Source organism: Arthrobacter sp. TJ-240 (assembly GCF_058269195.1).
Genome location: NZ_JBZCNG010000001.1, coordinates 1 through 113,772, shown reverse-complemented (window position 1 = coordinate 113,772; position 113,772 = coordinate 1). Strand labels below are relative to the sequence as shown.

At 69.5% G+C, this 113,772-nt stretch carries 105 protein-coding genes, 5 tRNA genes and 2 pseudogenes (1 of these 112 only partly in view); 70 read left to right on the top strand and 42 right to left on the bottom strand.

All coding sequences use genetic code 11. The features are described from left to right. Positions 1-444 carry the 5' portion of a GrpB family protein gene (locus tag AC4D2C_RS00560; protein ID WP_490911718.1) on the bottom strand. It extends 177 nt beyond the left edge of the window, so only the first 444 of its 621 coding nucleotides appear in the window; its start codon is at positions 442-444; its stop codon lies off the left edge, out of view. Between the two features lie 62 nt (positions 445-506). Here AC4D2C_RS00560 and AC4D2C_RS00555 point away from each other — a divergent pair. Further along, positions 507-599: pseudogene (locus tag AC4D2C_RS00555) on the top strand (putative immunity protein); the annotation flags it as partial. Positions 600-707: 108 nt separating this feature from the next. On the opposite strand, the gene AC4D2C_RS00550 reads toward AC4D2C_RS00555, so the two are convergent. The 6 genes from AC4D2C_RS00550 to AC4D2C_RS00525 form a co-directional block, all read right to left on the bottom strand. Beyond that, entirely contained in the window at positions 708-1,037 is a 330-nt protein-coding gene (locus AC4D2C_RS00550) for a hypothetical protein (RefSeq protein WP_490913045.1), read from the bottom strand. Between the two features lie 206 nt (positions 1,038-1,243). After that, positions 1,244-2,563 (bottom strand): DUF1254 domain-containing protein, encoded by a 1,320-nt coding sequence (locus AC4D2C_RS00545; protein ID WP_490911717.1) that lies wholly within the window; start codon positions 2,561-2,563, stop codon positions 1,244-1,246. 370 nt (positions 2,564-2,933) lie between these two features. Further along, positions 2,934-3,572: a DUF6226 family protein gene (locus AC4D2C_RS00540; RefSeq protein ID WP_490911716.1), complete on the bottom strand. Its 639-nt coding sequence runs from the start codon at positions 3,570-3,572 to the stop codon at positions 2,934-2,936. An 81-nt stretch (positions 3,573-3,653) separates the two neighbouring features. Beyond that, a complete protein-coding gene (locus AC4D2C_RS00535) occupies positions 3,654-3,929 on the bottom strand; it encodes a hypothetical protein (protein ID WP_490911715.1) in 276 nt (91 codons plus the stop codon). Between the two features lie 225 nt (positions 3,930-4,154). Further along, positions 4,155-5,021: an AraC family transcriptional regulator gene (locus AC4D2C_RS00530; RefSeq protein WP_490911714.1), complete on the bottom strand. Its 867-nt coding sequence runs from the start codon at positions 5,019-5,021 to the stop codon at positions 4,155-4,157. Between the two features lie 488 nt (positions 5,022-5,509). Further along, the gene (locus AC4D2C_RS00525) at positions 5,510-6,439 is read right to left on the bottom strand and encodes a DMT family transporter (protein WP_490911713.1); all 930 of its coding nucleotides are present in this window, start codon (positions 6,437-6,439) and stop codon (positions 5,510-5,512) included. A gap of 159 nt (positions 6,440-6,598) precedes the next feature. Here AC4D2C_RS00525 and AC4D2C_RS00520 point away from each other — a divergent pair. Together AC4D2C_RS00520 and AC4D2C_RS00515 are read left to right on the top strand one after the other, a co-directional pair. Further along, positions 6,599-6,772, top strand: a pseudogene (locus AC4D2C_RS00520) (helix-turn-helix domain-containing protein); the annotation flags it as partial. Positions 6,773-6,820: 48 nt separating this feature from the next. Next, positions 6,821-7,495, top strand: coding sequence for a LysR substrate-binding domain-containing protein (locus AC4D2C_RS00515; RefSeq protein ID WP_490912987.1), 675 nt, complete (start codon positions 6,821-6,823; stop codon positions 7,493-7,495). A gap of 62 nt (positions 7,496-7,557) precedes the next feature. Here the strand turns inward: AC4D2C_RS00515 and AC4D2C_RS00510 are convergent, their stop codons facing one another. After that, positions 7,558-8,475: an SDR family NAD(P)-dependent oxidoreductase gene (locus AC4D2C_RS00510; RefSeq protein ID WP_490911712.1), complete on the bottom strand. Its 918-nt coding sequence runs from the start codon at positions 8,473-8,475 to the stop codon at positions 7,558-7,560. A gap of 98 nt (positions 8,476-8,573) precedes the next feature. On the opposite strand from AC4D2C_RS00510, the gene AC4D2C_RS00505 reads away from it, so the two are divergent. Then, entirely contained in the window at positions 8,574-9,239 is a 666-nt protein-coding gene (locus tag AC4D2C_RS00505) for a TetR/AcrR family transcriptional regulator (protein WP_490911711.1), read from the top strand. Positions 9,240-9,665: 426 nt separating this feature from the next. Further along, positions 9,666-10,874, top strand: a complete 1,209-nt coding sequence (locus tag AC4D2C_RS00500; protein WP_490911710.1) for a flavin-containing monooxygenase — start codon at positions 9,666-9,668, stop codon at positions 10,872-10,874. A gap of 486 nt (positions 10,875-11,360) precedes the next feature. On the opposite strand, the gene AC4D2C_RS00495 is transcribed toward AC4D2C_RS00500, so the two are convergent. Continuing rightward, positions 11,361-12,014: an FMN-dependent NADH-azoreductase gene (locus AC4D2C_RS00495; protein ID WP_490911709.1), complete on the bottom strand. Its 654-nt coding sequence runs from the start codon at positions 12,012-12,014 to the stop codon at positions 11,361-11,363. A gap of 123 nt (positions 12,015-12,137) precedes the next feature. Between AC4D2C_RS00495 and AC4D2C_RS00490 the strand changes: the two genes are divergently transcribed. Beyond that, positions 12,138-12,584: a winged helix-turn-helix transcriptional regulator gene (locus tag AC4D2C_RS00490; RefSeq protein WP_490911708.1), complete on the top strand. Its 447-nt coding sequence runs from the start codon at positions 12,138-12,140 to the stop codon at positions 12,582-12,584. Between the two features lie 102 nt (positions 12,585-12,686). On the opposite strand, the gene AC4D2C_RS00485 is transcribed toward AC4D2C_RS00490, so the two are convergent. Beyond that, a complete protein-coding gene (locus AC4D2C_RS00485) occupies positions 12,687-13,430 on the bottom strand; it encodes a hypothetical protein (RefSeq protein ID WP_490911707.1) in 744 nt (247 codons plus the stop codon). 72 nt (positions 13,431-13,502) lie between these two features. On the opposite strand from AC4D2C_RS00485, the gene AC4D2C_RS00480 reads away from it, so the two are divergent. Then, entirely contained in the window at positions 13,503-13,949 is a 447-nt protein-coding gene (locus tag AC4D2C_RS00480; RefSeq protein ID WP_490911706.1) for a recombinase family protein, read from the top strand. Positions 13,950-14,108: 159 nt separating this feature from the next. Here the strand turns inward: AC4D2C_RS00480 and AC4D2C_RS00475 are convergent, their stop codons facing one another. The 5 genes from AC4D2C_RS00475 to tadA all read right to left on the bottom strand — a co-directional run bounded on the left by AC4D2C_RS00475 (position 14,109) and on the right by tadA (position 16,222). Next, positions 14,109-14,525, bottom strand: a complete 417-nt coding sequence (locus tag AC4D2C_RS00475) for a hypothetical protein (RefSeq protein ID WP_490911705.1) — start codon at positions 14,523-14,525, stop codon at positions 14,109-14,111. 128 nt (positions 14,526-14,653) lie between these two features. Beyond that, positions 14,654-14,884, bottom strand: coding sequence for a hypothetical protein (locus tag AC4D2C_RS00470; RefSeq protein WP_490911704.1), 231 nt, complete (start codon positions 14,882-14,884; stop codon positions 14,654-14,656). A 165-nt stretch (positions 14,885-15,049) separates the two neighbouring features. Then, a tRNA-Ser gene (locus AC4D2C_RS00465) sits at positions 15,050-15,139 on the bottom strand. Between the two features lie 57 nt (positions 15,140-15,196). Then, on the bottom strand, positions 15,197-15,685 hold the full coding sequence (locus AC4D2C_RS00460; protein ID WP_490911703.1) for a pyridoxamine 5'-phosphate oxidase family protein: 489 nt from the start codon (positions 15,683-15,685) through the stop codon (positions 15,197-15,199). Between the two features lie 39 nt (positions 15,686-15,724). Continuing rightward, positions 15,725-16,222, bottom strand: a complete 498-nt coding sequence (gene tadA / locus AC4D2C_RS00455) for a tRNA adenosine(34) deaminase TadA (protein WP_490911702.1) — start codon at positions 16,220-16,222, stop codon at positions 15,725-15,727. Positions 16,223-16,245: 23 nt separating this feature from the next. Between tadA and upp the strand changes: the two genes are divergently transcribed. The 4 genes from upp (at position 16,246) to AC4D2C_RS00435 (ending at position 20,025) form a co-directional block, all read left to right on the top strand. Then, entirely contained in the window at positions 16,246-16,881 is a 636-nt protein-coding gene (gene upp, locus AC4D2C_RS00450) for a uracil phosphoribosyltransferase (RefSeq protein ID WP_490904487.1), read from the top strand. A gap of 88 nt (positions 16,882-16,969) precedes the next feature. Further along, a complete protein-coding gene (locus AC4D2C_RS00445) occupies positions 16,970-18,307 on the top strand; it encodes an APC family permease (RefSeq protein WP_490911701.1) in 1,338 nt (445 codons plus the stop codon). Between the two features lie 330 nt (positions 18,308-18,637). Next, positions 18,638-19,453, top strand: a complete 816-nt coding sequence (locus AC4D2C_RS00440; RefSeq protein WP_490911700.1) for a winged helix-turn-helix domain-containing protein — start codon at positions 18,638-18,640, stop codon at positions 19,451-19,453. A 38-nt stretch (positions 19,454-19,491) separates the two neighbouring features. Then, positions 19,492-20,025, top strand: coding sequence for a SixA phosphatase family protein (locus AC4D2C_RS00435; RefSeq protein ID WP_490904481.1), 534 nt, complete (start codon positions 19,492-19,494; stop codon positions 20,023-20,025). A 52-nt stretch (positions 20,026-20,077) separates the two neighbouring features. Here AC4D2C_RS00435 and AC4D2C_RS00430 read toward each other — a convergent pair whose 3' ends face one another. Further along, positions 20,078-21,496 carry a dihydrolipoyl dehydrogenase family protein gene (locus tag AC4D2C_RS00430; RefSeq protein WP_490911699.1) on the bottom strand — a complete coding sequence of 473 codons (1,419 nt, stop codon included), beginning with the start codon at positions 21,494-21,496 and terminating at the stop codon, positions 20,078-20,080. A gap of 91 nt (positions 21,497-21,587) precedes the next feature. After that, positions 21,588-21,663 (bottom strand) — tRNA-Arg (locus tag AC4D2C_RS00425). Between the two features lie 291 nt (positions 21,664-21,954). On the opposite strand from AC4D2C_RS00425, the gene AC4D2C_RS00420 reads away from it, so the two are divergent. Then, complete coding sequence (locus tag AC4D2C_RS00420) at positions 21,955-23,838, top strand: phosphoenolpyruvate carboxykinase (GTP) (RefSeq protein ID WP_490911698.1); 1,884 nt, start codon at positions 21,955-21,957, stop codon at positions 23,836-23,838. An 85-nt stretch (positions 23,839-23,923) separates the two neighbouring features. On the opposite strand, the gene AC4D2C_RS00415 is transcribed toward AC4D2C_RS00420, so the two are convergent. Next, on the bottom strand, positions 23,924-25,372 hold the full coding sequence (locus AC4D2C_RS00415; protein ID WP_490911697.1) for a phosphomannomutase/phosphoglucomutase: 1,449 nt from the start codon (positions 25,370-25,372) through the stop codon (positions 23,924-23,926). A 49-nt stretch (positions 25,373-25,421) separates the two neighbouring features. On the opposite strand from AC4D2C_RS00415, the gene AC4D2C_RS00410 reads away from it, so the two are divergent. Further along, positions 25,422-27,536 carry a RecQ family ATP-dependent DNA helicase gene (locus AC4D2C_RS00410; RefSeq protein ID WP_490911696.1) on the top strand — a complete coding sequence of 705 codons (2,115 nt, stop codon included), beginning with the start codon at positions 25,422-25,424 and terminating at the stop codon, positions 27,534-27,536. Between the two features lie 55 nt (positions 27,537-27,591). Here AC4D2C_RS00410 and AC4D2C_RS00405 read toward each other — a convergent pair. Both AC4D2C_RS00405 and AC4D2C_RS00400 read right to left on the bottom strand, forming a co-directional pair. Beyond that, positions 27,592-27,679 (bottom strand) — tRNA-Ser (locus AC4D2C_RS00405). A gap of 104 nt (positions 27,680-27,783) precedes the next feature. Further along, a complete protein-coding gene (locus tag AC4D2C_RS00400) occupies positions 27,784-29,871 on the bottom strand; it encodes a prolyl oligopeptidase family serine peptidase (RefSeq protein WP_490911695.1) in 2,088 nt (695 codons plus the stop codon). 92 nt (positions 29,872-29,963) lie between these two features. Here AC4D2C_RS00400 and AC4D2C_RS00395 point away from each other — a divergent pair, with 92 nt between their 5' ends. Continuing rightward, complete coding sequence (locus tag AC4D2C_RS00395; protein ID WP_490911694.1) at positions 29,964-31,937, top strand: FAD/NAD(P)-binding protein; 1,974 nt, start codon at positions 29,964-29,966, stop codon at positions 31,935-31,937. A 136-nt stretch (positions 31,938-32,073) separates the two neighbouring features. On the opposite strand, the gene AC4D2C_RS00390 is transcribed toward AC4D2C_RS00395, so the two are convergent. The 3 genes from AC4D2C_RS00390 to AC4D2C_RS00380 form a co-directional block, all read right to left on the bottom strand. Beyond that, positions 32,074-36,639 carry an ExeM/NucH family extracellular endonuclease gene (locus AC4D2C_RS00390; protein ID WP_490911693.1) on the bottom strand — a complete coding sequence of 1,522 codons (4,566 nt, stop codon included), beginning with the start codon at positions 36,637-36,639 and terminating at the stop codon, positions 32,074-32,076. Between the two features lie 219 nt (positions 36,640-36,858). Then, on the bottom strand, positions 36,859-37,371 hold the full coding sequence (locus AC4D2C_RS00385; RefSeq protein WP_490911692.1) for a septum formation family protein: 513 nt from the start codon (positions 37,369-37,371) through the stop codon (positions 36,859-36,861). 138 nt (positions 37,372-37,509) lie between these two features. Further along, a tRNA-Ser gene (locus AC4D2C_RS00380) sits at positions 37,510-37,597 on the bottom strand. A gap of 58 nt (positions 37,598-37,655) precedes the next feature. On the opposite strand from AC4D2C_RS00380, the gene AC4D2C_RS00375 reads away from it, so the two are divergent. Continuing rightward, on the top strand, positions 37,656-38,630 hold the full coding sequence (locus AC4D2C_RS00375) for an NAD(P)H-quinone oxidoreductase (RefSeq protein WP_490911691.1): 975 nt from the start codon (positions 37,656-37,658) through the stop codon (positions 38,628-38,630). Here AC4D2C_RS00375 and AC4D2C_RS00370 read toward each other — a convergent pair. After that, positions 38,620-39,654, bottom strand: coding sequence for an FUSC family protein (locus AC4D2C_RS00370; protein ID WP_490911690.1), 1,035 nt, complete (start codon positions 39,652-39,654; stop codon positions 38,620-38,622). The genes AC4D2C_RS00375 and AC4D2C_RS00370 overlap by 11 nt on opposite strands. A 181-nt stretch (positions 39,655-39,835) precedes the next feature. On the opposite strand from AC4D2C_RS00370, the gene AC4D2C_RS00365 reads away from it, so the two are divergent. The 3 genes from AC4D2C_RS00365 to AC4D2C_RS00355 all read left to right on the top strand — a co-directional run bounded on the left by AC4D2C_RS00365 (position 39,836) and on the right by AC4D2C_RS00355 (position 42,780). Beyond that, complete coding sequence (locus tag AC4D2C_RS00365; protein ID WP_490904464.1) at positions 39,836-40,081, top strand: hypothetical protein; 246 nt, start codon at positions 39,836-39,838, stop codon at positions 40,079-40,081. A 213-nt stretch (positions 40,082-40,294) separates the two neighbouring features. After that, positions 40,295-42,571, top strand: a complete 2,277-nt coding sequence (locus tag AC4D2C_RS00360; RefSeq protein WP_490904463.1) for a carbon starvation CstA family protein — start codon at positions 40,295-40,297, stop codon at positions 42,569-42,571. Beyond that, a complete protein-coding gene (locus AC4D2C_RS00355; RefSeq protein ID WP_490911689.1) occupies positions 42,571-42,780 on the top strand; it encodes a YbdD/YjiX family protein in 210 nt (69 codons plus the stop codon). The genes AC4D2C_RS00360 and AC4D2C_RS00355 overlap by 1 nt, the downstream gene beginning before the upstream one ends. 64 nt (positions 42,781-42,844) lie before the next feature. On the opposite strand, the gene AC4D2C_RS00350 is transcribed toward AC4D2C_RS00355, so the two are convergent. Both AC4D2C_RS00350 and AC4D2C_RS00345 read right to left on the bottom strand, forming a co-directional pair. Next, entirely contained in the window at positions 42,845-43,606 is a 762-nt protein-coding gene (locus tag AC4D2C_RS00350) for a hypothetical protein (RefSeq protein WP_490911688.1), read from the bottom strand. Between the two features lie 38 nt (positions 43,607-43,644). Further along, the gene (locus tag AC4D2C_RS00345) at positions 43,645-44,658 is read right to left on the bottom strand and encodes an ABC transporter ATP-binding protein (RefSeq protein WP_490911687.1); all 1,014 of its coding nucleotides are present in this window, start codon (positions 44,656-44,658) and stop codon (positions 43,645-43,647) included. A gap of 113 nt (positions 44,659-44,771) precedes the next feature. On the opposite strand from AC4D2C_RS00345, the gene AC4D2C_RS00340 reads away from it, so the two are divergent. The 4 genes from AC4D2C_RS00340 to AC4D2C_RS00325 are packed head-to-tail and all read left to right on the top strand — an operon-like array spanning position 44,772 to position 47,865. Further along, positions 44,772-46,130: a sensor histidine kinase gene (locus AC4D2C_RS00340; RefSeq protein ID WP_490911686.1), complete on the top strand. Its 1,359-nt coding sequence runs from the start codon at positions 44,772-44,774 to the stop codon at positions 46,128-46,130. Then, a complete protein-coding gene (locus AC4D2C_RS00335; RefSeq protein WP_334208665.1) occupies positions 46,127-46,729 on the top strand; it encodes a response regulator transcription factor in 603 nt (200 codons plus the stop codon). The genes AC4D2C_RS00340 and AC4D2C_RS00335 overlap by 4 nt, the downstream gene beginning before the upstream one ends. A gap of 37 nt (positions 46,730-46,766) precedes the next feature. Continuing rightward, positions 46,767-47,369, top strand: coding sequence for a bacterial proteasome activator family protein (locus AC4D2C_RS00330; RefSeq protein WP_490911685.1), 603 nt, complete (start codon positions 46,767-46,769; stop codon positions 47,367-47,369). Between the two features lie 7 nt (positions 47,370-47,376). After that, a complete protein-coding gene (locus AC4D2C_RS00325) occupies positions 47,377-47,865 on the top strand; it encodes a hypothetical protein (protein ID WP_490911684.1) in 489 nt (162 codons plus the stop codon). A 17-nt stretch (positions 47,866-47,882) separates the two neighbouring features. Here AC4D2C_RS00325 and AC4D2C_RS00320 read toward each other — a convergent pair whose 3' ends face one another. After that, on the bottom strand, positions 47,883-49,439 hold the full coding sequence (locus tag AC4D2C_RS00320; RefSeq protein WP_490911683.1) for a hypothetical protein: 1,557 nt from the start codon (positions 49,437-49,439) through the stop codon (positions 47,883-47,885). A 121-nt stretch (positions 49,440-49,560) separates the two neighbouring features. Here AC4D2C_RS00320 and AC4D2C_RS00315 point away from each other — a divergent pair, with 121 nt between their 5' ends. Beyond that, complete coding sequence (locus AC4D2C_RS00315; RefSeq protein WP_490911682.1) at positions 49,561-50,400, top strand: aldo/keto reductase; 840 nt, start codon at positions 49,561-49,563, stop codon at positions 50,398-50,400. Positions 50,401-50,538: 138 nt separating this feature from the next. Here AC4D2C_RS00315 and AC4D2C_RS00310 read toward each other — a convergent pair whose 3' ends face one another. The 6 genes from AC4D2C_RS00310 to AC4D2C_RS00285 form a co-directional block, all read right to left on the bottom strand. Continuing rightward, positions 50,539-50,910, bottom strand: coding sequence for a flagellar assembly protein FliW (locus AC4D2C_RS00310; protein WP_490911681.1), 372 nt, complete (start codon positions 50,908-50,910; stop codon positions 50,539-50,541). Further along, positions 50,907-51,782 carry a flagellin N-terminal helical domain-containing protein gene (locus tag AC4D2C_RS00305; protein WP_490911680.1) on the bottom strand — a complete coding sequence of 292 codons (876 nt, stop codon included), beginning with the start codon at positions 51,780-51,782 and terminating at the stop codon, positions 50,907-50,909. The genes AC4D2C_RS00310 and AC4D2C_RS00305 overlap by 4 nt, the downstream gene beginning before the upstream one ends. A gap of 9 nt (positions 51,783-51,791) precedes the next feature. Beyond that, positions 51,792-53,177 (bottom strand): flagellar hook-associated protein FlgK, encoded by a 1,386-nt coding sequence (flgK, locus tag AC4D2C_RS00300; RefSeq protein WP_490911679.1) that lies wholly within the window; start codon positions 53,175-53,177, stop codon positions 51,792-51,794. 7 nt (positions 53,178-53,184) lie between these two features. Beyond that, a complete protein-coding gene (locus tag AC4D2C_RS00295) occupies positions 53,185-53,670 on the bottom strand; it encodes a flagellar protein FlgN (RefSeq protein ID WP_490904448.1) in 486 nt (161 codons plus the stop codon). A 105-nt stretch (positions 53,671-53,775) separates the two neighbouring features. Beyond that, positions 53,776-55,344, bottom strand: coding sequence for a sulfatase-like hydrolase/transferase (locus AC4D2C_RS00290; RefSeq protein ID WP_490911678.1), 1,569 nt, complete (start codon positions 55,342-55,344; stop codon positions 53,776-53,778). A 158-nt stretch (positions 55,345-55,502) separates the two neighbouring features. After that, a complete protein-coding gene (locus tag AC4D2C_RS00285; protein WP_490911677.1) occupies positions 55,503-57,773 on the bottom strand; it encodes a putative bifunctional diguanylate cyclase/phosphodiesterase in 2,271 nt (756 codons plus the stop codon). Positions 57,774-58,040: 267 nt separating this feature from the next. On the opposite strand from AC4D2C_RS00285, the gene AC4D2C_RS00280 reads away from it, so the two are divergent. The 16 genes from AC4D2C_RS00280 to AC4D2C_RS00205 all read left to right on the top strand — a co-directional run bounded on the left by AC4D2C_RS00280 (position 58,041) and on the right by AC4D2C_RS00205 (position 71,481). Further along, the gene (locus AC4D2C_RS00280) at positions 58,041-58,865 is read left to right on the top strand and encodes a flagellin N-terminal helical domain-containing protein (protein ID WP_490911676.1); all 825 of its coding nucleotides are present in this window, start codon (positions 58,041-58,043) and stop codon (positions 58,863-58,865) included. Positions 58,866-58,999: 134 nt separating this feature from the next. Beyond that, positions 59,000-60,370: a flagellar filament capping protein FliD gene (gene fliD, locus AC4D2C_RS00275; protein WP_490911675.1), complete on the top strand. Its 1,371-nt coding sequence runs from the start codon at positions 59,000-59,002 to the stop codon at positions 60,368-60,370. Positions 60,371-60,375: 5 nt separating this feature from the next. Then, positions 60,376-60,825 carry a flagellar export chaperone FliS gene (gene fliS / locus AC4D2C_RS00270; RefSeq protein ID WP_490911674.1) on the top strand — a complete coding sequence of 150 codons (450 nt, stop codon included), beginning with the start codon at positions 60,376-60,378 and terminating at the stop codon, positions 60,823-60,825. Continuing rightward, the gene (locus tag AC4D2C_RS00265) at positions 60,815-61,249 is read left to right on the top strand and encodes a hypothetical protein (protein WP_490911673.1); all 435 of its coding nucleotides are present in this window, start codon (positions 60,815-60,817) and stop codon (positions 61,247-61,249) included. The genes fliS and AC4D2C_RS00265 overlap by 11 nt, the downstream gene beginning before the upstream one ends. A gap of 124 nt (positions 61,250-61,373) precedes the next feature. Next, positions 61,374-61,715 (top strand): flagellar basal body rod protein FlgB, encoded by a 342-nt coding sequence (locus AC4D2C_RS00260; RefSeq protein WP_490904438.1) that lies wholly within the window; start codon positions 61,374-61,376, stop codon positions 61,713-61,715. Continuing rightward, positions 61,715-62,107, top strand: a complete 393-nt coding sequence (locus AC4D2C_RS00255; protein WP_490911672.1) for a flagellar basal body rod protein FlgC — start codon at positions 61,715-61,717, stop codon at positions 62,105-62,107. Before AC4D2C_RS00260 ends, AC4D2C_RS00255 begins: the two co-directional genes overlap by 1 nt. Then, the gene (gene fliE / locus AC4D2C_RS00250) at positions 62,107-62,415 is read left to right on the top strand and encodes a flagellar hook-basal body complex protein FliE (protein ID WP_490911671.1); all 309 of its coding nucleotides are present in this window, start codon (positions 62,107-62,109) and stop codon (positions 62,413-62,415) included. The genes AC4D2C_RS00255 and fliE overlap by 1 nt, the downstream gene beginning before the upstream one ends. Next, entirely contained in the window at positions 62,415-64,055 is a 1,641-nt protein-coding gene (gene fliF / locus AC4D2C_RS00245; protein ID WP_490911670.1) for a flagellar basal-body MS-ring/collar protein FliF, read from the top strand. Before fliE ends, fliF begins: the two co-directional genes overlap by 1 nt. After that, complete coding sequence (gene fliG, locus AC4D2C_RS00240) at positions 64,052-65,068, top strand: flagellar motor switch protein FliG (RefSeq protein WP_490904434.1); 1,017 nt, start codon at positions 64,052-64,054, stop codon at positions 65,066-65,068. The genes fliF and fliG overlap by 4 nt, the downstream gene beginning before the upstream one ends. After that, positions 65,058-65,660 carry a FliH/SctL family protein gene (locus AC4D2C_RS00235; protein ID WP_490911669.1) on the top strand — a complete coding sequence of 201 codons (603 nt, stop codon included), beginning with the start codon at positions 65,058-65,060 and terminating at the stop codon, positions 65,658-65,660. Before fliG ends, AC4D2C_RS00235 begins: the two co-directional genes overlap by 11 nt. Next, positions 65,657-66,973 (top strand): FliI/YscN family ATPase, encoded by a 1,317-nt coding sequence (locus AC4D2C_RS00230; protein WP_490911668.1) that lies wholly within the window; start codon positions 65,657-65,659, stop codon positions 66,971-66,973. Before AC4D2C_RS00235 ends, AC4D2C_RS00230 begins: the two co-directional genes overlap by 4 nt. Then, a complete protein-coding gene (locus tag AC4D2C_RS00225) occupies positions 66,973-67,407 on the top strand; it encodes a flagellar export protein FliJ (protein ID WP_490911667.1) in 435 nt (144 codons plus the stop codon). Before AC4D2C_RS00230 ends, AC4D2C_RS00225 begins: the two co-directional genes overlap by 1 nt. Then, positions 67,404-68,198 carry a C40 family peptidase gene (locus AC4D2C_RS00220; RefSeq protein ID WP_490911666.1) on the top strand — a complete coding sequence of 265 codons (795 nt, stop codon included), beginning with the start codon at positions 67,404-67,406 and terminating at the stop codon, positions 68,196-68,198. The genes AC4D2C_RS00225 and AC4D2C_RS00220 overlap by 4 nt, the downstream gene beginning before the upstream one ends. After that, positions 68,195-69,820, top strand: coding sequence for a flagellar hook-length control protein FliK (locus tag AC4D2C_RS00215; RefSeq protein ID WP_490911665.1), 1,626 nt, complete (start codon positions 68,195-68,197; stop codon positions 69,818-69,820). Before AC4D2C_RS00220 ends, AC4D2C_RS00215 begins: the two co-directional genes overlap by 4 nt. Before the next feature lie 16 nt (positions 69,821-69,836). After that, positions 69,837-70,268, top strand: coding sequence for a flagellar hook assembly protein FlgD (locus AC4D2C_RS00210; RefSeq protein ID WP_490911664.1), 432 nt, complete (start codon positions 69,837-69,839; stop codon positions 70,266-70,268). A 40-nt stretch (positions 70,269-70,308) separates the two neighbouring features. Then, the gene (locus AC4D2C_RS00205; protein WP_490911663.1) at positions 70,309-71,481 is read left to right on the top strand and encodes a flagellar hook protein FlgE; all 1,173 of its coding nucleotides are present in this window, start codon (positions 70,309-70,311) and stop codon (positions 71,479-71,481) included. A 78-nt stretch (positions 71,482-71,559) separates the two neighbouring features. Here AC4D2C_RS00205 and map read toward each other — a convergent pair whose 3' ends face one another. Then, positions 71,560-72,333 (bottom strand): type I methionyl aminopeptidase, encoded by a 774-nt coding sequence (gene map, locus AC4D2C_RS00200; protein ID WP_490911662.1) that lies wholly within the window; start codon positions 72,331-72,333, stop codon positions 71,560-71,562. A gap of 68 nt (positions 72,334-72,401) precedes the next feature. Between map and AC4D2C_RS00195 the strand changes: the two genes are divergently transcribed. From AC4D2C_RS00195 to AC4D2C_RS00120, 16 genes are all read left to right on the top strand, one after another. Continuing rightward, a complete protein-coding gene (locus tag AC4D2C_RS00195) occupies positions 72,402-72,698 on the top strand; it encodes a helix-turn-helix transcriptional regulator (protein ID WP_490911661.1) in 297 nt (98 codons plus the stop codon). 99 nt (positions 72,699-72,797) lie between these two features. Then, positions 72,798-73,541 (top strand): class I SAM-dependent methyltransferase, encoded by a 744-nt coding sequence (locus tag AC4D2C_RS00190; protein WP_490911660.1) that lies wholly within the window; start codon positions 72,798-72,800, stop codon positions 73,539-73,541. A gap of 105 nt (positions 73,542-73,646) precedes the next feature. Then, positions 73,647-73,973 (top strand): flagellar FlbD family protein, encoded by a 327-nt coding sequence (locus AC4D2C_RS00185; RefSeq protein WP_490911659.1) that lies wholly within the window; start codon positions 73,647-73,649, stop codon positions 73,971-73,973. After that, a complete protein-coding gene (locus AC4D2C_RS00180; protein WP_490911658.1) occupies positions 73,973-74,818 on the top strand; it encodes a motility protein A in 846 nt (281 codons plus the stop codon). Before AC4D2C_RS00185 ends, AC4D2C_RS00180 begins: the two co-directional genes overlap by 1 nt. Next, positions 74,815-75,732: an OmpA/MotB family protein gene (locus AC4D2C_RS00175; protein ID WP_490911657.1), complete on the top strand. Its 918-nt coding sequence runs from the start codon at positions 74,815-74,817 to the stop codon at positions 75,730-75,732. The genes AC4D2C_RS00180 and AC4D2C_RS00175 overlap by 4 nt, the downstream gene beginning before the upstream one ends. A gap of 52 nt (positions 75,733-75,784) precedes the next feature. After that, positions 75,785-76,696 carry a flagellar motor switch protein FliM gene (locus AC4D2C_RS00170; protein WP_490904418.1) on the top strand — a complete coding sequence of 304 codons (912 nt, stop codon included), beginning with the start codon at positions 75,785-75,787 and terminating at the stop codon, positions 76,694-76,696. Further along, positions 76,693-77,397, top strand: coding sequence for a flagellar motor switch protein FliN (fliN, locus tag AC4D2C_RS00165; RefSeq protein ID WP_490904417.1), 705 nt, complete (start codon positions 76,693-76,695; stop codon positions 77,395-77,397). Before AC4D2C_RS00170 ends, fliN begins: the two co-directional genes overlap by 4 nt. Then, a complete protein-coding gene (locus AC4D2C_RS00160; RefSeq protein WP_490911656.1) occupies positions 77,397-77,951 on the top strand; it encodes a FliO/MopB family protein in 555 nt (184 codons plus the stop codon). The genes fliN and AC4D2C_RS00160 overlap by 1 nt, the downstream gene beginning before the upstream one ends. After that, positions 77,948-78,820, top strand: a complete 873-nt coding sequence (gene fliP, locus AC4D2C_RS00155) for a flagellar type III secretion system pore protein FliP (protein ID WP_490911655.1) — start codon at positions 77,948-77,950, stop codon at positions 78,818-78,820. The genes AC4D2C_RS00160 and fliP overlap by 4 nt, the downstream gene beginning before the upstream one ends. Before the next feature lies 1 nt (position 78,821). After that, a complete protein-coding gene (gene fliQ / locus AC4D2C_RS00150; protein WP_334208701.1) occupies positions 78,822-79,097 on the top strand; it encodes a flagellar biosynthesis protein FliQ in 276 nt (91 codons plus the stop codon). Position 79,098: 1 nt separating this feature from the next. Then, positions 79,099-79,857 (top strand): flagellar biosynthetic protein FliR, encoded by a 759-nt coding sequence (locus AC4D2C_RS00145; RefSeq protein ID WP_490911654.1) that lies wholly within the window; start codon positions 79,099-79,101, stop codon positions 79,855-79,857. A gap of 2 nt (positions 79,858-79,859) precedes the next feature. Beyond that, a complete protein-coding gene (locus AC4D2C_RS00140) occupies positions 79,860-80,963 on the top strand; it encodes an EscU/YscU/HrcU family type III secretion system export apparatus switch protein (RefSeq protein ID WP_490911653.1) in 1,104 nt (367 codons plus the stop codon). Beyond that, complete coding sequence (locus AC4D2C_RS00135) at positions 80,963-83,011, top strand: flagellar biosynthesis protein FlhA (RefSeq protein WP_490911652.1); 2,049 nt, start codon at positions 80,963-80,965, stop codon at positions 83,009-83,011. Before AC4D2C_RS00140 ends, AC4D2C_RS00135 begins: the two co-directional genes overlap by 1 nt. Continuing rightward, positions 82,986-84,206: a hypothetical protein gene (locus AC4D2C_RS00130; RefSeq protein ID WP_490911651.1), complete on the top strand. Its 1,221-nt coding sequence runs from the start codon at positions 82,986-82,988 to the stop codon at positions 84,204-84,206. Before AC4D2C_RS00135 ends, AC4D2C_RS00130 begins: the two co-directional genes overlap by 26 nt. 4 nt (positions 84,207-84,210) lie before the next feature. Beyond that, positions 84,211-84,486, top strand: a complete 276-nt coding sequence (csrA, locus tag AC4D2C_RS00125) for a carbon storage regulator CsrA (protein WP_490911650.1) — start codon at positions 84,211-84,213, stop codon at positions 84,484-84,486. Positions 84,487-84,597: 111 nt separating this feature from the next. Continuing rightward, entirely contained in the window at positions 84,598-84,840 is a 243-nt protein-coding gene (locus tag AC4D2C_RS00120) for an acyl carrier protein (protein WP_334208707.1), read from the top strand. 130 nt (positions 84,841-84,970) lie between these two features. Here AC4D2C_RS00120 and AC4D2C_RS00115 read toward each other — a convergent pair. Continuing rightward, positions 84,971-85,046, bottom strand: a tRNA-Thr gene (locus AC4D2C_RS00115). A 183-nt stretch (positions 85,047-85,229) separates the two neighbouring features. Between AC4D2C_RS00115 and AC4D2C_RS00110 the strand changes: the two genes are divergently transcribed. Then, entirely contained in the window at positions 85,230-86,006 is a 777-nt protein-coding gene (locus AC4D2C_RS00110) for an HAD family hydrolase (RefSeq protein ID WP_490912985.1), read from the top strand. Here AC4D2C_RS00110 and AC4D2C_RS00105 read toward each other — a convergent pair. Genes AC4D2C_RS00105 through tmk form a run of 3 tightly spaced genes read right to left on the bottom strand, consistent with a single transcriptional unit; the run spans position 85,961 to position 89,372 of the window. Beyond that, positions 85,961-87,538 carry an alpha/beta hydrolase gene (locus tag AC4D2C_RS00105; RefSeq protein WP_490911649.1) on the bottom strand — a complete coding sequence of 526 codons (1,578 nt, stop codon included), beginning with the start codon at positions 87,536-87,538 and terminating at the stop codon, positions 85,961-85,963. The genes AC4D2C_RS00110 and AC4D2C_RS00105 overlap by 46 nt on opposite strands. Beyond that, entirely contained in the window at positions 87,535-88,728 is a 1,194-nt protein-coding gene (locus tag AC4D2C_RS00100; RefSeq protein WP_490911648.1) for a DNA polymerase III subunit delta', read from the bottom strand. The genes AC4D2C_RS00105 and AC4D2C_RS00100 overlap by 4 nt, the downstream gene beginning before the upstream one ends. After that, a complete protein-coding gene (gene tmk / locus AC4D2C_RS00095; protein WP_490911647.1) occupies positions 88,725-89,372 on the bottom strand; it encodes a dTMP kinase in 648 nt (215 codons plus the stop codon). The genes AC4D2C_RS00100 and tmk overlap by 4 nt, the downstream gene beginning before the upstream one ends. An 82-nt stretch (positions 89,373-89,454) precedes the next feature. Here tmk and AC4D2C_RS00090 point away from each other — a divergent pair, with 82 nt between their 5' ends. Both AC4D2C_RS00090 and AC4D2C_RS00085 read left to right on the top strand, forming a co-directional pair. Beyond that, the gene (locus AC4D2C_RS00090; protein WP_490911646.1) at positions 89,455-90,717 is read left to right on the top strand and encodes a trans-sulfuration enzyme family protein; all 1,263 of its coding nucleotides are present in this window, start codon (positions 89,455-89,457) and stop codon (positions 90,715-90,717) included. A gap of 4 nt (positions 90,718-90,721) precedes the next feature. Further along, on the top strand, positions 90,722-91,051 hold the full coding sequence (locus AC4D2C_RS00085) for a DUF2516 family protein (RefSeq protein ID WP_490904403.1): 330 nt from the start codon (positions 90,722-90,724) through the stop codon (positions 91,049-91,051). Here AC4D2C_RS00085 and AC4D2C_RS00080 read toward each other — a convergent pair. Further along, positions 91,036-91,785: a class I SAM-dependent methyltransferase gene (locus AC4D2C_RS00080; RefSeq protein WP_490912984.1), complete on the bottom strand. Its 750-nt coding sequence runs from the start codon at positions 91,783-91,785 to the stop codon at positions 91,036-91,038. The two genes, AC4D2C_RS00085 and AC4D2C_RS00080, sit on opposite strands and share 16 nt — an antisense overlap. A 192-nt stretch (positions 91,786-91,977) precedes the next feature. Here AC4D2C_RS00080 and AC4D2C_RS00075 point away from each other — a divergent pair, with 192 nt between their 5' ends. Continuing rightward, a complete protein-coding gene (locus AC4D2C_RS00075) occupies positions 91,978-92,724 on the top strand; it encodes a phosphoglyceromutase (RefSeq protein ID WP_490911645.1) in 747 nt (248 codons plus the stop codon). 72 nt (positions 92,725-92,796) lie between these two features. On the opposite strand, the gene phoU is transcribed toward AC4D2C_RS00075, so the two are convergent. Continuing rightward, positions 92,797-93,456, bottom strand: a complete 660-nt coding sequence (phoU, locus tag AC4D2C_RS00070) for a phosphate signaling complex protein PhoU (protein ID WP_490904401.1) — start codon at positions 93,454-93,456, stop codon at positions 92,797-92,799. Between the two features lie 164 nt (positions 93,457-93,620). Between phoU and AC4D2C_RS00065 the strand changes: the two genes are divergently transcribed. Continuing rightward, the gene (locus tag AC4D2C_RS00065) at positions 93,621-94,856 is read left to right on the top strand and encodes a sensor histidine kinase (RefSeq protein ID WP_490911644.1); all 1,236 of its coding nucleotides are present in this window, start codon (positions 93,621-93,623) and stop codon (positions 94,854-94,856) included. Beyond that, on the top strand, positions 94,853-95,533 hold the full coding sequence (locus AC4D2C_RS00060) for a response regulator transcription factor (RefSeq protein WP_104048999.1): 681 nt from the start codon (positions 94,853-94,855) through the stop codon (positions 95,531-95,533). Before AC4D2C_RS00065 ends, AC4D2C_RS00060 begins: the two co-directional genes overlap by 4 nt. Before the next feature lie 75 nt (positions 95,534-95,608). Here AC4D2C_RS00060 and AC4D2C_RS00055 read toward each other — a convergent pair whose 3' ends face one another. Continuing rightward, entirely contained in the window at positions 95,609-96,139 is a 531-nt protein-coding gene (locus AC4D2C_RS00055; protein WP_490904399.1) for a hypothetical protein, read from the bottom strand. 255 nt (positions 96,140-96,394) lie between these two features. Here AC4D2C_RS00055 and AC4D2C_RS00050 point away from each other — a divergent pair, with 255 nt between their 5' ends. The 6 genes from AC4D2C_RS00050 to glgX all read left to right on the top strand — a co-directional run bounded on the left by AC4D2C_RS00050 (position 96,395) and on the right by glgX (position 102,966). Beyond that, positions 96,395-96,877 (top strand): CarD family transcriptional regulator, encoded by a 483-nt coding sequence (locus AC4D2C_RS00050; protein WP_104049001.1) that lies wholly within the window; start codon positions 96,395-96,397, stop codon positions 96,875-96,877. Positions 96,878-96,947: 70 nt separating this feature from the next. Then, complete coding sequence (ispD, locus tag AC4D2C_RS00045) at positions 96,948-97,694, top strand: 2-C-methyl-D-erythritol 4-phosphate cytidylyltransferase (RefSeq protein WP_490911643.1); 747 nt, start codon at positions 96,948-96,950, stop codon at positions 97,692-97,694. 28 nt (positions 97,695-97,722) lie between these two features. Further along, the gene (ispF, locus tag AC4D2C_RS00040) at positions 97,723-98,226 is read left to right on the top strand and encodes a 2-C-methyl-D-erythritol 2,4-cyclodiphosphate synthase (RefSeq protein WP_490911642.1); all 504 of its coding nucleotides are present in this window, start codon (positions 97,723-97,725) and stop codon (positions 98,224-98,226) included. A 56-nt stretch (positions 98,227-98,282) separates the two neighbouring features. Then, the gene (gene cysS / locus AC4D2C_RS00035) at positions 98,283-99,749 is read left to right on the top strand and encodes a cysteine--tRNA ligase (protein ID WP_490911641.1); all 1,467 of its coding nucleotides are present in this window, start codon (positions 98,283-98,285) and stop codon (positions 99,747-99,749) included. A 122-nt stretch (positions 99,750-99,871) separates the two neighbouring features. Beyond that, entirely contained in the window at positions 99,872-100,855 is a 984-nt protein-coding gene (rlmB, locus tag AC4D2C_RS00030) for a 23S rRNA (guanosine(2251)-2'-O)-methyltransferase RlmB (RefSeq protein WP_490904395.1), read from the top strand. Between the two features lie 8 nt (positions 100,856-100,863). Next, complete coding sequence (gene glgX, locus AC4D2C_RS00025) at positions 100,864-102,966, top strand: glycogen debranching protein GlgX (RefSeq protein ID WP_490911640.1); 2,103 nt, start codon at positions 100,864-100,866, stop codon at positions 102,964-102,966. 106 nt (positions 102,967-103,072) lie between these two features. Here the strand turns inward: glgX and glgP are convergent, their stop codons facing one another. Further along, on the bottom strand, positions 103,073-105,685 hold the full coding sequence (glgP, locus tag AC4D2C_RS00020; protein ID WP_490911639.1) for an alpha-glucan family phosphorylase: 2,613 nt from the start codon (positions 105,683-105,685) through the stop codon (positions 103,073-103,075). A gap of 132 nt (positions 105,686-105,817) precedes the next feature. Between glgP and AC4D2C_RS00015 the strand changes: the two genes are divergently transcribed. From AC4D2C_RS00015 to glgB, 3 genes are read left to right on the top strand one after another with little or no spacing between them, the layout of a single operon-like run. Next, entirely contained in the window at positions 105,818-107,857 is a 2,040-nt protein-coding gene (locus AC4D2C_RS00015; RefSeq protein WP_490911638.1) for an alpha-1,4-glucan--maltose-1-phosphate maltosyltransferase, read from the top strand. Beyond that, positions 107,857-109,623, top strand: coding sequence for a maltose alpha-D-glucosyltransferase (treS, locus tag AC4D2C_RS00010; protein ID WP_490904391.1), 1,767 nt, complete (start codon positions 107,857-107,859; stop codon positions 109,621-109,623). Before AC4D2C_RS00015 ends, treS begins: the two co-directional genes overlap by 1 nt. Continuing rightward, positions 109,623-113,429 (top strand): 1,4-alpha-glucan branching protein GlgB, encoded by a 3,807-nt coding sequence (glgB, locus tag AC4D2C_RS00005; RefSeq protein WP_490911637.1) that lies wholly within the window; start codon positions 109,623-109,625, stop codon positions 113,427-113,429. The genes treS and glgB overlap by 1 nt, the downstream gene beginning before the upstream one ends. The last annotated feature ends 343 nt before the right edge of the window (positions 113,430-113,772 follow it).

Below are 113,772 nucleotides of genomic sequence, written 5' to 3'. Positions count from 1 at the left end.
AAGGTTGCTCTCGCACAACTCCCCATGGTGAGGCACGACGCTCACGTTGAACGCGTCGGTGCCTCGCCTGCGCCAGAAGTACCGTCCCGGTCGGCGACCATCCTCGCCCAGGTACTCATAGCCGAGCCCGCCCAGACCGACGATCGCCGTACGCGCATCGCTGCCCTCGCGGGCACCGACCAGGATGTCCACAATCGGTTCAGCCAATAGCTCTGGCACTGCTGTGCTCCCGAAGTGCTCTATCCCGAGCGCGTATCCACCCAGCGCCGAATGGATTCCTGCAGCCTCGCTTCGGTACAGCGAAACCCAGCGGTCGTTATAGGGACCGATCTCAATCCATTCCTCGTCGGCGATGGTAGGCAACACTATCGCCGAAAGATCCCGTCGAGCCGAATTGAGCATTGACCGGACCAAAACCCTCAATGCTGACTCCAGATCGCTCATTCACGCAGGCCTAACCTCTTCAGTGAGCCCAGGCTGCGTATTGACGGTGATGTGCTGGCCTCTTGGTCGATGCCGATCATCAGCTCGTGGCATTGTGGGCGGCCACCTGCGCCGAGCACGTCCTAGTGCTGTTCGAGAATTCTTGCCCTGCGGATCACCGGCCTCGAGGACCAACGCGGCAGGAACAGCATCTGCCGGTTCGTCTTCCACGACTAAGTCCCCAAGCACGTCGGAGAAATCGCCGTCGCTGGAACTTCTCGCGGTCAGGGAACCAACACGTTGAGGTGGGCGCAGTCGTTGAGAGTGACGACAGCGCGGTCGTGCGCGAAGTCGTCCTCCTCCAGACGGGTTATCCCACCCGGTGTGGTGGAGAACTTCGCATAACCAGCATGCTCGAGAGGCAGCCCGATCCACGCGCTGATGAGGTCCGGATCGATGACTGGGGCGACACCGAAGGCGTGAGCGATGTCCCGGGGCAGGACTGCTTTCAGGAGCCCGGTCTGAAAGTGATCGATCTGGAGGCACGACCGAAGTGGTTCCTTACTGAGGTCGTGCTGAGCACTCTGGCTGACTGAGACAACGTTGCTGCTCATTTCCCCCCTACATGCCGGCTTTTGTCCGCGGTAGCCCGCAGTTTTTCAGCGGCTCGACGCCGGACTCAATTGAGGTACCCGCAACTTCCAATCGGTACTGCCACGATCTCAACCATCCGCATGAGATCCAGCGCTTATTCAGGTTGTCCGTAGGCCGATGGTGAAGCGCCCGCGCCGGAGCTTTATCTACCTGATTCGAGGCGCATTTATTCCGCCAGCCGCTGCGGGCTCAAGCCGCCGGTGTCAGCAGTGTGATCAGGCTGGGCCGCTGTGGAGTTGGTGACTTCGAAGGTGGGCGTCGCATAGTCGCCGTCCTGGATGGCCTGGCTGGGGCCGTAGAGGCGGAGGATTAGGTAGCTGTCCTTTTCGGGGATGGGGAGGTATCCGGGGTTGTCGCGGTTCGCATCGATATCGGCGCCGAGTTCGATCGTGTAGTAACCGTCGTCGTCGACGGTCAGCGTGCGGTCGCCGCGGCTGTGCCGGTTGAGACTGTTGTGGGCCATTAGTCGGTCGTCGTTGCCGTAGACGGTGATCGACCAAAACTCGCTGACGTCGGGCGACGGAAATCGTGTCCGGTAGGTCTTGCCCTGGGAACCGTTGATCGGCTGCCCGTCCGAGCCGGTCTCGATCTTCAGGTAGACGGATTCAACGGGTGGGAGGCCCCATTGGCCGATGAAGGTGCCCTCCGCGAACACATCGCGCTGTTCGTGCTGGAGGTCGTCCCGGGTGCCAAGGACACGCTTCGAATTCGTTATAGCCGGTGCGAGCTTTCGGATGTGCTCCATTCCCAGGCGCTGCCCCCTCTCGGCCGCGGCGACTTGCTCTGGGGTGAAGTCGGTCTTTCCAGGCGCCACCCCGGTTTCGTCGATAGGGCCGAGCCACTCGGCGTCCGCGGCGGACATCGACCCGTCGGCGAGGACGAAATTGACCCTCTCCATCCAGGTCGTGGATCCGGGGTCGGGGAACGCCCGGCGGACTGATTCTGGTGATGGCTCGCCGGTGACCGCGGACAGAGGCTGCAGAGTCCATCGGTCCTGCAGATCGCGGGCGATGGCAAGATCGTCGCCGCCGGTCGTCATGATGCGACCCATTACCTTGATGAGGTTGGAGTCGGACCTGACTACCTCGTCGATGCCGGTGGGGATGTCGCCGTCCCAATCGCGCGCGGCGAACAAGAACTGGCCGCCTTTGGTCCCGCGAGTGCGCGATCCAATCATTGCGGTCGTGTAGTGCCCCAGGTCCATGGTGTGCAGGATCCAGTACCGGTCCTCGTCGAAGTCGGGGACGGTGACCACCAAGGGTTCAGCGGCAACATCGAACCAGCCTTGCAGATGCAGCGTGTCGTTGTTGATGGAGGGATGCGCCGTATAAGTGTCGTCGGCGAGGTCCCGAAGCTTCTGGAACTCGTTCAGCGGCAGGCCGGGTCTGAGCGTGGTCTCATAGAGGAACTTGTAGGCCTCGTCGATCGAGTACCCATAAAGATAGGCAGCAGTCGCCAGTTCGTCTGGAATGCGCGCACTTGTCATAGAAGAAGCCTACGAACCAGCGCGTAGTCGTGGAAGTGTCAGGGACGTCGTTCCCCCTCCAAGGGTGAGGGAGCAGTGATCGTTCCCGGCTCCGTTCCTGGCCTTGGTGGCATGTCCTCGCCCCGCTGCTGCGCTGAGTGGAACCCAGGATTCAAGCAGGTGAGAGTTCAACTCAACAATCCGCAAGACCTCTCGGCTGAGGGCCTGCGACGCGGAGCGAAAGAAGTACTGCTCCCGCCAGCGCACCACCGACGCACGCGCCGCGACGACCGTCGACCTGAGGTGTCCGAACCTCCGTTGCAACCGGACTTTGACGCTGCACCGACAACATCGAAAGTCGAAGAGTGAGCTGTGTGCGTAAGCCGGTCCTTCAACGGGCCAGTGGTTTCCATGCTGCCCACGAGCCATCCGGGGGAAGCGTGAGGCGTGCCTGAGCGACGCGATCCTCGGGTAGTTCCCGGGTGCGGATTCGCCCAGAGCGTGAGCCTCCGGAATCCTCGAGACAAAACTCGATCGAGCGCGCCGGCCATGGGTCAAAACGTTCTGAGTACCCGCCAGAGACCACCGTGGCTGCGGTCCATTCCAGTTCCGTAGCAACCGCCTCCACATCCTCATCGCAGGCATCGCATCCGCAGTCAGGGAAGTGGAAATCATGGAGTGATCCGGCATGGAGGAACACCCCAGGGAACGGGGTGAGGACAAAAGTGAGAGCAGCCCCGTCCGAGCCGTTCGGCACGATGCGGATCGCCTCGAGGATGTCCTTCTCCGCGTGAAGAAGGTCAATCGCGACCTTCGAGCCTCGCTCAACAGTTACATCGAACGACTCCTGCAACCACTCGACCAGCGTCAGGGCAATCGTGTGAAGTGGAGCGAACCGCTGAGGATTGCTGACTCGTGAATATGCCTCATCCGGAGGAGAGCCTTTCCATCGGTTGCCGTAGTCGATCGCATCACCCTGCTCGTCAAGGTAGGCCGCGACCGGGAACTGAGGGCGCTGATACTCACTCATGGCCATACGCTAACGTTGCTGAGACTCAATCGAAGCTTTCCCTTCAAGGCCCTTGAGGATTTTGGTGCCGGCAGGGTGGCGCTAGTCCGTGAGCCACGAACCAAGCAGCCTGGCCTGCTCCTCGGTCAGCCAGAAGTCGACGGACTGTTGACCCTCTTCGGTTTCGAGGCCCAAGGAGACGGAGAAGCCATTTTCACTGCCGATCGTGGGGCTCACGCCCATGTCACGAACTCGTGGTTCGGACGGAAGATCGTTTCCCATAAAGATCGTGACGTCGGCTGAACCTTCCGCTGCACGAAGCGCTCCCGTCGGCGTCCCCGGATTGGCGAGCCAGCGTGCACCGGCATCGAGGCTCACTTTGTGTGCCCCGCAAACCGGCACTGCGCGTTCGGAGTAGGGCGCCAGGACAAAAGAGGACGACGCAGGTTCGAGGCAGCGAAGGACGGAGCACGCGGTCATGCCCGCGATCGTACACGGAGGAGACATTGGCACTCCGGGTCCATTCAGGGCCGGACAATCCCGCTTCGGGATCCCATCGCGGGACTTGGCCCGCCGGCTGTGCACCGCCGGCGGGCTGTCCGATCACGCGTGTTCTACAGGGAGCCACAGTTCACACGTGGCTGTGCTGAAGTCGTCGGCTCGTTCGAGGACCGTGACGATGGATGGGCCCGGACGGAGACGCCACGGGTTGGAGGGGAACCAGTCCGTAGCGGTCGACGCCCAGGCGGCCTGCAGGGTCGCCGGGTACTCGCCCTCGGTGCGGAAAACTGCCCACGTCCCGGCCGGCACCTCGATGGCATCGAGATCCTCGGGAGCGCGTGTCGGCTCGGTGACGGCAACTCCGTGCAGGTAGGTGAGTTCGCTGCCTTCTGAGTAGTCGGGGTCGACGTCGGCGCTCACTTGCAGCAGACCGGCCGGCTCGGTGTTGCCCAGGCCTTTCAGTCGTGTGTGTTCCTCAGCGGGCAGGGACGCGATGTGCGCCTGAATGTGGGAGTTGATGCCCTGATGGATGAGCGGCACCCGGGCCGCGTGACCGATGAGGCGGAAGGCCGGGCGTTCTGTGATGCGGGTGTCCATGGTGGTATTCCCTTCGACGGTCAGGCGGAACCTGAGCTGTGGTTGAGTGCGAAGGGGTCCGCCGTGTTGGCGTACGTCGCCGGGCTTCGCGCCGTGCACGGAGCGGAAAGCCCGGCCGAAGGCTTCGGTCGACCCGTAGCCGTAGCGCACTGCGATGCTCAGCAGATCACTGCCACCCAGGACGTCCGCAGCAGCATGCGTCATCCGGCGGCGCCGCACATACTCCGACAACGGCATGCCAGCCAGCGACGAGAACATCCGGCGGAGGTGATACTCCGTCGTCCCAAGCTCCCCCGCAATGACAGACACGTCCAGGTCGTCGGTCAGACTGTCCTCGACCAATTCAACAAGTTTGTTCAGCTCAGCGATCACGGCTCTCCCTTCACCATCCAGCATTCCGGGTCTCCGTCATCGGCACCCTACTATCGCGGTCGGATCGGATCACCCTCATCGGTCACGTACGGCCAGCAAGCCGGTCCCTCGACGCTCATGATCTAGCTCGAGTCGTAGTGTGAGCCAGCACTACAGCAGCAGTGGGCGTTTGACCCGGACGTGAAGACGCACGAAAGGGTGCCAGATACGTACACCGAGGGGCGCCTCCTGCTGTTGGCTGGCTGTCTGATCAAAGAATCTTCTGCTGCGGGTCACCTATGCGGACCACGGTTCGGTCATCGTGCACGCATGGTTTCCGATATTGCGCCTTATCCTCACGTTCGCCCAACCTCTGGCAGAAGTGCTGCACAAACGACGCATCTCTCGCCAGATCCTCCAAGTCACAGCAGACAGACAGCAAATTCATCAGCGCAGCAATCCAACAGAGGACGCGCAACAGCCGACAACCTCCAGTTACCAGGCCTACCTCAGAGATTCCGGTTGTCGGCGGGGGTGGCTGATATGAGGGAGATGTCCAGTAGTGGCAGGGGAGTGGGGGGTGTTCTGTGGCGTGTTTCGGCTCGTACCCCGACGTAGGTGCCGATGATGATAAGTGCGGCTCCGAGGAGGCCAAGGAAGCCGAGGGTTTCCCTGCCGATGGTGAGGCCGATGAGGACTGCCCAGATGGGCTCAGTGCCCATGAGGAGGCTGGCCCGCGCCGCCGAGGTCTGCTGGATGGCCCAGGTCTGCACGAGGAACGCGAACACGCTGCACGCCAAACCGAGGTAGAGCACGCCGATCCATTCGCCGGCGTCGAAGTACTGCACCGCCTGGAGTACGCCCTGGTAGTCAGCCAGGGTGTAGACGACGGCGCAGAACGCACTTTGGATCAGGGTCAGGGTCAGGGCGCTGTAGCCACATCCCCGCGTCAGCGCGGACATGGCAGTGACGTGGACGGCACGTACGAGCGCTGCTGCGAGCACGAGGAGATCTCCGAGAGTTGGCGTCGCGAATCCTTCACCGGAAACCAGCAGGCACACGCCGACGACCGCGATCACGCCGGCAACGAACACCAGGCGCGGCAGCCGCACCCGGAACGCGATGCTTTCCGTGATCGGGGTGAACACGATGACGAGGCTGATGATCAGCCCGGCATTGGTGGCGCTGGTCCCAGCAATACCATGCGTTTCGAGAATCAACACGGCCGCTTGCGTGAAGCCGAGAACGACACCGACGACTTTCTCACGGCCTGTAGACCGTCGACGGTTCCATATCAGCCAGATCCCCAGCATCGTCACCGTGGTGATCAGGAAGCGCAGCGAGAGAATCACCGTGACACCGACCGTATCCGTAAGAGTCTTCGCTGCCAGGTAGCTGCTACCCCAGACGAGGGCGACCAGGAGTAGGAGTAGATCCACCCTCCGCTCGACAAGGAAGGAGGCAAGGGGTGTGTGCGGCCGACGCGATGAGGGACCCGCTGGACGGGGCAAGAGTGGGGGCGTCACTCTTCGAGTGTCACAGCCACCAATCAGTAAGACGAGAGGGCACTTCCTGAACTGATGGTTTAGCTTTACCTTATGGATCTTCATCAGTTGCGGCTCTTGAGGGAGTTGGGAGAGCGGGGAAGTCTTGCCGCTGTCGCGCGAGCCCTCCATGTCTCTGCGTCCGCAGTGTCTCAGCAGCTCACAGCACTGCAGCGTCACGTGGATGTCCCTCTGACCGAACGTCGGGGACGGAACCTCGTCCTGACCGGCGCCGGTCAGGCTCTGTCCAGGGCTGCAGTGGACATCAGTGTTGCGATGAGCGCCGCCGAACAAAGCGTCAGTCAGTACGTGCAGGATCTCACCGCAACGGTGAGCATCTGCGCCTTCAACAGTGCAGGCCTGACCTACTTCGGACCTCTCCTTCGAGCCCTGTCCGGGGAAGGGAGCCCGCGGCTGATCTGCCACGACAGGGACGTGGGACAGGACGACTTCCCTGCGCTAGCCGCCGACTACGACCTGGTCATCGCACACAGGCTTGAGCACAGTCCGCCCTGGCCCGCGTCGATCACCGTGTTGCCGCTGGTGCGAGAGCCCCTGGATGTCGCCATGTCCCGCAATCACCGGCTCGCCACCGCTTCCAGCGTCAGCCTCACCGACCTCATCGGCGAGCAATGGCTGTCGGTCCACGATGGGTTCCCACTCGTGTCGGCTCTGCAGGCGATCGCCGTTCACGGCGGAAGCCCGCTGAACATCACCCACAGGATCAACGAGTTCTTCATCGCGGCCGCAATCGTCGCAGCCGGCCCTGCCATCGCGCTGATGCCCCGCTACACCGCATTCCCATCGCCGGACAGCGGTATCGTGCTCAAACCCATCCAGGATCTACCACTGGCCAGGCGCGTCGACATCCTCTGCCGTCCCGAAAGCCTCCATCGGGCCGCAGTCCAACACGTCGCAACCACGATCCGCGAATCAGCAGTCCACCCCTAACGCCTAGGATCGTGATGCTGCAGCAACTAGGTCTCGGCGCGGCAGCAGGAACGCCTCGTGCGTCAGCTGGCTGAGGTCGCCACCACGGGAAATGTCACTCCGGTTAGTTCTTCGGAGACGGCCCACAGGCGCTGTTGAGTGATTCGGTCGTGTGAGTCGGCGCTGGAGGTGACCAGCTTCGGATACCCTCGGACCTCGCCCCGGTTTCCGGGGCCGTAGTACTGGCCGCCGACGACGGTCGGATCGGTGGCGGCGCGCACCGTGGGCAACGCGCCCATTTCGGCCTTTTGAGTGAGCAGTGGCGCGAGCCAAGTGACGGGTATCCGAAGGGCAGCCGGGGTGTTCCGGGTGAGTTCGGTGTTGGACACCCCGGGATGGGCGGCCACGGCGACCGTGGTGCCGTATGGTGCGAGCCGCCGTTGCAGTTCGTACGTGAACATCAGGTTTGCAAGCTTGGCCTGGCCATAGGCAGCGACACGGCTGTACGAGTGCTCCCATTGCAGGTCGTCGAAGTGGATGGCGGCGCGGATGCGGTGGCCGGTGCTACTGACCGTGACGACACGGGAGCCGGACGCGGGCAGAAGGCGGTCCAGCAGCAGGCCCGTGAGTGCGAAGTGGCCGAGGTGGTTGGTGCCGAACTGCAGTTCGAAGCCGTCGGCCGTGGTCTGCTTCGGCGTGTACATCACGCCCGCATTATTGATCAGGAGGTCGATGCGCGGATGGGCGGAACGCAGGTCGGACGCCGCGGACCGGACCGAATCCAAAGAAGTCAGGTCGAGCGCCTGGACGGTGACATTGCCGGCGATGCGTGCGGCCGCCTGCTTGCCCTTCTTGACATCCCGGACAGCAAGGATCACCGTTGCGCCGTGTTCGGCCAGCATCCGGGCGGTTTCGAAGCCCAGCCCAGTGTTGGCGCCGGTAACGATAGCCACCCGGTCTCGCTGATCAGGAATATGTTGCTCGGTCCAATTGTCGCTCATGACTTCTCCTAAGAACTGCCGGTCTCTTATCAGTGCCAACGTAAAGGACCGCCGGTCTGATGTCAAGGTACTGCCGGTCTCTAAGTTAGAGTGGGGCTGTGAGTTTCCAGCGGGCGCGAAGTGAGGAGCAGCGGGAGATTCGCCGCAAGGCGATCCTGGGTGCCGCAGCGGAGATGCTCGATGAGATGCCCGTAGCCGAGGTGAGCCTCAACGAGCTCAGCCGGCGGGTGGGACTGGCTAAATCGAACGTCCTGCGATATTTCGAGTCGCGCGAGGCTGTGCTGCTTGAACTGCTGGATGACTTCTTGGCACGTTGGCTCGTCGAGCTGACGGAAAAGCTGGACGCGGGCATCGAGCGGGATGCGGCATTGGAAGTACGTGCGGGTCAGCTAGCCGAGATCCTGAGCCATTCGCTGGCGGAACGGGTCGTGCTGTGCGATCTCTTCGGCGCACAGGGTGGTGTCCTCGAGCACAATGTGTCGGTCGAGGTGGTCAAGCGGCACAAGCGTTCCTCCCTCGCGAGGCTCGCGACCATGACCGAGCTCGTACATCACCACCTGCCCGAGCTCGGCGACGGCGCACAACTGTTCTGCCTGATGAGCCTCGTCTCGGCCGGTGCTTTGTCGGCCTACGTCCCGCCGCCGCCCAGCCTTCTCGCTGCCTACGCGGACGAGCCCGAGCTTGGCGTACTGCACCTCAATCTTCATGATGCTCTCCGGCTGTCCTTCACATCGGCGCTCATGGGTGTACTGCCGCGTACCTGAACCGAGCCGGCGCGGCAGGGCGTCACCCAAAGGGGAGTGACGGAACCGTGCGAGTTGCGTGCATCCAAGCAAAGGATCCTTTGACAGGACGGCTGAGGTGGTCGGGCGGCGAGGCGGCACACTCCAGCATCTGCGGGGGAGTCCGTAGCCATGTCGTGTCTCAGCAATGTGTCTCGCCGCGGTTGTTCTCAGGAAGTTGTGAGAAGACCTTCGATGAGTGCAAGGAGTGGAGGGGTGGGCTTTGAGAATCCCACCGTTGGTGGTGCGGCTAGCCAGGCACCTACTCCCTTGCCAAGTATGAGCTGCGAGAGTCCTGCCCAGCGCGGCCTGAACTTCACACCCGAGCGCAGGTGTCCGAGGCCTGCCATTTAGCTGTCTTCGAGTTCACACTGGAACGACCATCAGTTCGGCTGAAGCAGGCGAGTCATGGTGATGGAGTGTGTAGTGGTCGGTGCTGGCCCCGCGGGCCTCGCTGCAAGCGCCTCGCTGTCGAAAATGGGCATCGAGCATGTTCTACTGGAGCGGGCGAGACCGGGTGAGACCTGGCGAACCGAGCGCTGGGATTCGCTGTATCTGAACAATCCCGGGTTCATGAACGCGATGCTCGGCGCCCAGGACCCAGACTCATACCTGACTCGACTCGAGGTCGTTCAGCGCCTGGAGATGCTGGCGTTGAACGCGCCTGTTCTCACGGACGTCGCCGTTGTGGGGTTGTCGAGGCTCGGCGGTCGGTGGCTTCTGGAGACCAGTGATGGCCCCTACGAAGCCCGCACCGTTGTGGTGGCAAGCGGAGGTGAGAACGTGCCACGAGTGCCCGACCTCGCAAAGAACCTGCCGGGCGGGCTCGTCCAACGGCACGCCGCAACCTATAGGAATCCGCAGGAGCTGCCCGACGGCGGTGTCCTAGTGGTAGGTAGCGCCCAGTCCGGAACGCAGATTGCCGACGAGCTTCTTGCGGCAGGGAAGCAGGTGTGGCTGGCAACCTGCCCGGTCGGTCGTGCATCGGCGAAGTACCGCGGACGCGACACCGTTAGGTGGTTGGACGAGGCAGGCTTTTTCGAGCACCGGCCGGAGGACCTTCCGGATCCGCGAGTGATCCGCGCCGTACCGGCCCTGCTCGCACCTGGCGGGCGGAGCATGAGCCTTCAATTGCTGTCCGAAGCTGGAGCAACACTCACCGGCCATCTCGTCGCGGCGGACGATGAAACACTCACGTTTGATGACAGCACGGCGGCCAACGTCTCCTATGCAGATCGCGCCGCAGAGAGCATTCGCGGCGTGATCGACGCCCATATCGAAAGGCATGGGCTGCAGGCATCTGCAGCAGGGCCGGATGAAGCGACGCATTCGATCCAGCTCGACCCGCCACGCCAGATCCGGCTTTCCAGTAGCGGGATCGGCACTGTCATCTGGTGCACCGGATACACCGGTGCCTTCCGCTGGCTCGGGGAGGGCCTTACCGACTCTGCCGGCGCACCGTTGCGCCGAGGGCCAGCGTCTCCGGCTCCGGGGATCTGGTTCATCGGACTGCGGTGGCTCATCCGCCGCACCTCGGGGAACTTTCTGGGGTTCCCCAAGGATGCCGACGCCATTGCGGGGGCGCTGCGGACTTACCTCGGCGCGACAGGCTCCTGAACGGGCAAGGGTGAATGGGCGAAGGCACCAGGGCAAAGCAGCAGACCCCGCCCTAGCCCCGTAGGTCGAAGTTCGGGTCCAGACACTCCGGGCTCCAGAGTTCCCGCCAGGCCGATGTCACACGAGCGCTTGGTAGCGCTGTCACGATGGGCATCCGGTCGACGGCGACGAGTTGCGCCAGGTCCAGTCCGGTCAACGTGGCGATGTCACGGATGAGGACGCTCCTGATTGAGGTCCAGCACGTCGGATCCGCTCCTCGTGCTCATCCCGGTCCTGTGTCTGTCCGCCGGCCATCACTTGGTACAGCGCGACAGTGCACATCGGATCCTGACGCGTCGTCCACGTTGGCACCGGATCGGATGCTGAAGCGTCTGCGCACCATTGCGGTGAACGTTCCAAGCAGGACAACCGCTCCGGTCACTATCGAGAGGATCCGCCCGTACCAGGGATCTGAGGTCGGTCCGAAAGCGACCGGGTGCTCTGAGCTCAAGTTGCCTGCGGCGCACGAACGAGTCCGCGCCCGTGGCGGGTGGCCTGGTCTTCAGCGAGCTTTCTCAGTTCGTCGGCCAGGTCGGTGAATTGGTCGAGGGCGGGGTTCACGCCGACGAGCGTGAACTCTCGTGTCACCACTTCGAGGTCCAGCTGCCAGACGTCTTCGAGGATTCGCCGCATCCAGGCAGTGGCGTGGTCCCAGCCCTCCTTGGGGGTGCCAGCGGAGTAGTTACCCCCTTGCACCGTCACCAGGACGGCTGACTTGCCGTCGGTCGCCGGGATTGCGCCCGGAGCCATACGCGGATCGGTCAGCACCAGGTCGACGTAGGACTTGAAGTGCTGTGAGACGCCGAAGTTATATAGCGGCACCGAGAACAGTAGCGCGTCGGCCGCCGCTAGCTCGTCGGTCAGGTCGCGCGCCAGATCGACTGCCGCCGCCTGCCCAGGCGTGCGCTGGAATGCAGGCGTCATCGACGCGGCCACGGCGTCTGCCCATGCCGTGGCGGGCAGCGGCTCGGTTCCGATGTGACGCCTGAGGACCGCAGCGTCGGGGTGGGCGGCACGCCATTCGCCCTCGACGATGTCTCCCAGCGCCCGGCTCGCGGAACCCTCGGTGCGGATACTTGCATCCAAACGGAACAAGGACATGACACTCCTTCGATCGTGTGCGGATCAGCGACCCGCTTATAGTTACAATTGGTAACCCAACATGGCAGGTCCCCGTTACCGCAAACGATCCCCCGTTACCTTGGGGTAACCGAAAGAGGGTTGATGACCCAGCAGGTGACCGATGATGCGCTTCACGCGCGGTTCATTCAGGCCATGCCGACGATGGCCCAGCTCTGCACGAGCGAGGACCCGGAACTGTTCCGGTCGCTGCTCTCTCGGATCGGCGACAAGTGGACCCTGCTGGTAATCGGGGTGCTCGGCGAGGAGCGGCGGAGGTTCACTGAACTCTCGGCGATCATTCCGGGTATCTCACGCCGGATGCTCACCGTCACTTTGCGTGCGCTCGAGCGTGACGGCCTCGTCTCGCGCACCGTCTACGCGGAGGTGCCACCGCGAGTCGAGTACGAGCTCACCGCTCTCGGCCGTTCCCTCCAAATGGTGGCGCTCACCCTCGGCGACTGGGTACACGAGCACCAGCACACCATCACAGCTAACCGACAGGCCTTCGATGGCGACGCGCAGAGCGAAGAGGACGGCGCATCTGCTTAGGAGTGTGTTGCTATCCCACCCTGAAATGTTCCCCGTCAACCGCAGGTGGGTTCAACGAAGGAGCCGGGGCCCGGGGACGGGATCACCTATCGCATCAGCTGGTCACTTGTCGGACTTGAACACGATCGAGTCGAAGACTGCGCGTGCCTCTCTTGTCAGCTCCGGATTGATCGATTCGTGGAATTGGGTCACCCAGGTCAGGGCGCGCTGGCCGTTCAGGTCGACCACCCGGTAGGTTTCGCGTTCCTCCTGAGTCGAGTACCAGCGGGTGCATTCGTTTGAGAATTCTGAGTGGATGCAGAACTTGTCGCGGTCGCAGGCCGTGATGTCCACGTCGCCCTCGATGGAGTGGTCGAACTCGAAGCCGGAGTAATCGCCCACCACGACCTCGACGGGAGTGGTGCTGGCCGTCGACGTCTGCGCCGTCATGGCGTCGACGAAGGCCTCAGCCGACGGACCGACCTCCACGAGCGCGCCCAGCCACGTGCATGAGTCCGTCGGCACATAGTCCGCGGCCCACCAACCCACGACGACGGCCCCTTCATCCGGGTGATCTGGGTCGTCCTTGAACAGGACCTCGCCGTCGGAGCTCCAGCCGTCTGGGACGGTGATCTCGAAAGGCTGCGGGTAGCTGGTGACGAGGTATGTGCCGGCATCGGTGTCGCCGCTGTCCGGCAGCCGTGGGACCGCGCCAGCCTCCGTGGTCGGAGAACTGGCGGACGGGAGCGGGACGTCGTCGGCCGCAGACTCGCACCCGGAGAGACATCCAATCAGTGCAATAGCCACCAAGGGCAAGAGATCGCGCGACCGCTGAGCGGCCTTTTCGGGGGGTGTCATGAAGCTCATCGATCCACCAAGCCGCTACAGGGTACTGTGAGGCCCCGCAGCCGGTTGGCCTCGCGGGCGGCAGGGGATGGGATGCCGTCGCCTCAAGTCTCCTCCGATACGAAACCCGTGACAATAAGAACGGAAATCAGTTCTGACCTGGATGGAAGCCTGCGGGTTCTTCACTCACATAAACCGAACGTATTAGCTACACGATGCCTCGAGGCTGCTGATGCCCTCGTAGAAGCTCCAGGATGCCGCGCTCCAGGTCGACACGCTGGATGCTGCCGGATGCTCCGGGTGTTCGTCTACACCGTGTCAGGTCGCTCGATCAGCGACCGGATTCAAGTCCCTGCAGGAGACGATCGTCAGGACTTCCCCGGCGGCCGCCTCGTCTTTCACGTTTTCGCCGCTCTCGCCAGATCTGAACGCGATCTCATCAGGGAGCGCACGAACGCCGGCCTCGCGGCAGCCCGGGCTCGAGGCCGCGGCGAGAGGCCGCCGTGCGAGTCACGCGACGGGCACCTCCGATCGGTCTGAGGGTGCGCGCTGGAAGGGGCCCACCAGCAGAGTGTTGCCAATTCTTTGCCAACAAGCCATGGCCGGACAAAGCAAAGGCCCCTGGTTCCCTTGCATGCACCGAAATGCACCACCGTGCACCAGATCAGGGCAACTCGGCCCGCTGCTTGTTGAGGACCGCTAGAAGTCCCCACCCGGGTATATGCCCTCGGGCAAGGTGAAGCACGCGGATCCCGAGGTGATACGGATCTCGTTCGGGGACAATCCTTCGGAGACGAGATGACTCTCCCCTGGGGCAGGCGGGTCGATCTGGATCCGATAGTTTTCATTTATATCCCTATCGACGGATACTTCGGTTCCGTTTGCCCGGTAGTGGGCTTCGATGGTCTTCACGATGGGCTCTATCTCGGTTCCTTCGGCGACCGTGACCGTCGTTGCAGCAGCCCAGTGGTGCTGGGTCCTGTTGCAGGACAGAAGCGTGCCCGTCTGCTGTTGATCGATCGAGAGGACAGCATCCTTCGGGATCAGTGCGGCGATCTCCCGTTCCATGGCCTGGGTGTGGGCTTTGGCTTCCTGCCAGGTGAGTTCAGCGTTCATCGGTTCCTCCGGTGTTAGAGCAGCCGTTGGCGCAGGTGGCTCGGTCGAACTTGCGTTAGGGTTTCCAGCACAACCGGCAAGCCCGATCAGACCCACCAGCAACAACGTCATGGCACCGCTTCGCGCCCTCATCGAATAACAGTTCTCAGCATTTTTTCGAGCGCTTTCTTGTTGTCTTCGCTGCCGGTGGCGATGAGGCTGTGGTTGTCCATGAGGATGTTCCCTTCTTCGATGCTGTTGATCGCACCGTCGAGTTCGTCGTCGTCGGGTCCGCGGTAGAAGTGCTGGTAGAACTCATCGCGATGAATCGGGTTGTTTCCATCCCACACGACCCCTCTATTCGTGAAGGGGTTGGTCATGTCTTCTACCAGCCTCCGTTAGACAATAGCTTCGGGGGTTGTTGAAGCGGCACCCGGTACGTCGGTGGACTATTCCGTTACCGCTGCGTTACCGCAGTACCCATCCCAGACAAAGCAAAAGGCCCTGCTTCCCTTTGTCTACAAGGGAAGCAGGGCCTTCTCAACTGGCGGTGACGGTGGGATTTGAACCCACGTTGGCTTTTACACCAAACAACATTTCGAGTGTTGCACCTTCGGCCGCTCGGACACGTCACCAACGCCACTACGTTACCGGTTCCAGCGCCCCAGACCCAAAACGGGCCCGGTACGGACCTACGGCAGTTCGATGACCTCGTTCTTGCCCGAGTCCGGCTTGGTGCCCGTCACAAGGCCCTTGACCATCTTCACGGCCGAGACCACGCGCGGTGCGTCCATGGACCAGTACTCGGCCGTGTCGGCGTCGACGTGGATGAGGGCGACGGCGGGATCGTCGCGCCCGCCCTCGAACCACGCGGACACCGAGGGGCCCCACAGCTCGTCGATCTTCGCCTGGTCCTTCGTGAGCGTCGCGGTCCCGGCGATCGAGACGTAGCCCTTGCCCGTGCTCGCCGAGACGTTGACCTGCGGGTTCGCGCGGATCTCGTCGGCCTTGGGGGAGGGGTCCTCGGTGAAGAACCAGAGATCGCCGTCGAAGTCCTTCGCCTGCAGGGCCAGCGGCCGGCTCACGAGCTGCCCGTCGAGGCTCACCGTGGTGAGGATCGCGATGTCGGCCTTGCCGAGGATGTCCTGTACTTCCTTCAAACCGTCCTGCTGGTCTGCCACGTCTGCTCCTTCGTGAGGCCTGCTGCGTATTTACTAAGCCTACGCACTATTCGTTCGGGGGGCTCGCTGAGTGACGAAGAACTCCCTGAGCAGCCGCGCGCACTCGTCCTCACGGACGCCGGGATACACCTCGGTCCAATGGTTGAGTCGGGGTTCGCGCAGGACGTCGAACACCGACCCCGAAGCCCCGGCCTTCTCGTCCCACGCCCCGAACACCACGCGGGGGATGCGCGCCAGCACCGACGCCCCCGCGCACATGGCGCACGGCTCCAGCGTCACCACCAGCGTGCAGCCCTCGAGCCGCCACGCGCCCAGCCGGCCCGCGGCGGCACGGATGGCCTGCACCTCGGCGTGCGCCGTCGGGTCCCCGAGTTCCTCGCGCTGGTTCCAGCCCAGGCCCAGCACGTCGCCGTCCGGGTCGACGACGACGGCGCCGATCGGGACGTCCGCACTCGTCCGCGTCAGCTCGGCGGCATTCAGGGCCAGGCCCATCCACGCGTGGTGCTCGGGGTCCACGGCGGGCAGGGCGGGGGTCATGGGCACAATGGTACTTTTGAGGCATGCGCGTACTGGTAGTCGACCACCCCCTGGTAGCCCACAAACTCACGGTTCTCCGGGACAAGGACACGTCGTCGCCGGTGTTCCGGCTCCTCACCGAGGAGCTCGTCACCCTGCTGGCCTACGAGGCCACGCGCGACGTCCGCGTGGAGACCGTGTCCATCGAAACGCCTGTCACGAAGACGGAGGGCACCGGGCTCGTGAAGCCCACGCCCCTCGTGGTGCCCATCCTCCGCGCCGGCCTCGGGATGCTCGAGGGCATGACGCGCCTCGTGCCGACGGCGGAGGTCGGTTTCCTCGGCATGGCACGCAACGAGGAGACCCTTGAGGCCATCACCTACGCCGAGCGGTTGCCGGACGACCTCACGGGCCGCCAGGTGTTCGTTCTCGATCCCATGCTCGCCACCGGTGGCACCCTCCGCGAGGCCATCAAGTTCCTCTTCGCCCGCGGTGCGGCCGACATCACGTGCATCTGCCTGCTCGCAGCGCCCGAAGGGCTCGCCACGCTGCAGGAGGAGCTCGAGGACCGCAACGTCACCATCGTGCTGGCCTCCATCGACGAGAAGCTCAACGAGAAGTCCTACATCGTGCCGGGCCTCGGAGACGCGGGGGACCGCCTCTACGGCGTCGTCGGCTAGGTAGGACAGGCGTCGTCCGCGCCGGGACAACAGCGCCGGAATGGCGCGAGGGGTTGCGCCATCGCGTGCGAGGGACTGCAATGGTGCGATGGCCACGGACAGCGGCACCACCGAAGCGAGCACCGAGGGTGGACTGAAGCGGGCCATCGGCGCGCCGCTGCTGTTCGCCTTCATCGTCGGCGACACCCTCGGGGCGGGTATCTACACCCTCGTGGGCACCATGGCGGACGATGTCGGGGGCGTGATCTGGCTGCCGCTGCTCATCGCGCTGGTCGTGGCGCTCCTCACCGCCGGGACATACGCGGAACTCATCACCAAGTACCCGCACGCCGGAGGTGCCGCGCGGTACGCAGACCGGGCCTTCGGCATCCCGTACCTGTCGTTCCTCGTCGGGTTCCTCATGATGGCATCCGGCATCACCACGGCCGCGGCCCTGGCCAACGCCTTCGCCGGCGACTACCTCGCCGCGCTGATCGATGTCCCGCCCGCTCCGACAGCCGTGGTCTTCATCATCCTGTTGACGCTGATCAACCTCCGCGGTGTGCGGGAATCACTCACCGCCAACCTCGTCGCCTCGATCATCGAGGTCACGGGCCTCGTGCTCGTGATCGTGCTCGCCGCCATCGTGCTCACCAGCGGCAACGGAGAACCGGGCCGGCTGCTCGAGTTCGCCCCCGATGTACCACCGCTGCAGGGCGCGTTCGCGGCGTCCGTGATCGCCTTCTTCTCGTTCCTCGGCTTCGAGGCCGCCGCCAACATGGCCGAGGAGGTGCGGGACCCCTCCAAGGCCTACCCCCGGGCGCTCTTCGGCGCGATCGGTACTGCGGCCGTCGTCTATCTCCTCATCGCCATCGGCGCAATCATCGTCCTCCCGCCGACCGAGCTCGCCCAGTCCACCGGGCCGTTGCTCGACGTCGTGAATGCCAGCGGCGTGGCCGTCCCGTCGTGGCTGTTCAGCCTGATCGCCCTGATCGCCATCGCCAACGGCGCCCTGCTGTTCATGGTCATGGCCAGCCGCGTGGCCTACGGCCTCGCGGAGGCCGACCTCCTGCCACGGGCCTTCGCGCGGGTGCTGCCCAACCGGCGCACGCCGTGGGTCTCGATCGTCGTCGTCGCCGGGCTGACCATCGTACTGACCCTCTTCGGGGACCTCGCCACGCTCGCCGAGACCACCGTGCTCCTGCTCCTGCTGGTGTTCATCTCGGCCAATGTCAGCGTCCTCGTCCTGAAGAAGGACAAGGTGGAGCACTCCCACTTCTCGGCCCCCCGGATCGTGCCGATCCTGGCCATCGTCGCCAGCATCGCGCTGCTGTCCCAGCAGTCCGGCGTCGTCTGGCTCGGCGCCATCGCCTACATGGTGGTCGGGTCATTGCTGTTCCTGGCAGCCCGCGCCGGGCGCAAGCGCGAGCAGCGCGTCGCGCAGTAGCGGAGGTCGGCACGAGGGGCGTCGCTCCATCCGATCGCCGTAGCGCCGTCTCGCATGCCGGACAAAGTTCCTTTGTTACTTGTGCGTAGCCGATTGTTACATGCAATAATTCCTTGCGTGATCACCCACTCACTCGCATATGCAGCCGTCGCCTGCTGCCCGGACATTTCGTCCGGGAACGGGCCGCGCTGTCATCGAATGCACGCGTAACGGTTACACCCAACCTCTTCCTACGCATTTCGAGCCCAACGGCGGGCAATCCTCTTCATACCGGCCGGGCTCATCCCGCATTCGAGCCGCGATGACGGCACACTTCACGAGGTGGTTTTCATGTCAGTAAATCCGGGCTACGTCCATATCTCACTCCGCTCCCCGCACGGCGCCCAGGGGCGTCAGGCCATCACCCCGGCCTTTCCGGCGCCGGGGCAGCAGGGGCCGCGCCCGCACTCGCGCCTCCAGGCGGTCCCCGGTGACGCGCAGCACCTGAGCGCTCCGGTACCCGTCGTCGCCCCCAACGGCGTCCCCGGCCCGCAGGCGGTCTCGGGCGACACGACGGCGCGCGGCTTCGTGCTGTACGTCGCGCTCGACGACGCGACCGCCGCGGCGGCCGGGACCACGTTCTCGAAGCTCGCGCAGGACGTCCGCGCCTATGTCCGCTCGCTCGTCCCGACGGCGGAGAGCCACGCGGCCGTGGCACTCGCCCCGGCAGACGCCCCCGGATCCGACATCGACGTCGTCCGTGCCGCCCTCGGCGACCCGACGGTCGCCCGCCGCCCCCGCCCCGACGCCGGGACCACGGCACCGCAGGCCCAGCCGGCGCGTCCCACGGGCGTGCTGATCGACCTGTCGCGGCGCGAGGTGCACCTCGACGGCGAGACGCTCAACCTGACCTTCAAGGAGTTCGAGCTGCTGAACTACCTCGTGGAGAACGCGACCCGCACCGTGGGCCGCGAGGAACTGCTCAGCGGGCTCTGGCGGAACGCCGACGAGGTGCCGAACGAGCGCACCATCGACGTCCACATCCGGCGCCTGCGCTCCAAGCTCGGTCGCCTGGCCAATACCGTGCGCACCGTGCGCGGACAGGGCTACCGCTTCTACGACCACCCCGAAGTGATCGTCTGGGCCGCTCCGGAGTACTCGATCTAGCGCCGCCGGCCGTCGCCCGGAAGCCATAGACTGCGGAAATGGACCACCACCGGAAGAAGCTCCTGCTGCTGCGCCATGCGAAGGCCGAGTTCCAGGAGGGCGTACCGGACCACGAGCGGTCCCTCAGCTCCCGGGGGCACGCGGACGCGCCACTGGTGGGCCGCTGGATGGTGGAGCACGACGCCGTCCCCGACTTCATCCTCGTCTCCTCGGCCCTCCGGACCCGGCAGACCTGCACCTGGGTCTGCAAGGAACTCGGGGACAAGGCGCCCACGCCCAAGCTCGAGGACGACCTCTACGCAGCGCGTCCCTCGGAGATGCTCGCACTCATCAACCACGTGCCGCCGACCGTCACGAGTCTCCTCGTGATCGCGCACAACCCCGGCGTGCAGGAGCTCGCGATGCGTCTCGCATCCGTGCGCTCGAGCGAAGACGCCGTCATGGACCTGGCGACGGATTACCCGACGGCCGGGCTCACGGTCCTCTCGTACGACGGCGAGTGGGCCGAACTCGACGGGCGTGACGCCGAGGTCACCGACTTCGTGGTGCGCCGCGCGTCGACCGTGCGCTGACTGCGCGCTGACCGGCGCCGGTCCTGCGAACCGGGACAGCCTGCGGTGTTCCCTACAGCCCGTACTGCTCGAGCAGCCGCAGCCAGACCTCGCTGACCGTGGGGTAGGCAGGGACGGCATGCCACAGCCGGTCCAGGGGTACCTCACCGACGACGGCGATGGTCGCGGCGTGCAGCAGCTCGGACACCTCCGGGCCGGCGAACGTCACCCCGACGAGCACCTTGCGGTCCTCGTCCACCACCATCTGCGCCCAGCCCGTGTAGCCGTCGGAGTGGAGCGACGAGCCGGCCACCGCGATGGGCAGCGAGGTCTCGGACGCGTTGACGCCGTCCTTCCGCGCCTGGTCCAGGGTGCGCCCCACCATCGCGATCTCCGGGTCGGTGAACACCACCTGCGGTACCGCTCCGCGGTCCGCGGTGGCGGCGTACGGGCTCCAGTCCGCCGCCGTGTCCCCGAGCGTGCCGGACGCCCGGGCGGCGATGGCGTCCCCGGTCATGCGCGCCTCGTACTTGCCCTGATGGGTGAGCTGCACCCTGCCGCCGGCGTCGCCGACGGCGTAGAGCCAGCCCCCGGCGTCGGGCACGCGCCCGGTGTCGTCGGCCCGGATCCTCGTCACGTCGAGGCCGAGCTCCTCGAGACCGAGCCCGTCCGTGTGCGGGTGGCGGCCGGTGGAGACGAGCAGCCGCTCCGCGGTGACGGTCCCGCCGTCGCCGACCTCGAGCACGAACAGGCCGTCCTCCTTGCGGACCGACGTCGTCGCGGTGTCCGTCAGGACGGTGATGCCCTCGCCCCGGAGCGCATCGAGCACGAGGCCGGACGCCTCCTTCGGGTAATTGCCGAGGATGCCGCTGCGCGCGACGACCGTGACCTCCGCCCCGAGCCGCGAGTACGCCTGTGCCAGCTCCACGCCGGCCACCCCGCCGCCGAGGACGGCGAGGCTCACCGGGACCTCCTTGGCCGAGGTGGCCTCGCGGGTGGTCCAGTAGTCGAGGTCGGCGAGTCCGTCGACGGGCGGGACGGTCGGCGTCGAGCCGGTGGCCAGGACGACGGCGTGGCCGGCCAGGTAGCGCGCTTCCGACCCGTCGTCGTGGCTGATGGTCACTTCCCGCTCGCCGGTGATCCTGGCCCAGCCGCGTTCCAGGGTGATGCCGGCGGAGGCGACCCACTCCTCCTGCGAGGAGTCGTCCCAGTCGGAGGTGAAGGAGGTGCGGCGTGCCAGGACCTGCTGCGCGTCGAGGGAACCGGTGATCGCCTCGCGAGCGCCGGCGACACCCCGGGCGGCGTTCAGGACGGTGCCGGGGCGGAGCAGCGCCTTGGACGGCATGCACGCCCAGTAGGAGCATTCGCCGCCCACGAGGTCGGCCTCGACGAGGACCGCGGAGAGGCCCTTCTGCACCACCCGCCCTGCCACGTTCTCGCCGACCGCGCCGGCTCCGATCACGATGACGTCGATGTTCCGGGGTTCGCTCATATGCAGAGCCTCCCACCCGCCCTGCGGGGGAGCAACCCGACGAGAAAGGCCCCGGCCGAAGCCGGGGCCTTTCTCGTCGTACATCGAACCGTGGTGCGCGCGAAGGGATTCGAACCCCCAACCTTCTGATCCGTAGTCAGATGCTCTATCCGTTGAGCTACGCACGCATCCGTAGGCGTTCAGATCGACGAGCGATTGAGTCCTACAAGCTGGCCGTTTGGCCGTAGACAACTTTAGCGTGGAATCGGCAGGACGCCTAATCAACGGGCGGGCCCCGGCATCTCTATACCGGTCTAGGTGACCTTCGTCACACCGCGGCCCTACGTAAGCGCAGGACATAGCAGTCATGACGCGGATCACGCACGGGTTGCCTCGGATGTTTCGTCCTCGGGACCCATCCCCGAAATACGCCGCCCCTAGCATCGATACTCCGAGCACCCACACCGAAGGGAAGACTAATGGGCCATACTGCGCGTCAGCTTGATGAGGTCGGCACACCACCCACACATCCTGACGGCAGCCCGCTGCCGGATGCCTCCGGCGCTGCGCCGACCACTCATCCGGCCCTTCTCGCCTGGGTGCGGGAGGTGCAGGAGCTCACGCAGCCCGCCGAGGTCGTGTGGGTGGACGGGTCGGAGGAGGAGAACACGCGGCTCACCGAGCAGCTCGTGGACAGCGGGACCTTCGTCCGGCTGAATCCCGAGACGTTCCCCAACTCCTTCGCGGCGTTCTCGGACCCCAAGGACGTGGCCCGTGTGGAGGAGCAGACCTTCATCTGCTCGAAGGACGAACGCGAGGCCGGCTTCACGAACAACTGGATGGACCCGGACGAGATGAAGGCGAAGCTCACCGGCCTCTTCACCGGCTCCATGCGCGGGCGCACGATGTACGTCATCCCCTTCGTCATGGGCCACCTCGACGCGGAGGACCCCAAGTTCGGCGTCGAGATCACGGACAGTGCGTACGTGGTGACGTCCATGCGGATCATGGCGACCACCGGCACCGCGGTCCTGGACCGGATGACCGAGCTCGGCGCCGGGTTCGTCCCCGCGCTCCACTCCCTCGGAGCCCCTCTCGCCGAGGGAGAGGCCGACGTGCCGTGGCCGTGCAACGACGACAAGTGGATCGTGCACTTCCCGGAGGAGCGCTCCATCTGGTCCTACGGCTCCGGTTACGGCGGCAACGCCCTGCTCGGCAAGAAGTGCTACGCGCTGCGGATCGCCTCCGTGATGGCGCGCGACGAGGGCTGGCTGGCCGAGCACATGCTGATCCTCAAGCTCACCTCGCCGGTAGGCAAGACCTACTACCTCTCCGCGGCGTTCCCCTCGGCCTGCGGCAAGACCAACCTCGCGCTGCTCGACCCCACGATCGAGGGCTGGAAGGTCGAGACCCTGGGCGACGACATCACCTGGATGCGCTTCGGCAAGGAGGGCGAGCTGCGGGCCGTGAACCCCGAGGCGGGCCTCTTCGGGGTCGCCCCGGGCACCGGCTGGGGGACCAACCCGAACGCCATGCGGGCGATCGCGAAGGGCAACTCGGTCTTAACCAACGTGGCCCTCACCGACGACGGCGGCGTGTGGTGGGAGGGCATGACCGAGGAGGTGCCCGCGCACCTGACCGACTGGCAGGGCCGGGACTGGACGCCCGACATGGACCATACGGCCGCACACCCGAACGCCCGGTTCTGCACGCCGATCGACCAGATCGACATGCTCGCCGAGGAGTTCCACCGGCCCGACGGCGTCGAACTCTCCGCGATCCTCTTCGGCGGCCGCCGCAAGACGACCGTCCCGCTCGTCACGCAGTCCCGCAACTGGGCCAACGGCATCTTCATGGGCTCCACGCTGTCCTCGGAGACCACGGCGGCTGCCGCGGGGGAAGTGGGCCGGGTGCGTCGGGACCCCATGGCGATGCTGCCGTTCATCGGCTACGACGCCGGTGACTACCTGCGCCACTGGCTCACCCTCAGCGCCGGGGCGGACCAGGCCCGGCTGCCGAAGATCTTCCTCGTCAACTGGTTCCGGCGCACCGAGACCGGCGGTTTCGCCTGGCCGGGCTTCGGCGACAACTCGCGCGTGCTCAAGTGGGTCATCGAGCGGCTCGAGGGCACGGCCGACGCCGTCGAGACGCCCATCGGGTTCGTCCCCACCGGGGACGCCCTGGACCTGACCGGGCTCGACATGACCCCGGCCGAGGTCGAGGCCGCGGTGCACGTCGACGCGGTCGAGTGGGCCGAGGAGCTCGAGGGCATCGAGCAGTGGTACGCCCGCTTCGGTGACTCGCTGCCCGAGGAGCTGAAGGGACAGCTCGAGGAACTGAAGCAGCGCTTCAGCGTCGCCTGACGCGCCGGGTCCCGATCCCTCCGCACGGCAGAGGCCCCTTCCCGCCGGGAAGGGGCCTCTGCCGTACCTGCGGACCGAGCGCGGCCTAGTCGCGGATGACGGCCAGCACGCGCTGCACGAGGTCCTCGAGTGTCTGCGGATCCACGGCCTCGGCGTTGAGCCGCAGGTACGGCTCGGTGTTCGACGGGCGGAGGTTGAACCACCAGTCGCCGTGCTCCGGGGTGAAGGTCAGGCCGTCGAGGTCGTCGACCACCACGCCGTCCTGCTCGAACTCCTGGCGTGCACGGGCGATGGATGCGGGCAGGTCCTGCACCTTCGAGTTGACCTCGCCCGAGGAGAAGTAGGGCTCGTACTCACGGCCCAGTTCGGACAGCGGGCCGTCCTGCTCGCCGAGCGCTGCCAGGACGTGCATGGCCGCGAGCATGCCGGTGTCCGCGTTCCAGAAGTCGCGGAAGTAGTAGTGCGCCGAGTGCTCGCCGCCGAACACGGCCCCCTCCTCGGCCATGACGGCCTTGATGAAGGAGTGGCCCACGCGCGTGCGGACCGGGCGGCCGCCGTCGTGCCGGATCAGTTCCGGCACCGCACGGGACGTGATGAGGTTGTGGATGATCACGGGCTCCGGCTCGCCGGCGGCCTGCGCGCGGGCGATCTCGCGGCGCGCGACCATGGCCGTGATGGCGCTCGGCGAGACGGGCTCGCCGCGCTCGTCGATGATGAAGCAGCGGTCGGCATCGCCGTCGAATGCGATCCCGATGTCCGCCCCGTGCTGCACGACGGCGGCCTGCAGGTCGAGCAGGTTCTCCGGCTCCAGCGGGTTGGCCGGGTGGTTGGGGAACGAGCCGTCGAGCTCGAAGTACAGCGGCACGATGTCGAACGGCAGGGCGGGGAGGATCCGGTCGCCGAGGACGGCGGGCGTGGTGAGGCCCGCCATGCCGTTGCCGGCGTCCACCACGATCTTCAGCGGGCGCGACGCCGAGAGATCCACCTGGGAGCGCAGGAACCGCGAGTACTCGTCGAGGATGTCGCGGACGCCGGTGGTGCCCTGGGTCTCCGCGGCGGGGATCGCGTCGTCCGCGAGGTAACGCTCGGCGCGTTCCTGGATGTCCTTCAGACCGGTCTCCGAGGAGACGGGGACGGCGCCTGGGCGCGTCATCTTCATGCCGTTGTACTGGGCCGGGTTGTGGCTGGCCGTGAAGGTCACGCCGGCGGCGTGCAGGGTGCCGCTGGCGTAGTACAGCTCGTCGGTGGAGATGAGGTCGAGGAAGACCACGTTCGCGCCGCGCCGGGTGGCACCCTCGGCGAACGCCTTCGAGAACTCGGGGGACGAGGGGCGCATGTCGCCGCCGACGAGGATGGTTTCGCCCGCGAGCTCCAGGGAGTCCACGAAGGCTGCGCCGACCGCGCGGACGGAGTCCACCGTGATGGTCTCGCCGACGATGCCGCGGACGTCGTAGGCCTTGAAGGATGCTGAGAGATCGAAGGTTGTAGTCACGGTGGAGAGTCTATCGGTGGGGCTGCGGGCGCTTGCACACATGGTGGAACCGGCCGCATGGACTGGGGGAGGCGGCTGGGATACTGGGGAAATGTCGCCGACCACCACGCTCAACGAGCAAGCCACCGCCATCCTGCACACCCTCGTCGGATCCCCCGACGCGCACTTCCATGAGGGGCAGTTCGAGGCCATCGAGGCGCTCGTCGAGGGTGGGCGGCGGGCCCTCGTCGTGCAGCGCACGGGTTGGGGGAAGTCAGCCGTCTACTTCGTGGCCAGCCTGCTCCTGCGCGCCCGCGGCGCCGGCCCCACGCTGATCGTCTCGCCGCTGCTCGCGCTCATGCGGGATCAGGTGGCTGCTGCAGCCCGGGCCGGGGTGCGTGCCGAGGCCATCAACTCGGCGAACCAGACCGAGTGGCAGGACATCGAGGCGAAGCTCCAGCGGGACGAGGTGGACGTCCTCCTCGTCTCGCCCGAGCGCCTCAACAACCCGTCCTTCCGCGAGCTGTACCTGCCGGAGCTCATGCGGCGCACGGGGTTGCTCGTGATCGACGAGGCGCACTGCATCTCGGACTGGGGGCACGACTTCCGCCCCGACTACCGGCGCCTGCGGGAGCTGATCATGGGACTGCCTCAGGGCGTTCCCGTGCTGGCCACCACGGCCACGGCGAACTCCCGCGTGGTGAAGGACGTGGAGGAGCAGCTCGGCGCGGGCGGCACGGACGTCTTCACGCTGCGCGGCGAGCTGGCGCGCAAATCGCTGCGGCTCGGCGTGCTGCGCCTGCCGAGCCCCCGCTCCCGTCTCGCCTGGCTCCTCACCCACCTGTCCGACCTGCCGGGCAGCGGCATCATCTACGCCCTGACCGTGTCGGCGGCCGAGGACACCGCCCGGCTGCTGCGCGAGAACGGGCACGCCGTCCGTGCCTATACGGGACGCACCGATCCCGCGGACCGCGAGGCCGCGGAGGCGGCCCTGAAGAACAACGAGGTCAAGGCGCTCGTGGCCACCAGCGCGCTCGGCATGGGCTTCGACAAGCCCGACCTCGGCTTCGTGGTGCACCTCGGGGCGCCGTCCTCGCCCGTCGCCTACTACCAGCAGGTGGGGCGCGCGGGCCGCGGGACGCCGAATGCCGACGTCCTGCTGTTGCCCGGCGCCGAGGACCGCGACATCTGGGAGTACTTCGCCACCGCGTCGATGCCGTCCCAGGACGCCGCGCTGCGCGTGCTCGAGGCCCTGGAGCCCGGCGTCGTCCTGTCCACGCCGGCGCTGGAGACACGGGTCAATCTGAAGCGCTCGCCCCTCGAGCTGCTCCTCAAGGTGCTCGACGTCGATGGCGCCGTCCGCAAGGTGACCGGCGGCTGGGAGAGCACCGGGACGCCCTGGACGTACGACGCCGACCGGTACCGCCGCATCAGCGAGGCCCGCGTCGTGGAGCAGAAGTCCATGCTCGACTACGAGAACACCGTGGGCTGCCGCATGGAGTTCCTCTCCCGGTCCCTCGACGACCCGGCGGCCACCCCGTGCGGCCGCTGCGACAACTGCGCAGGCCCCTGGTACTCGGACGAGGTGGCGCATGAGGCTTCCGATTCCGCGAGCCAGGCCCTCAGCCGGGTCGGCGTGGAGCTGGAACCGCGGGGCCAGTGGCCCTCCGGGATGGACAAGCTGGGCGTGCCCCTGAAGGGGAAGCTGAAGCCCGGCGAGGTCAGCCTGCCCGGACGGGCCCTGGCGCGCCTGACCGATCTCGGCTGGGGCAACAGGCTGCGCGAGCTCCTGGCGGATGCCACGCCGGATGCACCGCTGGATCCTGCGGTGATCGAGGCCGTGGTGCGCGTGCTGGTGCAGTGGGGCTGGGACGAGCGGCCGGTCGCCGTCGTCAGCGTCCCCTCCCGACGGCGGCCGGAGCTCATCGGGTCGCTCGCGCGGGCGCTCGCCCAGGTGGGCCGCATCCCCTACCTCGGACAGCTGGCCACCCCGCTCGGCTTCCCGCAGGGCCAGCCCGGGGGCAACAGCGCCTTCCGTCTGGCGTCGGTATGGGATCACTTCGCCGTCCCTGAGGGCGGCGCCGCCTGGTTCGCCGCGAATCCCGGGCCGGTGCTGCTCGTGGACGACTTCGCGGACAGCCGCTGGACGATCACCGAGGCGGGGCGGGCGCTGCGCACCGCCGGTGCCTCGGGTGTGCTGCCGTTCGCCCTGGCGCTCAAGGCATAACGGCCGGTCCGGGCCGGGAACGCGAAGGGCCCCCGGAACACCGGGGGCCCTGACGCGGAGACGGGGGGATTTGAACCCCCGGTAGGCTTTAGGCCCACACTTCATTAGCAGTGAAGCCCATTCGGCCGCTCTGGCACGTCTCCATCGGCTATCGCTAGCCTCCCAAGGTTACCCAGAAGGGGACGGCAAGAGCAAAACCACCCCGCCCCCACCGCGTTGCCGTGCGGTTTCTCGCGCGGCGCGAGCGTCAGAGCGAGCCGGTGAGCGCCCTCCAGAGGAACTCGAAGCTCATGGCGTGCATCCTCGCGGCCTGCCGGTTGTCGGCCGCGCCGGCGTGGCCGCCCTCGAGCGCCTCGTGGAACCAGACGTCCGGGATGCCGAGGTCCTTCATCTTCGCGGCCATCTTACGGGCCTGCACCGGGCCCACCCGGTCGTCGCTGGTCGCCGTCCAGATGAGCGTCTTCGGGTACGCGACGTCGTCGCGGAGCAGGTGGTACGGCGAGAAGGTCTGCACGTACTCCCACTCCTCGGGCTTGTCGGGGTCGCCGTACTCGGCGATCCAGGAGTAGCCGGCCGACAGCTTCGTGTAGCGGCGCATGTCGAGCAGGGGCACGCCGCAGGAGATGGCGCCGAACAGGTGCGGGTAGGTGGTGAGCATGTTGCCCACGAGCAGGCCGCCGTTGCTCCGGCCCGTGCAGCCGAGCAGTGCCGGTTGCGTCACGCCGCGCCGCACCAGGTCCTCGGCGATGGCCGCGAAGTCCTCGTACGCACGGTGCCGGTCCGCCTGCAGCGCGGCCCGGTGCCACTGCGGCCCGTACTCGCCTCCTCCGCGGATGTTCGCCAGCACGTACACGCCGTGCCGGCCGTCCTCCGTGGTGCGCTCGAGCCAGCCGCGCCCGATCACACCGCTGTAGGCGGGCGTCATCGAGTGCTCGAAGCCCCCGTAACCGGACAGCAGTGTGGGGTTGCCGCCGTCGAGCACCAGGTCCTTCTGCGCCACCTGGAAATAGGGAACACGCGTGCCGTCGTCCGAGACGGCGAAGTGCTGCTCTACGGCGAAGCGGGCCTCGTCGAAGTAGGACGGCGAGGATTTGACGGCCGAGTGCTCCCCGCCGATGGTCCCCCGGTAGAGCGTGGACGGTGTGAGGAACCCGGTGGCGATGAGCCAGTAGTCGTTGCCGGTCTCGTCGTCCTCGTCGTCGACGGCGTAGGCGTCCACGGAGTGCAGCGGCGGGCACGCATCGAGGAGGTCCGCGGCCCAGTCGTTCGCCGGGTCGAGGATGCGGATCTCGGAGGACACGTCGCGCAGCAGGTTCAGGAGGAGGTGGTCGCGGGTCCAGCTCCAGGACTGGAGGGACGTGGACGGGTCGGGGGCGAAGACGGTCGCGAACGTGCGCCCGCCGGCGAGGAAGTCGTCCAGTGCGATGACGAGGAGGGACCCGGCGGCGTGCGTGCCGGCGCCCGCGGCCCAGTCCGTGCGCGGGCGGATGATCAGCCATTCGCGGTGCAGGGAGATGCTCGCGTCCTCGGGCACCTCGATGAGGCGCCAGCCGCCGTCCTGCCGCAGGTAGGTGCGGCGCGTGTAGAAGTCGATGGTGTCGACGGCGATGTCGCGCTCGAACCCGGGTGTGGGGTCGTGCATCACGAGGGCCATCATGTGGTCCTCGTCCACCTCGAAGTACGGGTCCGCCGAGGCCAGGTCGCCGCCGCGCCGCAACGTCCGGACGGTCCGGGGGTAGGAGCTCGACGTCATCGAGCCCGGCCCGAAGTCGGTGCCGACGTGCAGGGCGTCCGGTCCGGCCCAGCCGATACGGCTCTTCGCGGTCGGGATGTCGAAGCCGCCGTCCACGAAGTCGAGGGTGGCGAGGCTGAACTCCCGGTACCGCGCGGCGTCGCCGCCGTCGGGGGAGAGGACCACGAGCACCCGCTCGTACGGGGAGCCGTCGGCGGGGCGGAGGAAGAGCGCCCCGCCCCAGACCCACTCGGTCCCCTCGGCGGCGCTCAGGGCATCGACGTCCAGCAGGGTCTCCCAGTCCGGGGTGTCCGAGGTGTAGCTGTCCCAGGTGGTCCGCCGCCAGATGCCCTGCCGGTGCTCGGCGTCGCGCCAGAAGTTGTAGTAGTGGCTCCCGTGCTTGCCCACCATGGGGATGCGGTCGGTGGAATCGAGCACCTCGAGGATGCCCCGTTCCCGGGCGTCGAAGGCCGGAGTCAGGAGCGCGTCCTCGGTCAGGGCGTTCTCCGCGCGGACCCACGCGAGGCCGTCCTCGTCGTAGATGTCCTCGAGCCAGAGGAAGGGGTCGTCCGTGGGCGCGGTGGTCTCGGTCGAGTGCGTCATCCGTTCATCCTATGCAGGGCTCCTGCAGCGGGAGCCGTCCTGTGACGGGACCGGCAGCCGGGCGCGGCGGCGGGGTTGGATACGCTTGGGGAGTGGAGAACCAGGAGGCAAGGCGCGTGGCCGTCATCGGAGGCGGACCCCGCGGGACCTCCGTGGTGGAGCGGCTGATCGCCCGGCATCGTGCCCTGGGGGCAGGTGCCCCCGACCTCGCCCTGCACGTGATCGAGCCCTACGAGCCCGGCCCGGGACACGTCTGGCAGACGGACCAGTCGAGACTGTTCCTCATGAATACACCCTGTCTGTACCCGACGGTCGTCCCGGCCGGCCCGGCCGCAGCAGACGTCGCAGCCTCGCCCGGCGGCGTCTCCTTCGACGCCTGGCGGATGCGCGTGCAGGCCGGCCGGATCACCGGACTGGGCGACGACGATCTCGCCGAATGCGCGCGCCTGACCTCGCGGGACTTTCCGAGCCGTGCGCTCTACGGCCGGTACCTCGCGTGGACGTTCGCGGAGGTCGTGCGTGGGGCCGCGCCGGGTATCACCGTCGCGCACCACCGCAAGGAAGCCGTCGGGCTCCAGCGTTTCGACGACGCCGCGGACGACCAGGTGCCGGGCGACGGACCCACTCGCGCGGACGGGTGGCGGCTCCTCCTCGACGACGGCTCCCGGCTGCACGTCGACGACGTGGTTCTTGCGCTGGGGCATCTCGCGGCGACCCTCACCCCGGAGCAGGCGAGGCTGCAGGACGTCGCAGCCCGCTACGGGCTGCAGTACTGGCCGCCCGCGGTCCCCGCCGACGTGGCCTGGAGCCGCCTCCCCGCAAGGAAGGCCGTCCTGGTCCGCGGGCTCGGCCTCAACTTCTTCGACGCAATGATCCAGCTGACGGAGGGCCGCGGTGGGAGGTTCTCGGCCACCGACGGTGGCCGGCTCGAGTACGAGCCGTCCGGACGGGAGCCCCGGATCGTCGCGGCCTCCCGGCGGGGGGTGCCCTACCGGGCGAAGGCTTCCCTCGACTCCTACATCCCGCGCAGCGTCACACTGCGCTTCTGCACACCGGCCCGGGTCCTCGCCTTCCGGCGGTCCGGTGTCCAGCCCGGCTTCGACCACGACCTGTGGCCGCTGCTCCACCGCGACGTCCTCTGGGCGTACTACACGACGCTCTGCCGCACCACGGACCGGGTACTCGCGGTGTCGCCCGAGGTGTTCCTCGCGGAGCTCGACACCGCGATCGGGATCGACGGCCCTGCCTGGGAGGCCGCTGCGGGGGATGCCGTCGCCCGCGCCGTGCCCACAGGTCTCCGGCTCGACGTCGAAGCCCTCGCGCAGCCCTTCGCGCGGCGCCACTTCGCCGACGGCGAGGAGTATGCGGCCGCCGTCCTCGCCTACCTCGACGCCGACGCGGCCGGATCGGCCGAGGGCGAGGACGACCCTCTGAAGATGGCGATCGGTGCCATGAACGCCGGGAGGTCGGTGATCAAGCAGGCGGTGGCGGACGGCGGGATCTCGGACTCGTCGTGGAACGCCGAGCTGCGTGGCTGGTTCGAGCCGCTCGTCGAGGGCCTCGCCAGCGGACCGCCGCCGGTGCGGATCGCGCAGCTCGCCGCGCTCGTGCGCGCAGGCGTCGTCCGCTTCGTGGGGCCGAACCCGAGCTTCGGCTTCGACCCGGACGAGGGACTGTTCCGGGCGACCTCCCCCTGGGTCCAGGGCGATTCCTTCACGGCGCGCTACCTCGTGGAGGCGATGATGCCCGCGAACCGGGTGACCACGAGCCTGTCCCCGCTCATGCGTACCCTTCTGGAGGACGGCACCGTCAGGCCGCGGACCCTCATGGGGGAGGACGGCGTGCCGGTCACTTCTGCCGGGCTGGACGTCACCCTGCCGCCCTACCGTGCGGTCGACAGCACCGGCCGGGCCCAGGACGACCTCTTCGTGATCGGTCTCCAGCTCGCCTCCGTCCAGTGGGGGACGGCCATCGCGGCCGAGGCCGGGGCGTCGCTGGAGGCGGGCGGCAGGACACTGCTCGACGCCGATGCGATCGCCGCCGCGCTCCTGGAGCGGACCGTCTGAGTCGCCGTGTTCGGGAGCCGGACGCAACCGGACGCAGCCGGATGCTCCCGGGCCCGGTTCCGATGCCGAAAAAGGGGACCCTCACCATGCTGGTGAAGGTCCCCTTGATCATGCGGGCCGGAATCCGGCGGTCTACCTAGCCCTCGAGGCAGCGTTGGTAGTTCGCCAGGTGGGCGCGGTAGCTCGCCCAGCTACCGTTGTTCGCGCCCTCCGCCGGCAGAGCAGGCTCGGAGCAGGCGGGCTTGCCCGGCTTCACGGGCTTCACGGGCTTCACCGGCTTCACGGGCTTCTCCGGCTTGCCCGGCTTGGGCGGCTCGACCGGGGTGACCGCTTCGACGCTGACCGGCAGGGTCACCGTCGTCGCGCTCGGTGCGGCCGTCAGGACGATCCGTCCCTGTCCGCTCGCGGTCGTCGGGATGGTGAGGTTCACCGTGGCGCTACCGCCGGCGACCGGGACGGACCCGAGCTGCGTGAGGGTGCCGTTCGCGGCCACGAAGCTCGCGGCCAGCGTGGTGTTCACCGGGCTGCCGAGCGAGGTGAGGTCCAGTTTCGATACCGCGAAGGTGACGGCGTCGCCGGCCTTCACCGTGGTCGGAGCACCCTGTACCTGCACGCTGCGGCGGTCGAACGACGGCGACAGCGGGCTGTTCGCCCTGATGTAGTCGATCCACGCGTCACGATCCACCAGACCGGACTCGCGGGTGTCGGTGCCGTCACGGAAGGCCGTGAAGTTGTCACCGCCCTGGGCGAGGAAGCTGAAGGTACCGACGCGGTACCCCTTCGCCGGGTCCAGCGGTGCACCGTCGATCGTGACGGAGGTGATCCTCGAGCCCCGCGCGAGCGTGGGGTCGTAGGTGACGCTCACGTTGTCCGAGAGACCGAGGGCCAGGAACGCCCGCGAGCTGCCGTCGGGCTGCCACTGCTGCTCGAGCATCGCCTTGAACTGCGCACCGGTCAGGGTGGTGGTCCAGAGGTCGTTCACGAACGGCAGCACAGCGTTCGCCTCGGCGAACGTCACGACGCCGTCGGGTGCGTAGTAGAGCTCGTTGCGGAGTCCGCCCGGGTTGACGACCCCGATCTGTGCTCCGCCGCGTTCCGCGGAGGAGAGGCTGGCCTTCAGCGAATCGGCGACGAGGTTGCCGAGCGTCGACTCCGAACCGCGGTCGTCACGCGCAGCGCCGATGAAGGCCGACGTGATGTCCTTGGTGACGGATCCGACGGGCTGGCTGCCGATGACCGCCGCCTCCGCGAGGGCCGCGTCGACGATGCGCTTGACCTCGGCGACCCGGGGGAAACCGGCGACGAGGGCTGCGTCGGTGTCCGTGGTCCGTGCGACGTTGCGCGCCGTGTAGGACTGGACGTCCCCGGTGGCCTTGTCGACGGTCAGGCTGATCTGGCCGACGAACTCGCCGTAGGAACCGGTCTGCAGGATGGGCCTGGTCTTCCCCGCGACGCCCGGGACGGGAGCGTCCCACGCGTACTGCTTGTGGGTGTGACCGGTGAAGATCGCATCCACGAGGGGGGTGGTTTCGGTGACGATCTTCGCGAACGCACCGCCTGCTGCAAGCTCCTGCTCGAGGGTGGCCTGCTCGACGACGCCGTCCCCGGCGCCCTCGTGGTACTCGGCGACGATGACGTCGGCGAGGTCCTGGTCCTCGATCTCCTTCGCCACGCGGTTGACGGCTTCGACGGGATCGCCGAAGTCGACGGTCGCGATGCCGCCGGGGCTGACGAGTGACGCGGTCTCCTCGGTGACGACGCCGATCACGGCGACGTCGACGCCGTCGACCGTGATGATGGTGTACTCGTCGAGGGCGGGCTCGGTGGTGCCCTTCCGATAGACGTTGGCGCCGAGGTAGGGGAAGTCCGCCGCCTCGGTCACGCGACCGGTCAGATCCTCCAGGCCCTTGTCGAACTCGTGGTTACCCACGGCCGAGGCGTCGAGCTCCAGGGTGTTGAGGACGTCGAGCGTGGGCTGGTCGTCCTGCAGGGATGAGGCGAACAGCGAGGCCCCGATGTTGTCACCGGCGGACAGGAACGCCGTCCTGTCCTCACCGAACTCGGCGCGCAGCTTTTCTACGGTCCCGGCGAAGCGCACCGTATTGGCGTCGATCCGGCCATGGAAGTCGTTGATGTTCAGCAGGTTGAGCTCCGCGGTGGTGTCCGCGGGCGCGAGGTCGAGGCCCACGATCACGGGGTCGTGGTCGCTGGCGCGGTACTGGTCCGCCACGTAGTAGTCGGTGACGTTGTTGTTGAACCGGCTGTACTCGAGGGCGACCGACTCGGCGGAGTTGATGTTCCACGTGTCCACGCCCGTCACGGCGGCATCCGCGGCAGGCGAGGCCAGGATGTGGTCGAGCGAGCCGCTCAGGCCCGAGAAGACGTACGAGAAGTCGCCCTCCTTCTCGCCCTGGTTGACGTACCCGGCCTCGTACAGGACCTGCATGGGGTCCTCCTGCGTGTACGAGTTGAAGTCGCCGGTCAGGAAGACCTTGTCCGTCTTCGCCGTCGCCTTCATGCTGTCCGCGAAGGCCACGAGGGCCTTGGCCTGCGTGACGCGTGCGGCGTTCCAGGCGCCCTGGCCGTCGCGCTTGTCGGCGTCGCCGCCGGAGCTGGGGCCGGAGCCCTTGGACTTGAAGTGGTTGACGATCGCGAGGAAGGTCTCCGCCTCGGTGCCGCCCACCGGCTTGAACGCCTGCGCGAGGGGCTTGCGGGCGTTGGAGAACGCCACCTTGTCGTTGAGGATGACGGACTCGCCCACGGGCTCCGCCACGGCCTTCTTGTAGATCAGGGCGGTGCGGATGAAGTCCTCGTCGGCGGGAGCCGGAACGGCCGCGGGTGAGCGGACGTAGTCCCAGGTGCCGGGAGCCTTCTCGTTGAGCGCCTCCACGAGGGTGGCGAGCGCGGCGTCGCGATCCTTGCCGAAGCGCACGGAGTTCTCGACTTCCATGAGTGTCACGACGTCGGCGTCGAGGCCGTTGATGGCGGCGACGATCTTCGCCTCCTGGCGCTCGAAGCTGACCTTGTTCGCGGCGCCACGGGAGTTGCAGCCGCCGTCGACGGTGATCGGGTTGCCCGCGCGGTCGGTGAAGTACCGGCAGCCGGTCTGGTCCTCACCGGTGGTGGGGAAGTAGTTCAGTACGTTGAACGATGCGATCTTCAGGTTCCCGCCCACCTCCGCCGGAGCGGCGGGGCGCTCGCCGGCGAACTGCACGGGCTGCACGCCGGCCGGGTTCGCGCCGTTGAGCTCGGCCAGCGGCTGGAACTTCCAGGCGCTGTTGCGGTAGTCGAGGACCACAGGGGAGGTGAAGGTGGCGCCGTAGCCGACGCGCACGGGCTGGGACTGCGTCAGGTACGGGAGTACCTTGTCGCGGTTGGCCCCGGTGAAGAAGTTGGTCGAGGCGCCGTCGTCGAGCCGGACGCTCCGGGCCGCGTTGTCCGCGGTGACCGCTGCGTTCTCCGGCGTGCCCGGGCGGGCGACGTCGGTCGGCTGGCGGAGGGGCTCGGTGCCGGCGGCCAGGGTGACCTCGCCGTACTGGTTGAGCGTGTAGTTGTCCGCAACGGTGTACGCGCCGGAGGGCTGGAACAGCATGCCCTCGACTGCCTCACGCGCCGCCTCCGTGGCAGGCAGTGCGATGGTCGAGGCCTTGGGCTCCTCGGCCGCCTCGGTGAGCTTCGTGGTGCCACCGGCGGGGACGGTGAGCTGCGTCAGGTTGAAGAACTCCCCGGCGGTCCCGGTGACCTCCACGTAGTCGCCCACGGCGACGGACACGACTGTGTCGGGGGAGTAGACGAAGAGGGCGTCCGAGGCGGTCTGGCCGGCTGCTGCCGAGCTGCCCGCGGTCTGCAGGTAGAAGCCGGCGAAGCCGCCCGTGGGGTAGGCGGCCGTGACCTTGCCACGAGTGGTCACGGTCTGCCCGGTCAGGGGTGTCGTGGTTCCGGTGCCCTGGATGTCACGGATGGGGGTGACGGGGCCGGGGGTCGGAGGCTCGGTCGGTGTGGGGGTGGGAGTAGGGGTCGGCGTGGGAGCCGGTCCGCCCGGGGTCGTGCCGCTGTTCGTGGGCGTCGGGTCCTGCAGGGTGAAGTCCGCGCCGTTGTTGTCCGTGTCGGCGAAGGCCGTGCGGTTGGCCGACTTCGTGCTCCCGGAACCGGGGGTCGGAGCGACCGTTCCCTCGAACGCGGTGGCGGTGCCGTAGCCGAGGGCGTCGACGACGCCGGGCGTGCCGACGATGGTGCCGGTGCGCAGGGCGCCGACGCTCGTGGTCTGGTTCGCCAGCACGAGGACGCCGCCTGGGGCGCCGGGGTTGATTCCCGCCGTGAGATCAGGGGTGGGCAGAGCGGAACCCGCCGTACCGTTGGTGCCTCCCTGGATCAGGAAGTAGCCCCTGGCCGGGATGGTGCCGCTGAGGGCGGTTGCGCCCGGGGTCGCGGTGGATACGGGCGCCCGGTACTGCAGCGACCAGCCGTCCAGGCTCACGGGTGCATCGGTGGGGTTGTAGAGCTCCACGTACTTGTTGGTGAACGGCGTCCCTGCGGAACCGCCGGTCAGATATGCCTCGTTGATGACGACGCCGTTCCCTGCGACGGACGCCGTCGCCGGTGGTGTCTCCACCGCACCGGCCGGCAGTGCGATCATCGGTGAGGCGATGAGCCCCACCGACAGCGCCGCACCGAGCGCTCCCTTCCATGACGAATTAACCATTCGTTCGATTTCTCCTTGACGATGGCCGCGAGACGGCCGTGTGTGTAGCCCGCCGACCCGTCGATGGGTGGGCGCGTTGGCATGAGCACCATATGTGACACAGGTGACATTCCATCCCCAGGAGTAGACAACCAGAACATCGTGAACATCCGGTTACGAAATCACCGCGAGCCTCCTGAAGATCTGGACCAGGTGATCTCTCGGCGGGAGGGATACCCGCTATCTGCGGGCGTTCCTCAGTGTCCCGGTCACCGGTTCCTCGCCCTGCTCCGCGACGAAGCAGAGGATCTCGCGGTCGCCCGCCGCTTCCCAGCTCTCCTCGACAGGGTAGAAGTAGAGCAGTTCGAGGACCGAGGCGTCGTACTCCAGGCCCACGTACGTGGCGAACTCCCCGGCGCAGAACTCGCTCGCGGCGGTGTTGGCGGCGGGCACCCCGGGGTACTCGCCGTCGGGCATGTCGGTGCGGGCGAAGGTCTCGAAGGCGTGGGGCTGGTCGCACGGCAGCACGGTGATGTCTGTGACGCTCTCCGTGCCGGGGTCGTTGATGCAGTCGCCCACCTGGAGGGAGAAGGCGTCCGTCGTGGCCTCCGCCGTCACGGCGCCGTCGGCGTCGCGCTCCGGACCGGGTGGGCCGAAGACACCGCAGCCCGGGACGGAGGCGAGGACCCCGATCACCGCTGCGGCCGCCGTCGCCCGAAAGCGTCCCCTGCTCCTGTGCTGCCCAGTACCCATCGAGACTCCGTCATCGGCCACGGCGCCCGTGGCATGGCTGTTGCTCCTCGGGACAGTACCGGATGGCAGGCACCCCGGCACCCGATGACAGCGGAGGCGCAAAAAGGGAGGCCCCGCGCTGCGGAGCCTCCCTGGGAGCGGAAGGTAAGGGATTCGAACCCTTGAGACGGGGTGACCGCCCACTGGTTTTCAAGACCAGCTCCTTCGGCCGCTCGGACAACCTTCCACCGCTAGTGTTTCACGAAGGGCGGGGAGCCCCAAATGCCGAGGGAGTGGAGGCGGGCATGCGTGCAGTGGTGATCGAGGGTGCCGGCGGGCCGGATGCCCTCTCCGTGCAGGAGGTCCCGGAGCCCGTACCCCAGCAGGGCGAGGTGCTCATCGACGTCGTCGCCGCCGGCCTGAACCGCGCCGACGTCCAGCAGCGGCGCGGCCTCTACCCGCCGCCCGCGGGTGCGTCCCCGCTGCCGGGCCTCGAGGTCTCCGGCCGCATCGCCGACGCGGGCGGCTCGCCGTTCGCTGTGGGGGACCCCGTGGTCGCCCTGCTGGCCGGCGGCGGTTATGCGGAGAGGGTCGCCGTACCGGCGGGCCAGGTGATCCCTGCGCCCGACGGCGTGGACCTCGTCGAGGCCGCGGGCCTCCCCGAGACGGCCGCGACCGTGTGGTCGAACCTCGTGCTGCAGGCGGGCCTCGCCGCCGGGGACGACGTCCTGATCCACGGGGCCTCCGGCGGCATCGGCGTGATGGCCGTCCAGGTGGGCCTCGCCCTGGGCGCTGTGCCCCATGTGACGGCGGGATCGGCGGCGAAGCTGGAGATCGCCCGGTCCCTCGGCGTACGGACGCTCATCGACTACCGCGAGCAGGATTTCGTCGAGGAGGTCAGGGCGGCCACGGGCGGCCGGGGAGTGGACGTCATCCTCGACGTCGTCGGCGCGAGGTACCTCGCGCGGAACCTCCAGTCCCTCGCGGCCGGCGGGCGTCTCGTGGTGATCGGGCTGCAGGGCGGCGCGACGGCGGAACTGGACCTCGGGATGCTCATGGGCAAACGGGCGAGCGTGGCCGGCACCACGCTGCGCGCCCGGCCCGTCGCGGAGAAGGCCGCCATCATGGAGGCGGTCCGCCGGAACGTGTGGCCGCTCGTCGCCACGGGGGCCGTGAAGCCCTTCGTCGATCGGACCTTCCCGCTGGCCGACGTGGCGGCCGCCCACGCCTACTTCGACTCGGGGGAGCACACCGGGAAGGTCCTGCTGGTCATGGACTGAGCGTGGTCCGCACCTCCGCAGTGCGCTGCCGGAGGTGCAGCGCCAGCACCAGGGCGATCCCGACGAACGCGCCGATGCCCGTCTCGAGGGCCCGGTCCACGAGCAGGCCCGCCGGGTCGGTGGGGTGGGCCAGCTCCGTGGAGACGAGGGCGAGCGGCGTGACGAAGGCCTGCGCGAGCGCGTACTGCCGGAGGATGAACATCTCGGCGGCGAACTGCGCGACGGCGATCACGAGGACGAGCTGCCATGCCGGGAGCCCCGGGAGCAGGACCAGCGCGGTCAGGACCAGCCCGGCGAACGTCCCGAGCAGACGCTGGAGGCCCCGGGTCACGCGGGCGCGGGCGGTCTGACCGACCAGGGGGACCGTCGCCGCCACCATGGCCCAGTAGGTGTGGCCGATCCCGAGCAGGGTGGCCACGCTGCCTGCGAGGAGGGCTGCCACCACGTACAGGGCGGCCTCGCGTCCCAGGGCAGCGAGGTGCCGAGCGGTCGGGTGATCGGCGGGTGCCCTGAGCCAGGGTGTGCGGTGGCCCGGCCAGAGGAGGCCCGCCTGTCCGAGGAGGACGGCGAACGCCACCGTTGCCGCCGCCGTCGTGAGCCCCTGCCAGAGCGGGGGTTGAACCGGCACCGAGGCGATCGCCGCGAAGGCGAAGATATGGAACAGGGATCCACCCGGGCGGAGGCGGAACAGGCCGGCCAGGAAGGTGCCCAGCCCCGCCACCGCGCTCGTGAGCAGGATCAGGCCCCACGGGCCGACGTCGGCACGTGCGGTGAGCGCCGCCGCGAGGATCACCGTGAGCATGAGTCCGCCACCGCGCAGCTGGGTGGCGAGCCGCGGACGGTGTGGCTCGTTCCGCCCGTAGATGCCGGCGAAGGCCCCGAAGGTCGCGAACACCGCGAGATCGAGCCTGCCGAGCAGCAGCACGACGAAGAGGGGGACTCCCACGCCCACGGCGCAGCGCAGCGCGGGGTGGTGGTCGGAGGCCGAGGGGGCCATGTGCACGAGGTCGCGGAGGAGTGGCACGGAATGCGGGCTTCCGGTCGGAGGGATCGACGGCGCCGCTGGCATCGGGTGGCCGAATGCCACCGATCAACCCTACTCCCGTCACCGTGCCGCGTGCCGCCGTTCCGGGACCGTCAGCATGCTTCCGGATGTCCGGGGGCTGTGCGAGGCTGGCAGGACAGCAACCGGAAGGAGCACCATCGTGGGCAGTACGCATCACGACGACGAGGGCGGCCTCTCGCAGGCAGCCGACAGTTTCGCCGAGAACCTCGGTGACCAGGTGCCCGACGGTGTCGACGACGGTCCGGAGGACCGGCCGGACGGCGCCGCGGACGACCGTACCAGGACGCACTCGAGCGTCAGTGAGGGCATGAACGCGAACGACGACGACGAGCCGCCGCCGGTGCTCGACGACGGGCCCGACGGGGGCCCGCGCGGCTCATCCTGACGGACCCGCGCGAAACCTCCTGATACCTCCCGGGCACGGTCCACCGGGGCAGGCGCACCAGGACGTGGGCCCACCCCTGCCAGGAGCGCGTCCGCTCGCCGCACCGGCGGGTGCGTTCGGCGCAACGACCGGGCCTGCCCGCTTGCGGTGTGACGCAGGCCTCACTAGGTTGCTACCTTCGTGTGCATCACACTTCCGCACCCGAGGAGCATCATGAGTAATAAGCAGAACGGATCCCACCGGCACGCCGACGTGCTGGTGACGGATCCGGACCTGCCGCCGGTCGCCGTCGACCCGCAGCAGGCCGAAGCAGAAGACCGCCGGTGGACGCCGGCGAAGATCGCCCTCTGGGTGGGCATCGCACTCCTGGGCGGGATCGCCTGGACCATGCTCGCCATCGTCCGCGGCGAGACCGTCAACGCCATCTGGTTCGTCTTCGCGGCCGTCTGCACCTACCTGATCGCCTACCGGTTCTATTCGAAGTTCATCGAGCGCCACCTCCTGAAGCCCGACGACCGTCGCGCCACTCCTGCCGAGTACAAGGCCGACGGCAAGGACTACGCCGCCACCGACCGCCGGGTCCTCTACGGCCACCACTTCGCCGCCATCGCCGGCGCCGGACCGCTCGTGGGCCCTGTCCTCGCGGCACAGATGGGTTACCTCCCCGGCACGCTCTGGATCATCATCGGCGTCATCTTCGCGGGCGCGGTCCAGGACTACCTCGTCATGTTCTTCTCGATGCGCCGCGGCGGCCGTTCCCTCGGCCAGATGGCGCGCGAGGAACTCGGGGTCATCGGCGGCACCGCGGCCCTCATCGCCACCCTCACCATCATGATCATCATCGTGGCCATCCTCGCGCTCGTGGTCGTGAACGCGCTCGGAGAGAGCCCCTGGGGCGTCTTCTCCGTCTCCATGACCATCCCGATCGCCCTCTTCATGGGGGTCTACCTGCGCTACCTGCGGCCCGGCAAGGTCACCGAGGTGTCCCTCATCGGCTTCGCGCTGCTGCTGCTCGCCATCGTCGGTGGCGGCTGGATCTCCGAGACGGCATGGGGCGTCGAGATCTTCACCCTCGATCGCATCACGATCGCGTGGGGCATCATCATCTACGGCTTCATCGCCGCCGTGCTGCCCGTCTGGCTCCTGCTGGCACCCCGCGACTACCTCTCCACGTTCATGAAGATCGGCACGATCGTCATGCTCGCGGTCGCGATCGTCATCACCCGCCCGGAGATCAGCGTCCCCGCCATCACGCCCTACGCGACCTCCGGCACCGGTCCCGTCGTCGCGGGCACGCTGTTCCCGTTCCTCTTCGTGACCATCGCCTGCGGTGCGCTCTCCGGGTTCCACGCCCTCATCGCCTCCGGCACCACGCCGAAGATGATCGAGAAGGAACGCCAGACCCGCTTCATCGGCTACGGCGGCATGCTCATGGAGTCCTTCGTGGCGATCATGGCGCTCGTCGCGGCCCTGTCGATCGACCGCGGGATCTACTTCGCGATGAACTCCTCCGCAGCGGCGACCGGCGGCACCATCGAGGGCGCCGTGACGTTCGTCAACGGCCTCGGCCTCACCGGCGTGAACCTCACCCAGGAGGCGCTGAGCACGATGGCCTCGAACGTCGGCGAGGAATCGATCGTCTCCCGTACGGGTGGTGCTCCGACCCTCGCCGTCGGTATCGCCCAGATCATGCAGGGTGTCTTCGGCGGCGCGGGCATGATGGCGTTCTGGTACCACTTCGCCATCATGTTCGAGGCGCTGTTCATCCTCACCGCGGTCGACGCGGGAACCCGGGTCGCCCGGTTCATGCTGCAGGACAGCATCGGGAACTTCGTGCCCCGCTTCCGCGACACCTCCTGGCGTGCCGGGGCATGGATCTGCACCGCCATCATGGTGGCGGGCTGGGGGGCGATCCTCATCATGGGCGTCACCGATCCCCTCGGCGGCATCAACACGCTCTTCCCGCTGTTCGGTATCGCCAACCAGTTGCTGGCGGCCATCGCGCTCGCGGTGTGCATGGCGATCTGCGCCAAGAAGGGACTCTTCCGGTTCCTCTGGATCCCGGCCCTGCCACTCGCCTTCGCATCGGTGGTGACCATCACGGCGTCGTTCCAGAAGATCTTCTCGCCCACTCCTGCCATCGGGTACTGGGCGCAGCACACGGCCTTCAAGAACGCCCTGGCAGCGGGCGAGGAGAGCTTCGGTACGGCCAAGAACGTCGCCGCCATGGAGGCCGTGGTCCGCAACACGTTCATCCAGGGCACGCTGTCGATCTTCTTCGTGGTGCTCGCGATCATCGTCATCGTGACGGCGATCCTCGCCACGATCCGCGCCTACCGGCACGGCGGAGGCAAGGAGAACGAGGACGCCCCGGTGGCCTCGCGCATCTTCGCGCCGGCCGGCCTCATCGCGTCCCCGGCGGAGAAGGAGCTGGAGGCGCAGTGGGCCGCACTGGAGCCGGGCAAGCGGCCGGCGCGGACGGGGCACTGATGACCGTGCCGCACGTGCTCTCCCGCGCGCGGGACACCGCGCGTGAACTGGCGTGGCTGTTCAAGGGGGTCATGGGGGAGAACGCCTACCAGGCGTACCTCGACCACCATGGGCGCACCCACGCCGGCGGGCTCCCGATGACGGAGCGCGAGTTCTGGCGGGACAAGACCGACCGCCAGGACGCGAACCCCGAGGGCCGCTGCTGCTGAGCAGGTTCAGGAACGACGAAGCCCGGCACTCCGCACGGAGTGCCGGGCTTCGTCGTGCGGACCGTCAGCGCTTCTCCCACCGGAAGCGCTTCGCGGCGATGCCGTAGGGCAGCACGATCCAGGCGAGGAGCACGACGGCGGCACCGGCCACGGAGGCGTCGAGCGCCTCCGCACCCCACCCCGCCATAAGGAGGTTCTGCAGCGCACCGCCCGGGGTGAGTCGGGAGGCCACCTCGAAGCCGTCGTCGAACGCGGTCCAGAAGAACGAGCCGATCACGACGACGAGGAACGGCAGCGTGGTGATCTGCGCGGCGGCAGCGGAGGGCGTGTAGATGCTCGTGAGCATGCCGGTGGTCGCGCACAGCGCCAGGAAGCCGAGGACCGCCCCGGCCACGACCAGGGGCCGGGTCGGGGCGTCCACCCCCGCGATGCCGAAGCCCACGGCGATGACCGCGAGCTGCGCCGCGACGAGCGCCACGATGGGCGCCAGCATGCCCAGCCAGATCACGGTGTCCGAGGACTCCCCGCTGCGCAGGCGCTTGAGGAACAGCTCCTGCCGTCGGGTCGCCAGCGTCGTCGTCGCGGTGAGGTAGACGCCGAGGAGGGCCACGACCATGAGGGTCAGCCCGGCCAGGACGGCTGCGCCGGACGGGCCGGCCATCCGGTCGGCGCCGACGTAGAACATGTAGACGGCCATGGCGACGGGCATCAGCACCGCGCCGGTCAGCACCGTCTTGTTGCGGAAGATGATGCGCAGTTCCATGAGCGCGATGGCCGTGATGCGGGCGGCGGCGGACGGGGACGGGGTGCGCGCGAGGGTTGTCATGGTTCTCTCCAGGTCGGGGTATCGGGAATCCGGGGTGGCTAGGCGGCGTCGCCGGCGCTGACCCGGCGGAAGACGGCGGCGAGCGACGCCTCCGAGGCGGCCAGCCGGTCCAGCCTGACGCGCGAGGACTCGGCCCAGGACAGGACCGTCCAGAGGTCGCGCTGCAGATCGAGCGTCGGCACGGTCACCCTCGTCGTGGACGGGGTCGGCACGAAGTCCGGCGACAGGCCGAGGCCCTGGAGCTGCAGGACGTCGACGGCTGCGTCGACCTCGAAGGACACGGTCGACGGTTCGCGCCGCAGGACCTCCGCGAGGGTGCCCTCGACGGCGATCTCGCCGTCGTGCATGATCGCCAGGCGGTCCGCATAGCGCTCCGCCTCTTCGAGGTAGTGGGTGGTGAGGACCACGGTGGTCCCGGCGTCGTTCAGTCCGCGGACGAGTTCCCAGGTCCGCTCGCGGGACTCCGGGTCGAGGCCCGTGGTCGGCTCGTCGAGGAAGAGGAGGTCCGGCTCGTTGGCCGTGGCGAGGAGGAGGTCCAGGCGGCGGCGCTGCCCGCCCGAGAGCATCTTGACGCGGGTCGAAGCCTTCGCGTGGAGGTCCAGCACCTCGAGCCCCGCCGTGATGACCTCCTCGCGGGGCCTGGCACGAGGGTCGGGTGCGGACAGCCGGAGCCACAGGCGGCAGGTCTCCGCCACGGTGAGGTCGTCGGCGAAGCCGGCCTCCTGCAGCATGATGCCGAGGCGGGGCCGGATCGAGGACCTGTCGCGGTGGGGATCACCCCCGAGCACCGTGACGGTGCCGGACGTCGCTGCGCGGTGGCCCTCGAGCGTCTCCATGGTGGTGGTCTTGCCGGCCCCGTTGGTGCCGAGCAGGGCGAAGAACTCACCGTTGCGGATGGTCAGGTCGATGCCGCGGACCGCCTCGTACGAACCGTAGGAGCAGCGCAGGCCCGCGGCGGAGACGGCGATGGTGTCCGCAGGTGCCGTGCCGTCCGTGGGGGCCGGGCGGTTCTGCGTGGCGGGCAGTGGCGGGGTGCTGGGTGAGGGAGTCATGACTCCATCCTTCCGAGCGGCTCCGAACGCCGTCAGTGCCCGCCCGTCACCTCTTCCCGTGCCCGTCCGCACACCGGGACCATGACAAATGTCATGGTCCTACGATGGACGGCATGGTGCTCTTCAAGGCTTCCCCCCGGAACCGGGACCCCGACGGGCCCGCGATCGCGGCCGCCGGAACCGCTCCGGTCCCGGAGGCCGGCCGCGGCGTCCGCGCCACCTGGCGGTACTCCGTCTCGTCGATCGTCCTCTACGGCATCTTCGTCAGCGCGGTGAACGCGCTGTTCATGCTCTCCGGCGGCGACTACGGGCTGCAGCTCCTCGACGTCGTCCTCATCGCGCTCGCTGTCGTGTCCGTTGCAGCCCTGACACGCTACTGCTGGTTCTTCCGGAGTGGACTCGGAGGCGGGCTGCCGGAGCGGAAGTACACGCTGTGGCTCCTGCTCCCGCCCGCCGGGCTGTGGTTCCTGGGCCTCGTCCAGCCCCACACCCTCTGGGTCGCCGCCCTGCCGCTCTGGTTCGCCGCGAACGCCCTCGCCGTCGTCGTCGACCGGCGCACGCGCTGGCGGGTACTGGCCATGGCGTTCGCCGTACTCCTCCTCCACGGGATGCTCGGGATCCTCCTCGGGACGCCTGCCGGCGGTCCCGCGGCCGACACCGAGGGCCTGGTCTCGCTGGGCGTCTGGGCCCTGATGACGCCCCTGCTGTTCGTGGGCGGCATCTGGTGGTGGGAGATCGTGCTGCGGCTCGACGACAGCCGCCGGGCCTCCGGCGAGCTCGCGGTCGCGAAGGAGCGGTTGCGCTTCGCGGCCGACCTGCACGATATCCAGGGGCACCACCTGCAGGTCATCGCGCTCAAGACCGAGCTCGCGGGCCGCCTGCTCGACGTCGATCCCGTGGCTGCACGCATCCAGATCGGCGAGGCCCAGCAACTCGCGCGCACCGCGCTGGAGGACACCCGCGCCCTGGTCCACGGTTACCGCACCGTGTCCCTCGCCGCCGAGGCGGCCAACGCGGCCGAGGTGCTCCGCGCCGCCGGGATCCAGGCCTCGGTGGAGGTGGACGCCGAAGGGCTGCCGTCGGAGGAGCGCACGCTCTTCGGGCTGGTCATGCGGGAGGCGACCACGAACATCCTGCGCCACAGCGAAGCCGGCTGCGTGACCTTCCGGCTCGTGCGCAGCGGCCAGGGGCACGTCCTCTCGGTGACGAACGACGGCGTCGGTGGTCCCGGGCCGCGGACGGCGGGAACCGGGATCGAGGGATTGCGGAAGCGGTTCGAGGCCGTCGGTGGCGCTGTCGATGCCCGGCTCGAGGCCGACCGCTTCGTCCTGACGGCCACCACGCCGGGAGCCCCGGATGCTGTCACGCTCGGGGCCTCACCGGGTACGTCGACAGCCATCGCGGTCGATACCCCGGCCCCGGCCGTCGGGGCTCCCGCCTCTGCGGCCCGGGCCCTGGGGGAGGGATCGTGATCCGCCTGGTCCTCGCCGACGACGAGCATCTGATCCGGGGCGCCCTCGAGGCCCTGCTGGGGCTCGAACCCGACCTCGAGATCGTGGCGAGTGCCGACAACGGGACCGATGCGGTGCGGCTCGCGCAGCAGCACTCGCCCGACGTGTGCGTGCTGGACCTCGAGATGCCCCCGACCGACGGCATCTACGCCGCGGAGGAGATCCTCCGGTCGGTCGCGACCCGCGTGGTGATCGTGACCAGGCACGCCCGGCCGGGCGTCCTGCGGCGCGCGCTGGCCAGCAGGGTGTCCGGCTTCGTCCCGAAGTCCACGCCCGCGGACAAGCTCGCGGACGTCATCCGGGACGTCGCGGCCGGCCGCCGGTACGTGGACCCGGACATCGCGGCGAGCGCCCTGACGGGCGAGTCCTGTCCGCTGACCGTCCGGGAGCTCGACGTCCTGCGCCACGGCCGGCAGGGCGCGAGCGTCCAGGCGATCGCGCGCGAACTCCACCTGGCGCCGGGAACCGTACGGAACTACGTGTCGTCCGCGATGGCGAAGCTCGACGCACCGTCGCGCCACGAGGCCGCCGCCCGGGCATGGGAACAAGGCTGGATCTGACGTGCCCGCTCCCGAGCGGTTGTGGGAGCATTGCGTCATGACTGAACAGCAGCCTGCCGGCCCCGCCATCCCCCTCCCCGGCACGCCGGACACCCCGCAGCCCGGCGGACCCGCGACACCCGCGGCACCCGCCGCGGACAACCGTCCCGCCAAGCTCGCGGAGCTCGTGGACGAGCCGGCGAAGGTCATGCGGATCGGCACCATGCTCAAACAGCTGCTGGAGGAGGTCCGGTCCGCCCCGCTCGACGATGCCGGCCGCACCCGCCTCACCGCCATCCACGAGCGCTCGGTCCGGGAGCTCGAGGACGGCCTCGCCCCCGAACTGGTCGAGGAACTGCACCGCATCAACCTGCCGTTCGACCGCGAGACCGTGCCCACGGATGCGGAACTGCGCGTGGCGCAGGCGCAGCTCGTGGGCTGGCTCGAGGGCCTCTTCCACGGCATCCAGACAGCGCTGGCGGCCCAGCAGATGGCGAACCAGCAGCTCGCAGCCCGCCTCCAGCTCCGCGAACTCCCGCCCGGCACGGTGATCGCGCCCGGCGTGGTGGTCGGCGAGGACGGCGAGCCCCGGCGCGTCCCGGCTGGACGCAGCGCCCAGGCGTCCCCCGCGGACACCCACGGGCCCGGCCAGTACCTGTAGGGCGTCCGTGGCCTTCTTCGCGGCCGCGCGGCAGGGACGGAAGGACGACGCCGAGCTGGGCACCGGGGTGTGGCGGCGCGCGCACGACCGCTTCCGCCGCGGACTCGACCGTTACCACCAGATCCTCGAGGGCATCGACGACGACGACGTCTACAACGAACTCGTCGGCATCGCCAACGATCTCAGCGCGATGCTCCCGCGGGTCCGGGAGGTCTGCGTGCGTGCCCAGGCGTCCTCGCCGAGTACGGGGCTCGACATCCCCGGAGCGCTCATGCAGGTGCACCGGGCGCTGTCTCGCGCGGGCAACACGCTCGCCACGACGGCCGAGGCCGCGGCGATGGCCCGGCTCGACGGCGAGCGGTGGGGCATCGCGTCCTCCGGCCTCGACAACGTGCGTCGCCGCGCACAGCTGGTGGCGGAGGACGTCGAGGAGGCCGAACGGGCCATGCCGGACACCGGTCAGCGCCCCGGTCGGCGCCCCATAGGCCATCAGTAGGGCAACCCCGTGAGCCATCAGTAGGACAACAGGGTGCTTCCCGGGTCGACGGCGATGTCCCACAGCTCGAACTGCCGTCCGTCGCACGTCCCCCGGGCGCCCGTCGGCACGCCGCGGATGAACGGCGTCGACCGGTTCTCGTCCACGTACGGGTAGCCGCGTTCGTTCAGGACGGTGAGGACGCGGAGGCCGCCGGCGGGATCGCCGTCGTCGGAGATCGACTGCCGCTCGTAGGCGGTGAAGCCCTCCGGCCAGCGCAGCAGGATCGCGCGGCCGTTGAACGAGAAGAGCACGCACGCCTGCCCGCCTTCGGCATGTATGCGGAACGTGCCTAGGAGGGTGCCCGGCATGTCCTGCGGATCGCGGCCCTCCGGTGGGCGGATTCCCACGACGGCCGCGGGGTCCAGCGCCCCGGGAGGCACGCCGCTCGTCTCGAGCGGCAGCTCCTCCTCGGGCATGGCCCGGATGGTGTCGCGCAGCCCGTCCGGGAGGGGAGCGGGATCGCCGTTGCTCGTGGCGGCCTCCGGCACCCTGCGGTCCACGAGGGTCAGGACGGAGCCCTCGCCCTCGATCGGCGTGAGGACGCCGTGCTCGCCGTGTTCGAGGAACATGAGCTGGTTGGGCGGGAAGAAGCTGCGGCTGTACGGGCGCTCGAGCGTGCTCCGCCCCGTGACGTCGACCGTGAGGACCCGGCGCGTCTCGTCGCCCTTCAGCAACTGCACCACCGTGGCTCCCCGCAGGATCCGCACCTCGCCGTTGATCACGGTCGGCTGGACGTTCGAGGCGGCCACCACCGCCACGACGTCCGCGAGGTCGTAGAGGCGGGCCGTCTCCTCCGCGGGACCGGCGGCACGGCGGGGGAGGAGAGCCGTGGTCAAGGCCGCCACGATCAGGAGGATGCAGGCGGCACCGACCACCACCTGGATCCTCCGGCTCCGGGACCCGCCGTCATCGCCGGGCGGAGGAGGCTGTTCGTCCTCCACCGGTGCTGCGGGGATGGTGGTACGGACCTCCGCCGGAGGGTCGGTCGTCGCCGTCGCCGTCGCCCGGTCGGGGAGCGCACCACGGCTGCGCCCCAGGTCCTCCTCCTGGACGGCCCGGGCCGGATCGGCGTCCGCGAGGAGCGCGGCGAGGGCGACGACGGAGCCCTCCGCAGCCTCCACCCGGCTGGCGCAGACGGTCTCGACGTCGCGTAACCTCCCGGCGTCCTCTCCCGAGGCCCTCGCTGCGGCCTCGACGTCCAGCCGGTCCCAATGGTGCAGGAGGAGGAACTCGCGCTCACCGGCAGCGAGGGCGGCGAGGGCCGCCTGCAGATCATCGACCTCGACCCGGGGCGGGAGAGCCGGCGGGAGGTAGCGCTCGAGGGCTGCCCGGGCCGCGGTGACCAGGAGGACCCTGACCCCTTCGGCGGCCTGGTCGGCTTCGACAGGATGGCCGGCTGCATGTGCGTCGACGGCCTCCACGGCCTCGAGCGCCGCCGCCGCGGCGAGCCGCGCGGACCGGGAACGGCGGAAGGCGTACCGGTAGGCGTCGTCATGGAGGGTGACCCGCACGGGATCGTCGGCGGCACTCATCCCATACCTCCGTCATCGCAGGCTGGTCCGCATGGGTCCGCTCCGGGAGCGAATACCTCGCGGGCTGATAGTTGTCGATGGAAACAGAAATAAATGAACGGGCGCGTTCGTTCCCGCCTATATGACTACATCACCAAACCTTACGTTCAATGACGGCCTCACGATCCCCCAGCTCGGGTACGGCGTGTGGCAGGTCGAGGACAAGGTCGCCGAGGAGGTCGTCGGCAAGGCCTTCAAGGCCGGCTACCGCCACATCGACACCGCCAAGATCTACGGGAACGAAGCAGGCGTCGGCCGGGCGATCGCCACGTCGGGCCTGAGCCCCGAGGAAATGTTCATCACGACCAAGCTGTGGAACGCCGACCAGGGCTATGAGAGCACGCTGAAGGCCTTCGACGAGTCCATGGAGCGCCTGGGCCTCGAGACGCTCGACCTCTACCTCATCCACTGGTTGCAGCCCAAGCAGGGCAAGTACGTGGACACGTGGAAGGCGTTCATCGAACTGCAGAAGCAGGGCCGCGTGAAGAGCATCGGTGTCTCGAACTTCACCATCGAGGCGCTCACCGAGATCATCGACGAGACCGGCGTGGTGCCGGTCATCAACCAGGTGGAGACCCACCCGTACCTGAACCAGGCCGAGCTGCGTGCCTTCGAGGCGGAGAAGGGCATCCTGCACGAGTCGTGGTCGCCCATCGGCTCCGGCAAGGGACTGCTCGACGACGCCGTGCTGCAGGACATCGCACAGAAGCGGACCGCTACGCCCGCCCAGGTGGTCCTCGCCTGGCACCTCGCGCTCGGCAACGTGGTCATCCCCAAGTCCGTCACCGAGTCCCGCATCATCGAGAACTGGGAGTCGCTCGACGTGAAGCTCGAGGACGAGGACATCGAGGCCATCAACGGCCTCGACAAGGGTGCAGCAGGCCGCATCGGCGCCGATCCGGCAACCTCGGACTTCGCCTGACCCCTGCGGGCCCGTACACCGCAGTTCCTCCCGACGTCACGGGGGTTGCCCGACGGCGGAGTCCCGCTGCAGCGCAACCGATGACGACAGGAGCCGCCCGGCGATGCCGGGCGGCTCCTGTCGTCCCTGCTCCTGGCCTCAGGCGGCCCGGGCCAGCGTCGCCTTCAGCGGATAGTCGGTCCCGTCCAGGATCAGCTGGGCGCAGCGCCCCGTCGAGGGATCCAGCACGATCGGTGCGGCGAGATTGACGGTGGTGCCCCCGGTCCCCGGGTTGGCGACGACGAACAGGTGCGCCTCCGGCACGTCGGATCCGAGCACGTCGCGCTGCGCGTCCGAGAAGCGCGGGCTGTAGTGCGGCACATAGGTGGCGGCGTCGAGGAGGAACAGGCGCACGCTCGGCTCGTCGGCTGCGGTGAGTGTGAACAGCCCGTCCGCGCCCGGCACCTGCTCGAGGTCGAAGCGTGTGAGGGGTGCGAGGCCCGGGGGAGGGGTGACGAAGGCGGCCCTCATCGCAGGAAGTCCATCAGCGAGGGCTGCAGGACGCGGGCCGAGACGGCGAGGGCACCCTGGTAGGCGGTCTCCTGGAGCTTGAGGTCCAGGATGATGGACGCGAGGTCGACGTCTTCCACGGCGGCGCGTTCTCCTTCGAGAGCCAGCGAGGCATCGGCGACAGCATCCTTGGCGCCGAGCAGGCGTGCGTGGCGCGTGCCGATCTCACTGTGGTGGGCGGTGAGGTCCTGGATGCGCTGCTGCAGCGGTGCGAGGTGCACGGACACGTCCTTGCCGGCCCGCAGGTCAGCGGCGATGGTGTCCAGCAGGGCGAAGGCAGAGCCGGAGCCGTTGCCGAAGACGGCGGCGCCGTCGGCGTCGACACGGATCGTCTCGTGCGGGCCGACGCGGCGCTCGACGGTCCCGCCGGTCGTGAACGTGAGATCCGGAGCGACGGCGGCGGGGGCATCGGAGTTCCCGGCGAACAGGAAGCGGCCCCCATAGGTGGCGTTGGCCTGCACCACGAGCTCGGTGCGCAGTGACTCGATGCTCAGTGCCAGCGCCTCGCGGGCGGCGGGCGGCAGGGACGAGTTGGAGCCCTGCAGCGTCAGGTCGTTCGCGGTGTCTAGGGCCCGCTTCGACATCGTCATCGCGTTGTCGAGCTGGGTCAGCCACCCTTCACCGTCGGCGATGTTCCGGCCGTACTGCCGGGTGGCGCCGATCTCGGCGCGGACGCGGAGGGCTTCGGCCGCAGCGGCCGGGTCGTCCGACGGGCGGCCGATGGCCTTCTGGCTGGACGCCTTCTCCTGCAGGTCGGCGAGGCGGGCGAGGTTCACCTGCAGGGAGCGCTGGGCTCCGTGCAGCATGGTCTGGTTGGTGACGCGGGTGATCATGGTGCCTTCCTACCGTCCTACGATTCCCATGCGGTTGATCAGGACGTCGAGCATCTCGTCGACGGCCGTCATCACGCGCGCAGCGCCCTGGTAGGCGTGCTGGTACTCCAGCAGGTTGACCTGTTCCTCGTCCATGCTCACCGAGGTGGCACCGAGTTGTTGCTGCAGCGCGGTGGTGGCCGACACCTCCGCGAGGGCGTTGCCCTGCAGCTCGGCGCGTGCTGCGGCGCCGAGATCCGTGACGAAGGCCGACCACACGGAGTCGGGGGACCGCGTGCCGATACCCAGCCCGGAGATCGCGTCCGCCACCGAGCCGTCGAAGGCGCCCGCGCCGGGAGCGCCCGCCGCGAGGTCCTCGCGGCGCGCCGGCACGACGGCGAGCGAGGCGGCGGCCCGCTCCGGCTGGTAAGCGAAGAACGGTCCCTTGCCCGCGTTCGCATGCAGCGCGTTCACCTGGCCGGCGAGATCCGCGGCGAAGGCGTCGTACCCGGCCGCGGCCTGCGCGAGGGCACCGCCCGCGTCGGCGGGGGCGAGGAGCGAGAGCGTCGCTGCGAGCTCGCCGCTCTCCACGCCCGCGGAGGCGCCGGGCCGGTGCGTCCATTCGATCCGGACCGTGCCGGCGCCGTCGAGCTGGATGGGACCGGCGACCTGCAGGCCGCGGGCGGTGGTGCCCGCGACGAGCGGGTTGCCGGCCAGCAGCACGTCCGCGGTACCGTCCGGATTGTCGCGGACGGTGGCCCCGGTCAGACCGGCGAGTGTCGCCGTCAGTGTGGTGCGGCGGTCGACGAGCTCGTTGGCCGGGGCGCCGGAGGCGACACTGGAGCGGATCTGCCGATTGAGGTCGGCGACCTGCGCGGCGGCGTCGTTCACCTCCGTGACGAGTCCGGCGGCCGAGGACCGGGTGGACGCCCACTGCGTCTGGACCTCACGGTAGCCCGCAGCGATGCGCGAGGTGAGCTGCCCGGCTGCGGCGAGGAGCGCGGATGCCGGGGCGTCCTTGTCGGGCTGGTTCGACAGGCCCTGCCAGCCCGCCCAGAACTTCTGGAGGGAGTCGGAGACGCCGTTGGTGCCGGGCTCCTTCAGCCCCTCCTCGAGTGCCGAGTACGCCTGGGCACGCACGGCGGTGTACCCGGCGGCACCGGCCGTGATGCGGACCCGCGCCTCGAGGTGGGTGTCACCGAGGCGGGCGATGCCCTGCGCGAGCACGCCCTCACCCGCGCGGGTGCCGGTGCTGAAGAGCGTGGGCCGGACCGGCGCGGCCGCGGATGTCTCGAGCCGCTGGCGCGTGTACCCCTGCGTCGTCGCGTTGGCGATGTTCTGCCCGGTCACGTCGAGGCCCGCGCGCGCGGCGGCGAGGCCGGAGTAGGCCGTGGTGAGTCCGCTGAAGGTGCTCATTGTTCCGCTACAGATCCTTGTTGAGGAGGGTCGGTTGGCCGTGGCTCTGCAAGGCTGCACCGTCGGCGGCGTAGGTGCCCGCTCCGGTGCCGATGCCTGCGAGGGTCTCCTGGGTCGACCGGCTGGCCGCTCTCAGGAACTGCTGATTGGTGTCGCGCAGCGCGGCGATCTGGGCGACCAGCGCCGTCATGGCCTGGAGATGCGCGGAAAGCAGTTCCTGCCAGGGTCCGTCGGGGGCCGCCGCTGCCAGTTCGCGGAGGGTCGCGTTGTCGTCGATGCCCCATGCGCCGGCCACGCCGGAAGCATGCACGGCGCGGGCGAGGCCGGTCTCGCGCAGCCGTTCGAGGACCTGCTCCACCTCCCGGGTGGCGTGGTGCAGCCAGCGGGTCTTGCCGGAGGTGAGCAGCAGCTGCTCCTCCTCGAGCTTGAAGACGAGGAGTTCGAGCAGTTCACGCTCCTGCCAGAGCAGGGCGGACAGATCCTGTGTGCTCACGGTGTCCCTCCTCTCCGGCGCCACCGTCATGTGGAACCGGGAGAACTATCGGCAGCGGGTGCCCGGTTGTAAGCGATCCTGCGAAGCCCCTGCTCATGGGCGGCGCTACCGGGCGTCGTCCCCGGCTGACCAGGCCGCCGTGTAGAACCGGGGCGAGTGGGAGTGCAGCAGTTCGCCGTAGGTCGCAGGGTCCAGTGCCTGCGCCGAACCGATCGGGACGTCAGGGGAGAAAGCGGACACGCCCAGCCCGGCCTCACGACCCTGCAGGGTCAGGCCGGCTGCTTCCAGGAGCGTGGGGAACATGCTCAGCTGGTCCACGCCGGGGCGCAGTGTGCTCATCCCGTCCGCACCCGGGATCCGGATCCGGTTGTAGATCGTGCGGCCGGCGTGGTCGTCCAGCTGCTCGTGGAACGCGTCGCCGGCGCCCATGTGCTTGAGGTGGTCGCCCATGATCACTACGGCGGTGTCGTCGAGGTAGCCCTTCGCCTCCATGTGGTCCACGAAACCGGCCACCTGCGTCAGGGAGCAGGCGAACACGGAGGTGACCTCGTTCCGGGTGTCCACGGGGCAGTAGTCGTACACGTGCACCGGCTCGTGGGTGTCCAGGGTCAGTAGGGAGAGGTTGAACGGCCGGCCGGTCGTCTCCGCCTCGGCGTGCAGCCGGTCGATCTCGTCGCGGGCGTGGGCCATGAGGCGTTCGTCGCTCAGGCCCCAGTCGCTGCGGAAATTCGTCTCCGGCTCCCCGGCGGCCCGCCAGTCGGAGAGATCCTTGACCTCGCTGTAGCCGTGGCTGCCCAGAAAGGTGTCCTTGGCGGCGAAGGACGCGTTGGCCCCGCCCAGGAACACGTTGGTGTAGCCGTGCTCGTGAAGGACATCGCCCAGGCACGTGGTCCCACCGAGGTAGGAGCCGGCGTCGGTCGCGGACTCGGCAGGATCGGCGGGCTCGGCGCTGGAGCTGCTGCCGGCGCCGGACCCCGAGCCCTTCAGCGGGACGCCGCACTGCGTCGAGACGAGACCGGCCATGGTCCAGCCCCCTCCCTCGTACTGCTGGAAATCGTCCACGCTCTGCCAGCCGTCGGAGGCCTCGGTGGCCTCCTTCAGGGGAACGAACGCGTCCTTCTCGAAGAGCTGGGCGTCCGCGAGGGTGGCCTCGCCGGACTCGACGTAGATCAGCACCAGATTGCGCTTGTCCGCGTCGCCGGTGACGGTCGGCTCCACGTAGTACTCGGCGAGGTCGTACCCGGAGTTCGCGGCCCTGAGGTAGTCCCCCATACCCACAGCGGTGGCGAAGGCCGTGGTGCCACCGACGACCACCGTAGCCACCAGGGCGGTGGAGACGGTGCGCAGGATCCACTGCGAGCGGCGAGGAGGTGCGACGTCGTCACGGCGCCGGCGGCGCCGCACGTGCCGTCCCACGGCGATGGCCACGGTGATGAGCAAGGGCACCACGCCGACTCCCAGGATGCCGGTCCAGACCATGGCGCCACCCCCGCCGTCGGGGTTGACCGTGACGAGGTTCAGGAGCATCTGGCCGACGGAGATCTCACCCCAGTAGGCTCGGATGCCGATGCCGGCGATGAGCAGCGCGAGCCCTGCCCAGATGAGGACATAGACCAGGAGACGCGCCAGGACGACGCCGAACCATCGGGTCGCGTGCAGAATCCGGCCGGACATGACAACACCTCGCGCTCGGGATGCCTGTGTCCGCCGAAGACCCCTGACATCTGACCCGTCCTCGGGCATGGGAACAAACTGGTACTGCCACGCTACCTGTTCACCGGCGGTTCACCCACGCGTAGGCGATGTATACCTCGAATACTTTTCGCTGTCAGTCAGATTCTCTGTGCCACCAGGGCGTCGTCCTGAGGCACGGCCGGGGTATGGGCGTGGATCCAGGGGGCGACGTCGGCGGCGGGCAGGGGGCGCGCGAAGTGGAAGCCCTGCGCGAGATCGCATCCCAGCGCCCGCAGTTCCGCCCGGGTCGCCTCGTTGTCCACTCCCTCGGCGACCACCCGCAGGTCCAGGCTGTGCGCCAGGTCGATGATGGAGCCCACGAGACCATGGGCTCGGCGGTCCGTGCGCATGGCGGTGATGAAGGACCGGTCCAGTTTGAGTTCATCGGCGGGGAGATCGCGCAGGTACGCCAGGGAGCTGTATCCGGTCCCGAAGTCGTCGATCGAGATCTGGATGCCTTTCGCGCGGAGCCGCGCCAGGATCTTCGCAGCATCGGCCGGGTTCCGCATCAGCATGTCCTCGGTGATCTCGAGCACGAGGCATTCCTGCGGGATGTCGCGTTCTTCGAGGAGGAGGCGGATCTGCCGGGGCAGTCCTTCCTGGATGCAGGATCCGGACAGGTTCACGGCGACGCTGATCACCAGCCCTTCGGTACGCCACCTGTCCACCTGCGCCACGGCCTGCTCGAGCACGAGCGCGGAGATCTCGGGCATGAGGCCCGCTTCTTCCGCTAGGGGCAGGAAGGACGCCGGTGGCAGCTGCCCGAGGAGGGGGTGGTTCCACCGGATCAGGGCTTCGACGCTGCTCACGGCATCATCGGTCAGGCGCACCTTGGGCTGGTAGTGCACCTCGAACTGGGCCTCGGCGAGTGCCACTCGCAGTTCCTGCAGGGTCCTCAGTTTCCGCGCGCCGCCGTCGTCGTCCATGGAGCTGTAGACGTGGTGCCCGCTGCGGTCCGACTTGGCGCGGAACATGGCGATGTCCGCCTTGCGCATCAGGAGGGTGGTGTCGGTGCCGTTGTCCGGGGTGAGCGCGATACCGATACTGACGCTGACCTTCAGGGAGGCCGTGCCGACCTGGATCGGCTGGTCGAGCTCTGCTTCCAGCCGTCGGGCCGCGGTGAGGGCTTCCTCCCTGGACGCACCGTCCAGGAACAGTGCGAACTCGTCGCCGCCCAGGCGTGCGAAGAGGTCGCCGGGCTTCACCTGCCGGGCGAAGCGCTCGCTGACCTGCACGAGGAGGGCGTCCCCGACGTCGTGTCCCAGCGCATCGTTGACGTCCTTGAAACGGTCGAGGTCCATGAAGAGCAGCGCCCCGACGCGGTTCCCGCCCACCCGTCGGGGAAGATCGGCGACCAACCCCCGGCGGTTCGGAAGCCCTGTCAGCTCATCCGTGGTGGCGAGGATCCCGAGCATGCGGTTCCGGAAGACGAGAGGCGCCGCGGTCAGGAGCAGGGTGAGGGCGGCGAGGACCTGGGCGACGAGCGGGATGGGGACCTGGCAGCCGATGATCAGGACTGCGAGCGCCGACGCGGTGGACACCACCAGCGTGGTGAGCGCGGGCAGGCCGCGATCACGGTGACGGGCCGACGGATCGGACCGCGCAATGCCGTCGACCCATACCGCGATGCCAACGAGCCCCACGATCCAGCCGGCGTCGGTGACCGTGCCGACGGCGTAGTCCGCCATGCCTAGGGCATAGGCGATGTCCGCGGCTGAGAAGAAGATCAGGCCGGCGATGAGCAGCGGCCAGCGCGGTCCCAGATCGAGCCCCCGGGAGGCCAGCAGGCCACCCACAGTGGTGACGAGCAGGAGATCGAGCAGTGGGTAGATGACAGCGAGGACCACTTCGAGCGTGGTGCCGCCGGTTGCCCCGGACCGCAGGACCGGCACGAGGATCAGGGCCATGAGGGAGGCGGCGGCCAGTGCCCCCACCAGGCCGTCCAGCAGCACCGGCCAGGCCACGCCCTTCAGTTTCCGCACAGTCACTGCGAGGGCGCCGATCATGAACGGATAGAAACAGAGATACGCCACATCTGCGACGGTGACGACGGCGAGGGACTGCTCCCCGTTCAACGCCACGAGATAGGAGAGGTCTCCCGCCGTGTAGACGCCGACGGCGGCGGCACCGAGCAGGATCTGCCACTGCGACCAGCGCGTCCGCCGCAGTGCGCCGACGCACACCGCAACGGCGCCGAGCTCCACGACGATGCCGAGCCACGCACCGAACGGGTCGAACCGGGCCGGGGCGCCGATCAGGAGGACGACGATATACAGCGGTAGCACCGAGACCGTCACGATGACCAGGATGCGGGAGGCATCCAGCCTCATCGCACCGGTCCTGCCGGCCATACGGTCATCAGCACGCACCCTGCACATCCTTCCCTTCGACGATCAGGAGCCTGACCATGGAGGAAAGAGCCTAGGGCCGTGGCGCGGGCACGATCCCGGATTCGGCCCGTTGCGCTGCAACCCGCCGTGAAACCTTGGGCTACCTTGCGCGTATCCAGATCTCAGGGACGGCGTCCGGAAAAAAGTTGCGTCGAGTCCTAACGATCGCTCACCCGCCTCCGATAGCTACTGGTGCCGGCCCATGGATGGGCCGGCGATAGCAGCCCTTTCACGGAGGAATACATCATGGGTTTCCAGATCAACACCAACACCGCGGCCAACACCGCATACCGCAACCTCTCGGGGATGCAGAACGACATGTCGAAGTCGCTCGAGAAGCTCTCCAGCGGTCTGCGCATCAACCGTGCAGCCGACGACGCCGCCGGCCTGTCCATCGCCGAGGGCCTGCGCTCACAGGTCAACGGCCTCGGGGTTGCAGCCCGCAACGCCCAGGACGGCATCAGCGTGGTCCAGACCGCTGAAGGTGCACTGACCGAGGTCCACAGCATCCTGCAGCGTGTCCGCGACCTCGCGGTGCAGTCGGGCAACGACTCGAACAACGCCGACTCTCGTACCGCAATCCAGACCGAAGTGACGGCGCTGAAGGACGAACTGACCCGCATCTCGGGTGGGACGAACTTCAACGGTATCGACCTCCTCAAGGGCGGTGAAGACCTGACCTTCCAGGTCGGCGCGGGCGATGTCGCTGCCAATGACCAGATCAAGGTTGCACTGACTGATGTATCCGCCGTTGCTACGGCGATCGAGGGCCTCTCCTTCGATACTTCGGCCAACGCCTTGCTGGCGATCACCGAGCTCGATGCGCAGATCAAGGACATCTCCTCGGCCCGCTCCAGCCTCGGTGCCGTGCAGAACCGCTTCGAGTCGGCGATCAACAGCATCAACGTCTCGCAGGAGAACCTCTCCGCGGCCGAGTCCCGCATCCGCGATACCGACATGGCGAAGGAAATGGCGAGCTTCACCCGCTCGAACATCCTCTCGCAGGCCGGTACGGCGATGCTCGCGCAGGCCAACCAGATGAACCAGGGTGTCCTTCAGCTCCTCCGCTAGACGGTGAGTTCGTAGGCGAAGGTGCACGGTGGCGGGACTGATCCTGGACCGAGAGGTCCCGCCACCGTGCATTCGCCGCGAAGCACCCCCGACCGATAAGCAGCACATCCCGGCCCCACCCGAGAGGTAGACCCATGGCGTTCTCCATCGACGGCATCGCCAGCGGGCTGGACACCACGAACATGATCAACCAGCTCATGCAGCTGGAAGCACGCCCGCAGTCGATCCTCAAGGCCAAGGCCACCTCGACCCAGGGCTTCGTTACTGCGCTGCAGCAGCTGAACACCCGTTTGAGCTCCCTGACGGAGCTCGCGACGAAGACCGCCAAGCCTCAAGCCCTCGACCTCTACAAGGCCACCTCCACGAGCGACACCGTCACCGCCACGGCGACCTCGTCCGCAGGTGCCGGCACGCTCGACTTCACCGTCAGACAGCTAGCCTCCTCGCAGTCCTCGGTCACGGCGACCATGACGGCCTTCTCGCCGGCGGCCTCTACGCTCACCCTGCGCGCGGCGGACGGTACCACCACCGAGGTGAGGACCACCGGCACCCTCGACGACGTCGTCGCCCAGGTGAACGACGCCGACGTCGGCATCACCGCCACGAAGGTCAGCGCCGGCACCGTCGACGGGGTCGCCCAGTACCGGCTCCAGTTCACCGCGAAGGAACCGGGCACCGAGCACGGCTTCTCCGTGTTCCGTGGCACGGCCGCCGACATCACCGCGGGGACCGCGACCGATCTCTTCGCCGAGGCCGGAGCCGCCACCGTCCGCACCGCCCAAGACGCCGAGGTGGTCCTGTGGGGCGGCACGGCGGCCGAGCAGGCCGTGACCTCGTCGTCGAACACGTTCGCCGACATCCTCCCCGGAGTCTCCGTCACGGTCAGCAAGACCACCACCGAGCCGGTGTCCGTCACCGTCGCACGTGACGCCGATGCCACGTCGGCAAAGGCGAAGGAGCTCGTGGACGCACTGCGCGGCGTCTTCTCCTTCGTCGAAACGAACACCAAGGTCACGCCCGGTGCTACTGCCGGTGCCGCCCCCACGTCCGGCAGGTTCACGGGCGACAGCGCCGTCCGGGGCATCGCCCAGTCCGTGCTCACGGCCGCGACGGCGCCGATCAATGGCAGATCGACGTCGGAGTTCGGTATCACGCTCACCCGCTCCGGGACCGTGGAATTCGACGCCGAGAAGTTCGCCGCCGCCCTCGCGAAGGACCCGGCCGCCGTGAAGGACGCGCTCGCGCAGCTCGCGGGACGCGTCGCGGAAGCCGGCAAGGCCGCCTCGGACAAGTACGACGGCGAACTCACCCGCCGGATCAAGAGCCAGGAATCGACCGTCCGCAGCCTCAATGATCAGGTCTCCGGCTGGGACACGCGGCTCGAGAAGCGCCGGGCGACGCTCGAACGCACCTACTCGGCGCTCGAGGTCCAGCTCTCAAAACTCCAATCCCAGGGCGACTGGCTGTCATCCCAGCTGGCCGGCCTGCCCACCAACGGAAGCTAGCCCAGATGCTGCAGATGAACGGATACCAGGCCAAGCGCTCGCAGTACGTCCAGGACGCCGTCCTGTCGGCGACACCCGCGGGGCTGCTGACCATGCTCTACGACCGGCTGCTGCTCGATCTCGCCCGGGCCGGTGCCGCGCAGGAGACGGGCGACTGGGCCGTGGCAAGGGAGAACCTGCTGCATGCCCAGGACATCGTCGGCGAACTCATGTCCTCGCTGCGCACCGACGTCTGGGACGGCGCCGCCGGTCTCCTGTCCCTCTACACCTACGTGCGCCAGACGCTCGTCGAGGCCAATACCCGGCGGGACCGCACCAGGACCGCCGAGTGCGCGGAGATCCTCGAGCCGCTGCGCCGGGCGTGGCACGAGGCCGCCCGCACGGGGCAGGCACAGCCCGCCGCCTCGCAGGACCAGGACGCGCCGCGCTCACTCGGAGTCCTCGGTGTCGGCTGACCTCACCACGGCCCTGCCCGCCGGCCAGGGCGTGACGTCGACGGCCACGTCCCACCCCGAGCCCGCCGTCGGCCTCTCCGTCGATCCTCGCTCCGCGACGGCAACCGCTGCACTCACGGCGTGGTCCTCGGTGCTCGACGCCCTCGAGGCCGCTGTGGATGAGGCAGAGGCCGGGATGGTTCCTGCCAGGACCCTGGTGCACCAGGCCGCCGCCCTCGGCAGCTGGACGCCGCCGCGCGTCGACGGACCCATCCCCACGGCCCTCGTGGCCCGCGCCCGCCGCATCAGCGAGCGCCAGCGCAGCGCCATCGCGGGTCTCGCCGCCGAGGCCGCTACACTGCGGCGCCACCGCTCGGCCCTCGGCTCCGTGCATTCGGCGACGGCCCGGCCGCAGTCCTCGGTGTACGTCGACGTGACGGGCTGAAAGTTCTTCCCCGAAGCGGCTAACAGCCGGACCTCCGCCGTCCGATAGTCGCCGGTGAGCACGGATCGCTCACTCCCAGGCCATGGATCGGCCGCTCAACCTTGTTGGAAGAGGTTCTGCCGTCGTGCTCGATTCCGTGTCCTCGCTCGCAATGCGCAGCGCCCTCGACGGGCTCGCCCTGCGCCAGCGCGCCACCGCGAACAACATCGCGAACGTCAACACCCCCGGCTTCCACGCCCAGCGCGTCAGCTTCGAGGACGCCCTGGCCCGCTCGGTGTCGATGGGCGACGGCAGCGCGCAGGCCACCACGGAGACGTCCCTCGAACCGACCCGGCTGAACGGCAGCAACGTCAACCTCGATACCGAGACCCTCTCGAACATCGACACCGTGCTGCGCTTCCAGTTCGCCGCCCGCGCCGTCGAAGGCCCCTTCACCAGCATCCGCACCGCCCTCAGGACGTCCTGATGACCTTCGATGCGATCGGCATCTCCGGCACCGGCCTCACCCTGCACCGCAAGTGGCTCGACGCCGTCGCGGACAACATGGCCAACGCCAACACGGTCACCTCCACCGACGGCGCAGCCTTCCAGCAGCGCTACATCACGGCGCGCGCAGACGAGAACGGACAGGGCGCCTACGTGGCCGGTGCCGAGTTCGGCAACGCCGAGGGCCGCCTGGTGCACGAACCCGACCACCCCCTCGCGGACGAGGACGGCTACGTCCGCTACCCCGACATCGACATGAGCGCCCAGATGGGGCAGCTCATCATGGCGCAGCGGGGCTACCAGGCCAACGCCGCCGTCGTCGACCGTGCGAAGGCCACCTACGAGGCCGCCCTCCAGATTGGACGTTCCTGATGCCCGTTCCCGCGATCGGCGCGGTCCAGCCCGCCGCCACCTCCTACCTGCCGTCCGTCGGCACGGAATCGGCGTCCGATGCCGGCGGGCAGGGCTTCGCCACGTCGCTCACCTCCGCCGTGGACAACGTGCGGTCCCTCCAGTCGACGTCGAACGAGCTCGCCGTGCAGGCCGTCACCGGCGACCTGACCGACATCCACAACGCCACCCTCGCCTCCACGCGCGCCCAGGTGACGCTCGAGCTCGTCGCGGCCGTCCGGAACAAGGGCGTTGACGCCTTCAACGAGATCATGAGGATGCAGGCCTGATGCCCACCCCCTTGTCCGCCACAGCGACGCGCCTCGGTGACGCCGTGAAGAGCTTCACCATCGCCCAGCGCACCATCGCCATCATCGGCGTCGCCGTGCTCGTGCTCGGCGGGATCGCGCTCACGTCCTGGCTGTCCAAGCCCTCCTACACGCCCCTGTTCTCCGGGCTCAGCGGCGAGGACGCCAGCACCATCGTGGATCAGCTGCAGACCGACGGCGTGCCGTACGAGCTGACCCAGGGCGGTGGCACCATCCTCGTCCCCGAGGGCGCCGTGTACGACCAGCGGATCAAGGCGGCCTCGGCCGGCCTCCCGTCGTCGTCCACCGGGGGATACTCGCTGCTCGACGACATGGGGGTCACCTCCTCCGAGTTCCAGCAGTCCACCACCTACAAGCGCGCCCTGGAGGGCGAGCTCGCCGCCACCGTGTCCGCGATCGAGGGCGTCAAGGCCGCCACCGTGCGCCTCGCCATCCCCGAGGACACCGTGTTCGTCGCCGAGCAGGGCAAGCCGACCGCCTCGGTCTTCGTCGAGACGAGCCCGGGCACCACGCTCTCGAGCAACCAGGTGCAGGCCATCACCCACCTGACGTCCGCCTCGATCGATCGCATGGACGCCGCCGACGTCGCCGTGATCGACGCCGAGGGCCACGTGCTCTCCGCCGTCGGCGTCGGCGCCACCGGGGGCGCGGACCAGCAGGCGTCCGACTACGAGCAGCGCATCCAGGCGTCCGTGCAGTCGATGCTGGACCGCGTACTCGGAGCCGGCAACGCCACCGTCGCCGTGGCCGCGGACATGAAGCTCGAGAGCGCCGAGCGGGTCGAGGAGAGCTTCACGACGCCCGACAACGCGCCCGCCCTCAACGAATCCACGACCACCGAGGCCTATGAGGGAGCCGGTGGAGGGAACGCCGGCATCCTCGGACCGGACAACATCGCCGTCCCCGAAGACGGTGCCAACGGTGACGGCACGTTCAACTCGGAGACCAGCACGCGCAACAACGCCGTGAACAAGACCACCGAGTCCACCACGGTGCCGGCCGGCGGCATCAACCGCCAGACCGTCTCCGTCGCGGTGAACCAGGGAGCCACGGCCAACATGGACGCCGCGGCACTGACGGCCCTCGTCTCCAGCGCCGCAGGGATCGACACCGCGCGCGGGGACGTGGTGACGGTCGAGGAGCTGCCCTTCAACGAGGCGGGGGCGGACGCCGCCGCGGATGCGCTCGCCGAAGCCGAAGCGGCGCAGGCGGAGCAGCAGCGCGCGGCCCTCATCCGCACGCTGTCGATCGTCGCGGCCATCCTCCTCGTCGCGATCGTCGCCCTCATCGTCTACGCCCGCCGGTCACGCCGCCAGCGGCGCGAACCGCTCGACCTCGGCGAACTGCAGGGCGTCTACCCGGCCCTCCCCGGTCCCGGCACGCCGGCACTCGACCCGGCCGTCGCGCTGATCACTCCGCTGGAACCCGCCCCGAACACCACCACGATCGACGTCGCGGCGGTGCAGAACGCCCTGCAGGCCGGATCGGCCGAATCCGATCTGGACCGCATGCGCGCCGACATCGACGCCCTCGCCACGCAGGACCCGGCGAAGACGGCCGAATTCCTGCGCAGCATGATGGATGACAGGCAGAGCGTATGAGTGCCGTACGAGCTGTCAGCGGTACGCAGAAGGCCGCGATGGTCCTCATGCAGCTGGACCAGGACCGGGCTGCCGAGATCCTCCGCCAGCTGTCCGAGGCGGAGGCCGAGGAGATCGTCGCGGAGATCGTGCGCCTGCGCCGCGTCGAGCCGGCCGCAGCCGAGGAGGCGCTCGCGGAGTTCCACGAACTGGCCACGAGCGGACGGCGCCGCACCCGCGGCGGCATGGAAGTGGCCGTGGGGCTGCTCGAGTCCTCCTTCGGCGCCGAACGCGCCGCCGGCGTCGTCGGACGCCTGGCCTCGACGGTGGCGGGCAAGTCCTTCGAGTTCCTCGACACCGTGGAGCCCGGCCAGATCCAGACGGTCCTCGAGCACGAGCTGCCGCAGACCATCGCCCTCGTCCTCGCCCACCTGAAACCCGAGCGCGCCTCCACGATCCTCGCCGGGCTCGCCCCCGAGACCCGGACCGACGTCGCGCAGTGCATCGCGACCATGGGGTCCGCGACGCCGGAGGCCGTGTCCGTCGTCGCCGACACCATCAAGATCAGGGCGGGCGCTGTCGCCGCGCCCGACCGGGGAGCATCGCGGATCGGCGGTATCCAGCCCCTCGTGGACATCATCAACCGGGCGGATGTCAGCACCGAGCGTGAACTGCTCGACGGGCTCGAGAGCCGCGACCCGGCGCTCGCCGAAGAGGTGCGCGCCCGCATGCTGACATTCGCGGACATCGTCAACTTCGAGCGCCGCGACGTCCAGCAGGTGCTGCGCGGTATCGACTCCGCCGTCCTCGCGCTCGCCATGAAGGGTGCCGCCGAGGCCGTGATCACCGTAATCCGCGCGAACGTCTCCGAGCGCAACAGGGAGATCCTCGACGACGAGATCCGGGGCATGGGTCCCGTGCGGATGTCGCAGGTGGAGGAGGCCCGTGCCGAGGTGGTGCGTGCCATCCGCGACCTCGAGGCCCAGGGCACCATCACCATCATGCGCGGGGAGGAGGACGAGATTGTCGACTGACGCCCTCACCCCGATCTCCTTCCCGCGCCTGGGCCCCGGCCCCGGCCGGGCCGCCCACGACACCGCCATCGCGCAGGGGCACGCCGCCGGGTACGCCGACGGACTGGTCCTCGCGCGCGCCGAACTCGCCGAACACCGCGCACGGCTCGACGCCGAGCACGCCGCCGCCCGAGCCCGCGCGGACGCACTCCTCGCGCAACAGCTCGGGGTGCTCGAGACCGCCGCACGCGCGCTCGACGCACGGAGCGCACCGGTCCTCGACCAGGCCCGCTCCCGCATCCTCGACGCCGCCTTCTCCATCACGGAGGTCCTGGTCGGGCGTGCACTGGAGGACGCACCGTCGTCGGCGCGCGCCGCCGTCGTGCGGGCCCTCACGGCAGCGGACGGCGAAGAGGTCCGTGCGGTCCGGCTGCATCCGGCCGACCTCGACGTGCTGGGCCCCGACGCGGCCCCCGCAGGCGTCGCCCTCGTCGCCGATCCCGCACTGCACCGGGGCGACGCCGTCGCGGACTGCCCGAACGGCTTCATCGACGCGCGCCTCGGGGCGGCGCTGGCACGCGTCCGCGCCGCACTGGCGGAGGGTGCGGCATGACGCTCACCTTCGACGAGACGATCCGGGCCGCCAGCACCGCAGCTGCACCCCAGCGCGTGGGCCGCGTGGCCTCCGTCGTCGGCCTCGGCGTGGACGTGGTGGGGCTCGACTGCGCCATCGGCGACCTCGTGACCATCGGCGACGACTCGCCCGTGGACGCCGAGGTGGTCGCCGCATCACTGACAGGACTGCGCTGCATGCCCTACGCCCACCTCGTGGGCATCCAGGCCGGCGCGCCCGTCCGCGCGCAGGGACGCCCACTGCTCGTACCGGCCGGCCCCGGGCTGCTCGGCCGCGTGCTCGACGGCGTCGGTCGGCCCATCGACGGGCGTGGTCCCCTCACCGACGTCTCCTGGGTGTCCCTCGAGAACACGCCGCCCGCAGCCCTCGAGCGCACGCGCATCACCGAACCCCTGCAGCTCGGCGTCCGGGTGATGGACACGCTCACCACCGTGGGACGCGGCCAGCGCATGGGCCTCTTCGCGGGCTCGGGCGTCGGCAAGTCCTCGCTGCTGTCGATGATCGCGCGCGGGACGGACGCCGCGGTCTCGGTGATCGCCCTCGTGGGGGAGCGGGGCCGCGAGGTCCGTGAGTTCCTCGAGGACGACCTCGGGCCCGAGGGCCTCGCGCGGTCGATCGTGGTGGTCTCCACCTCCGACGAGCCAGCGCTCCTGCGCCTGCGCGCCGCGTTCGTCGCTACGCGGATCGCCGAGTCGTTCCGCGACGGCGGGGCGGACGTCATGCTCATGATGGACTCGCTGACCCGCGTGGCGATGGCGCAGCGCGAGATCGGCCTCAGTGTCGGCGAGCCCCCCGCAACGCGCGGATACCCGCCGTCCACCTTCGCACTGCTCGCCCGGCTCCTCGAACGGGCAGGCACCGGAGCCACCGGGTCAGTGACCGGCATGTACACCGTGCTGGTCGACGGCGACGACCACAACGAGCCGGTGGCCGACGCCGCACGCTCCATCCTCGACGGTCACGTGGTGCTCGACCGCAAGCTGGCGGTCGCCGGGCACTTCCCGTCGATCGACCCGCTCGCGTCCATCTCCCGGGTGGCCTCCCGCGTCACCAGCCGCGACCAGGCGGGAACCGCCGCCGTCCTCCGCCGTGCCCTGGCCGCGCGGAAGGCCGCACAGGACCTGATCGACGTCGGCGCGTACTCCCGCGGCTCCAATCCGCTCGTGGACGCCGCGGTGGACCACGAGCCCGCCGTGAACGCCTTCCTGCAGCAGCGCATGGACGAGCAGACCCCGTTCGACGACGCCTGGAACCGCCTCGCCCACCTCACAGCAACGATGGGAATCTCCTGATGGCACGACAGTTCCCCCTCGCAGGCCTGCTCCGGCTGAAGCAGCTGCGCGAGGACGAGGCCGCAGGCAGGCTCGCCGAGGCCAACGAGCGGCTGAGGGCGTCGAGGACCCGGACCCACGGCGTCAGCGAGGCCCTCCAGGGCACCGACCTCGACCCGGCGGGTTCGGCGTCCCTGTACGCGGTGGCTGCGGCCCGTGCCTCGGCCCGCAGCATGCTCGCCGACCTGCAGGCCCTCGAGGGTCGGCTGCAGGCCGAGCGGGAGCGCGCCCAGGTCACCTACCGGGGTGCGCGGGCCGACACGAAGGGCCTCGAGAAGCTCGAGGCCCGGCACAGCGAGGGCGAGGCGAGCGCGCTGCTCGGCGCCGAACAGCGGGTCCTCGACGAGATCGCAGCGGCCGGAAGGCTCCAGCGCACAGGGAAGGACCGGGCATGACCATGACCGACGCGGTGGGCCGCATCCAGCAGATCCAGTCCACCCTCACCATGCTCGCCTCGCCGGCGCGGTCCGCCCCCGGCGTCACCTCGCCCGTGGGTCCGAAGACGGCGGGCTCCCCGACGGCGGCCGGCTCCACCGCAGCACCGTCCGCGACGGCCGACCTCTTCGCCGACGCGCTCGCGGGTGCGACCGCTCCCGCCACGCCGGACGCCTCCGCCGCGGTTCCCGGCGCCTCCGCCGCGGTCCCCGGCGTCGTCCCCGCCACGGTTCCCGGCGTCGTCCCCGTCCCCGTGCCGGCCTCGGGCGACGCCGCGCGGCTCATCGAGGCGGCGCGTTCCTACGAGGGCATTCCGTACGTGTGGGGTGGCACGGACCCGGCCACGGGACTGGACTGCTCGGGCTTCGTGCAGCGCGCCTACGCGGACATCGGCATCCAGTTGCCACGCGTCACCTGGGACCAGATGAACGCCGGAACACACGTCCCGTCACTTGTCGAGGCGCAGCCCGGGGACCTGCTGTTCAGCCACGACGGCGGGCACGTGTCCATGTACCTCGGGGGAGGCAAGGCGATTGACGCCCCGCAGCCGGGGCAGACCGTCGCGGTCCGTGACATGTGGGAGACGGACGCGAACATCACCACCATCCGCCGTATCCTGCCCGCGGCCCCCGCGGGGGCGGCGTCCATGGCGCCCGCCGCCATCCCGTCGGCCGCGTCGTCGAGCACTCCGGGAGCCGCCGATGCAGCGTACGCGGCGCAGGCGGCCTTCCTCGCGAGCATGGCCCGATGAGCCCTGTCCAGGGATCTCCCGCCACGGCCGCTCCGCGCGACACCCTGCGTGCCGTCCGTCCGGCCGCCGGGAACCGGGACGGCTCCGAGGCGTCGCCGCTGTCCGCATCCCGTTCGGCATCCCGTTCGGCATCGTCGTTCGGCGAGGCGTACCGCCGGCATGCTGACCGCCCGGACCGGCCCATCGTCCGGGCCGCCGACGATACCCGCGCCAGCGGACCCGCGGGCACGGCTGCAGGCCTCGGGGAGTCGACGGGCGTGATGCGCCGCGAGGCGGCGCCCGGTCCGTCCCCGGCGATCGGGCCGGATCCGCGCCGTGGCGGCCCCCGGCAGTCCTCAGCGACGGAGGGGACGGCGCCGGCATCGGATCCGGCGGCAGACCCGAACCGCGAGGCCTCCGCGGGCCCACAGGCGCCCTCCGACGATGTCCCCTCGCCCCTCGCTGCCGGCATCGCGGTCGCACGGGCCGCCCTCGCGGCGGCGGCGGACGAGGGCACTACCGGCCCTGCTGGTGAGACCGGTCCTGCAGGTGCGACCGGTCCTGCTGATGCCGTCGGTCCTGCTGGTGCGACCGGTCCTGCCGACGCGATGCAGGCGCCCCCGATGACGGGGCCTGCCTCCTCGATGACGATGCCGGCTGCCGCAGTGCGGGCCGTCGCCCCGAGCGCGTCGACGGCCGCTGCAGGTGGACGAACGCCCACCTCGGCCGGGACCGCGACGCCCGTCGCGGAGAGCGGATCGGGCGCGGTCCCTCCGACGCCGGGGCCGCCGGGGCCGATGGGGCCGGCCCCTGCACCCGCCGTTGCGGGAGCCCCGGTCCCGGCGACACAGGGCATCGCGGCGGGCTCGCTCGCCGGAGCCCTGCCCGCAACTCAAGCGACTCCGGTGCCGGCAGCGGGAGACGCCGGCGGAGCTGCGTCCTCCGCGGCCACTCCCGCGGATGCGGTCGCTGCCGGCGCCCGCTCCCTCCCGGCGACGGGCACTCCGCTCGCGGCCGGCACGGCGGGACCGACCGAAGCAGCAGGGACGGAAGCAGGACGGCCCGCGGAGCCCGGCGCGCCGGCCGCCGGCACGCCGCATGCAGGAACCACCGAGCAGGCCGGCGCCCCCCAGCCTCCTGCGGCCGCCCGCGCCGACCTGCCCCTGCAGCAGACACCGTCGGCCGTCGTCGCGCCTGCGGACACCCCTGCGCCCGCACGCCCTGCAGCCGTGCCCCTGCCCCAGCAGCTCGGCGGCCCTGCCTTCGCGCTCGCACAGGCTACGGCCGGCACCCCGGGCGGGACGAGCACCATCACCGTCACCGTCGCGCCGGAGGACCTCGGCCCCATCACCATCCGCGCGAGCCTGTCACCGGACGGAGCGAGGATCGAGTTCTTCTCGGCCACCGACGGCGGACGGGAGGCGCTCAGGCAGGCGCTGCCGGACCTGCGCCGGGAGGCGGCGTCGTCGGGACTGTCCGCGTCGCTCGATCTCGGCACCGGCACCCCCGACGATCCTCGGGACGGGACGCGGGATCACGGACCACGGCACGCCCGATCGGCAGAGGCCCGCCCGGCACCGGCCCCGCCCACCTGGGCAGCCCGCCCGGCCCCGGGCACCTCGACCCTCGACCTCTTCGCCTGAACCCGGAAGGACAGCCATGCCCATAGATCCGGTCGCGTCCGCGACCTTCGCCCCCACCACGACACCTGCTGCCGGAACCCGGAAGCAGGCCATGGACTCCGAGGTCTTCATGTCGCTGCTCGTGAGCCAGCTGCGCAACCAGGACCCGAGTGCCCCGATGGACACCAACCAGATGATCTCCCAGACCACGCAGCTGGCCATGATGGAGAAGATCACCCAGATGACCGGCCTCAGCGAGGAGAACTTCCATCTCCAGATGAGGTCCTCGGCGGCCGCGCTCATCGGCAACGAGGTCTCCTACACCGGCACCGACGGCATCGAGGCCCGTGGCCTTGCGACCGCCGTCTCCTACAGCGGACCCGTCCCCACCGTCACCATCGGCGGCAGGAGCATCGCCCTCGACCTCGTGTCCGGTGTCGGCGTCCTGCCGGTTCCCACCGCTCCCTGATCCCGAACCCTTCCACTCCGCCCTCCCGAAAGGCACCACCATGCTTCGCTCGCTCTACTCCGGCATCTCGGGGCTCCGCTCCCACCAGACCATGCTCGACGTCACCGGCAACAACATCGCCAACGTCAACACCACGGGTTTCAAGGCTTCCGCCACCCAGTTCCAGGACACGCTGTCCCAGCTGACCCAGGGCGCGGGCGCACCCCAGGAAGCCCTCGGCGGCACCAACCCGGCCCAGGTGGGCCTCGGCGTGCAGGTGGCGGGCATCGTCACCAACTTCTCCCAGGGCTCGGCCCAGGCCACCGGACGTGCCACGGACATGATGATCTCCGGAGACGGCTTCTTCATCACGCGCCTCGGCGGCGAGACCCTCTACACCAGGGCAGGCGCGTTCACGCCCGATGCCGAGGGCCGCCTCGTGACACCGGACGGCTCCCTCGTCCAGGGCTGGCCCGCCGTCAACGGCGTCGTCCAGCAGGGCGGCGCGGTCGGCGACCTGCGCATGCCCAAGGGCGCGGTCTCCCCGGCGCAGGCGACGACGACGGCGCGCGTCACGGGCAACCTGCCCTCCGATGCGGCCGTCGGCACGCAGATCCTGCAGGAAAGAGTGGTGTACGGCGCGGACGGCACGGCACGCGACCTCACGCTCACCTTCACCCGCTCGGCCACGGGCTGGGCGGTCGCGGGTCAGGACGCGAACGGCGCGGCGGGCAGCACGGAACTCCTGCTGCCGAACGGCCAGGCCGCTGCAGGCTCCTCGGTGACGGTGGGCGGCGTCGCCGTCGACCTGTCGGCCGTCACCGGCTTCGCCCAGCTCAGGACCGTCTCCATCTCCGAGGGCAACGGCCGCTCGGCCGGCACCCTCGAGTCCTTCACGGTCGGCGCCGACGGCACCCTGGTGGGGGCGTTCAGCAACGGCAGCCGCCAGCCGTTGGGCCGGGTGGCGCTCGCCGGCTTCGTGAACCCCGCGGGCCTGGAGAAGGCGGGCGCCTCGTCCTACCGCGCGACGGCGAACTCGGGCGCCGCGGAGGTCGGTGCGGCCGGTGCCAACGGCCTCGGATCGCTCGATGCGGGCACGCTCGAGATGTCCAATGTGGACCTGTCGCAGGAGTTCACCAACCTGATCGTGGCGCAGCGCGGCTTCCAGGCGAACGCACGCATCATCACGACCTCCGACGAGGTGCTGCAGGAACTCGCGAACCTGAAGCGCTAGGCGGAGGTGCCGGCCGGGAGGGCCGACCGGCCGGCACCGCTCGAGGGATTCCTCCGGCGCCGGCCCGGGTGGGGCTCCCTACCGGCTGGGCAGTGTGAGGATCTCGGCGCCGTCGTCGGTGATGGCGATGGTGTGCTCGGTGTGCGCCGTCCGGCAGCCCGTGGCACTGCGGAGCGTCCATCCGTCGGCGTCCGTGACCAGTGTGGCGGTGTCCACCATGACCCAGGGCTCCAGCGCCAGCAACAGTCCGGGGCGCAGCTCGTAGCCGCGGCCGGGCCGCCCGGTGTTCGGGATGTGCGGGTCCTGGTGCATCGTCGACCCGACGCCGTGACCCCCGAAGTCGGTGTTGACCTGGTACCCCGCCTCGCGGAGGACCGCGCCGATGGCGTGGGAGAGGTCGCCGATACGGGCGCCCGGTCGGGCGGCCGCGATCCCGGCAGCGAGTGCGCGTTCGGTCGCGGCGATCATCGCGGTGCCGGCCGGGTCCGCGGACTCGCCCACGATGAAGCTGATGGCGGAGTCCGCGACGACTCCGCCCAGCGAGACGGCGAGATCGAGGGACAGCAGGTCGCCGTCGGCCAGGGCGTAGTCGAACGGCAGCCCATGGAGCACGGCATCGTTGACGGAGGTGCAGATGTAGTGCCCGAACGGACCGCGTCCGAAGGAGGGCGCATAGTCGACGTAGCAGGACTGCGCGCTGGCCTCGATGATCATGTCCTTCGCCCACCGGTCGATGTCCAGCAGGTTGGTGCCGATGGTGGTGCGGCCCTTGAGCGTGTGCAGGATGTCGGCCACCAGGGTGCCCGTGGCTCTGGCGCGGCCCACTTCGGCGGGGCTCAGGATCTCGATCATGCGATGCCTACTCTCGGACGGACCAATAACTATCCCGGTAATAGTATCCCAGGACTAGACTCGGCCTCATGGTCAGATTGCCCCTCACCCCCGCGGATGTCGAGCGCGGGCAGCGCCTCGGGATCCTCCTGCGTCGTGCCAGGGGCGAGCGCCCGATGCTCGAGACCGCCCTGGCCGCCGGCGTCTCACCGGAGACGCTCCGGAAGATCGAATCGGGTCGTGTCGCCACCCCGGCCTTCCCGACCATCGCGGCGATCGCCGCCGTCGTCGGACTCTCCCTCGATGACGTGTGGGCCGAGATCAACCGGCCCGAGGCCGGGACGGCCGGCTCCGCGTCCGGGACGGGCCAGCGACTGGCGTCATGACCCGGTCTGGCGGTCGATGACCGGGACGCGTTCGCGGAGCGGGCGGGGGTATTCGTCGCGGCGGTGGTGCCGGCGGTGGGTTCCTGACAGGGTGGAGTGGTGACGGTCCACGATGAGACGCAGCAGGCGTGGGAATCCGCGTCCCAGAAGCACGTCCGCGAGTACGACGACCTGCTCGCCGAGGCGAGATCCGCGCGCCTGTTCCCCGTCGAGGAATCGGTACTCGGCGGCATCGTCCCCGGGTCCGACGTGGTGCACCCGATGAGCGGCCATGGTATCGACGACGTCGCCCTGATCCGTCTCGGTGCGCGCAGCGTTATCGGTGTGGACTACAGCCCGACGGCGGCGTCCGCGGCGCAGCGCAGGGCGGACGAACTCGACGTGGCGTGCCGCTACGTGACCGCGACGCTGCCGGCGAGCGGACTCGACGACGGCTCGGCCGACCTCGTCTACACCGGCAAGGGCGCACTGATCTGGGTCGAGGACCTGGGGGCGTGGCTGAGCGAGATGCGCCGTCTCCTGCGGCCGCGCGGACACCTCTTCGTCTACGAGGCGCATCCGCTCGCACCCCTGTGGAGCTGGGACCCGGGCACGGTCGAGGTCCGGGGGGATCGCGGATACTTCGCCCGCACCCACGTGAACGACTCGTTCCCGGCGGGCGGTGCCGTCGAGTTCCAGCGGACCCTGGCGGAGACGATCATGGGGATCACCGGTGCGGGCTTCGAACTCCTGCACCTCGAGGAGCACCCGGAGCCTTTCTGGCGGCCCGGCGGTGTGGCTGCGGCGGCCTGGAACGGCCAGGTCCCGAATGCGTTCAGCCTGCTCGCGCGGCGCAGGGGGTAGGACCCGTCTGAGCGGGGCGGAGCGCGCGGGCCTTACGAAGCCGCAGCGGGTGCCGACAGTGGGTGGAAGAGGCCCCGCCGGGGCGTCCCGACCCCAGGATGTCCGATGATCGTGGTGACCCGGCTCAACGAGAGCCAGTTCGCGGTGAACCCTGACCTCATCGAGCGCATCCACGAGAATCCGGACACCACGCTCGTGATGGTCGACGGCGCCAAGTACATCGTCACCGAATCCCTCGGCGAAGTGATCGACCTGATCGCCGCCTATCGGGCGAGGATCGTCTCGCTCGCCCGGTTCATGGCCGGCCCTGCCGACGAGGACCCGACGGGTCCGCGTCCGCTGGGGCTCGTCCGTGATGCAGGGAACGATCCCGGGTCCTCCGAAGAGACCGATGGTGGCGCCCCCGTCCCGCTCCGACCAAGGAACACGTAATGGATCCCGCAACAATCGTCGGCATTCTCATCGCCTTCGGTGCGCTGTACGCCATGATCACCCTGGAGCACGCGAGCGTCGAGGCGCTCCTGCTCCCGGCGCCCATGATCCTCGTGTTCGGTGCCACGATCGCCATCGGCATCGCCGGAGGCACGCTGAAGGACTTCCTGGTCGCGGTGAAGGCCGTCCCGCCGGCGATGAAGGGCAAGACGGTCCCGCCGCAGGACACCATCGACAGCGTGGTGGTCCTCGCCGAGAAGGCGCGCAGCGAGGGGCTGCTGGCGCTCGAGGAGGAGGCCAACACCGTCTCCGACCCGTTCCTTCGCGGTGCTTTGCAGAACATCGCCGACGGCACCGACGGCGAGGAACTGCGCGAGATCCTCGAGGACGAGATCGATTCCGCGTCGCAGACGCACCGCACGGCCGCCAAGTTCTTCGCGAGTCTCGGCGGCTATGCCCCGACCGTCGGCATCATCGGGACCGTGGTGTCGCTGACGCACGTGCTCGAGAACCTCTCCAGTCCCGACAAGCTGGGGCCGATGATCGCCGCGGCCTTCGTCGCCACGCTGTGGGGCCTTTTGTCCGCCAACTTCCTGTGGCTGCCCATCGGCACGCGTATCAAGCGCCTGGGCGAGATGGAGACCGCCCGCATGACCCTCCTCATGGAGGGAGTCCTCGCGGTCCAGGCCGGCAGCCAGCCCCGCCTGCTCGGTGAGCGGCTGAAGGCCATGGTCCCGCAGCACGCCCAGGGCAAGAGCAAGGCAGGCAAGGACGGCGGGAAGGACGCGAAGGGCGCGAAGGGTTCGGGCGAGGCGATCACCGCGCAGGGCAAGGCAGCCGCGTGAGCCGACGCCCACACCGGAAGCGGCATGGCGAGGAGCACGGCGAGGAGCACCCGGACGAGCGCTGGATGGCGTCCTACATGGACATGGTCACCGTGCTGATGTGCATGTTCATCGTCCTGTACGCCATGTCCTCGGTGGACCAGCAGAAGTTCGAGCAGCTGCGCAGCTCCCTGGCCACGGGCTTCGGTGCCGTGGAGACGGCGACCGTGGACACCGCCGAGGGCACCATCGTCCCCGCCGAGCACGCCAACGACGAGGGCGAGTCCTTCACCGGGGGAGCTGCGCTCGCGGACGCGGAGACACAGAAACAGGAGCCGGGAGCGGCCGACGTCGCCGCACCCACGCCGTCGCCCTCGCCGTCGGCGGGCGGCGACGCGGCCGAGCCCACGACGGACCGCGAGCGTGCCGCTGCGGAGGTCGAGAACCTGCGTGCGTTGCAGGAGCGGATCGACGCGGAGCTGCGCGGGCGCGACCTCGCCGACGCCGTCCGCTACGTCGTCGACGAGCGCGGCCTCACCATCCGCCTCGTCGGATCGGAGACGTTCTTCCTCCCCGACAGCGCACAGCTCACCGATCAGACGCTCCGCGTGCTCGAGGGCGTGGGGCCCATCCTGGCATCCATTCCCAACGAGGTGGGCGTCGAAGGGCACACCGCGCGCCTGCCCGACTCCGTACCGCGCCCGCTGGACTGGGAGCTGTCCACCGAGCGGGCCGTCAACGTGGTGCGGAACCTCATCGACACGGGCGGCGTCCCGGCACCCCGGCTCTCGGCCATCGGGTACGGCGAGTCGCGTCCCCTCGCTCCCGGGACCACGGAGGCGGAGCTCGAACTGAACCGGCGCGTGGACATCGTGGTGCACTCCGACCAGCCCGAGAACGTGCGCGCACTGATCCCGAAGATCGCCGCCGGCTGACCGCGCCCGCGGATCACTAACACCCCGCGCCCGCCGTCCGATAGTCGATGGCGTGACGGTCCAGGAACAACTCTCCTTTGGCGTGCCCTCGGTGACGCCCCGGGCGGTGGATGTCTATGACTTCCGCCGGCCCACCACGCTCGCGCGTGAACACTCCCGCGTGCTCGAACTCGGCTTCGAGACGTTCGCCCGCCAGTGGGGCACGCAGCTGACCGCGAAGATCCGTGCGATCACGCAGGTGACCAGTGAACAGCTCCTCCTGCAGACGTACAACGAGTACGCGGCGTCCCTGCCACCCACGACGGCGATGATGCTGTGCGCCGTCACCGGCCACGCGAGCAAGGCGGTCATCCAGTTTCCCGCATCGGCGGGTCTGTACTGGGTGGACTCGATGCTCGGCGGCCACGGCGCGGTTCCCCTCGAAGAGCGGAAGTTCACCCAGATCGAGCAGGCGCTGATCCGCCGTCTCATGGACGACGCCCTCGAAGGGCTGCACTACTCGCTCGGGTCCGTCCTGTCCCACCAGCTGAGCATCGACTCGATCCAGTACAACGCCCAGTTCGCCCAGGCGGCCTCGACCACCGAGCTCATGATCGTCGGCGTCTTCGAGATCCGCGTGAGCGACCGCGTCAGCCGGGCGACCATCGCCATCCCCGCGCATCTCCTGCTCGCACAGCTCGGCGACGCGAACCCGACGGCCACGAGCGAGGACGCCCGCGAACTGATCGAACAGCAGGTGACGCACGTGCCCGTCGACGTGTCGGTGCAGCTCGCCGCCCTGCCCGTCCTGCCGTCCCGCATCCTCGATCTCGCCGTCGGGGACGTGCTGAAGCTGCCACACCCGCAGCACCGACCCTTCGAGCTCGCCGTCAGCGGACAGCGGCTCGGCGAGGCAGCCCTGGGCCAGAACGGCTCACGCCTGGCCTGCGTAGTAGTGACCACCGAGGAGAACACCGCACCATGAACACCACCACCGCCGAGCACGCCGCCGCCGCGTCCCTCGCAGCGAGACTGCCGCTTCCCGGCCCGCTCACGGCCGAGCCCTGCAACGCCGCCGAGGTGCCGTCCGCGAGTGCCTCGACCGCCGTCATCGCCTCCTTCGTGGGTGCCTCCTCCGCGGACCTCGCCGTCGTCCTGATCGACGCACAGCCCCTCGCCGTCGCCGCCGGCACGTCGTCACCGCTGGTCTCCCCGGCCGACGTGCTCGTGCCCGCCCTCGAGGCCGCCTCGAACTCCCTCGGCGACGGCGTGCTCGGCGTCCCGGCCGTGCAGGACGCGCTGCCCCTGTTCCGCGACGCCGAGACCTCCGTCTTCCGTCTCGCCGGCCCGTCCGGCACGGTCGGCTGGTTCGCCGTGCGCCTGCGCGGGGCCCGGCCCGGTGCGGCTCCGCGCCGTTCGTCGGCACCCGCCGGGGCCGCCAACCTCGGCCGCATCAGCAACGTCGAGATGGCCATGACCGTCGAGATCGGCCGGACCCGCATGTCCGTCCGCGACGTGCTGGACCTCGAACCGGGCGCCGTCATCGAACTCGACCGGTCCGCCGGCGCTCCCGCGGACGTCCTGCTCAACGGGCGCCTCGTCGCGCACGGCGAGGTCGTCGTCGTGGACCAGGACTACGCCGTGCGCATCACCCAGATCCTCGACGTCGCGGACGGCAGCCTCTAGTGGACGTGGTGGTCCTCGCGCTGCGCGTGCTGCTGTCCCTCGGTGTGGTCCTCGCCCTGCTCTTCGTGCTGCACCGCAAGGTCTCGAGGATCAACGGCAACCGTGCCGGGGCGGGCCTCGTGTCCGTCGTGGCCCGCCAGGGGATCGGCGTGAAGGCCTCGGTGGTCGTGCTCGACGCCGAGGGGACCCGTTTCTACCTCGGCGTCACCGAGCAGTCGGTGTCGGTCCTCCACTCCTCGGCCGCCCCGCGCGCACTGCAGGCGGTCCCGGGATCCGACGACACCGCAGGACGCTCGGCCCCCGCCGTATCCGGGCCCGACGAGACCTCCGACGCCCGCTTCGCGGCCTCGCTCCGGCTGGCCGGCGGAGCGGTGGACACCGTGCCGACGGCCCACGCCGCTCCGGCACCGACCACCGACGCGTATCCGACGAGCCGCCGCGCGGTCCGTGCCACGGAATCGGCGCGTCCCGCCGCACCGCTGCACGGATCGATCCTCTCTCCCGCCACCTGGAAGCAGACCGCGGCCTTCCTGCGCCAGGGACGGGCGGGGTGACCTCGGCCGCACTCGTCCCGGCGCGCCCGGCCCGCCGCTCCCGCGCCCTCGCAGCGGTGGCCGCCTTCGTGCTGGCCGTCGTCGTCGTCCTCCTCGGGGCGGCTGCGGGGCACGCCGGCGAGCTGGACCCGGCCGTCCCGGCACCCACTGCGCCGTCCGCCCCCGCCGACCCCACGGCTCCCACCCCGCCCGGGAGCGACGACGGCCTGTCGGTCCAGATCAACGGCGTGGACGGAGCGCCGAGCTCAGCGGTCCTGACGCTCATCGGCATCACCCTGCTCTCCGTGGCGCCGGCGCTGCTGCTGATGATGACGTCCTTCACCAAGATCTTCGTGGTCCTGGCGATGACCCGGAATGCCCTCTCGCTGCCATCCATCCCGCCCAACCAGGTGCTCGCCGGGCTGGCCCTGTTCCTGTCGCTGTTCATCATGGCGCCGGTCCTGACCGAGATCAACGACCTCGCCGTGCAGCCCTACCTCGACGGCGCGACGACGTTCTCACAGGCACTCGCCGACGGCGCCGGGCCGCTGCAGACCTTCATGATGGGCCACACCCGCGAGGAGGACCTCGCGCTCATGACACGGGCGGCCGGGCAGCCGAACCCGCAGGACGCGGCGAGCGTGCCGCTGACCACGCTCATCCCGGCGTTCATGATCTCGGAACTCCGCGCCGCGTTCATCATCGGGTTCGTGATCTTCGTGCCGTTCCTCGTGATCGACCTCGTGGTGTCCGCCGCGCTGATGTCCATGGGCATGATGATGCTCCCGCCGGTCATGATCTCGCTGCCCTTCAAGATCCTGCTGTTCGTCCTCGTGGACGGGTGGGGCCTGATCATCACCTCGCTCATCAACAGCTACCAGGGCGGTTGACGTGGACACCAACGCCGTCCTCGACATCGGCCTCGCAGGCATCTGGGCCGCCGCGAAACTCTCCGCGCCCGTCCTGCTGACGGCCCTCGTGGTGGGATTCGCGATCTCGCTGCTGCAGTCCATCACCCAGATCCAGGAGGTCACGCTCTCCTTCGTGCCGAAGGCGGCCGCCGTGTGCATCGCCCTGCTGGTCTGCGGCCACTGGATGATCGCCGAGATGATCTCGTTCACGCACGAGATGTTCGAGCGCATCCCGGGCCTGCTCGGGGGCGGCTGACATGGACATCGAGCTCGACCAGGCCCGCATCGAGTCGATGATGCTCACCGGCGTGCGGATCGTCGCGTTCCTCGTGATCGCCCCGCCCTTCTCCTACCGCGGCATCCCGGCCCGCATCAAGGCCATGCTCGCCGTCGGGCTCGCCCTCGCGGTGTCCCCGCGGGTCGCCGAGGGATATGCCGCGGGCGGCACCGGGCAGTACGTCGGTGCGCTCGTCCTCGAACTCGTGATCGGCGCGGCCCTGGGATTCCTCGTGCTCGTGATCTTCTCCGCCATCCAGTCCGCGGGCGCCCTGATCGACCTGTTCGGCGGCTTCTCGCTGGCGCAGGGCTTCGACCCGCAGTCCATGGTCAACGGCGCCCAGTTCGCGCGCCTGTTCCAGCTCACCGCCCTGACACTGCTCTTCACCTCCGACGGCTACCAGCTCATCATCGGCGGCCTGATACGGACGTTCGACGCCCTGCCGCTGGGCGGTGCACTCGACCTCGCCGAACCCGCCGAGGCCCTCACCGGCGCCGTCACCGGGCTCTTCCTCGCCTCCGTCCAGATCGCCGGCCCGCTCATCGTGGTCCTCTTCCTGGCCGACGTCGGCCTCGGGCTCCTGACGCGGGTGGCCCCGGCCCTGAACGCCTTCGCGCTCGGCTTCCCGCTCAAGATCTTCATCACGCTCAGCCTCGGCGGCGTGGTGTTCGTGGCCCTGCCCCGCGTCGTCGCGACCCTCGCCGACGAGGCCGCCACCGCCCTGATGGGGGTGGGCTGACCATGGCGGAGGATTCCGGCGAGCGGACCGAGCAGGCCACCGACAAGCGGATGAAGGACGTCCGCTCGAAGGGCCAGCTCGCCAAGTCCGAGGACTTCACGGCCTGGATCGGCGTCGGCGCCGCAGCGCTCATGCTGCCGTCCCTCATCGCCCGATCCTCGGACGTCGCCGCGGAGCAGCTCGTCCGCGTCGCCGACACCATCGCGAACCCCGACCCCGCGGCGGCCCTCGACGCCCTCGCCGACGGCGGCGCCTCCCTCGCCACCGTCCTCGGGCCGTTCCTCGGCGTGCTGCTCGTGGCCGTCCTCGGTACCGCAGCACTGCAGGGCGGCATCCACGTCAAGAAGTTCTCGGGCAGGTTCGAGCAGTTCAACGTGGTCACGGGCCTCAAGCGGATCCTCGGCGGCCAGGCCCTGTGGCAGGGGGCGAAGGCGCTCCTGAAGACCGGGGTGGTCGCCCTGGTGCTCGTCGTCGTCGTGCAGAACCTCATGCCGGCGCTCATGGCGGCCGGCGGGCTCTCCGTCGCCTCGCTCCTCTCCACCGCCGGAGAAGGGACGGCGGCGCTGCTGCAGGCGGCCGTCGTCGCGGGCCTCGCCCTCGCGGCGCTCGATGTCCTCGTGGTGATGCGCCGCAACCGCAAGAAGACGCGCATGACCAAGAAGGAGGTCAAGGACGAGAACAAGAACTCCGACGGCGACCCCCTCATCAAGTCGCAGCGGCGATCGCGCCAGCTCGCCATGAGCCGCAACCGCATGATCGCCGCCGTCGGCGGGGCCGACGTCGTGCTCGTCAATCCGACGCACGTCGCGGTCGCCCTCAAGTACGAACCGGGCCGGTCCGCGCCGCGCGTCGTCGCGAAGGGTGCCGGCGTGATCGCGGCGAAGATCCGCGAGGAGGCCGAGAAGAAGCACGTGCCGATGGTCTCGGACATCCCGCTCGCGCGGGCCCTGCATGCGGCGTGCGAGCTCGGCCAGGAGATCCCGTTCGAGAACTACGACCAGGTGGCCCGCATCCTGGCATTCGTCATGTCCCTGAGGACCAGGGGAGCCGCCCGCGGCGTCCACACCCTGCCCGCCCGACCCGCAGCCGCCGGAGGCCTCCGATAATGCGTTCTTCCCTGTCCAAGTTCCTGGTGCCCGTCGGGGTCGTCGGCATCATCCTGCTTCTCGTGGTGCCGGTGCCGTCGGTGCTGCTGGACGTGCTGATCATCGTGAACATCCTGCTGGCGCTCGTGATCCTGCTGAACACCATGTTCGTGCGCAAGCCGCTGGACTTCTCGGTGTTCCCGTCCCTGCTGCTCGTCGCGACGCTGTTCCGCCTCGGCCTCAACGTCGCCTCCACCCGGCTGGTGCTCGGCGACGGCTACGCGGGAGAGGTCATCGCCGCCTTCGGGCATGTCGCCGTCGGCGGGTCGATCATCATCGGCGCCGTCGTCTTCCTGATCCTCATCGTCATCCAGTTCGTCGTGGTCACCAAGGGTGCCGAGCGCGTCGCCGAGGTGGGAGCCCGCTTCACGCTGGATGCCATGCCGGGCAAGCAGATGGCCATCGACGCCGACCTCAACGCCGGGCTGATCACCGACACCCAGGCCCGCGAGCGCCGGGCGGAGGTCTCTGCGGAGGCCGACTTCTACGGCGCCATGGACGGCGCGTCGAAGTTCGTGAAGGGCGACGCCATCGCCGGCATCATCATCATCATCATCAACATGGTCGGCGGCCTCGCGATCGGCATGCTGCAGGACGGTCTGCCGATCTCCGAGGCCCTCACCACGTACGGGCTGCTCACCATCGGCGACGGCCTCGTCACCCAGATCCCGGCACTGCTCATGGCGGTGTCCACGGGCATGATCGTGACCCGCTCCAACGCCGACGCGGACATGGGCTCGATGGCGGCACAGCAGCTCGGCCAGTCGCAGAACGCCCTGCGCATCGCCGGAGCGGCGGCGATCGTCATGGCCCTCATCCCCGGCATGCCGAAGCTGCCGTTCGTGGTGGTGGGGGCGGGTCTGATCGTGATCGCACAGCGGCTCAAGAAGTCCGACGCCGATGCCAGGACGGCGGCCGCCGCGCTCGAGGCCGAAGCAGCCGCACCCTCGGCCGACAGCACGGACGACCTGCTCGAGCAGATGCGCGTCCACGCCCTCGAGGTGCTGCTCGCTCCGGACCTCGTGGACGTCGTCACGGGCGCCCCCGACGATCTGCTCGGTCGCGTCCGCGCACTCCGCCGGAAGATCGCCCTCGAACTCGGCGTCGTGGTCCCTCCCGTCCGCACACGGGACAGCATCGACCTGCCGCCGGCCACCTACGTCATCAGGATCGCCGGCGTCGAGGCCGGGCGGGGCGAGGCACCGCGCGGCAAGGTCCTCGCCCTCGGGGACCACCTCGCCCACCTGCCGGGCACCGCGGTCGTGGAACCCGTGTTCGGGCTCGCGGGCAAGTGGGTGCCGTCCGAGCTCCGCCACAACGCCGAGCTCTCCGGCGCCACGGTCATCGACCGGGTGTCGGTGCTGGTGACCCACCTCTCCGCGGTCATCACCGCGAACGCCGCCCGCCTCCTGACCCGCGAGGACGTCCGCGTCCTGACCGACGGCGTCCGGCAGGTCAACCCGTCCGCCGTCGAGGAACTCGTGCCCGGTCTGCTGTCCCTGGCCGAGGTGCAGCGCGTGCTGCAGGGACTGCTGTCGGAGCAGGTGCCCATCAACGACCTCGCGCGCATCTATGAGGCACTGACGCTGAAGGCGAAGTCGTCGTCGGACCCGGAGGGCCTCGTCGAGGCCGCCCGGCTGGCGCTCGGGCCCGCCGTGACGCAGCAGTACCTCGACGGCTCCCTGCTGCGCGTCATCATGATCGACCCGCTGCTCGAACAGTCCATGCTCGAGGGCCTCCGCCCGTCCGACCAGGGCACGCAGATCCTCCTCGACCCTGCCCGGACCGAGGCCGTCCTCGCCTCCATCCGCTCCACGGCGGCCGACCTCGAGGCCTCCGGGCAGGCTGCGGTCCTCGTCTGCGCACCGGCGCTGCGGCCCGCGCTGAAGCGGCTCGTCGGGCCGCAGGCGGCAGCACTGCCCGTGCTCTCCTACCAGGAGGTCACCAGCGCGAACGTGGCCATCGAGACCGTAGGGGTGGTGCGTGGTACCGCAGCTGTTTCATCTTGAGGGTTCCTCCCTCGAGGAGCTGAAGGCGCGGGCCGCCACCCTGTACGGCCCGCACGCGCTCATCGTCTCCGCGGAGCTCGTGACGGTCGGCGGGATCCGCGGCGCCTTCGCGCGCAAGCACTACGAGATCGTCGTGGAAGTACCGCAGCACGACAACGCCCCGGCCGCCGAGCGTCCACGTGGACGGCGCAGCGCAGCAGCGCAGCCCTCCGGTATCAACGCACTCCTGGAACAGGCCGAACTCGACGAGGCGCGCCTCACCGGGACCGGCCGTCCGGGCACCGGCAGCCGTCCCGGACGGCAGGAGGAACCGGCGGCCGCCGTCTCCACCGACTCGGGCCTCTTCGCCGCGCTCATGGACAACCTGACCTTCGCGACCGACCCGGCGCCGTCCCCCACCGGCCCGGTGCCGGCACCGGCCGTCACGACGGACGATCGTCACGCCCGTCCCGCGGGGCGCCCTCCCCGGCCGGCGGCGGAGCTCGCCGAGACCGACGACGCGTCCGCTGGCGTGATCGGCGGGCCGGGCGGCGCCGAGGCCGACGACACGCCCGCTGTCGTGCCGCACCTCGACGCGTCACCGGGCGACCCCGCACAGCTGCCCGACCTGGGTGGACACGCTGTCAGCCGGTCCGCCGCGCGGATACCCGTCCCCGCCGTCCTCCAGGCCTCCGGCGACCTCGTGACCGTCATCGGGTCGCCTGCCGCGAGCTGGGAGGTCGTCCAGGCGATGGCGACGGCATTCGGCGGGGGAGCCCCCGCCGCGGTCGCGCTCGCGGGGGAGGCGACGGGCTGGCTGCGGCCGGATGCCCGCAGGATCGGGGACCACCTCGACGCGAACGCCGCCCGTGCCGCAGGCGTGGACGGCGGACATCCGGTGTTCCTCGCGCTCCGGTCCGGGGATCCTGTGGAGGATGCCCGCCTGCTGCTCGCCCTGCGCCCGGACCAGGTGTGGCTCGCGGTCGATGCCGGGCGCAAGGAGGCGGACACCGCCGCCTGGGTCGGGGCGCTGCGCAGGAGCATGGAGCGCGCCGGACTCGAGCCGGCGGGCCTCGCCGTCGTCGGGCAGGGGGCGACGTCGACGCCCGACACCGTCCTCGCACTGGGACTGCCCGTGGGCTGGCAGGACGGGCCGCCGGGACGCACCAGTCCGGGCGGCGGTCGCCGTCGAGCCCGGCCGGCCGGGATAGAGTGACACGATGCTTGTTCTAACGCGAAAGGTCGGGGAGCAGATCCTGATCGGCGACGACATCGTCATCACGGTGCTCGATTCCCGCGGCGAGGGCATCCGCATCGGCATCGATGCGCCCCGGGGCGTGAAGATCCAGCGCGAGGAGGTTCTGCGCGCCGTCACGGAGGCGAACCTCTCCGCTGCGGCCGCCGATTCCGCGGGCGCCGACGCCCTGAAGGCCCTGCTGCAGTCGGGCGCCGTGGTCACCACCGACGGCGGCCCGGAGGGCCCGCCCGGCGTCTAACAGACTCACCGGGGAGTGGCGAGGACCGCGCTGGGCCCATCTCGCCGTTGCCCCCGGAAATCCACCGATCTAGCCTGACACCACCTGTTCACACCGACACGGAGGTACGTCATGGCTACTGGAGAAACCGGATTCGACGACGTCTCGTTCGACCTCATCTCCCTGCAGTACCACTCGCTGAAGGCCGGGCACGATTACGGCCAGTACGTGCGCGACGCCCGCAATGCGGGCCGGGACGACATCGCCGACTTCTTCGAGCAGGTCATGGCCCAGGATTCCGAGCGGGCCGCGAGATGCCACGCGTTCCTGGGTGAACTGACCGGGTCCTCGGAGTCCGGCCCGGCGATGGGCTGACCCGGCACGCTCCCCGAGCGCGGAGCTGTGGCGGGTGCGCGGCCCGCGGACCCGCCACAGCCGCACGCCGACGGCCCTGGGCGGATCCGGATATGAGAAAACCCCGGCGGCGTACCGTCCGGGGTTCCGATGGAGCCTCCTGCCAGAGTCGAACTGGCGACCTTCTCATTACGAGTGAGACGCTCTACCGACTGAGCTAAGGAGGCAATGCTTCCCGGTTCCGGGCTGTACCCGGGGCCGATCCACAAGCCACAACTTTATAGGAGGGTCCGCCCCGCGGTCAAAATGGCGGATCCCGGCGCGAATTCGGCTCCGGTTCACCCCGACGCCGCCTTCCGTACGTGCGCCCGTCAGCCGCCTCCGGAACGCTGAGGACACCCGTGACCCGCATCGGGGCGGATCCGGCAGCACAAGGGGGACGCCGCGTGGCGCACGACCGCACATTCTCGCTCGCCGTGATCGACATGGCGGGGACCACCGTCGACGAGGGTGCCCTGCAGGAGGAGGCCTTCTCGCGGGCCCTCGCCTCGCACGGCGTGCACGAGGGCACGGGTGCCTTCGACGACATGACCGCGTACGCGCGCCGGACGATGGGCACCTCCAAGGAACTCGTCTTCCGGCATCTCTTCGACGACATCGCCACCGCCGTCGACGTGAACCGGACCTTCGAGACGGCGTACGACACCCTGCTCGCCCGGCACGGCGTCCGGCCCATCCCGGGCGCCGAGGACGCCATCCTGGCCCTGCGCGGTTTGGGCCTGAAGATCTGCCTCGCCACCGGCTTCGGGCGCCACACGCAGAACATGATCCTGGAATCCCTCGGCTGGATGGGCCTGGCCGACCTCAGCCTCTGCCCCTCGGACGCGGGCCGCGGCCGCCCCTACCCGGACATCATCCTCACCGCGGTCCTCGCCCTCGACATCGAGGACGTCCGCTCGGTCCTGGTGGCGGGGGACACGACGTCGGACGTCATCGCAGGGCAGCGGGCCGGCGCGGGCGCGGTCATCGGGGTCCTGACGGGCGCGCACTCGGAGGCCGAACTGCGGCTCGCCGGGGCCGACGTCGTCCTGCCGTCCATGTGCCACCTGCCGCAGTGGCTCCCGGCAGCGATCGACGGCGATCAGCAGCGCGCGCCGTCCGCCGGGACCGTGCCGTCGATGAAGTAGGAGTCGACGAGGTCCAGGATGCAGTCGTTGGACCGTCCGTAGGCGGTGTGCCCCTCGCCCTGCCAGGTGACATGCACGCCGGACTCCAGCTGCCCGGCCAGGGCCGTGGACCACTCGTAGGGCGTGGCGGGATCGCCCGTGGTGCCGATCACGACGATCGGATCCGCCCCGGCGGCCTGCAGGGGAGCCGGCCCGAGGACGGGCGGGTACTTCCACGGCGCGCACGTGATGCCGCCGTAGGCGAGGAACCGTCCGAATGTCGGGGACGCGGCGACGAGTTCCTGCTCGTCGGCGCGCATCTGCGCGGGATCGCTCGTCATGGGGTAGTCGAGGCACGTCACGGCGAGGAACGCCGCCGTCGAGTTGGACGCGTAGGTGCCGTCCGGCTGGCGTTCGGCGCCGAGGTCCGCGAGGTAGAGCATGCTGGTCGGGTCGCCGGCGAGGGCCGCGGTGACCGCCTGCGTGAGCGTGGGCCAGTTGCCGTTGTCGTAGAGCGGCAGGATGAAGCCCTGCACGAAGGTCGAGATCGGCACGAGGCGGCCGTCCTCCGCGGTGAGCGGTTCACGCTCCACGGCGGCGAACAGGTCCTGGATCTGGCGGACGCCGTCGTCCACGCTCCCGGTGTACGGGCAGTCCGCCCCCTGCTGGCAGGCGGCGACGTACGCGCGGACCGCCCGTTCGAAGCCGCCCGCCTGCCCGAGGGTGATGTTCTCGTTGCTGAGCGAGGGGTCGATCGCGCCGTCGAGCACCAGGCGGCCCGCCCGCTCGGGGAACAGGTCCGCGTACGTCGCCCCCAGCTGGGTCCCGTAGGAGAAGCCGAGGAAGTTGAGCTTCGGGTCGCTGACGATCGCGCGCAGGATGTCCATGTCCCGTGCCGCCGACTCGGTGTCCACGAACCCGAGCAGTTCGCCCGTGCGCTCGGCGCAGAGGTCCGCGTACTCCTGGGCGTCAGCGGTCATCAGCGCCAGGATCTCGTCCTCGGGCGCGTCGGGCGGGTAGCTCTCCTGCCGGGCCTCGTCCTGCTCGGCGTCGGTGAAGCACTCGACCGCACTGGACCGGTTGACCCCGCGGGGGTCGAACCCGACGATGTCGTAGTCCTGGCGCAGCCGCTCGCTCGTGACGTAATCGAGGGACTCCTGCACGATGTTCACGCCGGACCCTCCGGGGCCGCCCGGGTTCACGAGGATGGTGCCTTGCGCCTCACCCGTGGCCTCGGACCGGATGGCCGAGAGCTCGATGCTGCTGCGGCCGGGGTCGCTGTAGTCCAGCGGCACCTCGATCGTGGCGCACGAGAACGAGCCCTCGCAGTCCTCCCACCGCACCTCCTGCGTGTAGAAGCCGCGGAGGTCACCGGCCACCTCGCCGATGGCCGCGGGGTCGGCGGTCTCCACACCGGTCACCGGGGTGTCCGCCCCGTCGGGGGAGAACAGGGTGCACCCGGACAGGCCGAGCATCACGGCGGCGGCCGCGGCGAGGACGCCCAGGGGGCGGCGGCGCGGGGCAGCGCCGGGGGAGAGCGGTCCAGGGGTCATCGGTCGAGGTCCTTCCGGGACAGCAGGCTGACGGTCATCGCTTCGATCGCGAGGAGAGGGGACACATTGGTGCTGACGAGCCGCGTACGGACCTCGTTGATCGCCTCGAGGCGCAGCAGGGTGTCCTCGGCGCTCTCACGGCGGGCGAACTCCTCGAGCTCGGGGCGCAGCGGCTCGTTCACGAGCGGCTGCCCCGTGGAGACCTGCAGCATGAGGACGTCGCGGTAGAAGGAGATGAGGTCCGTCAGCGCGCGGTCGAAGTAGTCGTTCTTGGAACGTTTCGCACGGCGGGTCTGGTCCTCCTCGAGGCGCTTGATCTGCGCCCGCAGGGACGGCGGCAGGGTGCCCGTCTCGGGGGCCCCGAGGGTGGCCAGCAGGGCGGCACGCTCCTCGGCGTCGCGCTGCTCGAAGGAGCTCTGCGCCTCCGCCTCCGCGAGCTTCACGAGGTCCGCGGCGGCGCGCATGGCCCCGGCCACGGAGCGCAGGGTCAGCGGGAGCCGGACGATCTGGTTGCGCCGCTCCCGGGCGCCGTCGTCGGTGGCGAGGCGCTTCGCCACGCCGATGTGGCTCTGCGCGGCGCGCGCGGCCGCCTCCGCCGTCGCCGGGTCGATGCCGTCCCGCGCCACGAGCAGGTCGGCGACGTCCTGGACGGGCGGCAGCCGGAGGCCCACGGACCGGCAGCGCGAACGGATGGTCACGAGGACGTCCCCCGGGCTGGGCGCGCAGAGCAGCCAGATGGTGCGCGGCGGCGGCTCCTCGATGGCCTTGAGCAGCACGTTGGTGCTGCGTTCCTGCATGCGGTCGGCGTCCTCGACGATGATGATGCGCCACCGGCCCGTGGACGGCTTGTCCTGCGCCTTGCGGACGAGTTCGCGGGCCTCGTCGATGCTGATGGTCACCTTCTCGGTGGTGACGTTGGTGAGATCGGCGTGGGTCCCGGAGAGGACGGTGCGGCACGCCTTGCACGTACCGCAGCCGCGCTCGGTCAGGGCCTCCCGCTCGCAGAGCAGCGCCGCGGCGAACGCCCGGGCGGCATTGGAGCGCCCGGAGCCGGGCGGACCGGTGAAGAGCCAGGCGTGCGTGGGGGCGCCGGACTCCGCCGCGCGGCGCAACTGCTCCACCACCTGCTCCTGGCCGCGCAGCTCGGCCCACACGCCGGTGACGGGCAGGTTGTGCGTGGCGGCGCTCATGCGGGCACCCGCGCGAGGGCGTCCAGGATGGCCTCGTGCAGCTCCTCCGGCGTGCCGGACGCGCCCAGCACCAGATAACGTTCCGGCGCCTGGCGTGCGAGATCCAGGAAGGCGGCCCGGATGTCCGCGTGGAAGCCGTCGGGTTCGGACTCCAGGCGGTCCTCGGGCGCGGAGCCCGCGGTGCGCCGGCTCCGGCCCTCCGAGGGCTCCACGTCGAGCAGGACGGTGAGGTCGGGGCGGAGGCTCTCGGTGGCCCAGAGGTTCACATCGAGGACCGCCTGCGCACCCAGGCCGCGGCCGGCCCCCTGGTAGGCGACGGAGGAGTCGATGTAGCGGTCGCACACCACGACGTCGCCGCGCCGCAGGGCGGGCAGGATCACCTGCTGCACGTGGGCCGCCCGCGAGGCGGCGAACAGGAGGGCCTCGGTGCGAGCATCGATCTCGCCGTGGCCGTACTCGAGGACGAGGGAGCGGAGCGTCTCCCCGATCGGGGTGCCGCCCGGTTCCCGTGTGCGGACCGCTCGACGGCCACCGGCCTCGAGGGCCCGGCAGAGCATTGCCGCCTGGGTTGACTTGCCGGCGCCGTCGCCGCCCTCGAGGGCGACGAAGAGCCCGGGGAGTCCGTGCGGGAGGGGAAAGGTCACGGACTCAGCCTACCGAGTGGCGGCGACCTTGTGCCCGGGTAACACTTGCGGTCGGGATCGGCCACCGGGCTAGGCTCGGAGGATGGCATCCGAGCGGTCCGACCTCGCCCCCGACACCCTCACCGTCGCGGCGGGGCGTCCTCCCCGCGAGCACGACGCACCCGTCAACGCGCCGATCGTCCTCACCACGACCTACCACGAGACGCGGGCGCCCCAGCCGGGCGACCGCATCTACGCCCGTGGTTCCAACCCCACGTGGGACCCCTTCGAGGAGGCGCTCGGCGCCCTCGAGGGGGCGGACCTCCCGGCGCTCGTCTTCGCCTCGGGCCTCGGCGCCGCCGCCGCCGCGCTCTCGCTCGTGCCCTCGGGCGGAGCGGTACTCATGCCGCGCCACGCCTACGCCGGCTCGCTCGGCCTCGCCGCAGACCTCGCCGCCCAGGGCCGCTTCGAACTGCACGTCGTCGACGTCGCGGACACCGACGCCGTCCTCGCCCAGCTCGCCGACCTCGCCGCACGGTTCGACGCCGGGCACCTCATGCTGTGGCTCGAGAGCCCCACCAACCCCATGCTCGAGGTCGCAGAGCTGGCCGTCCTGACCGACGCCGCCCACGCGGCGGGCGCCGTCGTCGTCGCCGACAACACCTTCAACACGCCCATCGTGCACCGCCCGCTGGAGGCCGGCGTCGACGTCGTCCTGCACTCCGTCACGAAGTGGCTGGCCGGCCACTCCGACGTGGTCCTCGGGGCGCTCGTCACGTCCGACGCCGTGCGGCGCGAGCGCCTCCTGGCGCACCGGACGCTGCACGGCGCGATCGCCGGACCGTTCGAGGTGTGGCTCGCCCTGCGGGGGCTGCGCACCCTCGCCCTGCGCATGGAACGGAGCCAGGGCACGGCGCTGACGCTCGCGCACCGCCTCGCGGAGCATCCCGCCGTGCGCCGCGTGCGGTACCCGGGCCTGCCCTCGGACCCGGGCCACGAGCGCGCGGCCGCGCAGTTCAGCGGCTTCGGCGGGATCGTCAGCATCGAACTCGACGACGTCGCCACGGCGGACGCGCTCGTCGCCGCCGTCCGGCTGTGGCTCCCCGCCACCTCCCTCGGGGGCGTGGAGTCGCTCGTGGAACGGCGCCGGCGCCAGCCCGCCGAACCGCTGACCGTGCCCGAGGCACTCGTGCGCCTGTCCGTCGGCATCGAGAACCCCGAGGACCTCTGGGCGGACCTCGACCAGGCGCTCCACCAGGCGTTCCACCAGGCGACCGACCGGGCGCTCCACCGGGCGACCGGCGGTGAGTCCTCGCCGGTGCCCGCTGCGTCCCGTGCATCCCGGGAGGCGGGCCAGCTAAGCTGAACGCGTGTACCTCGTCCTCCTGATCCAGCAATACCTGTACCTCGCGCTCGGCTTCGTGGCCCTGGGGATCGAGGTGTGGGCCCTCACCGACTGCGTGCGGCGCCCCGGGACGGCCTTCGAGGCCGCCTTCAAGCGGACCAAGGGGTTCTGGCTGGCCCTCACGGGCGGTGCCGTCGTCGTCGGCCTGCTGTCCACCCTGAGCAGCCGGGGCGGCTTCAACCTCTTCCAGCTCGTGGCCATCATCGCGGCGTGCGTGTATCTCGCCGACGTGAAGCCGGCCGTCAGCCAGACCTCGGGTCGCGGCGGCAGCAGCGGTCCCTACGGCCCCTGGTAGCCGCCGCTCGTCGAGCCCGGCCGCACGGCCTCCCAGGCGACGGTGACCTCGCCGAGCCGCCACCGGGACGGGCCGTCCAGCAACGGCCAGCCGTCCGCTTTCAGTGCAGCGCACGTCGCCGTCCAGCGCTGCCGGTTCCCGAACGAGGCGAGCGCCGCGGCGTCGAGCCAGGCCTTGTCCAGGGCACGGAGATACGCGTGGACGCGCTCACCGGGCACGTTCCGGTGGATCAGCGCCTTGGGCAGCCGCTCCGCCACGTCGGAGGGCAGCGCGAACGCACCGAAGCGCAGCGACACGCTCAGTGACACCGGTCCCTCGCTGTCGAGGGTGGCCCAGGTGGCGCGGCGCCCGATCTCGTCGCAGGTGCCGTCGATGAACACGCCGCCGGGGGCCAGGCGGAGGCGCACCTCGTCCCAGTAGGCGGCGTACTCGTCCTCGTCGTACTGCCGCAGCACGTTGAAGGCGCGCACGACGACGGGGCGCCGGCCGTCCAGCGGCAGCTCGAAGCCGCCCTGCCGGAAGCCGAGGCCGGGGCGGGCGAGCGGTGCTGCGGCGGCCACCCGGACGGGGTCGATCTCGATGCCGACCACCTCGACGTCGTCGCGCACGGACCGCAGGCGTGTGAACAGCTCGACGGCGGTGACCGGGGCGGCCCCGTAACCGAGGTCGACGACGAGCGGGTCCGCGGCGCGGCGGAGGCGGTGTCCCTGGGGCCCCGCGAGCCAGCGGTCCATCCGGCGGAGGCGGTTCGGGGCGGTGGTACCGCGGGTGATGGTCCCGAGAGGTTTCGGGGGACGGGGACGCGGAGGCACCCATCAAGGGTAGGGCACCCCGGGCGTACCGCCGTGCCGGCGCCCGTCCCGCAGGGCACCGTCATACGTCGCCCACGCATGACCTCCGGCAGTGCCATACGGCAGACTGGAACCATGACCTACACACTGATCCTGCTGCGCCACGGGCAGAGCGAATGGAACGAGAAGAACCTCTTCACCGGCTGGGTGGACGTCGCCCTCACGGAGAAGGGCCGCGAGGAGGCCACCCGCGGCGGGCACCTGCTGACCGAGGCCGGCATCCTTCCCGACATCGTCTACACGTCCCGGCAGAAGCGCGCCATCATCACCGCGAATCTCGCACTCGAGGCCGCCGACCGCAGCTGGATCGACGTCAAGCGCCACTGGCGGCTGAACGAGCGCCACTACGGAGCGTTGCAGGGCAAGGACAAGGCCCAGACCCTCGCGGAGTTCGGCGAGGAGCAGTTCATGGAATGGCGCCGGTCCTATGACACCCCGCCGCCGCCGCTCGACGACGACAGCGAGTACTCGCAGGTCGGCGACCCGCGCTACGCGGACCTCGGCGACGACGTCCCCCGCACCGAATGCCTGAAGGACGTCCTCGACCGCTTCCTGCCGTACTGGGAGTCCGACATCACGGTGGACATCAAAGCCGGCAGGACCGTCCTGATCGCCGCCCACGGCAACTCGCTGCGCGCCCTCGTGAAGCACCTCGACGGCATCAGCGACAGGGACATCGCCTCGCTGAACATCCCGACGGGCATCCCGCTCGTCTACGAGCTGGACGAGGACCTCAAGCCCGTGAAGGCAGGCGGCACCTACCTCGACGCAGATGCTGCGGCGGCGGCCATCGAGGCGGTCGCGAACCAGGGCAAGCACTAGCTCCGACGGCATCAACAGGAACGACGGCGACCCCCAGCGGGTCGCCGTCGTTCCTGTTGATCGGGGTGCGGGTCAGTTCAGCGGTGCGCTGGGCTGCCATTCGCCGGTGACGAGGTAGGTGACCTTCCTGGACACGGAGACCCCGTGATCGGCGAAACGCTCGTAGTAGCGGCTCGCGAGGGTCACGTCGACGGTCGTCGGCGCGGTCTCGTTCCAGTCCTCGGAGGCGACGGCCCTGAAGACGCCCGCGTGCAGTTCGTTGACGCGTGCGTTGGCCGCGTTGATCTCGTTGCTCAGGTCCAGGTTGCGCGTCTCCAGCAGCTCGGTGACCTTCGCGGCAATCTGCACGTCGAGTGCGGCGAGTTCGTCGAAGGTGGACCGGATGCTCTCGGGGATGACGTTCGCGGGGAACCGCAGCCGCGCGAGCTGCGCCACGTGCCGGGCGAGGTCTCCCATGCGCTCCAGCGACGCGCTCATCCGCAGCGCGCCGACGATCATGCGGAGGTCGGATGCCACGGGACCCTGCAGGGCGAGGATGTCGATCGCGCGCTCATCGAGGGAGTTCTGGAGGAAGTCGATCCGCGCATCGGCGGCGATGACCTCCTGCGCGAGCTCGGTGTCGGCTCCCTGGAAGGCGCTGTTGGCCTTCTGGATCGCCTCGGAGACGAGCTGCGAGATCTCGATGAGCTCCTCCCCGATCTGATGGAGCTCGGCCTGGAATACCTTACGCACGTAGGCGTCCTTCCCAATTCGTCTGGTCCAACGGTGCACTTCCGGTCGAGCCTTCCAGCCCACGGTGAACTGATGCTCCGCTTTGTGTGAACGTTAGTTGAACCACCGGTCCATTGCCACCGGATGGCAGGGGACCGGGAAACCGCAGCGCATAAGCTATGACCGTGGACCCCCTTCTCCTGACGCTCGTGGCCGGGCTGGTCGGCCTGGCCCTCGGCGTGGGCGGCATGGTGGCGTTCCGCGCCAGCGAGGCCCAGCGGGTCCGGCTCCTCTACGAGGACGAGCCGACGCTGCCCGACGGCGCCGCCGAGGTCCTCTCCATCATCGGCCGTGCGTACGTGATCGTGGACGCGATCGACGGCGTGGTCCGGGCCAGCCCTGCGGCCTACGCCTTCGGGCTGGTGCGCGGCCACACCGTGGTGCACTCCGAACTCCTCGATCTCACCGCCCGTGTCCGGCGTGACGGCGTGATCGAGCAGCAGCAGCTCGAGCTCCCCCGGGGGCCGTTCGGCCAGGGCACGATCGTGGTGCAGGTCCGCGTGGCGGCCCTGGGTGCCGAGTACATCCTGATCCTCGCGGACGACCGCACGGAGATCACCCGCAGCGAGGAGATCCGCAACGACTTCGTGGCGAACGTCTCGCACGAGCTGAAGACACCGGTGGGCGCCATCTCCCTCCTCGCCGAGGCCATCGACGACGCCGCCGAGGACGAGGTGGCGGTCCGCCGCTTCGCCCAGCGCATGCACAAGGAGTCCGGGCGCCTCTCCGCCCTCGTGCAGGACATCATCGAGCTCTCCCGCCTGCAGGGTGCCGACGTCGTGCGCCGCGGCAAGGCCGTGGACGTGAACTCGGTCATCGCGGAGGCCGTGGACCGCAACAAGCTCCCCGCGGAGAGCAAGCAGATCGACATCGTCGTCGGCGGGTCCGCTCCCACGCCGGTCTACGGTGACCGCGACCTCCTCATGACGGCCTTCCGCAACCTCATCGACAACGCCATCCGCTACTCGCCCGAGGGCACGCGGGTGGGAGTGGGTGTGCGGTCGCGGGACGGCCTCGTGCAGGTGTCGGTCACCGACCAGGGCACGGGCATCACGCCCGAGGAGCAGGAGCGCATCTTCGAGCGGTTCTACCGCATCGACGCCGCCCGCTCCCGCCAGACCGGCGGCACGGGTCTCGGCCTCAGCATCGTCAAGCACGTGGTCTCGAACCACGGCGGCGAGGTGACGGTCTGGTCGCAGGCCGGGCAGGGCAGCACGTTCACGGTCCGCCTGCCGGAGATGGAGGGGACGTCGGAGGACGACGCCCCGTCCGGTGCGGACGGAGCGACGACGCAGGGCGCCGACAGGAAGTCGGCGAAGAAGGGCAGCACCGCTGTCCATGAGCAGGGAGTCAAGGCTTGAGCCGAATCATGATCGTCGAGGACGAGGAATCGTTCAGCGACCCGCTGTCCTACCTCCTCGGCAAGGAAGGCTTCGAGGTGTCCGTCGTGGACAACGGCCTCGACGCCATCACCGAGTTCGACCGCTCGGGGGCGGACCTCGTGCTGCTGGACCTCCAGCTGCCCGGGCTCTCCGGCACCGAGGTGTGCCGCCAGCTGCGCCAGCGCTCCAGCGTGCCGGTCATCATGCTGACGGCGAAGGACGCGGAGATCGACAAGGTGGTGGGCCTCGAACTCGGCGCGGACGACTACGTGACCAAGCCGTACTCGTCCCGTGAACTCGTGGCACGCGTGCGTGCGGTGCTCCGACGCCAGGGCGAACCCGAGGAGCTGATCGCCAACACCATCCAGGCCGGTCCGGTCCGGATGGACATCGAACGCCACGTGGTGAGCGTCGACGGCGAGCAGGTGGCCCTGCCGCTCAAGGAGTTCGAGCTGCTCGAGATGCTGCTCCGGAATTCCGGGAGGGTCCTGACGCGCGGCCAGCTGATCGACCGCGTGTGGGGGTCGGACTACGTGGGGGACACCAAGACCCTCGACGTCCACGTGAAGCGGCTTCGCGGCAAGGTGGAGCCCGACCCCTCGAACCCGCGCTACCTCATCACCGTGCGCGGCCTCGGCTACAAGTACGAGCCCTAGCCGCGCCCGGCCCGGACATGGAACTGCCCGCCTCCGGTCCCGGGGCGGGCAGTTCGCGTTCGTGGGGAGACGAGGCTACTCGCCCTCGGCGGCTTCCTCGGTCGCGGCGGGCTCGCTCGGTCGCGGCGTGTAGCCGCCGGGTACGTACTCGCGGTACTCCTCGAGGGTCCCGTCGAGGACCGGCACCTCGAAGACGGCCTGCTCGCCCTCGACGTCGAACTCGACATCGATGAGGGAGCCCGGGATGTCCTCGAGCCCTTCGAGCGTGGCGTCGTCCGAGGACTCCTCCTCGAACCTGAACTGGCCCTGACCGTCGATGGTCACCTCGGTGGCGGCGCCGCCGGCCTGGATGGAGAGCGTCACGGGGTCGTCGCTCGTGTTGAACACGGTGCCGATGAGCCGTCCGGCCGTCTCGTCGTCGCGGCCGACGATCAGGATGTTGCGCAGGAGCACCGGCCCGAGGTCCTTCACGATGCCGTCGGACGCCGCGTACTGCGTCGTCGTCGACTGCTCCGTGGTGAAGCTGCAGCCGGAGACGCCCAGCGTCAGCAGCACGGCGCCTGCAGCAACGGCCTGCTGCACTCGGTTCTTCGGTGCACTATTCACAGCACAAACTCCTGGGGTTCAACAGGTGGGACCGGGGGTGATCCGGAGCGGACGTACTCAACAGACTATCGGCAACGCCGCCGAATCGTGGTGTCGGTTTACCGGACGCGCAGTGGTCCGGATCACTGAATTCCTCTGTAGTCAAGGGGCGAATCATAGTTCTTTGTGCTTGTTTCGGCCGCCTGACCTGCGAAAACGCGGCATCGGCGTGTCGTTACCGTGATAAACTGGTTCCCGGGAAAGGGGAAAGTCCACATGGTTTTTGAGGTCGGCGAAACAGTTGTTTACCCGCATCACGGCGCAGCGAAGATCGAGGAGATCAAGATGCGCGTCATCAAGGGCGAAGAGAAGATGTATCTCAAGCTCAAGGTGGCACAGGGTGATCTGACGATAGAAGTACCAGCAGAGAACGTTGACCTCGTAGGGGTTCGCGACGTGGTGGGCAAGGAGGGCCTCGAGCACGTGTTCGACGTCCTGCGGGCCGAATTCACGGAGGAGCCCACCAACTGGTCGCGCCGCTACAAGGCGAACCTCGAGAAGCTCGCCTCCGGCGATGTCATCAAGGTCGCCGAGGTAGTCCGGGACCTGTGGCGCCGCGACCACGACCGCGGCCTGTCGGCCGGCGAGAAGAGGATGCTCGCGAAAGCGCGCCAGATCCTCATCTCCGAGCTGGCACTCGCGGAGAAGACCGACGAAGAGAAGGCTGCAAGCGTTCTCGACGACGTCCTCGCCTCCTAGGAGACGACGGCGGCGCGGAAGAGGGACCTTCGGGTCCCTCTTTTGCGTGGTCCTGGCATAGGGTGGCGGGATGTCCGAGAAGCAGCATGCCGTCCCCGCGGTCGGTGTCGTGGTGGTCGCCGCAGGATCCGGGCAGCGGCTGGGCCGGGGCATTCCCAAGGCCCGTGTCCTGTGCGCGGGGCGTACCCTCCTCGAACACTCGCTCGACGCCGTCATCACGGCGGGTGTCGCGAGCCATGTCGTCGTGGTCCTCCCGCGGGACGACGCGGTCCTCTCCGCCGTGGTCGCCGCCGCAGGCCGTCCCGGCGGCCCGGCCGTCACCGGGGTGACCGGTGACGCGACCCGGACGGCCTCGGTCCGAGCCGGCCTCGATGCGCTGCCGGCGGCGATCGCCGTCGTCCTCGTCCACGACGCCGCGCGGGCCCTCACCCCACCGGACGTGTTCCGGCGCGTCGCCACCGCCGTCGCCGCCGGCGCCGCCGCGGTCATCCCCGTGCTGCCGGTCGTGGACACGGTCAAGGTGGTGGACGGCGACGTCGTCACCGCGACCCCGGAGCGCGGCGCGCTGCGTGCCGTGCAGACCCCCCAGGGCTTCGACGCCGTGGCTCTCCGCGCCGCGCACGCCGCCGTCGGTGCGGCCGATCCGACGGTCACGGACGACGCCATGCTGATGGAGGCGCGCGGTGCCACCGTGCGCGTGGTCGACGGCGACGCCCTCGCCTTCAAGGTCACCACGCCGCTGGACCTCGTCATCGCCGAGGCGGTCCTGGCCGGGGTGCCCGTCGACGTCCCGTCCCTCCCGCACGTCGCGGGTTGACCGACCACTACCAGTAGCAGGAGCAGCCGTGTACCTGAGCAAGCACACCCACCTTCCCCGCACGGGCATCGGCGTCGACGTCCACGCCTATGCGCCCGCCGATGCGCCCGCCCCGCTGTGGCTCGCGGGTCTGCTGTGGGAGGGGGAGCAGGGCCTGTCCGGTCACTCCGACGGCGACGCCGTCGCCCACGCCGCGGCCGACGCCCTCTTCTCCGCCGCCGGTGTGGGCGACCTGGGCACCCACTTCGGCACGGACCGGCCCGAATACGCCGGCGCGTCCGGGCACGCCCTGCTCACCGCGGCCGCCGCGATCGTCCGCGAGGCCGGATTCGACATCGGCAACATCGCCGTGCAGCTCATCGGGAACCGGCCGAAGTTCGCGCCGCGCCGGGCGGAGGCGGAGGCGGTCCTGTCCGACGCCGCGCAGGCACCCGTCAGCATCTCGGCCACCACCACGGACGGGCTGGGCCTGACCGGCAGGGGAGAGGGCGTCGCGGCCATCGCGACCGCCGTCCTCGTACGCTCCCGCTGAGGCGCTACGCCCGCGACGCCGCAGGGACGTGCGCTGCCGACGGGTAATCTGGACCGGTGAGCCTGCGATTCTATGACACCGCCCGCGCCGAGGTGCGCCCCTTCGAACCCCTCGAACCGGGCCGGGCGAGTCTCTACTACTGCGGTGCCACCGTCCAGGGGATGCCCCACGTGGGCCACGTCCGCTCGGCGATCGCGTTCGACCAGCTGACGCGGTGGCTCGAGGCGCGGGACCTCCGCGTCACGGTGGTACGGAACGTCACCGACATCGACGACAAGATCCTCGCCAAGTCGCAGGACTCCTTCCGCGACGGCGCCGCCGCCGAGGACCCGTCCGTGGTACCCCAGGAGCAGTGGTGGGCCCTTGCGTACCGGTTCGAGCGCGCTTTCGACGACGCCTACACGGCGCTCGGTGTGCGCCCTCCCACCTACGAGCCGCGCGCCACCGGCCACATCCCCGAGATGCACGCCCTCATCCAGCGGCTCATCGACCGCGGCCATGCCTACCCTGCGCCGGACGGTTCGGGCGACGTCTACTTCGACGTGCGGTCCTGGCCCGCCTATGGCAGCCTCACCCGCCAGGACATCGACGACATGCAGGCCGCGCCCGATGCCGACCCGCGCGGCAAGCGCGACCCGCGTGACTTCGCACTGTGGAAGGGCTCGAAGGACACCGACCCCGCGAGCGCGTCCTGGCCGAGCCCCTGGGGGACGGGTCGACCCGGCTGGCACCTCGAGTGCTCGAGCATGGTCACGAAGTACCTCGGCACGGAGTTCGACATCCACGGCGGGGGCCTCGACCTGCGCTTCCCGCACCACGAGAACGAGATGGCCCAGTCGCAGGCCGCGGGCCACGCGTTCGCCCGCTTCTGGATGCACAACGGCATGGTCACGTACGGCGGCGAGAAGATGTCGAAGTCGATCGGCAACACCGTCAGCCCGCAGGAGATGATCGACGCCGCCGGGCCCCGCGTGGTGCGCTACTACCTCGGCCAGGCCCACTACCGGTCGGTGCTCGACTACCGCGAGACGTCCCTGCAGGAGGCGGCATCGGCGGTGGCGCGCATCGACGGATTCATCGCCAAGGCCTCCGCGCGTGTCGGCGCCCCGGCCCCCGGCCCCGTCCGTGCCGTCGACCTCCCCGACGGCTTCGGGGCCGCCATGGACGACGACCTCAACGTCCCCCAGGCCCTCGCGGTCCTCCACACCACGGTGCGCAGCGGCAACACGGCGCTGGCGGCGGGCGACGACGACGCCGTCCGCGCCGACCTCGACGCCGTCGCCGCGATGACCGCCGTCCTCGGACTGGACGACGCGGGGACCGCCACGTCCGGCACCGCCGCCGACGCCGCGGCCTCGAGGGCCCTCGAGGCGCTGGTCGGTGCGAGGATCGCCGAGCGCACCGCTGCCCGGTCCGACCGCGACTGGGCCCGGGCGGACGCCATCCGCGATGCGCTGGCCGCCGCCGGGATCGTCCTCGAGGACGCGGCGGACGGCGTCCGCTGGTCCCTCGCCGAGGGCTGACCGACCCGGTGCGCGTCCCCTCCCGGTCCGCACGCGCGGCCCGACTGGAACACGTGCGGGCCCACCCGCCCGGCTCCGCGTAAACTGGAGGCGATTCTTCCTCTATATAAAGGTGTTCTTCCATGGCCAGTCACGGACGTCCAGGCGCGGTTCGCAAAACGAAAAAGGGCCCCACCATCGGCACCGGCGGACATGGGCGCAAGTCGCTCGAGGGCAAGGGCCCCACACCGAAGGCGGAGGACCGCCCGTACCACAAGGCGTACAAGAGCAAGGAGCTCGCTGAGCGTGCGGCAGCGAAGCGGGATGGCGGCAAGGGCGCCGGCACCGGCCGCACCCGCGGGAAGGCCGCCGAGGAGGTCGTCACCGGCCGCAACTCCGTGGTGGAGGCGCTCCGGGCCGGCATCCCGGCGAAAGCCCTCCACGTCGCCATCCGCATCGAGATGGACGACCGCGTGCGGGAGTCCCTGAAGATGGCCGCCGAACGCGGCATCCCCGTGATGGAGACCGGCAAGCCCGAACTGGACCGCATGACGGACGGCGCCGTGCACCAGGGGCTCATGCTGCAGATCCCGCCGTACGAGTACGCGGACGCACTGGACCTCGCGGACGAGACCATCGAGCGGTTCCGGCGCGGACACATCGGTAACGCCCCGCTCTTCGTGGCACTGGACGGCATCACCGACCCCCGCAACCTGGGAGCGATCATCCGCTCCGCCTCGGCGTTCAGCAGCCACGGCGTCATCGTGCCCGAGCGCCGCTCGGTGGGCGTGACGGCGTCGGCGTGGAAGACCAGCGCCGGAGCCGCCGTGCGCGTGCCCGTGGCCCGCGTCGGCAACCTCAACGCGGCGCTCAAGGCCTTCAAGCAGAAGGGCATCTTCGTCCTCGGGCTCGACGGCGACGGCGACGTCTCGCTGCCGGAACTGTCCCTCGGCCGCGACCCCATCTGCATCGTCGTCGGTTCCGAGGGCAAGGGCCTCTCCCGGCTCGTCCGCGAGAACTGCGACCAGATCGTGTCCATCCCGATCGATTCCGCCATGGAGTCGCTGAACGCGTCGATGGCGGTGGGAATCACGCTCTACGAGGTGTCCCGCCAGCGTTCCGCCTGATACCGCGCATGACGAACCCCGCACCCCTGACGCGTGCCTCCCGCGAGTTCCCGCTCGGACTCCACCCCGCCCGGGGGGCGTGGGGCGCGGACGCGCACGCCAATGCCGCGGTCTGGGCGCCGGGCATCGCCTCGATGGACGTGCACTGGCGCCGGGCGGACGGCACGTGGACGTCGGAGACCCTGGTGGGGCTCGACGGGGGCGTCCACCACGGCCTGGTGGGCCCGGTCCCACCCGGTGCCCTCTACGCGTTCTGGCCCACGGGCAAGGACCTGCCGGGCGCCGTGGGCGAGGCTCAGTTGCTCCTCGACCCGTACGCCCGGGCCATCGAGACGATCCCTCCCGACCCCGGGGCGGCGGAGACACCGTCGCGCTCCTACTACTCGGTGTTCCTCGAGCACACCTTCGACTGGGGCACGAGCGAACGGCCCCTGACCCCCTGGCGTGACACCGTCATCTACGAGGCGCACGTGAAGGGCCTCACGAAGCTCCACCCCGACGTGCCGGAGCGCGTCCGGGGGACCTACGCGGGCCTCGCCCACCCGGTCATGATCGCCCACCTCCGCGACCTCGGGGTGACCGCCGTGCAGCTCCTCCCCGTGCACTTCCACATCGACGAACCGCATCTCGAGCCCCTGGGCCTCGGCAACTACTGGGGCTACAACACGCTCGGCTTCTTCGCGGCCCACACGGACTACGCCACCGCGGAGGCCCGGGCCGCGGGGCCGTCCGCCGTCCTCGACGAGTTCAAGGGCATGGTCCGCGCGCTCCACGAGGCGGGCCTCGAGGTGATCCTCGACGTCGTCTACAACCACACCGCCGAAGGCGATCAGCACCGCCCGGCACTGTGCTGGCGCGGACTCGGGGACGCCGACTACTACCGGCACGACGCCACCGGGCGGTACGTCGACACCACCGGGTGCGGGAACACGCTCGATTTCTCCCAGCCCCGCGTCGTCGAGTTCGCGCTCGATTCGCTGCGCTACTGGGTGGAGGAGTTCAAGATCGACGGCTTCCGGTTCGACCTCGCCGTGAGCCTCGCCCGCGACGAGCGCAACGTGTTCACGCAGCGACACCCCTTCCTCGTGGCCGTCAGGGCGTCCGAAGCCCTGCGCGGGACCAAGCTCATCGCCGAGCCCTGGGACCTCGGGCCGGACGGCTGGCGGACCGGGCAGTTCCCCATCGGCTGGGCGGACTGGAACGATGGCTTCCGCGACACGGTGCGGGACTTCTGGCTGCACGACATCGCCGCGATCGCGCGCGGAGGGACGGGCTCCTCGCCGGGACGCCTGGCCGGATCCCTGGCCGGATCGGTGGAGCTGTTCGCGGCATCGGGCCGCAGCGCGCTGGCCTCGATCAATCTGGTGACCGCCCACGACGGCTTCACACTCGCGGACCTCACCGCGTACGAGCGCAAGCACAACGAGGCCAACGGCGAGGAGAACCGCGACGGCCACAACGACAACCGCAGCTACAACCACGGCGCCGAGGGACGCACGGAGGACGGGGGCATCCTGGCCCGCCGCGAGCGGAGCGCGCGCAACATCATGGCGTCGCTGCTCATCTCGCTGGGCGTACCGATGCTGATGGCCGGCGACGAGCTCGGGCGTACGCAGCACGGCAACAACAACGCCTACTGCCAGGACAATGAACTCGCCTGGGTGCACTGGCCCGACGACGCCGCGTCACGCCGCATGCTCGGGGCCACGCGCACGCTGCTGTCCATCCGGAAGGACTTCCTGGCGCGGCAGCCCCCCACCTTCCCCTCACGCGGCGACCAGTCGACGCTGGTGTGGTTCAGCGCGGCCGGGCTGCCCATGACCGCGCAGGAATGGGACGACCCGCGGACGCGGACCGTGCAGCTCCTCCTCGGCTCGACCGGCGGCACCATCAACGGACTCGTGGTGATCAACGGCTCGCTCGAGGACACCCGCATCCATCTGCCCTCGGCGTGGATCCTGCAGGGCCAGGGCGTCGAGGGGGAGCAGCCGCGCTGGTTCACCCCCACCTTCGACTCCGCGGCGCGCGGTCCGGTCGACGGGACGCTGCGCCTGCGCTCGGGCGACGGCGACACGGTGGCAGCGGACTCGGTACGCATCTACCGCTGCTGAGGCGGTGACGGCGGATCAGGGACACCCGCCGGGGACGACGAAGCCCTGGAACGACGAAGCCCGGGACCGATCAGGTCCCGGGCTTCGTCGACGATGGCGCAGCAGATCAGGCGTTGACGATGAGTCCCAGTTCGGCCTTCGTCGCCAGCGTCGCGTGCTTCGGCAGCACCCGCACTGTGTAGCCGAAGGACCCGGAGTGGTCGATCCGGACGCCGCCCGTGAAGAGGTAGCGTCCGCTGCCCAGGTTCTCGGCGACGACGAGGTCGTCGACCGTGACATCGCTCAGCTCATCGCTCTCGAGGGCACGCCCGTAGGCGACCTCCACGGCGACGTCGTCGGGGTCGAGGCCCCCGAGGGAGACGTACGCGTTGACGGTCAGGGAATCGCCGATCTGCGGGTTCTCGGACACGCCGGTCGAATCGACGTGTTCCACCTGCACCGCAGGCCAGCTGCCCTGCACGCGGGAGCGCCAGGCGGCGGTCCTCCTCGCGAGCGCGAAGGAGTCGGCGGCGGCCTCCTGGCCGGAGCGCCAGGCCGGGCGGTACAGCTTCTCCACATAGTCCTGCAGCATGCGCTCGGCGGACACGGCCGGACCGAGCGTCGCCATGGTGTGCTTGATCATCGCGATCCACTGGTGCGGGACGCCGTCGCGCGAGGGCTCGGACGGCCCGGCCGCACCGGCACCCTCGGCGGGGACCAGCGAGTAGAAGCGCGGGCTCACCTGGGTCTCGAGGAGGTCGTACAGGGCCGCGGCCTCGATGTCGTCGCGCTCGTCGGCGGAGGCGCCGTTGTTGGCGGTCGGGATCGCCCAGCCGTTGTCGCCGTCGTACATCTCGTCCCACCAGCCGTCGAGGACGGAGAGGTTGAGACCGCCGTTGATCGCGGCCTTCATGCCGGACGTCCCGCAGGCCTCGAGCGGACGCAGCGGGTTGTTCAGCCACACGTCGCAGCCCGGGAACAGCGTGAGGGCCATGGCGATGTCGTAGTTGGGCAGGAAGACGATGCGGTGGCGGACCTCGGGGTCGTCCGTGAACCGCACCAGGTCCTGGATCATGCGCTTGCCCTGCTCGTCGGCGGGGTGTGACTTGCCGGCGATGACCAGCTGGATGGGGTGCTCCGGGTGCAGCAGCAGCGCCTTGAGGCGGGCGGGGTCGCGCAGCATGAGCGTGAGGCGCTTGTACGTCGGGACGCGGCGCGCGAAGCCGATCGTCAGGACGTCGGGATCCAGTACGGAGTCGGTCCACGCCAGTTCGGCGTCGGCCGCGCCGCGCTTCTTCCACGAGGAGCGCAGGCGCTGGCGCACGTCGTCCACGAGGTTCGAGCGGAGGCTGCGGCGCAGGGCCCAGATGTCCGTGTCCGGGACGTCGTAGACCTTGGCCCACTGGGGGTCGAGGACGGATTCGGCGCCGAAGTGCTCGAGGGCGAAGTCCGCGATCTGCGGGTCCACCCAGCTCGGCACGTGCACGCCGTTGGTCACGGACGTGATGGGCACCTCGCGCGCGTCGAACCCCGGCCAGAGTCCGGAGAACATGCCGCGCGAGACCTCGCCGTGCAGCTTCGCCACGCCGTTGGCACGCTGCGCGAGGCGCAGGCCCATGACGGCCATGTTGAACTTCGTCGGGTCGCCGTCCGCGTAGTTCTCCGCGCCGAGGGCCAGGACGCGGTCGGTGGGCACGGCGGGCGCGAGGCCGGCGTGGAAGAAGTGCTCGATCTGGGAGCGCTCGAAGCGGTCGATACCGGCGGGCACCGGAGTGTGGGTGGTGAACACGGTGGACGCGCGTCCCGCAGTGAGCGCCTCCTCCCAGCTCATCGGCGACTCGTTGGACGGGTCCATGAGTTCGCGGATGCGCTCGATCCCGAGGAAGCCGGCGTGGCCCTCGTTGGTGTGGAAGACCTCGGGGGCCGGCGTCCCGGTGAGGCGCTGGAAGATGCGCAGGGCCTTCACCCCGCCCATCCCGAGGAGCAGTTCCTGCTGGAGGCGCTGGTCCCCGCCGCCGCCGTAGAGGCGGTCGGTGACGTTGCGCGCCGCGTCGTCGTTCTCGGCGACGTTCGAGTCGAGGAGCAGGAGGGGCACACGGCCGACGTCGGCACGCCAGATGTGCGCCGACAGTTGCCGGCCGTTGGGCAGGGGCAGCACCACCATCGCGGCGGAGCCGTCCTCCTCGCGGAGCAGGGTCAGCGGCAGGCCGTCGGGGTCGAGGACCGGGTAGGTCTCCTGCTGCCAGGCGTCCCGGGACAGGGACTGCTTGAAGTAGCCGGCCTGGTAGAGCAGGCCCACGCCGATCAGGGGGACACCGAGATCGGATGCGGACTTCAGGTGGTCGCCGGCGAGGATGCCGAGGCCGCCGGAGTACTGCGGGAGGACGGCGCTGATGCCGTACTCGGGGGAGAAGTAGGCGATGCTTCGGGGCGCATCCTCGCCGAGGCCCTGGTACCAGCGCGGTTCCGTCAGGTAGCTGTCGAGGTCGGCGCCGAGTTCGTGGATGCGCTGCACCAGTTTCTCGTCGGCGGCGAGCTGCTGCAGCTTCTCGCGTGTCACGGAGCCCAGGAAGGACACCGGATCGTGGCCGCTCTCCTCCCAGGCGGCGCGGTCGATGTCCTCGAACAGGCGCGAGGTCGGCAGATGCCAGGACCAACGCAGATTGCTTGCGAGCTTGCCCAGGGGGGCGATGCTCTCGGGGAGGACGGTTCTGACGGTAAATCTGCGGATGGCCTTCACCCCGGTTACGCTAGCGCACTTGCCCTGCGCAGGGGAGACGGGTGCGCAAACGCTTGCGTAATACAGGAGCGGGCTTGACGTTACGCCAAGCCCCCTTAGCATTTCGGCCCATTACTCGCTAACGTCGTGCAGGTGAGCACTCCTACCGAGCAGAACCGAAATGCCCCGTATCCCGAGGGACTGCGCTTCGGCCGCATCCCGATCACGGCGGTCAGTCCCGTCGTCGAGGACGGACGCTTCCCTGCCAAGGGGATCCCGGGCTCGGACATCGCCGTAGGGGCGACCGTCTTCCGGGAGGGCCACGACCAGCTCGGCGTCTCGGCCGTGCTCTACGATCCCCGCGGCAAGGAGGTGCAGCGCGTCCGCATGACGCCGGTCGGATCCGGCCTCGACCGCTGGGCCGGGACGCTGACACCGCGGGCCAAGGGACTGCACACGTTCACGATCGAGGGCTGGTCCGATGTCTACGGCACGTGGGAACACGACGCCACCATCAAGATCGCCGCGGGGGTCGACGTCGAGCTCATGCTCGCCGAAGGGGCCGCACTCTTCACGCGGGCCGCAGGGGAGCGGACCGCCCGCGACGCCGCGCTCTTCCGCCGTGCCGCCGACGTCCTTGCTGACACGGCACAGAGCGTCGAGACGCGCCTCGCCGCGGGTCTGTCCCCCGAGATCCACGAGGCCATCGCACGCCGGCCCATCCGCTCGCTCGTGACCGCCTCGCAGGCCTACCCCATCAACGTGGAGCGCGAACTGGCCGGGCGCGCCGCCTGGTACGAGTTCTTCCCCCGCTCCGAGGGCGCCACCTACAACCCCGAGACGGCGGAGTGGACCTCGGGGACCTTCCGCGAGGCCGCCAAGCGGCTCGATGCCGTCGCGGCCATGAACTTCGACGTCGTGTACCTGCCGCCCATCCACCCGATCGGCCGCACGCACCGCAAGGGACCGAACAACACGCTGACGGCCGGCCCCGCCGACCCCGGCTCGCCCTGGGCCATCGGCTCCGCCGACGGCGGCCATGACGCCATCCACCCGGACCTCGGCACCTTCGAGGACTTCGACGCATTCGTCGCCCGGGCCCGCGAGCTGGACCTCGAGGTGGCCCTGGACCTCGCCCTGCAGGCCGCACCGGACCACCCCTGGGTCCAGACGCACCCCGAGTGGTTCACCACGCGCGTGGACGGATCGATCGCGTACGCGGAGAACCCGCCGAAGAAGTACCAGGACATCTACCCCATCAACTTCGACAACGACCCGAAGGGGCTGTCGAAGGAGATCCTGCGGATCGTCCTCCTGTGGATCCAGCACGGCGTGAAGATCTTCCGGGTGGACAACCCGCACACCAAGCCGGTGCAGTTCTGGGAGTGGCTGATCGCCCGCGTGAACAAGAAGCATCCCGACGTCATCTTCCTCGCGGAGGCGTTCACCCGCCCGCCGATGATGCATGCGCTCGGCCGCGCCGGGTTCCAGCAGTCCTACTCGTACTTCACGTGGCGGAACACCAAGACGGAGCTGGAGGAGTATTTCACCGAGATCAGCTCGGTGTCGCCGGCCTACTTCCGCCCCAACTTCTTCGTGAACACGCCCGACATCCTCACCGAGTACCTCCAGTACGGCGGGCCGGCGGCGTTCAAGATCCGTGCCGTGCTCGCGTCCATGGCCAGCCCCCTGTGGGGCGTCTACTCCGGGTACGAGCTGTTCGAGCACGTCGCCCGCCCTGGCGCCGAGGAGTACATCGACAACGAGAAGTTCCAGTACCGTCCCCGGGACTACGCCGCAGCCGAGGCGGAGGGCCGCTCGCTGGCCCCCTTCATCACACGGCTCAACGCGATCCGCCGCGCGCATCCCGCGCTCGGCGACCTCGAGAACCTCACCGTCCACAGCAGCACCGATCCCTCGACGGTGGTCTTCGCCAAGCACAAGCAGACGGCCGAGGGCAAGGACACCATCATCGTCGTCGTCAACGTCGACCCGCATAGTACGCGCGAGAGCACCGTGTCGCTGGATCTCGCGAAGCTCGGGATCGACGCCGCGGACCTCGACGGGAACGGTACATTCCTCGTGGACGACCTCGTCACGGGCCAGACCTTCGCGTGGGGCGAGCACAACTACGTGCGGCTCGACCCCTACGTGGAACCCGCCCACATTCTCTCAATCAGGAGGCAGCACTAGTGCCCAACCCCTTCCAGCTCAACGCACCTGGACTGGCCCACGACCCCCACTGGTTCCGCAAGGCGGTCTTCTACGAGGCGCTGGTCCGGGGTTTCGCCGATGCGAACGGGGACGGCTCCGGTGACCTCTCGGGGCTCATCGAGAAGATGGACTACCTCCAGTGGCTCGGCGTGGACTGCCTGTGGCTTCCTCCGTTCTTCAAGTCGCCGCTGCGCGACGGCGGGTACGACATCTCCGACTACTACGACGTCCTCGACGAGTTCGGCTCCCTGGGCGACTTCAAGCGGCTCGTCGCCGAGGCCCACGCGCGCGGCGTCCGGGTCATCATCGACCTGCCCATGAACCACACCTCGGACCAGCACCACTGGTTCCAGGAGTCACGGCGGGACCCCGAGGGTCCCTACGGCGACTTCTACGTCTGGAGCGACACGGACGAGAAGTACGAGGACGCGCGCATCATCTTCGTGGACACGGAGGAGTCGAACTGGACGTTCGACCCGGTCCGTCGCCAGTTCTTCTGGCACCGCTTCTTCAGCCACCAGCCGGATCTCAACTTCGAGAACCCCAAGGTGCAGGAGGCCATCTTCGATGTCGTGCGGTTCTGGCTGGACCAGGGCATCGACGGGTTCCGGGCGGACGCCATCCCCTACCTCTTCGAGGAGGAGGGCACCAACTGCGAGAATCTGCCGGAGACGCACGGGTTCCTCAAGCGCCTCCGCGCGATGGTGGACGAGAACTACCCCGGCCGCGTCATCATCGCCGAGGCGAACCAGATGCCCGACGAAGTGGTGGAGTACTTCGGCAGCGAGGACGAGCCCGAGTGCCACATGTGCTTCCACTTCCCGATCATGCCGCGGCTCTTCTACGCGCTGCGTGACCAGAAGGCCGCGCCCATCATCGAGACGATGGCCGAGACCCCTGACATCCCCGCGGGCGCCCAGTGGGGCACGTTCCTGCGCAACCACGACGAGCTGACGCTGGAGATGGTCACCAACGAGGAGCGGGAGGCGATGCTCGGGTGGTACGCCCCCGATCCGCGCATGCGCGCGAACGTCGGTATCCGCCGTCGACTGTCCCCGCTGCTCGACAACTCCCGCGCCGAGGTGGAGCTGATCCACGCGCTCCTGCTGTCGCTGCCCGGCAGCCCGTTCCTCTACTACGGGGACGAGATCGGCATGGGAGACAACATCTGGCTCGAGGACCGTGACGCGTCGCGGACCCCGATGCAGTGGAACCCGGACCGCAACGCCGGCTTCTCGCCCGTAGATCCCGGCAAGCTGTACCTGCCGGTCGTGCAGTCGCTGGTGTACCACTACAACCACGTCAACGTCGAGGCGCAGATGGCGACCTCCAGCTCGCTGCTGCACTGGGTCCGGCAGATGCTCGCGGTCCGTAAGGCGCATCCGGCCTTCGGGCTGGGCGTCTACCGGAACGTCCCGGTGGAGTCGGAGCACGTCCTGGCCTTCCTCCGCGAGGTCGAGCACGGCAACAACGAGGGCGAGCCCGCGGAATCGGTGCTCTGCATCTTCAACCTGTCGCAGCACCCCGTCGCGGCGAAGATGCGCCTTCCCGAGTTCGCCGGCCGTGGCCTGCGCGATCTGTTCGGCGGCGCCATCTTCCCGGCGTTCGAGGAGGACGGCGAGATCACGCTGACCCTCGGCAGCCACGACTTCTTCTGGCTGCGTGTCCGCTCGGCCAGCTCCAACACGGCGTCGCCGCACACCGAGGCGATGCCCGTCATCTCCATCCCGGAGGCGGTCAGGTAATGGCGACCCATACGCCCTACGTCCCGGAGATCCTCACCGGGTGGTTGCCGTCGCAGCGGTGGTTCCCCGTGAAGGGGGAGTCGGTGGACCTGACGGTCGTCGGCGGGACGGTCCTCGAGGACCCGGCCGGCGAGGCGGGCTTCGAGGTGCACTTCCTGGCTGTCACCTCCGGTACGCGCACCGACGTCGTCAGCGTGCCGATCAGCTATCGCGCGGCACCGCTCGACAGCGCCGCGTCCGGACTCATCGGCCAGGTGGACCACCCGGAGCTCGGCGCGCGGTGGGCGTACGATGCCACCCACGACGCCGACTTCGTGCGCCTCTGGGTCGACTTCATCCTGACCCGCGGGACCACGGCCGACGGCCGCCTCGTCGGCGAACTCGTCAAGGCGCCGGCACGTCAGGAGCCCGGCACGGTGCCACCCGTCAGGGTGCTGCAGGGCGAGCAGTCCAATACCTCCGTCGTCCATGGATCCGGTCCGGGCTCGATGATCGTGAAGTTCTTCCGGGTGCTCGCCGCCGGTGAGAGCCCCGACGTGCAGATCAGCGCCGAGCTCACGGCCGGCGGATCCACGGACACCCCCGACACCTTCGGCTGGGTGACGGGGACCTGGCAGGCAACGGACGCCGAGCCCGGCCACCACGTCACGGGCCACGTCAGTGTCCTGCGGGACTTCGTCGAGGGGAGCACCGACGCCTGGCGCACGGCTTCGTCCGCCGCGTCCACCGCCACCGGCTTCACGGCGGAGGCCCAGGGCCTCGGCCGTGCGGTGGCACGCATCCACCGGCAGCTCGACGGCGCCTTCGGCAGCCGCACGGCCACCGAGGCCGAGGAGCGGGAGTTCAAGGAGGCCCTCGCGCAGCGCATCCGCTGGGCGTGGGAGGAGGCGGGCGACGTCGTAGGCGACCTCGGCGCCGAGGTCGACCGCATCATCCACGAGATCGAGGACCTCGATGAGATCCCGCCCCTGCAGCGGATCCACGCCGACCTCCACCTCGGACAGGTGCTGCAGGCCCCCGACGGCACGTGGCTCGTCATCGACTTCGAGGGGGAGCCGCTCAGGCCCACCGCCGAGCGCAGCGTCCCCGACGTGACGGTGCGCGACGTCGTCGGGATGGTCCGCTCGCTCGAGTACGCGGCCGCGTCCCGCGGGGCCGCCCCGCTCGGTTCGCCCGACGCCACAGCGACCGAACAGTGGTCCGATGCCGCCCGCGAGGCCTTCCTCGAGGGGTACGCGGAGGAGATCGGCGCGCCCGTGGACACCTCCGGCCCGCTCTTCCGTGCCCTCTGGCTGGACAAGGCCCTGTACGAAGTCGTCTACGAGATCCGCAACAGGCCCGACTGGGTCGAGATGCCTGCACGGGACGTGCGCCGCGCGTTGGGCGCGACGTCCGGTGCGGACGCAACGAAAGCAGCTGACATGAATCCTCCCAAGAACGCCGACCGCGACCAGGGCGCCGGGCAGACGAACATCGTCGCCAAGGCCGCCAAGACCGTTGCCGAGACGGCGAAGGCCGCCACGGACAAGGCGAGGAGCGCCGTCGCCGAGGTCGCGGACAAGGCCCGCGACGCCGGTTCCGGCCAGACCGGGACGGCGCCGGCCGCCACCGGAGCCGCCGACCTCACGCCCGTGGCCGTCGACCAGTCCGTCCTCCACCAGGTGTCGGAGGGCGTGTACCACCAGCCCCACGCCGTGCTGGGTGCGCACCTCGGTGACGACGACGTCGTCACCATCCGCACGCTGCGCCGCCTCGCGCGGTCCGTCGTCGTCGTCACCGGATCCGGCCGCACGGAACTCCGGCACGAGCACAACGGCATCTGGGCCGGTGCCGTCAGGGCGGAGAACCCCGGGCACGTCCCCGACTACCGGCTCGAGGTGACGTACGAGGGTGATCCGATCACCGTCGACGACCCCTACCGGTTCCTGCCGACACTCGGCGAGATCGACATGCACCTCATCGGCGAGGGCCGGCACGAGACCCTGTGGACCGCGCTCGGCGCACACGTCCGCCACTACTCGTCCGTCGTCGGCGACATCGAGGGTGTGTCCTTCGCGGTGTGGGCCCCGAACGCCCGGGCCGTCCAGGTCATGGGTGACTTCAACGGCTGGGACGGCAGCGTCAACGCCATGCGCGCCCTCGGCAGCTCGGGCATCTGGGAGATCTTCATCCCCGACGCCGGTGTGGGCACGTGCTACAAGTTCCACATCCTCGGCAGCGACGGCCAGTGGCGCGAGAAGGCCGATCCCATGGCGCGCGGCACCGAGATCCCGCCACTCACCGGCTCGAAGGTCGTCGAGAGCACCTACGTGTTCGGGGACGACGAGTGGATGCAGGCCCGCGCGGCCGGCGACCCCCACAACGGCCCCATGAGCGTCTACGAGGTGCACCTCGGTTCGTGGCGGCAGGGACTGAGCTACCGGGAACTCGCCGAGCAGCTCGTGGAGTACGTCTCCTGGCAGGGCTTCACGCACATCGAACTCATGCCCGTCGCCGAGCACCCGTTCGGTGGCTCGTGGGGTTACCAGGTGACGTCCTACTTCGCGCCGACGTCGCGGTTCGGCTCGCCGGACGACTTCAAGTACCTGATCGACCGGCTGCACCAGGCCGGGATCGGCGTGATCATGGACTGGGTCCCGGCCCACTTCCCGAAGGACGCCTGGGCCCTGGCCAAGTTCGACGGCGGCACGCTGTACGAGCACGGGGACCCGTTCCTCGGCGAGCACCAGGACTGGGGCACCCTGATCTTCGACTTCGGGCGCCGCGAGGTGCGCAACTTCCTCGTCGCGAACGCGCTGTACTGGCTCGAGGAGTTCCACATCGACGGTCTCCGTGTCGACGCCGTCGCGTCGATGCTCTATCTGGACTACTCCCGGCAGGAAGGGCAGTGGCGTCCGAACAAGTTCGGCGGCCGCGAGAACCTCGAGGCGATCTCCTTCCTGCAGGAGGTCAACGCCACCGCCTACAAGCGGGCTCCGGGCATCGTCATGGTGGCCGAGGAGTCGACGGCGTTCGACGGCGTCACCCGGCCCACGAGCAGCGGCGGCCTCGGGTTCGGTATCAAATGGAACATGGGCTGGATGCACGACACCCTCCAGTACATCTCCGAGGACCCGATCAACCGGGTGCACCACCACGGGAAGGCCACCTTCTCGATGGTCTACGCCTACACCGAGAACTTCATGCTGCCGATCAGCCATGACGAGGTGGTCCACGGCAAGGGATCGCTCCTGCGCAAGATGCCGGGCGACCGGTGGCAGCAGCTCGCCAACGTCCGGGCCTATCTCGCCTTCCAGTGGGCGCACCCCGGCAAGCAACTCATCTTCATGGGGTCGGAGTTCGCCCAGGAAGCGGAGTGGGCCGAGCACCACAGCCTCGACTGGTGGCTGACCGAGACGCCCTCGCACCAGGGCGTCCAGCACCTCGTCCGTTCCCTCAACTCGATCTACCGGAACACCCCCGCGCTCTACGCACGGGACAACGAGCCCGCCGGCTTCCAGTGGATCGACGAGAACGACGGCGAGCACAACACGCTGTCCTTCATCCGCTGGGACCACCAGGGCAACCCGCTGGTATGCATCGCCAATTTCGCGGGTGGACCGCACGAAGGTTTCCGCGTGGGCCTGCCCTGGGCGGGGGAGTGGACCGAGGTCCTCAACACCGACTCCGCCGAGTTCGGCGGATCGGGTGTGGGCAACGCCAGCCCCATCACCGCGAAGGAAGGCGCCCACAACGGGCAGCCCGCATACGGCGACGTCCGAGTACCGCCTCTCGGGGTGCTCTACCTGAAGCCCGCCACTTCCTGACCCGTCAGGCAGGTCCCTCGGCCCGAACATCGGCCGGCACGACAGCGGCGGACCCCGGAAGCGGGGTCCGCCGCTGCTTTGCATCCACGGGCGGGCGATGCTACTGTTTATATCCGCGCTGATGAAGTTATCTGGTCGGCCGACAACCACAGAACCGAGAAGTCCTTCCTACCCGTTCGGGTAGGAACAGGGGATCGGGGAAGCGGGAACCGGCCGATTTGGAGAACGGAAGCAGCAAGGGTAGGCTTGTGAAGTTGCTTCGGAGCGAGGACATGACGGTTTGGTTGTGTTTGGTGCCGGTAGCTCCTGTTGTTTGAGAACTCAATAGTGTGCCAAGTTTGTT

Coding starts and splice junctions, on each gene's coding strand:
- AC4D2C_RS00225 (WP_490911667.1), top strand. CDS start 66,973: ATGGCACGACAGTTCCCCCTCGCAGGCCTGCTCCGGCTGAAGCAGCTG.
- AC4D2C_RS00315 (WP_490911682.1), top strand. CDS start 49,561: ATGACTACATCACCAAACCTTACGTTCAATGACGGCCTCACGATCCCC.
- AC4D2C_RS00360 (WP_490904463.1), top strand. CDS start 40,295: ATGAGTAATAAGCAGAACGGATCCCACCGGCACGCCGACGTGCTGGTG.
- AC4D2C_RS00305 (WP_490911680.1), bottom strand. CDS start 51,782: ATGATCACCCGCGTCACCAACCAGACCATGCTGCACGGAGCCCAGCGC.
- fliD (WP_490911675.1), top strand. CDS start 59,000: ATGGCGTTCTCCATCGACGGCATCGCCAGCGGGCTGGACACCACGAAC.
- AC4D2C_RS00550 (WP_490913045.1), bottom strand. CDS start 1,037: ATGAGCAGCAACGTTGTCTCAGTCAGCCAGAGTGCTCAGCACGACCTC.
- AC4D2C_RS00075 (WP_490911645.1), top strand. CDS start 91,978: ATGACCTACACACTGATCCTGCTGCGCCACGGGCAGAGCGAATGGAAC.
- AC4D2C_RS00330 (WP_490911685.1), top strand. CDS start 46,767: ATGACTGAACAGCAGCCTGCCGGCCCCGCCATCCCCCTCCCCGGCACG.
- AC4D2C_RS00495 (WP_490911709.1), bottom strand. CDS start 12,014: ATGTCCTTGTTCCGTTTGGATGCAAGTATCCGCACCGAGGGTTCCGCG.
- AC4D2C_RS00135 (WP_490911652.1), top strand. CDS start 80,963: ATGCGTTCTTCCCTGTCCAAGTTCCTGGTGCCCGTCGGGGTCGTCGGC.
- AC4D2C_RS00445 (WP_490911701.1), top strand. CDS start 16,970: ATGGCCACGGACAGCGGCACCACCGAAGCGAGCACCGAGGGTGGACTG.
- AC4D2C_RS00390 (WP_490911693.1), bottom strand. CDS start 36,639: ATGGTTAATTCGTCATGGAAGGGAGCGCTCGGTGCGGCGCTGTCGGTG.
- AC4D2C_RS00140 (WP_490911653.1), top strand. CDS start 79,860: ATGGCGGAGGATTCCGGCGAGCGGACCGAGCAGGCCACCGACAAGCGG.
- AC4D2C_RS00435 (WP_490904481.1), top strand. CDS start 19,492: ATGGACCACCACCGGAAGAAGCTCCTGCTGCTGCGCCATGCGAAGGCC.
- fliG (WP_490904434.1), top strand. CDS start 64,052: ATGAGTGCCGTACGAGCTGTCAGCGGTACGCAGAAGGCCGCGATGGTC.
- upp (WP_490904487.1), top strand. CDS start 16,246: ATGCGCGTACTGGTAGTCGACCACCCCCTGGTAGCCCACAAACTCACG.
- AC4D2C_RS00120 (WP_334208707.1), top strand. CDS start 84,598: ATGGCTACTGGAGAAACCGGATTCGACGACGTCTCGTTCGACCTCATC.
- AC4D2C_RS00355 (WP_490911689.1), top strand. CDS start 42,571: ATGACCGTGCCGCACGTGCTCTCCCGCGCGCGGGACACCGCGCGTGAA.
- AC4D2C_RS00100 (WP_490911648.1), bottom strand. CDS start 88,728: ATGAGCGCCGCCACGCACAACCTGCCCGTCACCGGCGTGTGGGCCGAG.
- AC4D2C_RS00255 (WP_490911672.1), top strand. CDS start 61,715: ATGACCTTCGATGCGATCGGCATCTCCGGCACCGGCCTCACCCTGCAC.
- glgB (WP_490911637.1), top strand. CDS start 109,623: ATGGCGACCCATACGCCCTACGTCCCGGAGATCCTCACCGGGTGGTTG.
- fliS (WP_490911674.1), top strand. CDS start 60,376: ATGCTGCAGATGAACGGATACCAGGCCAAGCGCTCGCAGTACGTCCAG.
- AC4D2C_RS00080 (WP_490912984.1), bottom strand. CDS start 91,785: ATGGACCGCTGGCTCGCGGGGCCCCAGGGACACCGCCTCCGCCGCGCC.
- AC4D2C_RS00510 (WP_490911712.1), bottom strand. CDS start 8,475: ATGAGCGACAATTGGACCGAGCAACATATTCCTGATCAGCGAGACCGG.
- fliN (WP_490904417.1), top strand. CDS start 76,693: ATGAACACCACCACCGCCGAGCACGCCGCCGCCGCGTCCCTCGCAGCG.
- AC4D2C_RS00290 (WP_490911678.1), bottom strand. CDS start 55,344: ATGTCCGGCCGGATTCTGCACGCGACCCGATGGTTCGGCGTCGTCCTG.
- AC4D2C_RS00430 (WP_490911699.1), bottom strand. CDS start 21,496: ATGAGCGAACCCCGGAACATCGACGTCATCGTGATCGGAGCCGGCGCG.
- glgX (WP_490911640.1), top strand. CDS start 100,864: ATGACGAACCCCGCACCCCTGACGCGTGCCTCCCGCGAGTTCCCGCTC.
- AC4D2C_RS00480 (WP_490911706.1), top strand. CDS start 13,503: ATGCCGTCGCCTCAAGTCTCCTCCGATACGAAACCCGTGACAATAAGA.
- AC4D2C_RS00280 (WP_490911676.1), top strand. CDS start 58,041: ATGGGTTTCCAGATCAACACCAACACCGCGGCCAACACCGCATACCGC.
- AC4D2C_RS00210 (WP_490911664.1), top strand. CDS start 69,837: ATGCCCATAGATCCGGTCGCGTCCGCGACCTTCGCCCCCACCACGACA.
- AC4D2C_RS00310 (WP_490911681.1), bottom strand. CDS start 50,910: ATGAGGGCCGCCTTCGTCACCCCTCCCCCGGGCCTCGCACCCCTCACA.
- AC4D2C_RS00545 (WP_490911717.1), bottom strand. CDS start 2,563: ATGACAAGTGCGCGCATTCCAGACGAACTGGCGACTGCTGCCTATCTT.
- AC4D2C_RS00540 (WP_490911716.1), bottom strand. CDS start 3,572: ATGAGTGAGTATCAGCGCCCTCAGTTCCCGGTCGCGGCCTACCTTGAC.
- AC4D2C_RS00090 (WP_490911646.1), top strand. CDS start 89,455: ATGGCATCCGAGCGGTCCGACCTCGCCCCCGACACCCTCACCGTCGCG.
- csrA (WP_490911650.1), top strand. CDS start 84,211: ATGCTTGTTCTAACGCGAAAGGTCGGGGAGCAGATCCTGATCGGCGAC.
- AC4D2C_RS00205 (WP_490911663.1), top strand. CDS start 70,309: ATGCTTCGCTCGCTCTACTCCGGCATCTCGGGGCTCCGCTCCCACCAG.
- AC4D2C_RS00180 (WP_490911658.1), top strand. CDS start 73,973: ATGGATCCCGCAACAATCGTCGGCATTCTCATCGCCTTCGGTGCGCTG.
- AC4D2C_RS00350 (WP_490911688.1), bottom strand. CDS start 43,606: ATGACAACCCTCGCGCGCACCCCGTCCCCGTCCGCCGCCGCCCGCATC.
- AC4D2C_RS00475 (WP_490911705.1), bottom strand. CDS start 14,525: ATGAACGCTGAACTCACCTGGCAGGAAGCCAAAGCCCACACCCAGGCC.
- AC4D2C_RS00485 (WP_490911707.1), bottom strand. CDS start 13,430: ATGAGCTTCATGACACCCCCCGAAAAGGCCGCTCAGCGGTCGCGCGAT.
- map (WP_490911662.1), bottom strand. CDS start 72,333: ATGATCGAGATCCTGAGCCCCGCCGAAGTGGGCCGCGCCAGAGCCACG.
- AC4D2C_RS00220 (WP_490911666.1), top strand. CDS start 67,404: ATGACCATGACCGACGCGGTGGGCCGCATCCAGCAGATCCAGTCCACC.
- AC4D2C_RS00410 (WP_490911696.1), top strand. CDS start 25,422: ATGTCGCCGACCACCACGCTCAACGAGCAAGCCACCGCCATCCTGCAC.
- AC4D2C_RS00490 (WP_490911708.1), top strand. CDS start 12,138: ATGACCCAGCAGGTGACCGATGATGCGCTTCACGCGCGGTTCATTCAG.
- ispD (WP_490911643.1), top strand. CDS start 96,948: ATGTCCGAGAAGCAGCATGCCGTCCCCGCGGTCGGTGTCGTGGTGGTC.
- rlmB (WP_490904395.1), top strand. CDS start 99,872: ATGGCCAGTCACGGACGTCCAGGCGCGGTTCGCAAAACGAAAAAGGGC.
- AC4D2C_RS00320 (WP_490911683.1), bottom strand. CDS start 49,439: ATGAGTGCCGCCGACGATCCCGTGCGGGTCACCCTCCATGACGACGCC.
- AC4D2C_RS00105 (WP_490911649.1), bottom strand. CDS start 87,538: ATGACCCCTGGACCGCTCTCCCCCGGCGCTGCCCCGCGCCGCCGCCCC.
- AC4D2C_RS00340 (WP_490911686.1), top strand. CDS start 44,772: ATGGTGCTCTTCAAGGCTTCCCCCCGGAACCGGGACCCCGACGGGCCC.
- AC4D2C_RS00145 (WP_490911654.1), top strand. CDS start 79,099: ATGGACATCGAGCTCGACCAGGCCCGCATCGAGTCGATGATGCTCACC.
- AC4D2C_RS00415 (WP_490911697.1), bottom strand. CDS start 25,372: ATGTGTGCAAGCGCCCGCAGCCCCACCGATAGACTCTCCACCGTGACT.
- AC4D2C_RS00230 (WP_490911668.1), top strand. CDS start 65,657: ATGACGCTCACCTTCGACGAGACGATCCGGGCCGCCAGCACCGCAGCT.
- AC4D2C_RS00345 (WP_490911687.1), bottom strand. CDS start 44,658: ATGACTCCCTCACCCAGCACCCCGCCACTGCCCGCCACGCAGAACCGC.
- AC4D2C_RS00050 (WP_104049001.1), top strand. CDS start 96,395: ATGGTTTTTGAGGTCGGCGAAACAGTTGTTTACCCGCATCACGGCGCA.
- AC4D2C_RS00500 (WP_490911710.1), top strand. CDS start 9,666: ATGGTGATGGAGTGTGTAGTGGTCGGTGCTGGCCCCGCGGGCCTCGCT.
- tadA (WP_490911702.1), bottom strand. CDS start 16,222: ATGACCCCCGCCCTGCCCGCCGTGGACCCCGAGCACCACGCGTGGATG.
- AC4D2C_RS00375 (WP_490911691.1), top strand. CDS start 37,656: ATGCGTGCAGTGGTGATCGAGGGTGCCGGCGGGCCGGATGCCCTCTCC.
- AC4D2C_RS00215 (WP_490911665.1), top strand. CDS start 68,195: ATGAGCCCTGTCCAGGGATCTCCCGCCACGGCCGCTCCGCGCGACACC.
- fliF (WP_490911670.1), top strand. CDS start 62,415: ATGCCCACCCCCTTGTCCGCCACAGCGACGCGCCTCGGTGACGCCGTG.
- AC4D2C_RS00470 (WP_490911704.1), bottom strand. CDS start 14,884: ATGACCAACCCCTTCACGAATAGAGGGGTCGTGTGGGATGGAAACAAC.
- flgK (WP_490911679.1), bottom strand. CDS start 53,177: ATGAGCACCTTCAGCGGACTCACCACGGCCTACTCCGGCCTCGCCGCC.
- AC4D2C_RS00195 (WP_490911661.1), top strand. CDS start 72,402: ATGGTCAGATTGCCCCTCACCCCCGCGGATGTCGAGCGCGGGCAGCGC.
- AC4D2C_RS00185 (WP_490911659.1), top strand. CDS start 73,647: ATGATCGTGGTGACCCGGCTCAACGAGAGCCAGTTCGCGGTGAACCCT.
- AC4D2C_RS00385 (WP_490911692.1), bottom strand. CDS start 37,371: ATGGGTACTGGGCAGCACAGGAGCAGGGGACGCTTTCGGGCGACGGCG.
- fliE (WP_490911671.1), top strand. CDS start 62,107: ATGCCCGTTCCCGCGATCGGCGCGGTCCAGCCCGCCGCCACCTCCTAC.
- AC4D2C_RS00515 (WP_490912987.1), top strand. CDS start 6,821: ATGAGCGCCGCCGAACAAAGCGTCAGTCAGTACGTGCAGGATCTCACC.
- AC4D2C_RS00400 (WP_490911695.1), bottom strand. CDS start 29,871: ATGACGCACTCGACCGAGACCACCGCGCCCACGGACGACCCCTTCCTC.
- AC4D2C_RS00440 (WP_490911700.1), top strand. CDS start 18,638: ATGTCAGTAAATCCGGGCTACGTCCATATCTCACTCCGCTCCCCGCAC.
- AC4D2C_RS00420 (WP_490911698.1), top strand. CDS start 21,955: ATGGGCCATACTGCGCGTCAGCTTGATGAGGTCGGCACACCACCCACA.